Source organism: Streptomyces sp. NPDC001515, from assembly GCF_053597115.1.
This window is the reverse complement of record NZ_JBSFHN010000019.1, coordinates 1-115343: the sequence shown is the minus strand read 5'-3', so window position 1 is coordinate 115343 and position 115343 is coordinate 1. Positions and strand designations below refer to the sequence as shown.

The following is a 115343-nucleotide window of genomic DNA, read 5'->3' as shown; positions in this document are numbered from 1 at the left end:
GGACGGCCAGGGCCAGCAGGGCGTCGTACGGAGTCTTCCCGCCGTGCGTCGTCACATCGCCGAGCTTCTCCCCGGCGCGGGAGAGGGCGCCGATCACGATCGAGGTCGAGTTCGCGTCACTGGGACTGCCGGCCGTGTAGCCCCAGCCGCCGTCCTCGTTCTGCACCGACTTCAGCCAGGAGGCGCCGTGGTGCACCGCGTCCTCGTGCCCGCGCACCTCGTGCAGCGCCTGCACGGCGGCGGCCGTGGCGTTGGTGTCGATGGGCGTCTTGGCGTCGCAGGGCACGGAGGTGTCCGGCCGGTACGCCGGGAAGGCGCCGCTGTCGCACTGCTGGCCGAGCAGCCAGTCGACGGCCTTCTCGGCGGGCGTGACGCCCACGGCCCGCTGGGAGACGAAGGCCAGGGACTGCCGCCAGACGCCGTCGTACGTCGGGTCCTTGGTGCCGTAGAGACCCGAGGGCAGCGCGGCGGAGGGCGAGGGGGACGGCGCGGCGACGGCGGCCGGGGCCCCGGCCACGCAGAGCACGGCGGCGGTGGCGGCGAGCGCGGCCGCGCTGCGGCGAACGGTCATGGCGGGCGGGACCTCTCCTGGAGGAACCGGGCACGGGCGCACTCGGGCACCGGGCTCCGGCTCCGTATACCTCGACGGTGCCGGCCACCGGGGGTTCCCGACGGCACGAGCCGGTCACGACACGGACAGGGCATTCCGACTCCCGCCCCGGGGGGCGGTCACGGCTGCGGGTCAGCGCCGGATTCGCACCGGCTTCCCCCTGAACGGGCATGATGACGACCGGGCCACTCTACCGGGCGGGCGCCGGGGCCCCGGCGGGCGGAGGCGTGACGGTGGCCACGCGCGCGGGGCGCGTACGGGCCGGAGAGGGGCCGCCGGGCGCCCGCGCGCCAACGCCCCGTTCGGGGACGGACCGTCAGTCCGCCGCTACGCGCCGTGCGGTGGGTGCGGATTCCATGACCGTTCCGGAGAGTTTTTGCCGCTGGGGGTTTGAAGTCATCACAGGAAGGTCACTATGGTCAGGCTTCGAACCTTCGCACGATTGATCACCCACCCGGGGTGGCGCGAAGACCCGCCGAGTCCGTGGTGTGCACGGAGCCGGGGACACGTCCCCCTTCGAGCGTTCCCGGCAGGCGGCCGGAGGAAGAAGGAGCTCGCCTTCGTGGCGTCCCACCGTCGTCCCAAGCAGCCGAGCCGCGCTCGTGTGACCGTGCTCACCGCCACTGCCGCCGCCGCGGTGGCCCTGACCTCCCAGGCCGCCCACGCCGACCCCAAGCCCACCAAGGGCGAGGTCAAGGCGAAGGTCGACAAGCTGTACCACGAGGCCGAGGAGGCCACGGAGCAGTACAGCCTCGCCAAGGAGAAGCAGGACAAGCTCCAGAAGCAGATCGACGCCATCCAGGACAAGGTGGCGCGCGGGCAGCAGGAGCTGAACGGGATGCGCGCCGGGCTCGGCATGCTGGCCGCCGCGCAGTACCGCTCCGGCGGGCTCGACCCCTCCGTGCAGCTCTTCCTCTCCTCCGACCCGGACAGCTTCCTCGACCAGGCGTCCGCCCTGGACCGGCTGACGGCCAAGCAGGCCCAGTCGCTGACGGAGATCCAGGAGAAGCAGCGGGCCCTCGCGCAGGAGCGCAAGGAGGCCCAGGACAAGCTGAGCAACCTCGCCCAGGTCCGCAAGACCCTCGGCGAGAAGAAGAAGAAGCAGCAGAGCAAGCTCGCCGCCGCCCGCCAGCTGCTCAACACCCTCACCCAGGCCGAGCGCGACCAGTTGCGCGCGGACGACCAGCGCGCCAGCCGCGACGCCGGCGAGCGGGTCCAGCTGGGCAACGAGGCCCCCGCCTCCGGGCTCGGCGCCGCCGCCCTCCAGGCCGCCACGAGCCGGATCGGCATGCCGTACGCCCCCGGCCAGGCCGGCCCCGGCTCCTTCGACTGCTCGGGCCTGACCATGTGGGCCTACGCCCAGGCCGGTGCCAACATCACCCGCACCACGTACACCCAGATCAACCAGGGCACCCGGATCGGCCAGAGCCAGCTCAAGCCCGGCGACCTGGTCTTCTTCAACGGCAACTCGCACGTGGGCCTCTACGCGGGCAACGGCACCGTGCTCCACGCCCCGTACTCCGGCGCCTATGTGCGCTACGAGTCCATGAGCACCATCGGCAGCTTCTACGGCGCCGTGCGCATCTGAGCCGGACCGCGACGCGAACGGCCGTGGGCCCACCGGACCTCCCGGCGGGCCCACGGCCGTTCGCGCGCCGTCACACCGCCACGTACGCCACCGGCTCGCCGCCCGCCACCGCCTCCGCGCGCCCCAGCTTCACCAGCCGGCGCAGATGCGCCTCGGCCTCGGAGACCGCGATGTTCCGCGAGCCGTAGGGGATCTGCTCCCAGGGGCGGTTCCACTCCATGCGCTCGGCCAGCTGCCACGGGGTGAGCGGTTCGGCGAGCAGGGCGAGCAGCCCGGTCAGCCGCTCCTCGTGGTGGCCGAGCAGTTCGCGTACGCGTCCGGCCGCGTCCGTGAACGCGTACTGATGGGCCGGCAGCACCTCCGCCACCCCGAGCCGCCCGATCCGCTCCAGCGAGTCCAGGTAGTCGCCCAGCGGGTCCGTCTCCGTCGCGTCGTCCGGGTCCTCGTACAGGCCGACGTGCGGGCTGATCCCGGGCAGTAGATGGTCCCCGGAGAACAGCCGCCCCCGGCCCGGCAGTCCGGCCGGATGCTCCTCCTCCAGATGCAGGCAGACATGGCCCGGGGTGTGGCCGGGGGTCCAGACGGCGCGCAGGCTGCGGCCCGCCAGGTCGAGCAGTTCGCCCGGCACGATCTCCCGGTCCGGGACGGCGGCGGACAGCCCCGGCAGGGTGCGCATCCGGCCGCCCTGCTCGCGGGCCGCCAGCAGCGGGGCGACATGGTCCTCGGGGGCGCCCACGGCCGTGAGCTTCGCCGCGAGGTAGGCGAGCCAGGTGCCCGGTTCGGAGGCGCGGGTGCGGCGGACGATCGCGGTGTCCGCCGCGTGCATCGCGATCCAGGCGCCGGATGCCTCGCGGACCCGCCCGGACAGGCCGTGGTGGTCGGGGTGGTGGTGGGTGATGACCACCCCGTGGATGCCGGCGACGTCCGTGCCGAGCGAGGCGAGCCCCGCCGTGAGGGTGTCCCAGGCCGTCGGATCGTCCCAGCCGGTGTCGATCAGGACCGGGCCCCGGTCCGTGTCGAGGAGATGGACCAGGGTGTGCCCCAGTGGATTGTCCGGAATGGGGACCTTGATGCTGTGGACGCCGCCACCGTGGTTGATCACCTGCGTCATGACTCCCCATCTCGTCGAGGCCGCGGCGACGTGCGGAGTTCGGCCGCGGCGCACCGCGTCCACTGTAACGAGAACTTGTTTCAGTGGTAGCCCCGGTCGACCATTCGTTCCCGGGCCCGCCGTCACCGTCCGCCTTTCGCGGCCCGTTCTGCGGGTCCGGACGGGACTCGTCCCGCCCGTGGACTCCTGTAACTGGAACTGGTATCAGTTCTGACATGGAGTCAGATCAGGGGTGCGCGCCAGCAGGGCGCCCCAGGCCGCGGCGCGGGAGGCAGCAGCCATGAGCGAGCTTGTCGAACACGGAAAACTGTTCATCGGCGGGGAGTTCGTCGATCCGCTCGGACGGGACGTCATCGAGGTCGTCTCCCCGCACACCGAGCAGGTCATCGGCCGGGTGCCGCACGCCTCCGAGGGCGATGTGGACCGGGCCGTCGCCGCCGCCAGGCACTCCTTCGACCACGGCCCCTGGTCCCGGACGACGCTCGACGAGCGGATCGCCGTCGTGACCCGGATCAAGGACGCCTTCGCCGTGCGGTACGAGGAGATCGCCCGGGTCATCAGCTCGGAGAACGGCACCCCGTACACCTCCGGCGTCATGGTCCAGGCCCTGGCCGCCATGATGGTCTGGGACGCCGCCCTCACCGTCGCCCGCGCCTTCCCGTACGAGGAGCGCCGCGACGGGGCGCTCGGGCCGCTGCTGGTGCGCCGGGAGCCCGTCGGCGTGGTCGCGGCCGTCGTGCCCTGGAACGTGCCCCAGTTCACCGCCGCCGCCAAGCTCGCCCCCGCCCTGCTCGCCGGCTGCTCGGCGATCCTGAAGGTGTCGCCCGAATCGCCGCTCGACGCCTACATCCTGGCCGAGATCGCCGCCGGGGCCGGGCTGCCCGACGGGGTGCTGTCGATCCTGCCCGCCGACCGCGAGGTCAGCGAATACCTCGTCGCCCACCCCGGCGTCGACAAGGTCTCCTTCACCGGGTCCGTCGCCGCCGGCCGGCGCGTCATGGAGGTCGCCTCGCGCAACCTCACCCGCGTCACCCTGGAACTCGGCGGCAAGTCCGCCGCCGTGATCCTCCCCGACGCCGATCTGGACGCCGCCGTCGCCGGGATCGTGCCCTTCGCCTGGATGATCAACGGCCAGGCGTGCGTGGCCCAGACCCGCATCCTCGTCCCCCGCTCCCGCTACGAGGAGACCGCCGAGGCCTTCGCCGCGGCGGCCGGCGCGCTGAAGATCGGCGACCCGCTCGACCCCGCCACCGAACTCGGTCCGCTCGTCGCCCGCCGCCAGCAGCAGCGCTCCCTCGACTACATCCGGATCGGCCAGGAGGAGGGCGCCAAGATCCTCACCGGCGGCGGCCGCCCGGCCTCCCAGGAACGCGGCTGGTACGTCGAGCCGACGCTCTTCGGCGACGTCGACAACGCCATGCGCATCGCCCGCGAGGAGATCTTCGGCCCCGTCATCTGCCTGCTGCCGTACGGCGACGAGGACGACGCCGTGAGGATCGCCAACGACTCCGACTACGGGCTCAGCGGCAGCGTCTGGACCGCCGACACCGAGCACGGCATCGACATCGCCCGCCGGGTCAGGACGGGCACGTACAGCGTGAACACCTTCAGCCTCGACATGCTCGGCCCGTTCGGCGGCTACAAGAACTCCGGTCTGGGCCGGGAGTTCGGGCCCGAGGGATACGGGGAGTACTTCGAGCACAAGATGATCCATCTGCCCGCCGGCTACGGGAGCGCCTCCTGATGGGCGACCGCTGGAGCGTCGAGGTCGACCGGGGCGTCTGCATCGGCTCCGGCATGTGCGTCAACCACGCCCCGGACGGGTTCCGGCTGGACACCGCGCGCCAGTCGCACCCCGTCGACCCCGAGACCGACGCCAACGAAGGGGTGCTGGCCGCCGCCGAGGGCTGCCCGGTCGAGGCGATCACCCTCACCCTGGCCGAATCCGGCGAGGTGGTCTTCCCGCCCGAGGACTGACGGAGGGCGGCCGGGCCCGGTTCACCCGGCCCCGGCCGCCTCCGCCGCCCGCTGCTCCTCGACCGCCTCGGCCAGCGCCCGGACCAGCGGCGGCACCCGGTCCGTCCGCCAGACCAGGCCCCACCGGACGGGCGGGGCGTCGTGCAGCGACAGATAGACGATGCCGTCGAGGGGGTGGTAGCGCCGCCCCTCGTCCGGGACCGTGCACACCGCGTCGCCCGTCGCCACCAGCGCCAGCACCTCGTAGAACGTGGTCACCTCCGGGCCCCTGGGCACCGGGCGCCCGGACGGGGTGCGCTCGGGCAGCACGGCCGCCTCCCAGTACGCCGGAACGCCGGTGCCGACGCGCGGCACCGGGTACTCGGCCAGCACCTCCAGGCTCACCGACTCCCGCCCGGCCAGCGGATGGTGCGCGGCCACCATCAGCCGGAGCGGTTCCTCGCGCAGCAGCGCCCCGACCGTCAGATCCGGTTCGCGCACCGGGAGCCAGGTGGTGGCCACATCGACCTCGCCCGCCCGCAGGGCCGTGAACGGATCGCTGAAGAACACCTCGCGGAACCGGAGTTCGGCGGAGGGATACCGGGCGCGGAAACGGTTCAGCGCAGGCACCAGCTCATGCGTCTGCGCCCCCATCACCCCCAGTGTCAGCGTCCCCACCGACGCCCGGGCGAAGGCCGTCGCCTCCGTGACCGCGTCCTGGATCCCGTCGTACGCCGGACGCAGCCGCCGCTGGAGCAGCTCACCGACCGGGGTGAGCCGCACCTGCCGGCTGGTGCGCTCGAAGAGCCGGGCGCCGATGAGCCGCTCCTGCTTCTTGATCGCCTGGCTCACCCGGGCCGTGCTCACGTGCAGCCGCTCGGCACTGCGGCCGAAGTGCAGCTCCCGGGCTACCGTCAGGAAGATCTCGATGTCCCGGAGCTCCATCCGGCCCCGCCCCCGTCGTCCACCACCGTCTGGTCCGAGCGGATTCTAGGGGGTGCCCGGAACGTCCCGTCCCGACCGGTCACGGCCGGCCCCCGACAACAGGTGCAGCCGCAGCGCCAGCTGGAGCTCCAGCGCCCGGTCCGGCTCGTTCCAGTCGCGGCCCAGCAGCACCTGGATCCGGTCCAGCCGCTGGACCACCGTGTTCACGTGCACATGCAGTTCGTCCTTGGCCCGGATCAGGCTGCCCCCCGCGCCGAAGTACGCGCCCAGGGTCCGCACCAGATGCGTGCCGCGCTGCGCGTCGTACTCCAGCAGCGGACCCAGCGTCGCCGCCACGAAACCCGCCACGTCCTGCCCGTTGCCCAGCACGACCCCCAGGAAGCCCAGCTCCTCCACGCACGCGCCCTCGCCCGTACGCCCCAGCACCCGCATCGCCCGCAGACAGCGCGCCGCCTCCCCGTACGCCGCCGCCAGCTCCCGCACGCCGCGCGCCGGACCCGCCGCCGCCACGGTCACCGGGCCCTGCGCCAGCTGGCCGAGCTGCGCCGCCGCCGCGCGGGCCGCCGGGCCCGCGACCGCCGCCCCGCCCTCGATCAGCAGCACCACCGTCCCGGCGTGCTCGGCGCTCACCCCCCGGATGTCGGAGCCGAAGAGATAGCGCAACGCCGCCGGGGCCAGCCGCTCCCGCGCCCCGGCCTCCGCCACCAGCAGCAGATGCGGGCGGTCCAGATCGACGCCCAGGCGCCGGCCCCGCTCGGCCAGCCCCGCCGGATCGCGGTCCGGATCGGTGAGGAGGTCCGCGATCAGCTCGCCCCGTATCCGGTTCTCCGTCTCGGCCACCGTCCGCCGCAGCAGCAACAGCAGCCCCGTGACCACCGCCGAGCGTTCGAACAGCCGGCGGTCGGAGTCGTCCAGCCGCCGCCCCCGGTGCAGCACCAGGCCGGCCAGCAGCTCCTGCCCCGCCAGAACCGCGCAGACCACCCGTCCCTCGCGGTGCACGGCCCGCGCTCCGGTGCGCGACTCCTCGGCCGCCTCCGCCAGCCAGCCCGCGTCCATGCTGTCGGCCGCGAAGTCCGTCCCGTCCGGGCGCACCGCCGCCAGCGGCCGGCCCGCCGGATCGTGGATGGTCAGCGGGGAGTCCAGCAGCCCGGCGACGGCCGTCGCCACGTCCTTCACGTCCCGGCCGCGCAGCACCAGATCGGTCAGCCGGTCGTGCGACTCCTCGGCCCGCCGCATCGCCGCCGAATGCGCCCGCACCGAGGCGTTGGCCTCGGCCAGCTCCGCGTTGGCCTCCGCGAGACCGGCCAGCGCGGCCGTGGTGTCGGCCAGCGCGCGGGCCGTGTCGATGGCGATCGCGGCGTGCGCGGCCAGCGAGCACAGCAGCGCCACCTCGTCCGGGCCGAAGACCCGGGGCGCCCGGTCCGCCGCGAAGAGCACCCCGATCACCTTGCCGGCCCCGCCCCGGCTGGAGCCCAGCAGCAGCGGCACGCCCAGGATGGCGACCAGCCCCTCGTCCAGCACCCCGGCGTTGATGTTGCGGGTGTGGCGGAAGCGGTCGTCGGTGCGGTAGTCGGGGGTCGCGTACGGGCTCGCGGTCTGCGCCACCAGACCGCCGAGCCCCTCGCCCAGCTCCAGCCGCAGCCGCTGGAACAGCACCGAGACCGACCCGTCGGTCACCCGCATGTAGGTGTCCCCGGCCTCCTCGTCCGGGAGCGTGAGATACGCGGTGTCGGTGCCCAGCAGCATCCTGGCCCGCCGCACGATCGCCTTCAGCACGTCGTCCAGCTCCCGGGAGGCCGCCAGATCGCCCGCCGTCTCGAAGAGGGCGGTGAGCTGGAGCTCGCGGCGCCGGTGCTGGCGCAGCGCGCCCCGGATCCGCAGCGCCGTCGCCGTGGCCCGCTCCACCTCCGCCAGTTCACCGGCGGCCACCCCGTCCACGCGCGCCCGCGACACGACCGCCCCCAGCTCCTCGGCGGGGGCGTCGTCGGCCAGCAGGTCGAACAGGTGCCGCAGATGCGCGGCGGCGGAGGGGAGCGGTTCGGTCATGGTGTCCGGGGTCCTCGGGATGTCGTGCCGGTCAGTGGGCGGTCCAGCCGCCGTCCATCGAGAGGGAGGTGCCCGTGATGTGCCCGGTGCGCGGGCCGCACAGCCACAGGACGGCCTCGGCGACGTCCGCGGGCTCGATCAGCTTCTTCACCGCGCTGCGCTCCAGCATCACCCGCCCCACCACTTCCTCCTCGGAGATGCCGTGCGTCCGCGCCTGGTCGGCGATCTGGTCCTCGACCAGCGGGGTGCGGACATAGCCGGGGCAGACGCAGTTGCTCGTCACCCCGTGCTCCGCCGCCTCCAGCGCGACCACCTTGCTCAGCCCCTCCAACGCGTGCTTGGCCGTCACATAGGCCGATTTGTACGGGCTCGCGCGCAGCCCGTGCACCGACGAGATGTTGACCACGCGCCCCCAGCCGCGTTCGTACATGCCCGGCAGGGTCCGGCGCAAGATGCGGAACGGGGTCTCCACCATCACCCGCTGGATCAGCGCGAAGCGGTCCGGCGGGAAGGCGTGCACCGGGGCGACGTGCTGGAGCCCCGCGTTGTTGACCACCACGTCCGCGTCGGCGGGCAGCGTCTCGACCACGGAGGGGTCGGCCAGGTCCACCACCCAGGCGGTGCCCCCGATCTCCTCCGCCAGCCGCTCGGCGGCCCCGGCCGCCCGGTCCACCACGTGAACCCGGGCACCCGCCGCCGCCAGGGCCAGCGCGCAGGCCCGCCCGATCCCGCTCGCCGCCCCCGTCACCAGCGCGGTGCGCCCGTCGAGCAATCGGGCCGCGGGTGGGAGGGGAACGCCGTCCGGGGCGGGGGCGGCGGGGGCGTGACCGGGTCTGCGGGAAGTGTCCATGGCCGTCACCGTAGGTACGCGGCGGCCCCCGTCACACGGCGCCGGTGCACACACCCTCCCGGCCCGCCATGGTGCCGGCGTACATGGTGCGGCCGGACCGCGCGCCGCCCCGGCACCGCCCCCGCGCCGCGCAAGGGACCCGCCGCACACACCCGCCACCGCCCGGTGTCCGCCCGGCACATGGGCGCGGGAACGCCCCGCCCATAGGTTCCGGCAGCAGTCCGTTCTCTCCCCCCGCACGCACCGACCAGGGAGGCACTCGTGCGCCCACCGATCTTCGGACGTCTCGCCCGCCGCTTCGCGTCGGCGGCCGCCCTCGCCCTGCTCGCGGCGACGCTGAGCACCACGGCCGCCGCCCCGCCCGCCGCCGCTGCCGGCGGCCTCCAGCAGGTCACCGGCTTCGGCACCAACCCCGGCAACCTCCAGATGTACGCCTACACGCCCGCCGGCCTCCCCGCGAACGCGCCCCTCGTCGTCGCCCTGCACGGCTGCGCCCAGTCCGCCGACGCGTACTACAGCCACTCCGGCTGGCGCGAGCTGGCCGACGCCTGGGGCTTCGCCGTCGTCTTCCCGCAGACCACCTCCGCCAACAACGCGCTCTCCTGCTTCGGCTGGTTCGATCCGGCCGAGTCCACCCGGGGCCGGGGCGAGGCCGCGTCCGTCGTGCAGATGGTCGGCCACGCCGAGCAGACCTACGGCTCCGACGCCCGCCGGGTCTACGTCACCGGGCTCTCGGCCGGCGGCGGCATGGCCGCCGATCTGCTCGCCGCCTACCCGGACGTCTTCGCCGGCGGTTCCGTCGCCTCCGGACTGCCCGCCCAGTGCGCCACCAGCCAGGCCGCCGCGTCCGGCTGCCAGACGGGCCCGCAGAAGCTCAGCCCCGCACAGTGGGGCGACAAGGTCCGCGCGTCCTACCCCGGATACTCCGGCCCCTGGCCCCGCGTGGCCATCTGGCAGGGCACCTCGGACTACACGGTCTACCCGGCCAACGCCACGGCCCTGCGCGACCAGTGGACCGACGTCTGGGGCATCGGCCAGACGCCCTCGTCCACCGACACCCTGCCGGGCGGCACCACCCGCACCGAGTACGACGACGCCTCCGGCCGGCCGGCCGTGCAGCTGTACTCCGTCGCCGGCATGGGCCACGGACTGCCCGTCGACCCGGGCACCGGCGCCCAGCAGTGCGGCTCGACCGCCGCGTACTTCCTCGACACGATCTGCTCGTCGTACTACACGGGCGTCTTCTGGGGCCTGGACGGCGGTACCGGACCCGGGGACGGCGGCGGCGACCCGCTGCCGGCACCGGCCGCCCCGACCGTCACCGGCATCACCGAGACCACCGTGTCCCTGTCCTGGAACGCCGTCGCCGGCGCCGCCTCGTACGCCGTCTACCGCGACGGCGCGAAGGTCGCCTCGCCCACCGCCACCACGTACACGGACACCGGTCTCACCGCCGGCACCGCCTACCGCTACACCGTCGCCGCGCTCGACTCCGCCGGCGCGGCCGGGACCCGGTCGGCGCAGACCACCGCCACGACGACCGGCGGCGCCGCCCCCGCCACCTGCCACACCGCCACCAACTACGCGCACGTCGCCGCGGGCCGCGCCCGCACCAGCGGCGGCTATGTCTACGCCAACGGCTCCGGCCAGAACATGGGCCTGTACAACGTCTTCGTCACCCACACCCTCCGGGAGTCGCCCGCCGGGTACTTCGTGCTCGCGGACACCGGCTGCGCCGCCTGACGCGTACACGGGACCGGCCCGGCGGAACGATCGTCCGCCGGGCCGGTCCCGCGCTCCGCTCAGGCGCCCGCGTACGCCACCAGACGGTCCGCGATCTCCCGGGCGCCCCGCTCGCCCGTGAGGACCGTGTAGTGGTTGACGTCCGGGACCCCCACCGGCTCCACCCCGGTTCCCTCCAGACCGGCCGCGGCCAGCCGCTTCTCGTCGTACAACCCCTGCTCCTCGTCCATCAGCCCGCGCGCCGCCCACAGCAGCGTCGCCCCTGCGGGCAGCTTCCGGACCGCGGAGAGCACCTCCTCGTCGAAGAGGCCGACACCGTCGGCACGGATGGCCTCCAGCCGGCACGACGAGCGCAGCGCGGGCTCCGCACCGGTCAGATCGCGCTGGACATAGGCGTCCACCTCGTCCGACCAGGCGTCCGCGAACGCGGGATGCGCCTGCCAGAACGCCCGGTAGGCGCCCCGGTCCGGGAAGGTCATCGACAGCCGGTCCATGGCGGGGCCGATCACCGCCGTCAGCAGCTCGTCCGGGGCCAGATGCGTCGGCGCGGGGAACCCCACCCCGCCGTCGACCAGCAGCAGCGGGCCGAAGCGATCCGGATGGCGCACCGCCGCGAGCGCCGCCGTGAACGCCCCCATCGAGTGGCCCGCCAGCACCACCTTCCCGGAGCCCAGCGAGGCGGCCACGGCGGCGGCGTCGTCCGCGTGCGCGGCGATGCCGTACGGACCGGGCAGCCCGGCACTTTTCGCCCGGCCCCGCAGGTCCGGCGCGACCAGTGTGACCCGGCCGGCCAGCGCGCGGGCCACGGCGGCCCAGGAGAGGGCGTTGGCCGTGATGCCGTGCAGCGCCACCACCGACGGGGCGTCCGGGCGGTCGGCGGGCCACCGCAGCGCGGTCAGGGAGCCCCCGCGCACGGCGACTTCGGTCTCCTCGTACGGAATCACTGGTCTCCGGTCTCCTTCCGGTGCAGGGCGGCCCGCAGCCGGGACGGCAGCCGGGCCAGACCGCCGGGCAGCAGATGTACCACGGCCACGAACACGACGCCCAGCAGGAACAACGGCTGGGAGAGCGGCACCCGGAGCACCGCCGGCAGGTCCGCGACCGCGCCGGAACCGGCCAGATCACCGAGCCGGTGGTCCGCCCAGGTGTAGAGGATGCCGCCGACCATCGGCCCCCAGCGGGTCCCGGACCCGCCGAGGACCACCATCACCAGCAGCGAGAGCGTGAAGTCGGAGGTGGTCGTCTGCGGGGTCGAGCCGCCGGTCAGCAGCAGATGCACGAGGCCGCCGAGCGCGGCGAGCGCGCCCGCCAGGACGAAGGCCACGAGCTTGAAGCCGTACGGCCGCAGCCCCAGCACCTCCACCCGGCGCTCGTTCTCCTTGATGCCCTCCCAGACCCGGCCGGTGGGGGAGCGGACCGCCCAGTGCACGACGCCCAGGGTGAGGACGAGATAGGCGAGGGCGACCCAGTAGAGGTTCGCCGTGTGGTCGATGCCCACCAGCCAGGACGGCAGCAGATCGGCCGGGGCGGCCCGGCCCTCCTCGCCGCCGGTGACACCGCCGGGGTTGCGGGACACCAGGATCGAGCCCGCCTGGGCGAAGGCCAGCGTCACCATGGAGAAGCCGATCCCCGTGACGCGCAGGCTCACCGCGCCCAGCACCACCGCCAGCGCGGTCCCGAAGAGCAGACCGAGCACCGCGGCGAGCCCGAACGGCAGCCCGGCGTCCAGCAGGAACAGATTGGTGGCGTAGCTGCCCGCCGCGAAGTACAGGGCATGGCCGAACGAGAGCAGTCCGGTGCGCCCGAGCAGCAGGTCGTACCCGGTGGCCAGCGCCCCGAACAGCAGGCAGGTGGCCAGCAGTTGGAGGCTGCCCGCGCTGCCGAGCGGGCCGTCCAGCAGCCCCGGCACCGGCACGGCGCTGAACGGCGCGACGGCCAGCACCAGCAGGACGGCCGCCGGCCACCAGCGCAGCGCCCGGGGCGGGCCGGACGCCGGGACCGGGGCGGGCCCGGCGGCGGTGCGGTCGTGTGTCTCGGTGGCGGTGCTCACGCGAGCCTCCCCGTCAGTCCGCGCGGGCGGATCAGCAGCAGCGCGGCGAGCAGGACGACGACCGCCAGATCGCCGAGCCCCGCCGCGGTGTAGTAGTTGGCGAACTGCTGGACCAGGCCGATGACGACGGACGCCGCGGCGGCCCCGGTCACCGACCCCATGCCGCCGGTGACCACGACGACGAAGGCGAAGATCAGCAGCGAGGTGCCCTGCCGGGGATCGACCGAGCCGAAGTACAGCCCGCCGAGCGCCCCGCCGAGGGCCGCCGCGCATCCCCCGATCGCGAAGACCAGGGTGAAAGCCCGGCGTACGTCGATGCCGAGCGCGGTGACCATGGCCCGGTCCTCGACCCCGGCCCGGACGACCAGCCCGTGCCGGGTCCGGCCGAGGAAGAGCCGCAGCGCCACCAGGACCACCACGGCCGCCGCCACCAGCACCAGCCGGTTGACGGGCACCTGCGCGCCCAGCAGCCCGAAGGTGCCGGACAGCGCCTTGGGCCCGGGGAAGGTCCGGGCGTCCGACCCCCAGATGCCCGACAGCAGCGCGGGCACGGCGAGCCCCACCCCGACGGTGGCGAGCACCTGCTCGCGCGGCCGGGTGTAGAGCGGGCGGACCACGGCGAGTTCGAGCAGCACGGCGGCGGCGGTGCCCACCGCCGTGCCGAACAGCACCGCGAGCACGAAGCCGGCGCCGCCGGGGCCCGCGCCGGGCAGATTCCCGGAGGCGGCCCACCAGGTGCCGTACGCGCCGATGGAGAGCAGCGCCCCGTGCGCGAAGTTGAGGACGTCCATCAGGCCGAAGATCAGCGAGAGTCCGGACGCGATGAGGAAGTAGAGGGCTCCCAGACCGAGTCCGGTCATGGTGAGCAGGACGAGCGTGGACATCAGGAATCCGCCTCCGCGGTGGGTGTCAGCGGGCCGTGGCCCACGCCGAGCAGCCGGCGGGCCGCCTCCGCGTCGCCGAGCAGCTCGTCGGCCGGGCCCCGGTGGGCGGTCCGGCCGTCGGCCAGCACCACGCAGTGCCGGGCCAGCCGGCGGACCACGGCGAGGTTCTGCTCCACGAGCAGGACCGGCACCGCCTCGGCGGCCCGTTCCAGCACCTGGGCCACCTCGGTGACCACCTTCGGGGCGAGGCCCTTGGTGGGCTCGTCCGCGATGATCAGCCGGTTGGCGTTGAGCAGGGTCCGGCCGATGGCGACCATCTGCTGCTGGCCGCCCGACAGCGTGCCCGCCAACTGCCGCGCCCGTGCCTTGAGTTCCGGGAACAGCTCGTGGACCAGCGGATAGTCGGGCTCGCCCGCCCCGCGCCGTTCGGCCAGCCGCAGGTTCTCCGCCACGGTCAGCCCGGCGAAGATCCCCCGGTCCTCGGGGGCGTAGCCGATACCGCGCCGGACCAGGGCGTGCGTGGGCAGTCCCGCGGTCTCCTCGCCGTCGAACCGGACGCTGCCGGTGCGCGGGACGAGGCCGAGCACGCCCCGGACGGTGGTGGTCTTCCCGGCGCCGTTGCGGCCGAGCAGCGCGGTGACGCCGTGGGCGCGGACGCCCAGGTCGACGCCGTGCAGGATGTGCCGGCCGCCGATGAGGACCCGCAGGTCCCGTACGTCCAGCAGGGGGTGTTCCGTCACAGCCCCTCCCCGAGGTAGGCCCGCTGCACGGTCGCGTCGGCGGTGACGGCCTCCGGGGTGTCCAGGGCGAGCAGCCGGCCGTGGTGCATCACGGCGAGCCGGTCGGCGAGGCCGAGCAGGACGTCCATGTGGTGCTCGACCATCAGGACCGTGCGCCCCTCGTCCCGGTGCAGGGTGCGGATCAGTTCGGTGAGTGCGGGGACCTCCTCGGCGCTCACCCCGGCCATCGGCTCGTCGAGCAGCATCAGCCGGGGCTCGCCCACCAGCAGCACGGCCAGCTCCAGCTTCCGCTTCTCGCCGTGCGAGAGTTCGGCGGCGGTCGCGGCGGCCCGGTGGACCAGACCGGTGCGCTCCAGGACGCCCTCGACCTCGGCGGTGAAGCGATCGGCCCGCCGCCACAGGCGGTACGAGCCGCCCTTGGCGGCCTGCGCGGCCAGCCGGACGTGGTCGGCGACCGACATCGCGGGCCAGAGGCTGGAGGTCTGGAAGGTGCGCCCGAGGCCGCGGCGGGCGCGTTCGTGCGCGGGCCGGACCGTGAGGTCCGCGCCGTCCAGGGCGAGGGTCCCGGCGGTGGGCAGGGTGACCCCGCTGATCAGGTTGAACAGCGAGGTCTTGCCCGCCCCGTTGGGGCCGATGAAGGCGAGGAACTCGCCCTCGCGGACCTCGAAGGAGACGTCCTGGACGATGGTGGCGCCGCCGACGCTCCACCCGATTCCGTTCAGCCGGAGCACCGGGGCGGCGGCCCTCGCCGGACCGTCCCGGTGGTCCGGTGCGTGCAGTGCGGTCACCGGTCAGCCCGCCGAGGGCTTCACGGGCGGCGCGACGGCCTCCATCGGCTGGGTGCCGACCGGCTCCGGCTTGAGGGCGGCGCCCTCGCCGGTCAGCCGGGCCGTGAACATCGGCTGGAGGAGGGCGTGGTCCTCGGCCCGGACCTGGGTCTTCCCCTTGGCCCCGTCGAAGCTCCAGCCCTCCAGGGCCTTCACCATCGCGGCCGGGTCGGTGGCGCTGCCCTCGACGGCGCGCACGATCATCTGCGCGGCGGTGAAGCCGTCCGGGGTGAACAGGTCGGGTGTGCCGCCCGCCTTCGTCACCGCGTCGAGCATGGCCTTCTCCACCGGGTTGCCGCCGCCCGCGCCCGGGAAGTAGTGCGCCAGGAACGACACCTTGGAGCCCGCCGCCCCGAACACCGGGTAGGAGGCGGTGCCCGCGAGACCGGTGACGACCTTGCCGCCGCCGAGCACACCCTGCTGGTCCAGCGCGGTCCACAGCGCGGGCGCGGTGGAGCCGGCCCAGGCGACGAAGACGAGGTCGGGGCCGCCGGCCTTGACCTGGCGGGCGAACGGGGTGAGGTCCGTGGCGCTGGGCGGCGCGAGCACCGAGCCGACCTTCGCGCCCTTGGCGCCGAGCACCGCCTTGACGGCGGCCACGTTGGCCTGGCCGAAGGTGGAGTCCTGGGCGAGCACGGTGACCTTCTTGCCCTTCGCGTCGCCCAGCATCGTCCCGGCGGTCAGGATGTCCTGGTAGGACTGGCGGCCCGAGCGGAAGGTGTAGTCGTTGATGCCGGTCACCGCGTCGGTGGCCGCCGGGCCGCTGACGTAGAGGACCTTGTTCTGCGCGGCGAGCGGGGCCATCTGGAGGGCGACGCCGGAGTCGGTGGTGCCGGCCAGCACCTTGTAGCCCTTGCCGATCAGGTTCTTGGCGGCGGCGACGGCCTTGCCCGGGTCGCCCGCGTCGTCCTGCTCGGTGACCTCGATGCGGTGGCCGGCGACCTTGCCGGTGCCCTTGGTCGCGTAGTCCAGGCCCGCCATGAAGCCGTCGCGGTACTGCTTGCCGTAGTCCGCGAGCAGTCCGGTGCGGGAGTAGACCAGACCGACCTTGACGGAGGCGTCGTCGGCGGACTTCCCGGCGTCGGAGTCGCCCGCCTTGCCGGCGGCGGTGCAGCCGGTGAGCAGCAGTCCGGCTGCGGCCAGGACGGCGGCGGTACGGAGGTCCGTGCGGGGTCTGCGGGATCTGCTGGCTGTGCGGCGCATGATGACCGGCTCCTCGGCGTGTTCCTGTGATGTCGCCGAACCGTATGAACACCACGCCGCCGTCGATATGGTGCAGGGCACCCCACCTGGCCCCCGCCACGTGTGGGCGCCGCACATGGGCGGCGCCCGGGGATCAGCCGGCCGGCTCGGGCGCCGTCAGGTCGATCAGCCGGCAGACGGTCTCGATGTCGATCTTCACCTGGGCGATGGAGGCCCGGCCGGAGAGCCAGGTGATCAGTGCCGAGTGCCAGGTGTGCTCGATCACCCGGACGGCCGAGAGCTGCTCGGGCGTCGGACGGTCCAGTCCCATGGCGTCCAGGATGATCGCCGTGGTCAGCCGGGAGACGGTGTCCACCTCGGGGCTGACGCTGCGGTCCGCGAAGGTCAGCGCGCGCACCATGGCGTCCGCCAGATGCGGTTCGCGCTGCATCGCGCGGAAGGCCCGCATGAGGGTGTCGGCGACCCGGTCCGCCGCGTTGTCGCCGGTCGGGGGCCGTTTGCGCAGGGTGCCGTGCATGTGCTGGAGCTGGTCCTGCATGGTGGCGACCAGGAGGTGGACCTTGGAGGGGAAGTAGCGGTAGAGGGTGCCCAGCGCGACCCCGGCGGCCTCCGCGACCTCGCGCATCTGGACGGCCTCGAAGCCGCCCCGGCTGGCGAGCTGGGCGCTGGCGTGCAGGATGCGGCGGCGGCGGGCCTCCTGGCGTTCCGTCAGGGGCGGCGATGCCGGTCTGGCTTCCGCTGTCATGTGTTCCATCCCCGTGCTTCTCCCCGCGGCCGCGGGGCCCGGCGGCCGGTGCGGCGGCGCACAGCATGCCAGGGTGTGTGCCGTGGCGCGAATCACCTGATCCGGCCGTTGCACCGTTGCTACTTGCCGGTAGATTCGTAGCCCGTCGAACGAACCGCTCCGGTGCCGCCCTTCATTCGCCGTAGGACTGTAACTTGTTCTAGATTAGCGCGAGCGGTTACGCTCCGGCGAACACGCCAGCGAGAAGGGGGCCGAGTGTGACCGCAGAGGCCATAGAGTCGGGCCCCCGCGCGGGCGCCGCCACGCACGCCGCCGACGCCGGCGGTGACCGGCCCCTGCGCATCGCCCTCCTCACCTACAAGGGCAACCCCTTCTGCGGCGGCCAGGGCGTCTACGTCCGCCACCTCTCCCGCGAACTGGCCCGGCTCGGCCACAGCGTCGAGGTGATCGGCGCCCAGCCCTACCCCGTGCTCGACGAGGGCGTCCCGCTCACCGAACTGCCGAGCCTGGACCTCTACCGCCAGCCCGACCCCTTCCGCACCCCCAAGCGCGGGGAGTACCGGGACTGGATCGACGCCGCCGAGGTCGCCACCATGTGGACCGGCGGCTTCCCCGAGCCCCTCACCTTCTCGCTCCGCGCCCGCCGCCATCTCGCCGCCCGACGCGGCGAGTTCGACGTCGTCCACGACAACCAGACGCTGGGCTACGGGCTCCTCGCCGACCTCGGCGCCCCCCTCGTCACCACGATCCACCACCCCATCACCGTGGACCGCCGGCTCGACCTGGACGCCGCCCCGAACCGCCGCCGCCGCGCCTCCGTACGCCGCTGGTACGCCTTCACCCGCATGCAGAAGCGCGTCGCCCGCCGCCTGCCGTCCGTGCTCACGGTCTCCGGCTCCTCCAAGCAGGAGATCGTCGACCACCTCGGGGTCGACGCCCGCCGCATCCGGGTCGTCCACATCGGCGCCGACACCGACCTCTGGTCGCCCGACCCCGCCGTCCCCGAGGTCCCCGGCCGCATCGTCACCACCTCCAGCGCCGACGTCCCGCTCAAGGGCCTGGTCCACCTCGTCGACGCCCTCGCCAAACTGCGGACGAGCCACCCGGCCGCCCACCTCGTGGTCGTCGGCCGCCGCGCCGAGGACGGACCCGTCGCCCGCGCCATCGAACGCCACGGGCTCACCGACGCCGTCGAGTTCGTCAAGGGCATCAGCGACACCGAACTCGTCGACCTGGTCCGCGGCGCCCAGATCGCCTGCGTCCCCTCCCTGTACGAGGGCTTCTCGCTGCCCGCCGCCGAGGCCATGGCCACCGGCACCCCGCTCGTCGCCACCACGGGAGGCGCGATCCCCGAGGTCGCGGGGACCGACGGCGAGACCTGTCTGGCCGTGCCGCCCGCCGACCCCGGCGCCCTCGCCGACGCGCTCGGCCGACTCCTCGCCGACCCGGAGCTGCGCACCCGCCTCGGCGCGGCCGGACGCGACCGGGTCCTCGCCCGCTTCACCTGGAAGCAGGCCGCGATCGGCACCGCCGCGCTCTACCGCGAGGCGATCGCCGCCCGCGCCGCCACCGGCCCCGGCGGCCGGCGGTGACCCCGCCAGGGCCCGTCCGGGCCTCCTGACCCGTACCCCACCCCGACTCGAACCCCCTCGACCGCGAAAGCAGGCATTCGTGCTGACCGTGGACTTCACCCGCTTCCCGCTCGCCGCAGGCGACCGAGTGCTCGACCTGGGCTGCGGCGCCGGACGCCACGCCTTCGAGTGCTACCGGCGCGGCGCCCAGGTGGTGGCGCTCGACCGGAACGGCGAGGAGATCCGCGAGGTCGCGAAGTGGTTCGCCGCGATGAAGGAGGCCGGCGAGGCCCCCGAGGGCGCCACCGCCACCGCGATGGAGGGCGACGCGCTCAACCTGCCCTTCCCCGACGCCTCCTTCGACGTCGTGATCATCTCCGAGGTCATGGAGCACATCCCCGACGACAAGGGCGTCCTCGCCGAGATGGTCCGGGTGCTGCGGCCCGGCGGCCGGATCGCGGTCACCGTGCCGCGCTACGGCCCCGAGAAGGTCTGCTGGACGCTCTCCGACGCCTACCACGAGGTCGAGGGCGGCCACATCCGCATCTACAAGGCCGATGAACTGCTCGGCAAGATGCGCGGCGCCGGACTCAAGCCGTACGGCACCCACCACGCCCACGCCCTGCACGCCCCGTACTGGTGGCTGAAGTGCGCCTTCGGCGTCGACAACGACCGGGCGCTGCCGGTGAAGGCGTACCACAAGCTCCTGGTCTGGGACATCATGAAGAAGCCCGCCCTGACCCGGATCACCGAGCAACTGCTCAACCCGGTCGTCGGCAAGAGCTTCGTGGCGTACGCGACCAAGCCCCACCTGCCCGCGGCGGCCGTCGAGGCCGAGGCGTGAGTCTTCCCGAGCGGACCGAACACCTCGTCCTGCCCGGGGTCCTCACCGCCGCGCAGGCCGCCGAGACCGTCGCCGCCCTGCTGGCCGTGCAGCGCGAGGACGGCGCCCTGCCGTGGTTCCGGGGCCACCACCTCGACCCGTGGGACCACACCGAGGCCGCCATGGCCCTGGACGCGGCCGGTGAGCACGCCGCCGCCGAACGCGCCTACGCCTGGCTCGCCCGCCACCAGAACGAGGACGGCTCCTGGTACGCCGCCTACCACGACGGCGACCCCGGGCGCCCCACCGACCGGAGCAGGGAGACCAACTTCTGCGCCTACGTCGCCGTCGGCGTCTGGCACCACTACCTCGCCACCGGCGACGACGCCTTCGCCGACCGCATGTGGCCGACGGTCTACGCCGCCGTCGAGTTCGTCCTGCGGCTCCAGCAGCCCGGCGGCCAGATCGGCTGGAAGCGGGAGGACGACGGCACCCCGGTGACCGACGCCCTGCTCACCGGCTCCTCCTCGGTCTACCAGGCCCTGCGCTGCGCGCTCGCCCTCGCCGAACGCCGCGAGGAGCCGCAGCCCGACTGGGAGCTGGCCACCGGGCAGCTCGGCCACGCCATCCGCAGCCACCCCGAGCGCTTCCTCGACAAGAGCCAGTACTCGATGGACTGGTACTACCCGGTCCTCGGCGGCGCCGTCACCGGACCGCAGGCCGCCCGGCGCATCGAGGAGGGCTGGGACCGCTTCGTCGTCCCCGGCCTCGGGGTGCGCTGCGTGCTGCCCAACCCCTGGGTGACCGGCGGCGAGAGCTGCGAACTGGCCCTGGCCCTCTGGGTGACGGGCGAGTCCGACCGGGCCCTGGAGATCCTCCAGTCCATCCAGCACCTGCGCCACGAGGGCGGCCTCTACTGGACCGGGTACGTCTTCGAGGGCAACCGGGCCTTCTGGCCCGAGGAGCAGACCTCCTGGACGGCGGGCGCCCTGCTGCTGGCCGTGGCCGCGCTCGGCGGGGACGAGGCGACCACGGCGGTCTTCGGCGGCGAACGGCTGCCGAGGGGCCTGGAGGCCGACTGCTGCGGATGAGGTCCGCCGGCCGGCCTCCGCGCCCTCCGCGCCCTCAGCGCCGGATGCGGCCGGCCACCGCGTGACCGATGAACAGGTACACGACGGCGGCGAGGCCGTATCCGCAGACCACCCGGGCCCAGGCCGCGTCGAAGGTGAACAGGTCGTACGACCACCCGGCCAGCCACCGGGCGGTGTGCCGCACGAACTCGACCAGTTCGTTGCCCGGGTTGGCGTCGAGCAGGTACATCAGGATCCACACGCCGATGATGAACGCCATGACGTCGGCCACCGCGACGATGACACGTGCCGCGGTGCCGCTTCCGTTGCCTCGTCTGTAGGACATGTGTTCCGGGTTGCCCGATCCGCCGGGACGAAACCCGGGAGGAAATCCGGGAGGAGATCGGGGACGAAAGCCGAGGCGAACCCGGACGGCGCTCCCGGGTGGCGGTGGCGCCGCGCCGCGGCCAGCCTGACGGGGAGTGCCGCGAACGGCACCGGACGCCCCGGCCAGGGAGGCCAGCCGTGCCCCGTACCACGCCGTCCCGCCCCCTCGTGGCGCTGGCGCTGACCTCTTCGCTGGTGGCGGGCGCCGCCGCGTGCGGCGGCGACGACTACAGCGGCGGCAGCGCCAGCACCAGCGCGAGTGCCACGGTCTCGCCCTCCGGCACGTCCTCGGCCCAGGCGCAGAAGTTCGCCAAGACCCGGTTCGTCGCCAACGCGGGGCTCGCGGCCGGCGCCACGTACCAGTGGATCGTCAAGCCGTACCGCGCCGGCACGTTCAAGAAGGGCGCCGACGGGCGGACCTTCGCCCTGGTCAAGGCGGGCCTCGCGGGCGCCTTCGCCTACAACCGGCTCAAGGCCGCCTCCGGCAACGCCAAGGGCGACCCGCTCCTGTCGAAGGCCGTCGCCCCGCTGACCGCCTCCATCGAGTCGCTGAAGGGCCTGGGCACCAAGCTCCGCAAGGGCGAGGCGGGCGGGGACGAGGTCGGCCTGTTCGAGGGCGTCATCAACAGCGTCAAGGACGCCGGGAAGAGCGCGGGCGCCGAGGTGAAGGACAAGGTGCCGTCCACGGCGCAACTGGGCGGCGGATAGGTGGCCCGCCGGACGCGAGAGGGCGAGGGCAGGGCGGCCCGACGCGCTCAGATCCAGCCGCGCTCCCGTGCCCGGACACCCGCCTGGAACCGCGTGCCGGCGTCCAGGGTGTGCATCAGTGCCGCGACCCGCCGCGTCGCCGTGCGCACGCTGACCCCCAACTGCCGGGCTATGGCCTGGTCCTTGAAGCCGGCGTGCAGCAGGCGCACCAGCACCAGTTCCTCCTCGCTGGGCCCCTCCTCCACCGCGTCCACCTGAGGGGCGAGCAGGGGTTCGGCGCGTTCCCAGTAGGCCTCGAACAGCTCCATCAGCCCGTCCAGCAGACCCGACGGATGCACGAGCACGATGGATTCCTTGCTGCCGCCGGTCAGCGGCACCATCGCCACCCTGCGGTCCACGATCCGCGCCTTGAACGGGAGATGACGCAGGAGCCGTGACTTCTCGCCGAGCGCGGCGAGCCGCAGAACGGTCTCCATCCGGCCGGGCGGATCGATCGACTCCAGGCAGTACACGCCGCGGAGGTCCACGCCGCGCTCCACCCACTCGCGGGTGGTCGCCTCCTCCTCCTCGTGGAAGTGGGGCTGACCGACCGCCTCCAGGTACGGCGGTTTGTCCAGCGTCCACAGATGGGTGGTGACGGAGCGGTTCACCTCGTCGGTCCGCCGGGCGATCGCCTCCGGATCCGAGAGCACCTCCACCAGAGCGTCGGGGTCGGTGCTCAACTGACCGGCGTGGTGCAGGCGGTGGAGGCCCGACAGGTGGGCCTCCACCTCGCCGAACATCGTCTCGGCCTCGGCCCGTCGCCGGTTGAGCAGGGCCGAGAGCGCCGACCGGGGGCTCACCGCCTCCCAGTGGCCCCGCCCCACCCGCCGGACGAGGCCGAGAGCGGCCAGCCGCTTCAACGCCTGCCCCGTGCGCGCCACACCGGCACCGGCGCTCTCCGCGAGATCTCCCGCCGTGCACCGCTGTCCCGCCAACAACGCCCGGTACACGTCCTCGTCGAACGCGCTCACACCCACGGCTTCCAGCACAGCCGGCCCTTCTAGCCACACGAGAGGACGGCGCCGGAGGCCCGAGCCCCGGTGCGGGCCGACCGGTTTTCCCACGCGTGGCGCGTTTGGTCACCACGCCAAAGACGCCATCACATTATCTGGACAGCCGGTATTCGCGCAGCGTTCACTCGTCCCGGACCGCCCGTCAGCCACCCCTGGTGTCTGGCGGCCAGAGATTCCCGCCCCCAGCGCACGCCGCAGGCGAGCACCCACGCTCGTCTCCGCGGTGTGCGCGGAAATCCATGAGGAGAGTCCGTGCCACTCCCGCCGCGAAGAATGTCGCGCAGGCGGCGAGCCGCCCTCGCCGCCCTGCTCACCACGGCCCTTGCCTCGTTCGGCCTTCCGCTCGCCGCCGCCCCCGCCATCGCCGCCGCTCCGACCGCCGAATACGCCACCGGCACCTATCTGGTCACCCTCGCCGACGAGCCCCTGGTGGCCTACGACGGCGGGATCGGCGACCTCCCCGCCACGAAGCCCGCCCGGGGCGGCAAGCTCGATGTCGCATCGGCCGCCGCCAAGCGGTACCGCACCCACCTGACGGACCAGCAGTCCCGCGTCGCCAAGAAGGTCGGCGCCACCGTCCGCCAGCACTACGCGGTCACCACCAACACCTTCAGCGCCCGGCTCGACGCCCGCCAACTGGTGCGCCTCGCCCACACCAGCAGCGTCGTGCACATCGCCCCCGACCGCTTCCACCACGCCACCGACGACCGGAACTCCACCGACTTCCTCGGACTCTCCGGCCGCAAGGGGCTGTGGAAGGCCCTCGGCGGGACCGCCGAAGCCGGCAAGGGCATCGTCGTCGGCGACATCGACACGGGCATCTGGCCCGAGAACCCCTCCTTCGCCGCCCCGGCCCTGAGCTCCCGCGAGCCGGGAGGGAAGGACCGCCACCGCCCCTACCGCGTGGGCACCACCACCGTGATGCACAAGGCGGACGGCGGCACCTTCAAGGGCACCTGCCAGACCGGCGACAGCTTCACCGCGGCGGCCTGCAACGAGAAGGTCATCAGCGCCCGCTACTTCGGCGAGGGCTGGCTGGACGCCGTTCCGGAGTCCAACCGGGCCGGATACATCTCCCCGCGCGACAGCCAGGGCCACGGCACCCACACGGCGTCCACCGCGGCCGGCAACGCCGACGTCCGCGCCACGGTCGACGGCGAGGACCTCGGCACCGTCTCCGGCGTGGCCCCCGCAGCCGCCATCGCCGTCTACAAGGCCCTCTGGCAGAGCAAGGACGGCCAGGCGGACGGCGGTCTGACCAGCGATCTCGTCGCCGCCATCGACCAGGCCGTGGCCGACGGCGTGGACGTCATCAACTACTCGCTCGGCGGCACGTTCGAGAGCGCGTACGACGATCCGGCGCAGGTCGCGCTCCGCAACGCCGCCGCGGCCGGTGTCTTCGTCGCCACCGCCGCGGGCAACTCCGGCCCGGGAGCGTCCAGCCTGGACAACACCGCACCCTGGACCACCACGGTCGCCGCGGGCACCATCAAGTCGCACACCGGCACGGTCACCCTCGGCACCGGCGCCCGTTACACCGGCATCAGCACCACCGTGCACCGGCAGGTCGGCCCCGCCCCGCTCGTCCTTGGCTCGGCGGTCCGGGTCTCGGACACCGTGGACGTCTACGCGGACTACTGCATGCCGAACTCCCTCGACCCAGCCCGTACAGCCGGCAAGATCGTCGTCTGCGAACGGGGCGTCAACGGCCGCGCCGACAAGTCCGCCGAGGTCAAGCGGGCCGGCGGCATCGGCCTTGTCCTGGTGAACCCCGGCGCCGAGAGCACGGACGGCGACCTGCACAGCGTGCCGGCCGTCCACCTCGACAACGCGGACGCGGCCCCCGTGCGCACCTACGCCGCCACGAGCGGAGCCACCGCCACCCTCACCGGGGGAGGCGCTTCGGACGTCTACCCGCAGGTGACCGGCTTCTCCTCGCGCGGCCCCTCGCTCACCGGCAACGGCGACCTGCTCAAGCCCGACATCACCGCGCCCGGCGCCACGATCCTCGCGGCCGTGTCCCCCGACGGCAACCACGGCCACGACTTCGACTACTACTCCGGCACCTCCATGGCCACCCCGCACATCGCCGGCCTGGCGGCGCTCTACCTCACGGAGCACCCCACCTGGTCCCCGATGAGCATCAAGTCGGCCATGATGACCACCGCCACGCCGACGAGGACCGCGGACGGCGAGAACAGCGACGACGCCTTCGCCCAGGGCGCCGGCGAGGTGGACGCGCGGGCGATGCTGCGGCCCGGACTCGTCTACGACTCGGGTGAGCGGGACTGGCTCGCGTACCTGGAGGGCTCCGGCGTGGACACCGGAACCGGTGTCAAGGCCATCGACCCGAGCGACCTCAACTACCCGTCCATAGCCATCGGTGACCTGTTCGGCAAGCAGACCGTCACCCGCACCGTCACCGCGACCGAGGCCGGCACCTACCGCGCCCGGGTGGACATCCCCGGCATCAAGGCCACGGTGAGCCCGTCCGTCCTGCACTTCGACCACCCCGGCCAGAAGCGCACCTTCACCGTCACCCTGGACGTGACCACCGCGCCCGCGGGGCGCGTCGACACCGGGGCCCTCATCTGGACCTCCGGACGCACCACCGTCCGCAGCCCGATCGTCGTGACTCCGCAGGTCATTCGCGCCCCCGAGGTGATCAGGGGATCGGGCTCCAGCGGTTCGACCGGATTCTCGGTCACCCCGGCCACCGCCAGGCTGACGGCCGGCGTCTACGGGCCGGTCTCCTCGCCCGCCACCGAGGGCACGCTGACGTGGATGCAGGAGGTCTCCTACGAGGCCGAGATCCCGGCCGGCACCAGGGCGTCGCAGATCACGGTCCGCTTCGACGCGGCGGAGGACACGATCACGGGCCTCCTCTGGGGCAACAAGGTCGATGGGGCCCTCCAGGACGTCCACGTCGCCATCCCCGACAGTGACGGAGAGATCACCATCACCGTGCCGCACCCCTCGGCCGACGCCATCGTCGTGTCCCTGGTCGCCATGGGGTCCGACGACGAGACCGTCACCCCGTACACCTACCAGGCGAACCACATCGCCGCGGGCACCCCCGTCACCGGCAGGGCCACGGTCACGCCCGACCGGGCCCGCGTCACCCCCGGCGTGCCGACCGACCTGACCGCCGCCTGGTCCGGCGTCCCGGCGGACACCCGGTCCGGCGCCTGGATCGAGTACGGCAACGGGGCGGGAACCTTCCTGACCCTCAACTGAACCCAGGCACCCACCGGCGGGGACGGCACGTACACGTGCCGTCCCCGCACGCATGCTCCGCACCTGCCGCCCACTCGAACCGCGGGCTATCACCCGGGCCGTCGGGGCGGTGCCCGCAGTGGCCGGACTCGACGGCGAAGCCCGCCTCGTGACCCGGGCGCTCGTCCGCCGTCGCCGACTGGTCGAAGGAGATCACTTCTCATCGGCCGAGGAGTCCGCGAGTCCCGCATTAGGGTGCACGGATGGATGACCTTTCGCACGCGTACTACTGCGACACGATCGAGCGGCTGACGGACGAGCTGCGCCGGACGCTGAACGGCGCCGACCTCGACGCCCACGTGCCGTCCTGCCCCGACTGGACCCTGCGCGACCTCGCGGTCCACGTGGGCGGCGCCCACCGCTGGGCCGGCGAGATCGTCCGCACCCGGGCCACCGAGGAGGTCCCGGACGAGAAGGTCCCCGATTTCACGCCCGCGAGCGACGACCCCGCCGTGCTCGACGCCTGGCTCGCGGCCGGTGCGGCCGGCACCGCGACGGCCCTGCGCGAGGCCGGGCCCGGGACCGAGGTCTGGTCCTGGTCCTGGGACGCCAGCGCGGGCTTCTGGGCCCGCCGGATGGCGATCGAGACCGTCGTCCACCTCGCGGACGCGGCCCTCGCCGCGAACGTGCCGTACACCCTGGCCCCCGCGCTCGCCGCCGACACCATCGACGAATGGCTCCAGATCGTCTCCTTCGCCCAGGCCGAGGGCGACGAGGAGGCCGCCGAACTCCGCGGCGCCGGCCGTTCCCTCCATCTCCACGCCACCGACGTCCCCGGCGCGGAATGGCTCATCGAGTTCACCGACGACGGCTTCACCTGGCGCCGCGCCCACGCCAAGGCCACCGTCGCCCTGCGCGGCCCGCTCACCGATCTGATGCTGGTCTTCCAATGCCGCCTGGCCCCCGGCGGCGACCGCGTCGAGGTCCTGGGCGACGCGGAGCTGCTGGACTTCTGGCTGGACCGGGCCGCCTTCCGCTGACGGGCGCCGCCCGTGTGCGGCCCGCGCGGGGCTGGGTCAAGCTGGACGGGGAGACCGCTCCGTCCGCCCAGGAGGTGCCCGTGGACCCCGTCGAGGCGCTGGAGCGCGTTGCCTTCCTGATGGAGCGGGGGCGGGCGGATACGTACCGCGTCCAGGCGTTCCGGACGGCCGCCCGGACCGTTGCCGCGATGGAGGACGGGGAGGCGGTGCGGCGGGTCACGGACGGGTCGCTGCAGCGGGTGAAGGGGATCGGGCCGCGTACCGCGCAGGTGGTGCGGGAGGCGGTGGCGGGGGAGGTGCCCGGGTATCTGGCCGACCTGGAGGCGGATCCGGCGTACAGCGGGGCGCTCGCCGAGGGTGGGGAGGAGGTGTGCGCGGCGTTGCGCGGGGACTGCCATCTGCACTCCGACTGGTCGGACGGGGGCAGCACGATCGAGGAGATGGGGCGCACGGCCGCCGCGCTGGGCCACGACTGGGCGGTGCTCACCGACCACTCACCCCGGCTGAAGGTGGCACGCGGCCTGTCGCCCGAGCGGCTGCGGCGGCAGCTCGACGAGGTGGCCGAACTCAACGCCCGCTGGGCGCCGTTCCGGCTGCTCACCGGCATCGAGTGCGACATCAACCCGGACGGCAGCCTCGATCAGGAGGACGAGCTGCTGGACCGGCTCGACCTCGTGGTGGTGTCGGTCCACTCCAAGCTGCGCATGGACCCCGCCCCGATGACCCGTCGGCTCCTCGCCGCCGTACGCCACCCGAGGGCGCACGTCCTCGGCCACTGCACCGGACGTCTGGTCACCGGCCGGGGCCGCCCGGAATCCCGGTTCGACGCGGACGCGGTCTTCGCCGCCTGTGCGGAGTCCGGCACCGCCGTGGAGATCAACAGCCGGCCCGAACGGCTCGACCCGCCCCGGCGGTTGCTGCGCGAAGCGGTCGCCGCCGGATGCCTCTTCGCCATCGACACGGACGCCCACGCCCCCGGGCAGCTCGACTGGCAGGTCTACGGGTGCGCCCGCGCGGAGGAGTGCGGGGTTCCGGTGGGGGACGTCGTCACGACGTGGTCGGCGGACCGGCTGCTGGAGTGGACGCGGGGGGCCGGTTCTACGCGTTGAGCTCCGCCAGCACCCGCAGCGTGTGCGGGTCCGGGGCCGTCACCAGGAGGTCGGTGACCCGGCCGGAGCGCCAGGCGGTCAGTCGCTCCGCGATGCGCTCGCGCGGGCCGACGAGCGAGATCTCGTCGGCGAACGCGTCCGGGACGGCCAGGACCGCCTCCTGCTTGCGGCCCTCCAGGAAGAGCTTCTGGATGCGCCGGGCCTCGTCCTCGTAGCCCATGCGGGCCATCAGGTCGGCGTGGAAGTTGCGGGCGGCGGCCCCCATGCCGCCGATGTAGAAGCCGAGCATCGCCTTCACCGGCAGCAGGCCCTCCGCGACGTCGTCGCAGACGTGGGCCCGGACCATGGGGGCGATCATGAAGCCCTCGGGGAGCCCGGTCAGCGAGGCCGCGTAGACGTCGGTGCGGGTCGGAGACCAGTACAGCGGCAGCCAGCCGTCCGCGATGCGGGTGGTCTGGGCGATGTTCTTGGGGCCCTCGGCGCCGAGGAGCAGGGGGAGTCCGGTGCGCAGGGGATGGGTGATCGGCTTCAGGGGTTTGCCGAGACCGGTGGCGTCGGGGCCGGTGTACGGGTGGGTGTGGAAGCGGCCGTCCAGGGCCACCGGCCCCTCGCGGCGCAGGACTTGGCGGACCACGTCCACGTACTCGCGGGTCGCGGTGAGGGGGCTGCTCGGGAACGGCCGGCCGTACCAGCCCTCCACGACCTGCGGGCCGGAGAGCCCGAGACCGAGCATCATCCGGCCGCCGGAGAGATGGTCGAGGGTGAGCGCGTGCATCGCGGTGGCGGTCGGGGTGCGGGCCGCCATCTGCGCGATCGCGGTGCCCAGCCGGATCCGGGAGGTGTGGGCGGCGATCCAGGTCAGCGGGGTGAAGGCGTCCGACCCCCAGGCCTCGGCCGTCCATACGGAGGCGTAGCCCAGCTCCTCGGCCTCCCGGGCCAGGTCCAGATGGGCGGGGTTCGGGCCGCGGCCCCAGTATCCGAGAGCGAGTCCGAGCCGCATTCCGCCGCCTCCCAGTGCTTCTGACGGTACATCAGATAGGGGTTGTGTGCGGAGCGTACGACAGCGGCCCCCCGCCCGGAAGGGGCAGGGGGCCGCTGTCGGTGGGACGCGCGCCCGGCGTCAGCCGCGCTGGATGCCCGAGGTGTCCTGGAGCACACCCCGGCGGCCGTCCTGCGTCTGGGCGATCAGGTTCGGACCCTGCTGGTCGACCGCGAGATACCAGGTGCCCGGCGCCAGTTCGGCGATCGGGGACGGCGAACCGTCCTCGCCGAAGAGCGGACGGGCCACCGGCACCGCGAACCAGAACGGGGTGAAGTCCCCGGCGGGCGCGGCCTGCTGGGCCTGGGCGTGCTGCGGGTCGGGCTGGCCCGGCTGGGGCTGGCCGCCGTAGGACGGGGCCTGCGGCTGACCGCCGTAGGGCTGCTGCTGGGCGCCCGGGTAGCCGTACCCCTGGCCCGGCTGCGGCTGACCGCCGTACGGCGGCTGCACGGCCTGCGGCTTCGGGCCCGAGGACAGCGGCGCCTTCAGCGCGGGGACCAGCGGCGAGGCCACCGCGGCACCGGCCAGGACCAGCGCGGCGATCAGGCCGAGGATCAGGCCCGCTCCGGCGTCGATCTGACCGAGGTCGATGATCGTCCAGAACATGTTCCACGCGGTGAACACCGTCGCCGCGACACCGAACGCACCCAGGTCGAGACCGGCGACCTTGCGCTGCGGCTGCGAACGGGAGAGCACGATCAGCACCGCGCCGATCACACCCACCATGTAGACACCGATGCCGTTGCCCAGGGAGTCCCAGGAGTTGGGGCCGTCGATGTTGGAGTTTCCGTAGTCGAAGTAATCGAGGAACGAGGCGATGAACAGCACCACCGCTGCTCCGATCACTACGCCATCGCCTCGTGTGAGGGAGCGGATATTCACGTGTAGGTCCTTAGTCGGTCGTCTCGTCGGGGCGGTCGTCGCTGCCACCGGTACGGCGCACGGCGCGAAGCTCGGGAACGGCTCCCCATCGTACGGATGAATCTATCGTCTGCCCGGACGGGTTGGGTCCCTGTGCGGATCATCGACGGGGATCCCCCCGAATTCCTCGCGGAACCACCTCGCGGGTGAGGCCGTTCTACCCGTTCAGGTAGCTGCCGATGCCGTCCGCGATGCCCTGGGCCGCCTTCTGGCGCCACCCCGCGCTGGTGAGCAGGGCGGCGTCCTTCGGATCACGCATATTGCCGCATTCGATGAAGACTTTGGGGACGGTCGACAGATTCAGTCCGCCCAGATCCTCGCGGGTGTCGAGTCCGGTACCGCCGCCGATGTAATTGGAAGGGGAGCTTCCGGTAGCGCGTACGAAAAGTCCGGCCATACGGGTACCGAGATCACGCGAAGGGCCGGTGATCTTCGAGGTGTCCGCGCCGCCGCCGCGCACCGATGCGGGAAGAATCACATGGAAGCCGCGGTTCCCGGTGGCGGACCCGTCCGCGTGCACCGAGACCACCGCGTCGGCCTTCGCCCGGTTCCCGATCCGCGCCCGCTCGTCGACGCACGGCCCGTAGGGCCGGTCCCCGTCGTGCGTCAGAATCACCGTCGCGCCCTCGGCCCGCAGCAGCGTCCGCAGCCGGCGCGAGACGTCCAGGGTGAACGCGGCCTCCGCGTAACCGGAGTTGGTGGCGGTGCCGGTGGTGTCGCACTCCTTGTGCGCGGTGCCGATGTCCACCTGGCGGTTGATCTCCGCGGTGTGCAGCCGGTTGTTCGGGTTGTGCCCCGGGTCGATCACCACGGTCCGGCCGGACAGCGGGCCCTGGGGCGCCTTCGACGCGGGCGCCGCGGACTTCTCCGACGGCGACGGCGACGGTGACGCGCCGGTCCGCGACGGCGACGGGGAGGCCGGGGAGGCGGGCACGGACGGGACCGCCGAGGAGGGCCCCGCGTCACCGCCCTTGCCGGCCCCGGCCCCCACGAGCCCGCCCCCGTCGCCGCCGCACCCGGTCAGGGCCACCCCCAGCACCGCCACCGCCGCGACGGCGGTCAGCGACGGACGGCGGCGGGGCGTGGGGGGAACACTCTCGTCGTGGAACACCCGGCGATGCTATCCGGGAGCCCGCGCGCTGTCCGGGGGATCGGGGGGGACAGTCCCCGGGGGTCAGATGCCCGGACCGGTGCGCCGCAGCACCCGCAGCGAGTCCGTGACGGAGACCTCGGTGAACGCGCCGGACTCCAGGGCGCGCAGATAGATCCGGTACGGGGCCTGGCCGCCGTGCGCCGGATCGGGGAAGACGTCGTGGATCACCAGGAGCCCGCCCTCGGCGACGTGCGGGGCCCAGCCCTCGTAGTCGCCGTTCGCGTGCTCGTCGGTGTGGCCGCCGTCGATGAAGACCAGGCCGAGCCGGCCGCCCCAGACCGCCGCGACCTGCGGGGAACGGCCCACCAGCGCCACCACGTGCTCCTCCAGACCGGCCGCGTGCAGCGTGCGGCGGAAGGTCGGCAGGGTGTCCATCCGGCCCACCTCGGCGTCCACCACCGTCGGGTCGTGGTACTCCCAGCCCGGCTGCTGCTCCTCGCTGCCCCGGTGGTGGTCGACGGTGAGGGCCGTCACCCCGGCCGCCCGCGCGGCGTCGGCGAGCAGGATGGTGGAGCGTCCGCAGTAGGTGCCCACCTCCAGCAGCGGCAGTCCGAGCGCGGCGGCCTCGGCGGCGGCCGCGTACAGCGCCAGCCCCTCGCCCACCGGCATGAAGCCCTTGGCGGCCTGGAAGGCGGCGAGAATCTCCGGCTGGGGCTCGGCGGCCACGGGGTTCCTCCTGGTGGTGACGGGTGCGGCTGCGTATCCGCGCGACCGCCCCATGGTGCCGCACCCCGGGGCCGGGGGGACGCGCGGGGCGGTCAGGGCCGCCGCAGGCGCCGCAAGGCCGGTTCCCAGAGCGCGGGGACCGCGCCGTCGGCCGGCAGCGGCTCCGCCGGCTCCGGGGCGGGGGCCGAGACGTGAGAGCGGGTCAGCTCCCGGTAGGCCGTGTCCAGCTCGGGGGCGGGATCGGCCCGGGGATTTCGCCGCCGCGACCGCAGCGCCTCCTCCGCGACCCGGTCCCGCTCGGTCGCGGCGAGCGCCGCCAGCCAGTCCGGGCCGTGCAGCGCTGCCTCCAGGTCGTCCAGGGCCCGCAGGGGGTCCCGGACGTGGTCGGCGATCACCAGAGCGCGCACGAGCCGGAGCACCGCCCGGTCGCCGGGGCGCTCGACCCAGGTGCTCAGCGCCATGTCGCAGCAGTGCAGCGCGGTCCTCGGCCGGCCGTGCAGCAGGGCCGAGCAGACGTCCATCAGCCAGGCGTCCGGGGTGGACGCCCCGCCACCGCCGGTCCGCCACGCCATCGCCGTGCGGTACAGCCCGTGCCAGTCGCCCGCGTCCAGCAGGGCGAGGCACCGCTCGTGCCACTGGGCGGCGGACCGGGCGGCGGTCCGGCCGGGAGATGCGCTCATGGCGGGCACCCTATCGGGGGTGTCCGATGCGGGACCGGAGGACCCGGACGGGCGCTACGAGGGCGTCGGCGTGCCCTACGCCCCCGGCGGTTCTCCGGCGTGCCGTACGCCCCCGCCGGAGAACCGGCGGGGGCGTACGGAGGGGTGAGCCCGGGTCGGGGCGGGCCCCCGGCAGAGCCGAGACGGATGCCTCAGCAGCTCTGCCAGAGTCGGGTCATGACGCGGACGCCGAAGCGCAGTCCCTCCAGCGGGACGCGCTCGTCCACGCCGTGGAAGAGCCGGCCGTAGTCCAGGTCGTGCGGCAGCTTCAGGCCCTTGAAGCCGAAGCAGCGGATGCCGAGGTGGGTGAATGCCTTGGCGTCCGTGCCGCCGGGGTTGCAGTACGGCACCGGGTGGCCGTCCGGGTCCTCGGCGCGCACCGCCTCGCACATGGCGTCGACGAGCGGGCCGTCGAACGTGGTCTCCATCGCGATGTCGTGGTTGACCCACTCCCGGCTGACCGAAGGCAGCAGCAGCCGGTCGATGGTGTCGATCAGCTCCTGCTCGTGGCCGGGCAGGAAGCGGCCGTCGACGCGGGCGGTGGCCTTTCCGGGGATCACGTTGGTCTGGTAGCCGGCGCTGAACATGGTGGGGTTCGCGGAGTTGCGGAGCACCACCTGCATGAAGTCCGCGACCGGGCCGAGCTTGGCGAGGCTGCCCTCGATGTCGTCCTCGTCGAAGTCGACGCCGTAGAGCCGGGCGGCCTCTTCGAGCAGTGCGCGGACGGGCTCGATCAGCCGGATCGGGAAGGTCTCGCGGCCGATCCGGGTCAGCGACTCGGCGAGGTCGGTGACCGCGTTCTCGTCGTTGGGGGAGGAGCCGTGGCCGGCCCGGCCGGTGGCGGTCAGCTCCATCCAGGCCATGCCGCGCTGGGCGTTCTCGATCGGGTAGAGGCGCCGGGTGTCGTCCAGGGCGAAGGAGAACCCGCCGCCCTCGCCGATCGCCTCGGTGACCCCGGCGAACAGCTCCGGGCGGTGCTCGACCAGCCAGTGGGCGCCGAACTTCCCGCCCGCCTCCTCGTCCGCGAGGAAGGCGAGGACCAGGTCGCGCGAGGGCTTCGTACCGGTGCGGGCCAGGTGCCGCGCGGTGGCCAGCATCACGGCCACCGTGTCCTTCATGTCGATCGCGCCCCGGCCCCAGAGGTAGCCGTCGCGGATCTCGCCGGAGAACGGCGGGACCTGCCACTCGGAGGCGTCGGCGGGGACCACGTCCAGATGGCCGTGGACCAGCAGGGCGCCGCGCTCCGGGTCGCGGCCGGCGATCCGGGCGATGACGCTGGCCCTGCCGGGCGCCGACTCGATCAGCTCCGAGGCGATGCCCACCTCCGCGAGGCGGCCCACCACCCACTCGGCGCTCGCGCGCTCGTCGCTCGTCGGGTTGGAGGTGTCGAACCGGATCAGCTCGGCGCAGAGGTCGACGACCTCGGCTTGGGCCTCGTCGGAGGCCGGGACCAGGGCGGTGCCGGGTGCGGTGCTCATGCTGCTCCCACGGGGGTGGTGGTGCGGGCGGCCGGGGCCGGGTCGGCGCCGTCCCGCTCGTCGGCGAGGACGGAGGTGCCGTAGGGCTTGATCCAGCCCAGCAGGCCCAGGACGCTGTACAGGACGAAGGCGGTGGCCAGCGAGTTCAGGGCGGGGATGCCGCCGTCGTAGAACTTGCCGACGCAGAACGCGGCGATCCAGATGGCGATCGACATCGGGACCCAGGTCGGGGAGTGCGCCGGAAGGGTCTCGGCCTCCCGGGTCTCGTCCAGCGGCTTGCGCATCCGCTTCACGACCCAGTACTCCGCCACGATGATCCCGCCGATCGGCGGGATGGCCACGCCGAGGATGGTGAGGAACTCGGTGAAGTGGCCCATGATCCCGACGGCCGACAGCACGGTGCCCGCGATGCCGAGGACGACGGTGACCGCGCCGCGGTGGACGCGCTTGCCGAAGACGACCTGGAAGAAGTTGACGACGCCCAGCGAGGAGCCGTACAGGTTCCAGTCGTTGATCTTCGCGGTGGACATCAGGACGACGAGGACGCCGAAGGCGCCGGAGGTGGAGAGCACGATGTGCGAGACCTCGTTGCTCTTGACCAGATGGCCCAGGAGCACACCGGTCAGGCCGACGATGTACTCGGAGAGGATCATCGACGAGGCGCTCTGCAGGAAGACGTGCGAGCCCTTGCGGTTGTAGCGGGTCATCTCGGGGGAGACGATCGCGCCCGTCATGTAGCCGCCCGCGATGGCGGTGGCGGCGACGGCCAGCGGAATGGTGTCGCCCGGCGGCGGCGAGTGGACCAGGTCGCTGAAGGAGTGGTCGTTCAGCGTGCGGATCACGGAGAAGGCGACCATGGCGAAGAAGAGCGGGGTGACGATCTTCGCGAAGTTGGCCATGTAGCGGAAGCCGAAGATCACCAGGGCGGTGATGGCGATGCCCGCGAGCACGCACCACATCCAGGACGGCCCGCCGACCAGCGCCGAGACGCTGTCGCCGAAGATCTTGTTCTGGACTCCGAACCAGCCGACCAGGCTGACCGCGATGACGAAGCTCACCAGCGCCGAGCCGTTGCGGCCGAAGCCGACCCAGCGGGTCAGCATCGGGGTCGCCAGACCCTCGCGCATCCCGGCCAGGCCGATCGCGAAGATCACCACCTCCAGGATCACCGCGCCCAGCGTGAACGCCAGGAACGCGTCGCCGAAGGTCATGCCGACGCCGATGGTGGCGCCCAGGGTGAACTGCGAGATCGAGCCGGACTGGGCCAGCCACTGGAGCAGCATCGACCAGAAACCGAAGCGCTGGTCGCGCGGGACGCGCGAGAGCGCGTAGTCGTCGCTGCCGATGCTCTTGGTCGCGGGGACCGCGGCGTCGGCCTGCGGGGCGGCTGCCATCAGGACTCCTGGGGGGTACGGCCGAAGGTCTGCAGGTGAGCCAGCGACCCGTAGCGGTTGACGAGGTTGTCGAACTCCACCGCGTCGTGGAAGTCCAGGTGACCGCCGCCGTAGGCCTTGGCGACCTCGACGGCGTAGCGGGCGGCGGAGGCGATGTCGCCCTCGTGGCTCGCGCCGGTCCCGCAGCCCGGCACCGCGGCGGCCGAGGTGATGGCCAGACCGACGACCGGGGCGGCCGTCGCCGTGGCGGGCTGGAGGATCGAATTGATGTGGTGTGCCCCATTACCGTACGGGGTGATGTCCTGGGTGGTCACGGGGTACGTGACCAAGGGCTCGCCCGTCACCACGGCCAGCAGCTCACCGAGGGCCTCGGAGACGCGGAGCACCCAGCCCTCCTTGACGGTGGGGGACAGGGCGAGGCCCTTGTGGTTGATGATCCGGTTGCCCTTGGTGGTGTCGATGGAGAGCACCGCCTCCATCTCGCCGGTCACCTCGTGCCGGTTCATGGTCGCGATGTCCACCGGGGAGCCCATGAACGGCACCGGATCGTGCGGTTCGGTCGGGGCGTCCGGGCAGATGTGGGTGGCGACGATCACATCGCCGGGCAGCACGTCGCCCCGGCGGCGCATGTCGAGGAGCTTGGCCGCGGCGGCGAGCGCGGACGCGGCGCCGTCGGCGTCGGACACCATGCCGGTCACCTCGGGCCGGGCGCCGATGCCTCCCAGTCGCCCGACGATGCCCAGCGTCCGGGCGTCGCCGCCGGCGGTACGGCCCCGGGAGCCGGGGATCCGGACCATCACGAAGTCCGTCGAACCGCGCTCACCGGCGACCGTGGTGACCGTCGCCGACGAGCCCTCGGACCCCGCCGCCGCGTCGAGGTACTCGACGACCGTCTTGCCATTGACCTGGGGGTCGTCGAGGAGGTCGACGACGTCCAGCACGTACTTCAACATGGGGGGCCTTTCTCGCGCATCCGTCGCACCCGTCCGGCGCCCGGCAGGGAGAGGGGAGCCGGAACGGGGTGCTGAGAGCAGATTCGGGATCCGATAGCGTTGAACGCAACCGTTTCCCGTTATTTGCAATTCAGGTCTGAATGGTGAGATGACATGGCGGACTTTGATCTGGACCGGCGGACGCCCCCCGGCGCCCTCCAGACCGTCGACCGGGCGCTCCTCGTCCTGCTCGCGTTCGAGCGCTCCCGGCCCGACTGGGGCGTCACCGAGGTCGCCGAGGAGTTCGGCTGGGACACCTCGGTGGCCCAGCGGCTGCTCGCCACCCTCGCCGGACGGGGCTTCCTGGTCTCCGACCCGGTCACCCGCCGCTACCGCATCGGCCCCGCCGTGCTGCGCCTGGGCCGGCTCTGGGAGCGCTCCGGATCGCTGGAGCTGCTGGCCGGACCGGTCCTGGAGGAACTGCGCCGGGTGACCGGCGACACCGTGCTGTTCTGCCTCCCGGACAGCTTCCACATGCGGTGCGTCGCGGCGGAGGAGGGCGAGACCGGGCCGCTGCGCTACTACCCCCTGGTCGGTGAGCTCTACCCGGCGCACGCCGGGGCGACCAGCAAGTCGTTCTACGCCTATCTGCCCGACGAGCAGCGCCACCGGCTCTTCCGGGGCCGCCCGATGGCCCGCTTCACCGACCGGACCGTCACCGACCCGGACCTGCTGGAGCAGGAGTTCCTGAAGATCCGCGCCCAGGGGTACGCCTGGACCGTCGGCGAGTACGACACCGGTGTCGCGACCGTCGCCGTGCCGGTCTTCCTGGGCCGCGAGCCCTACGGAAGCCTCAGCCTCGGCGGCGACAGGGAACGGTTCCAGGGGGCGCCGGAGAACCGGCTGGACGCCCTGCGGCAGGCCGCCGAACTCCTGGAGCGGCGCCTGACCCACCCGCCGCAGCGCCCCAAGTCCCGCCCCCGCCGCCCCCGTACGGCGTGACCCCGCCCCGTACCGACCGTCCCGCCCGACCGACCGAACCGACGAGGACCCCGTGAATCTGCTGCTGCTCTCCAACTCCACCCAGTACGGCCGCGGTTACCTGGAACACGCCCTGGAGACCGTGACCGCCTTCCTGCCCTCCGGCGGCCGGCTCGCCTTCGTGCCGTACGCGCTCGCCGACCACGACCGCTACACCGCCCGCGTCCGCGCGGCCCTGGAACCGGCTGGGATCAGCGTGCGCGGCGTCCACGCGTCACCCGACCCGGTGGACGCACTCGCCGCCTGCGACGCCGTGTTCATCGGCGGCGGCAACTCCTTCCGGCTGCTGAGCGCGCTCTACCGCACCGGACTGCGCGAGGCCGTGGCCGACGCGGTGCGCGCCGGGCTGCCGTACATGGGCGCCAGCGCCGGGACGAACATGGCGGCGCCCACCCTGCGCACCACCAACGACATGCCGATCGTGTGCCCGCCGTCCTTCGAGACGCTCGGCCTCGTCCCGTTCCAGATCAACCCGCACTATCTGGACCCGGACCCGGCCAGCACCCACAAGGGCGAGACCCGCGAGGAGCGGCTGACCGAGTTCCTGGAGGAGAACGACGTGCCCGTGCTCGGGCTGCGCGAGGGCGGCTGGCTGCGCGTGGAGGGCGACCGGGCCCGGGTGCTGGGCGCCCGCCCCGCCCGGCTGTTCGCCCGCGGCGCCGAGCCGCGCGAACTGCCGTCCGGGACGGACGTCTCTCATCTGCTCACGACCGTGCCGCGGTTCGACGCTCCGGCGCGCTGAGCGTCAGCACCAGATCGGTCCCCTCCGGACCGCCGTCCGCCGGATATGCCGCGGGCCGGGCCCGGGGGGCGTAGCCGGCGGCCGAACCGGCCAGCACGAAGCTGCCGCTGCCCGGGGCGGCCAGCGTGAAACGGCCCTCGGCGTCCGTGGTGGTGAGCCCCGCCTGCCGGCCGTGCCGGTCGATCAGGGTCACGTTGGCCCCGGCGACCGGGGTGCCGTCCGCCTCCCGGACCCGGCCCCGGAAGGCGGGCCCGGTGAAGCCGGAGGGGTGCGGTACGGCGGGCAGCGGCTCGCCGGCCGCCCGGGCGGCGGCGTCGGCCGCGCTGCTCGCCAGCAGGACCGGCGCGGCGGCCGGACGCTGCGAGGGCAGGAACGAGGCCAGCACCAGTCCGACCACCACCGCACCCGTCGCGATCATGAACGAGGTCCGGAACCCCTCCATGCTGGGCACGGCCACCGGGCCCGTCCGCACCGAGGTGTGCGCGAGGACCATGCCGATCACGGCGCTGGAGACCGAGGTGCCGATCGACCTCATCAGCGTGTTCAGGCCGTTGGCCGCGCCGGTCTCCGAGGCGTCGACCGCCCCGATGATCAGGGCGGGCAGCGAGGAGTACGCGAGGCCGATTCCGGCGCCGAGCACGACCGCGATCACCACGGTCTGCCAGGCGGCGCTCATCAGGCCGAGCCCCGCCCCGTACCCGACGGCGATGACCAGCAGGCCGAGCATCAGCGAGACCTTGGGGCCGCGACGGGCCGAGATCCGGGCGTACAGCGGGGCGACGAACATCATCGTCAGGCCCAGCGGGGCCACGCAGAGCCCGGCGACGACCATCGACTGCCCGAGGCCGTAGCCGGTGGACGTGGGCAGTTGGAGCAGTTGCGGCAGCACGAGCGAGACGGCGTAGAAGGCGACGCCGACCATGATCGAGGCCAGGTTGGTGAGCAGCACCTCGCGCCGGGCGGTGGTCCGCAGGTCCACCAGGGGGGTGGCGCTGCGCAGTTCGAACACGCCCCAGAGCACCAGCACCGCGAGGGAGGCGGCGAGCAGTCCGAGCGTGGTGGCGGAGGTCCAGCCCCAGTCGCTCCCCTTGGTGACGGGCAGCAGCAGGAGGACCAGGCCGAGCGAGAGGCCGAGTGCGCCGACCAGGTCGAAGCGGCCGGGGGCGCGGAGCGAGGTCTCCGGCACGGCCGCCACGGTCAGGGCCATGGCCAGCACGCCGAGGCCGGCCGAGCCGAGGAACAGGGCGTGCCAGTCGGTGTGCTGGGCGACGAGCGCGGCGGCGGGCAGCGCGAGTCCGCCGCCCACCCCGATCGACGAACTCATCAGCGCCATCGCCGAACCGAGCTTCTCGCGGGGCAGTTCGTCGCGCATGATGCCGATGCCCAGCGGGATGGCGCCCATCGCGAAGCCCTGGAGCGCGCGGCCGACGATCATGATCACGAGATCGTCGGTGAACGCGCATATCAGCGAGCCGACCACCATCACGGCGAGACTGGCGAGCAGCATTCGGCGCTTGCCGTAGAGGTCCCCGAGCCGTCCCATGATCGGGGTGGCGACGGCCCCGGCCAGCAGGGTGGCCGTCATCACCCAGGTGGCGTCTGCCGGATCGGTGTGCAGAAGAGCGGGCAGATCCTTGATGACGGGGACGAGCAGGGTCTGCATCACCGCGACGGTGATGCCCGCGAAGGCGAGGACGGGGACGATCCCCCGGCCCGTCCCCGAGGGCCGCGGATCAGGAAGCTCCGCGGCGGGCTGATCGTGCGTCGTCTGTGGCATGCGTGCGGCCTCCCGGCGGCGTACGTAGGTGCGGTGGGGGAGGGCGCGACTGCCCGGTCACGGCGGCGGACCCCCCTCGGCCACCAAGTGCGTGCAGAGTGAAACCTTCCGTACGGCCCCGGTATTCCGGTGAACGGGACCGGAACTGGACACATCGCGGGACCGCCCTTCCGGTACGGACGTGATTGGGGTGCCATCTGACCTTCCGTCAGATTGGAACGTGTTCTACTCTTGCGCCGTTCCAGTGGCTGCGACCGGCGAGGATCCGCATGGGCATCGGAATCACCGAAGAACACCGGGCACTCGCACACTCCGTGCGGGGATGGCTGACACGCGCCGTCCCGCCCGCCGTGATCCGCGAACTCCTCGACGCGGACGCCCCTCCCGACCCCGGCGCACGCCCCGCCCACTGGGACGCGCTCGCCGGACAGGGCCTGCTCGGCATCCACCTCCCCGAGGACGCGGGAGGAGGCGGCGGCGACCTCCTCGATCTCGTCGTCGTCCTCGAAGAGGCCGGCCGCGCCGCCCTCCCCGGCCCCTTCCTGGCCCACACCCTCGCCTCCGCCGTCCTCCACGCCTGCGGGGCCGGGGAACCGGTCCGCGCACTGGCCTCCGGCACCCGCATCGGAGCCGTCGCCCTCGGACCCGGCACCCTCGAAGCCGTCGAGCAGCCGGACGGCTACCGCCTGGACGGCACCCCGCCCCCGGTCCTTTCCGGCACCGAGGCCGGCCTGCTGGTCCTTCCGGCCGCCACCGCCACCGGCATCCGCTGGTTCGCCGTCGACGCCGACAGCCCCGGCCTGCGGGTGCGCCCGCACCGGAGCGCCGACCCGACCCGGCCCACCGCCGAGATCCGCGCCGACGGCGTCACCGTCCCCGCGCACCGGCTCCTCGACGCCGACCCGGAGCTCGTCCGCGACCTCGCCGCCGTCCTGTTCGCCGCCGAGGCCTGCGGCACCGCCGCCCGCTGCCTGGACACGGCCACCGAACACGCCAAGGTCCGCGAACAGTTCGGCCGCCCCATCGGGCGGTTCCAGGCCGTCAAACATCTCTGCGCCGACATGCTCGTCCGCCTCGAACAGGCCCGCGCCCTCACTTGGGACGCCGCCCGCGCGGCCGTGGAGGACACCGTGGAGCGGCAGCCGCCGGTCGGGCGGGACCACGGCCCCCGGGGGCTCGGCGCCGCGCTCGCCGCCGCGACCGCCCTGGACGCCGCGTACGGCTGCGCCAAGGACACCATCCAGATCCTCGGCGGCATCGGCTTCACCTGGGAGCACGACGCCCATCTGTATCTGCGCCGCGCCCTGGTCGCCCGCCAACTGCTCGGCGCCGGGGACGCGCACCGGCAGCGGGCCGTCCGGCTGGCCGCCGACGGCGCCCGCCGCGAACTCGTCCTGGAACTGCCCGAGGAGGCCGACGCCCACCGCGCCGCCGCCCGCGAGGCCGTCGCCGCCGTCCGCGGCCTCGACCCGCGGGCCGCCCGCCGCGCCCTCGCCCCCACCGGCTACGCGGCCCCGCATCTGCCCGCCCCCTACGGACTGGACGCCGGCCCCGTCCACCAGCTCGTCGTCCAGCGGGAACTGCGCGACCAGGGCGTCCGGCTCAGCGACCTCTCCATCGCCACCTGGGTCGTGCCCTCCCTCATCGCCCACGGAACCGCCGCCCAGCAGGAGCGCTACCTCCTGCCCACCCTGCGCGGCGACCTCCAGTGGTGCCAGCTCTTCTCCGAACCCGGCGCGGGATCCGACCTCGCCTCGCTGCGCACCCGGGCCGAACGCACCCCCGAGGGCTGGCGGATCAACGGCCAGAAGGTGTGGACGAGCGCCGCCCGGAGCGCCGACCACGGCATCCTGCTGGCCAGGACCGACCCGGACGCCCCCAAGCACCAGGGGCTCGGCTACTTCGTCGTCGACATGAAGCACACCGAGGGCATCGACATCCGCCCCCTCAAGGAGATCACCGGCGACTCCCTCTTCAACGAGGTGTACTTCGACGACGTGCTGCTGCCCCCGGACGCCCTCGTCGGCGAGGCCGGCGGCGGCTGGAAGGTCGCCCGCCACACCCTGGGCAACGAACGCGTCCACATGGCCGACCAGATGGCCTTCGACACCGGCCTGGAGGCGCTGATCGCCCGCGCCGACGGCCTCGACGCCGCCTGCCGCACCCGGATCGGCGCCCTCGCCGCCGAGGCCCACGCCCTGGCCTGCATCACCCTGCGCACCACCCTCCAGCAGGTCTCCGGACTGGAACCGGGCGCGGGCGCCTCCGTACGCAAACTCGTCCAGACCGTCCACCAGCAGAAGGTCGCCGAACTCGCCCTCGAACTCCTCGGCCCGGACGGGGCGGTGCGCGAGGGGCCGGGGGAGCGGGCCCTGCACGGCTTCCTGATGTCCCGCTGCCTGACCATCGCGGGCGGCACCACGCAGGTCCAGCTCAACGTCGTCGCCGAACGCATCCTCGGACTGCCGAGGGACTGAGAGGACACATGATGAAGGTCTACATCGTCGGCGTCGGGATGACGAGGTTCGAGAAGCCCGAGACCCGCGACTGGCAGTACTGGGACATGGTCGAGGAGGCCGGCACGGCCGCGCTCACCGACGCCTCGCTCACCTACCGCGACATCGAACAGGCCGTGGTCGGCTACTGCTTCCAGCCCTCCACCGCCGGACAGCGCGCCGTCTACGCCCTCGGCCTCACCGGCATCCCCGTCTACAACGTCAACAACAACTGCGCCACCGGCTCCACCGCCCTGATGACGGCCCGCCAGTTCGTCCAGGGCGGAGCCGCCGACTGCGTCCTCGCGGCCGGCTTCGAGAAGATGGCGCGCGGCTCGCTCGGCGGCGGCGGGGCCGACGGCGGCGCCGCCGACTTCAAGACGTCACCGGTCGCCCGGCACTACGGGATCATGGCCGCCGCCCACGGCTTCGAGATGACCCCGCCCACCGCGCAGATCTTCGGCAACGCCGCCCGCGAGCACATGGCGCGATACGGCACCACCGAGGCGCAGCTCGCCGCCGTCGCCGCCAAGAACCACCGCCACTCCGCCGACAACCCGTACGCCCAGTTCCGCGACCCGTACACCGTCGAGGAGGTCCTCGCCGCCAAACCGGTCCACCACCCGCTCACCCGGCTCCAGTGCTCCCCGACCTCCGACGGGGCGGCGGCGGCCGTCGTCGTCTCCGAGCGCTTCGTCGAGGAGCACGGTCTCGGGGACCGGGCCGTGGAGATCGCCGCCCAGGCCATGACCACCGACACCGAGGACTCCTTCGCCTCCGGCACCTGCGTCGACGCGGTCGGACTCCCCATGTCGCGGGAGGCCGCCCGCCGGGTGTACGAGACCGCCGGGATCTCGGCCGACGACCTCGACGTCATCGAACTCCACGACTGCTTCTCCATCAACGAACTCCTCACCTACGAGGCGCTGGGCCTGTGCGGCGAGGGCGAGTCCGGGGCGCTCGTCGAGTCCGGGGCCACCACCCACGGCGGCCGCTGGGTCGTCAACCCCTCCGGCGGGCTGATCTCCAAGGGCCACCCGCTCGGCGCCACCGGCATCGCCCAGGCCGCCGAACTCACCTGGCAGCTCCGGGGCGAGGCGGGCCCCCGCCAGGTCCCGGGCGCCCGCACCGCCCTCGCCCACAACATCGGACTCGGCGGGGCCGCCGTGGTGACCCTGCTGCGCCGCTGACCCCCGCGTCCCCCACCGGGGCCCACGACCCGGGCCGGGACCCCGGTCGTAGGCCCCGGGAACGAGGACGCCACGGTCCGGAAACCGATGTACGGGGTAGGGGGCGGCTGCGAGGATGACGCCATGGTTGACGTCTCGACGCCCACACACCGCACCACCCGGACCCGCGCCCGCACCTGGGCGGTCGTCCTCGCCGCCTGCACCGGTCAGTTCCTCGTCGTCCTCGACGTGTCCGTCGTCAACGTCGCCCTGCCGTCCATGCGCACCGATCTGGGACTCAGCGCCGCGGGTCTGCAATGGGTGCTCAACGCCTACTCGATCGCCTTCGCCGGCTTCATGCTCCTGGGCGGACGCGCCGCCGATCTCTACGGCCGCAAACGGATGTTCCTCGTCGGACTCGGCCTGTTCACCGCCGCCTCGCTCGCCGGCGGACTCGCCCAGGAGGGCTGGCAGCTGCTGGCCGCCCGCGCCGGCCAGGGGCTCGGCGCCGCCGTCCTCGCCCCGGCCACCCTGACCCTGCTCACCGCCGCGGTCCCCGAGGGCCCCGCCCGCGCCCGCGCCATCGGCACCTGGATGGCCGTCGGCGCGGGCGGCGGCGCGGCCGGCGGACTCATCGGCGGGGTGCTCACCGACACCCTCTCCTGGCGGTGGGTGCTGCTCATCAACGTGCCCATCGGGGTCCTCGTGCTGATCGGCGCCGCGCTCGTCCTCGCCGAGGGCCGGGCCGGCGAGCGCAGCCGCGTCGACCTGCTGGGCGCGGTGCTCGTCACGGCGGGCCTGGCGCTGGTCGCCTACGGCATCGTCCAGACCGAGGAATCCGGCTGGACCGCGTCGGCCACCCTGCTGCCGCTGCTCGGCGGCGCCGCCCTGCTCGCCCTGTTCGTCCTCGTCGAGGCGCGCACCGCCCACCCGCTGATGCCCCTGCGGGTCCTGGGCGCCCGCGCCGTGGCCTCGGCGAACACCGCGATGCTCATCATCGGCTCCGCCACGTTCTCCATGTGGTACTTCATGACGGTGTACGCGCAGAACGTCCTCGGGTACTCCGCGCTCGGCGCCGGTCTCGCCCTGATGCCCACCTCGGTGGCCATCGTCGTCTTCTCCAAGATCGCCCCCCGGCTCATGGTGTTCACCGGCGCGAAGAACCTCACCCTGATCGGAACGGCCGTCGCCGCGGCGGGCTTCGGCTGGCAGTCCACGATGACCGCCGACGGCTCCTACCTCACCTCCATCTGCCTGCCCGGCATCCTCATGATGGCCGGTACGGGCCTGGCGGCCACCCCGCTCGCCTCCCTCGCCACCTCCGGCGCCGCCCCCGGCGAGGCCGGCCTGGTCTCCGGCCTCGTCAACACCTCCCGCACCATGGGCGGCGCCCTCGGCCTCGCCGTCCTCTCCACCGTCGCCGCCGCCCGCACGGCCGGCTCCGCCGACCCGGTGGACCTCACCGCCGGCTACGCGATCGCCTTCCGGACGGCCTGCTGCGTCCTGCTCGGCGGACTGCTGCTGATGGCCTTCTGGCTGCCGCGCAGGGCCACGGCACAGTCCTGACACCGGGCGGGCGCCGGAGACCGGCCCGGGGGCCGGCGAACTGCCGGAGACGTCTCCCGACGCATACGATGAGCGGGCCGACGCCGTCGGGGGTGAGCTACGGAGGGTGCACAGGTGCGACGTCCCGCGGTTCTCGTCGTGGGGGCCGGGCCGACCGGACTGGCCCTGGCGTGCGGCCTCGCCGCGGCGCGGTTGCCGGTCAGGGTCGTCGACAGACGCGCGGGACCGTCCGACGCCTCACGGGCACTGGGCCTGCAACCCGGAGGTGCCGAGGTCCTGGACCGGCTGGGCGCGCTCGAAGGGCTGCCGGAGCGGTCGGTCCACGCGTCGGAGTTCGTCACCTACGTGAACGGACGGCGACTGCTCCGCCTGGAAGTCGGCGCGCATGCCGCTCGGGTGAACCGCCCCGTGCTGATCAATTCGCAGGCCGAGGTGGAGGCGGGACTCCGCCGCCGGCTGCGTGCCCTCGGTGTCGAGGTGGAATGGGGCGCGGAGTACGTCGCCGCCCACCGGACCGCCGACGGTGTGACGGTTCGGCTCGGGGACGACGTGGTCCACCCGGCATGGCTGGTCGGCTGCGACGGGGCGCACAGCCGGGTACGGGAATCGGCCGGCATCGATTTCGCGGGGGCGTCCACGGCGGAGGCGTTCTATCTGTCGGACCTGCGCGCGGCGCTGCCCCTCCCCAGGGACGTGGTGTCCGCGTGGCTGCACAAGCGGGGAATGTTCGGTGTCTTCCCGCTGCCCGGAAACGATGTGTGGCGCCTCGTGGCCTCGGCCCCGCCGGACATCGGGGACCTCGACGCCGGTCAGGCGTCGGACGCGCTGAGGACGGCCTTGCGGGACCGGGCGGGCATCCGGCCGCCGGAGGACTGGGACGTTCTGTGGACGTCCGCGTTCCGTGTCCAGCGCCGTCTCGCCGCCCGGTACCGGTCCGGCCGGATTCTGCTGGCGGGAGACGCCGCCCACGTGCACAGCCCGTTCGGCGGGCAGGGAATGAACACCGGCCTCGGGGACGCGGAGAACCTGGCCTGGAAGCTCGCCCTGGTCGTCTCCGGACGCGCCGGGGAAGGCCTGCTCGATACGTACGAGGCCGAGCGCCGGCCGGTGGCACGCGAGGTGGTGGCGGCCACCAGTGGCCTTACCCGCCTGGCGGTCGGGGAGAACCCGCTGATCCGCGCCGTCCGCGACCGCGTGCTGGCCCCGGCCCTCGCTCTCCCCGCCGCTCAGCGGTTCCTGTGGGAGAAGTCCTCGCAGCTCAGAACCCACTACCGCGGCGGACCTCTCGCGATGCGGCGCCCGGGGCCGCGCATCGGAGCCGCCCCGCGCCCCGGTGATCGCGTACCGGACCTGCCGTGTCTGCGGGACGACGGCGTCCGCACCCGACTGCACCACGCGATCGCCCCCCGGTGGGCCCTCGTCTCCCCGGGCCGGGACATCACGGCGTTCGCGTCGACCGCGCGCCGGCGCCTGGGGGAGGACGTCACCGTGCTGGCCCTTGCCGAACCCGGGGACAGCCGGACGGTCATGCTGGTACGCCCCGACGGTCATCTGGGGTGGGCGGGGACCCGGCCCGGTTCCCTGCACGACTGGCTGTCCCGCGCCCTCGGCTGAACGGGTGTGGTCCTCCGCATCGTGCGAAGGACCACACCCGCCTTCGTCAGAGCCCGTCTTCTACGCCATGGCGAGCAGTGAGGCGAGGAAGAAGGACATCAGTCCGCCGAAGAACAACACGGCCGCGGCGCCGTCCGTGGCCCTGTCCAGCCCCCGGAGGTAGCCGGCGCCGTCGGAGGAGGTGGTGCCCAGGGTGCAGGAGGCCGCGCCCGCGGCCTGCGCCGTCCAGCTGTTCTCCTCGTACGAGTCGCAGACGACCGCCGGGGCGTCGGGCAGGGCGGTGTTCAGCCTGAACGTCGTGTAGCCGGACCACGGGCCGTAGTCGACACCGTCGTAGGCACGCACCCGATAGCGCAAAGTCTTGCCCGAGGGAAGCTTGTTCGTCGCCGGGACGGTGAGCTTGGTGAGGGAGGCGACGTAGCGCATCCCGCTGTACGCGTTGAGCTGCGAGGGGCGCGAGGGCGTCGTCCTGCCGCGCGTCGCCGAGGCGGGGCGGAGCGTTTGCCGCGAGGGGCCGGGAGCGTGGGCCCACGGGTGAGGCGGTTCCGCGCCCGGCTGCCGCCGCGCGCCATCCTGTGAGGCACTGACCTTGCGGAAGGATCACTTCCGAAGATCGCGTGACCCCCTGGTGGGATGGGGTCCCGGCAGGCGAGGATGGCCGCGCGGAGACAGCGAGGGGAGTGGCACGGCGGATGCGCGGCGAGCGGAACACGGCGGCACACCAGGTCGTTCACCCCACCCCGGGCCTTCCCCGCGGCATCCCGGACCCCCGCCCCGAGACCGTTCCCGATCACCGGCCCCGGCCCCGGGCCCCCCGCTTCATCGGGCGGGACGCCGAACTCCGTGACCTCCTCGACGCCCTGACGCCCGGTCGGCCCGCCGCCCTCGTCGTGGTCGAGGGGGAGGCCGGGATCGGGAAGAGCCGCCTGGTGCGGGAGGCGCTGCGGATGCGCCGCGAGCACCGGGACGCGCACGCGGCGGGCGCGAAGAGCGCGGCGGATACGGGGGACGCGGGGGGCGGGGCTGCCGACGGCACGCTGACCGCCGTCTGCCCGCCGTTCCGGGACGCGCTCACCTTCGGGCCGATCATCGACGCGGTGCGGGACGCCCGGCCCGAAGGCCCCGCCGGGCTCGGTCTCTCACCGCTGGCCGGGGTGCTGCGTCCGCTGCTTCCCGAGTGGGCCGACGACCTCCAGCCCGTTCCCGAACCCGTGCCGGACCCGGGCGCGGCCCGCCACCGGCTGCTGCGCGCGCTGGCCGAACTCCTCGACCGGCTGGCCGTACGGATCCTGGTCGTCGAGGACGTCCACTGGGCCGACGACGCGACGCTCGACTTCCTTCTCTTCCTCACCACCCGCCCCACCCGCACCGTCAGCCTGGTGCTCACCTACCGCCCCGAGGACCTGCCCCCCGGCTCCCTGCTGCCCCGGCTGACCTCCCGCCCGGCGGCGGGCGGTCGCCATGTCCGCCTCGCCCTGCGCCCGCTGGACGTCGCGGACACCGCCGGACTCGTCTCGTCGATGCTGGACGACGACCACGTCTCCGACGCCTTCTCCACCTTCCTGCACGCCCGCACCGACGGCATCCCGCTCGCCCTGGAGGAGTCCGTCCACCTGCTGCGCGACCGCGCGGACCTGGTGCGCCGGGAGGACGAGTGGGTACGCCACGCCCTCGCGGACATCGCCGTCCCGCCGACCATCCGCGACGCCGTCGCCGAACGCGTCGCCCGCCTGGACCCGGACGCCAGGGCCGTCCTGGAGGCCGCCGCCGTCCTCGGTGAACCCGCCGCCGAGGAGGTGCTGTTCGCGGTCGCCGGACTGCCCGCGGACCGGGCCCGGCCCGCCGCCGACGCCGCCGTCCGGGGCGGGCTGCTCGCCGAGGGCGCGTACGGACGCCTCGCCTTCCGGCACGCCCTGCCCGCCCAGGCCGTCCACGACGGACTCACCGCCCGCGACCGGGCCCGGCTGCACGCCCGTGCCGGCCGCGCCCTGGCGGAGGGCGCCCGCCCCTCACCGGCCCGCCTCGCCCACCACTTCCGGGGCGCCGGCGACCTCGCCCCCTGGCTCCGCCACGGCGAACGGGCCGCCGACCTGGCCCTCGCCGCGGGCGACCAGCGGACCGCCGTCGCCTTCGTCCACGATCTGCTGACCATCCCCGGCCTGCCCGCCCGCGACATCGTCCGGCTGGTCCGCAAGGTCCCGCTGCACACCTACGGCGGCTTCCGCAACCGGGACGAGATGCTGCGCACCCTGCGCGACTGCCTCACCGACGACGGCCTCTCCCCGAGAGAGCGCGCCGACGTCCATATGCAGCTCGGCCGGATCATCCACGCGGCCGGTGAACTGCGCCCCTCCCAGGATGAGTTCGAGCAGGCCATCCAGGGCCTGGCCGACGAACCCCTGGAGGCCGCGCGGGCCATGATCCTGCTCGGGGTGCCGACCGACTCCCCGCTGCCCGTCGCCGCCCATCTGCGCTGGCTCGACCGGGCGGCCGAGCTGATGGAGCGCGACGTCCCCGAGGAGCGGCGGCTGTTCTACCGGGTCAGCTGGTCCAACGCCCTGCTGCAACTCGGCGAGGAGGCCGGCTGGCAGCCCGTCGACGGCTTCCTCCGCGACGAGAGCGAGGTGGAGCCCGGCGATGTCCTCCACCTCAACCGGGGACTGCTCAACTCCGGTGCCCATGCCATGTACTGGGGCCGCCACGCCGAGGCCCGGCACCTCCTCGACCGCGCCCTCGACCAGGCCGACCGCCACGGCATCCCGGGCCAGCGCATGATGATCGCGGCCAACGCCGTCCACCTGGACTGGTTCTGCGGCCACTGGGAGAACTACCCCGAACGAGTCCGGGCCCTGGCGGAGTCCGAGGACGATCCGCGCTTCCTCGCGGAGAAGCGGCTCCTCCTCGGCCTGCACGACCTCGCGGCGGGCGATCGCCCGACCGCGGAGGAACGGCTCGCCGCCGCGCTCGACGAGGGCCTGCGCGGCGGGGACCTGCTCCTCCAGGCCGAACCCGCCGGGGCCCTCGGCCGCCTCCACCTCGCCGCCGGCGACCCGGGCCGGGCCCTGGCCGCCACCGAGCAGGTCACCGGCACCCTGACCGCCAAGGGACTGTGGGTGCTGGGCGCCGAACTCCTGCCCGCGCGCGTCGAGGCGCTCCTCGCGACCGGCCGGACCGAGGAGGCCGAACGGCTCACCGACGCGTTCGCCCGGGGCACCACCGGCCGCTCCATCCCCGCCGCTGCCGCCGCCGCGCTCGTCTGCCGGGCCCTCGTCACCGAGGCCCACGCGCCCGCGGACCGGGCCGCCGACGCCTGGGCGACCGCCGCCGCGGCCTGGCGCGCCCTGCCCCGCCCGTACGAGGCCCTGCTCGCCGCCGAGCGCGAGGCCGTCCACCGGATCGCGGCCGGTCCGCCCGAACCGGGCATCGCGCGCCTCCACGACGTGCGGCGGGAGCTGGACGCGCTCGGCGCGCGCGGTGACGCCGACCGGGTGGCGGCGGCCCTGCGCGAGCACGGCGAGGCCGCCCGCGTGGTCTGGCGCGGCGGCCGGCGCGGGTACGGCGACCGCCTCTCGCCCCGGGAGACCGAAGTCGTCCGGCTGCTTCTCGACGGGCTGACCAACCGGGAGATCGCCGCCGCGCTCTCCCGGTCGCCCAAGACCGTCGCCGCCCAGCTGAAATCGGCCATGCGCAAGCACGGCGTGACGACCCGCACCGCCCTCGCGGTGAGCGTGGCGAAGACCGGACTGACCCCGGCCGACTAGCGACGCGGCCGGACCTTCGACGGCGGAGGCGGGACGGCGAAGGCGGGGAGCGTGACGCGGTACGGGGCCCGGCCCCCGTACCGCGTACGCCTCCCGCGCCCCACCCCGCGGCCCCAACCCCCGGGCCGGGCCCGCACGCACGTCCCGAACCCTGGGCAGCGCCCTACCCGGTGGCCCCGAACCCCCGGCCGCGCCGCGCTCGTCCCGAATCCCGGGTCTCAATCCGGCGCCGCCCCCCGTTCTTTGAGGCATCCGCCCAATCGCAACCGGTCCCGTCCGCGCCCGAGACTGCGGGGGTCACCCGCCCGTTCCGCGACCGCGACCGTACGAGAGCACCCCTCTTCCATGAACAGCCAGGCTCCCGAGCCGACCCCCGAGCCCCCGGCCGACCCTCCGATCCCTCCGATCCCCCCGTCCGGCGAACCCTCCCCGGACGGGGCACCGCGTCCCGCCGCACCCCCGCGGCCGGACGCGGACGGCTACGAACCCCTCTGAAGACCGGCCCACCCGGCCCCTCCCCCGAAAGGCTCCCCGTGAGTCCGAGACCCGACCACCGCCCGCCCCGGAGACAGCGCATACGCGCCGTGTTCACCTACGCCGCCGTGGCGTGCTTCGCCCTCGGCCTGCTGTCGGCGTCACCCACGGCCCTCGCGGCGACGGACGCCCCCTCCACGGGCGCGACGGCCCCCGCCGACCCCACCGTCCAGCCGTACACCCCCACCGACTGCAACAGCCCGGCGCAGAAGACCGGGTACGCCCGCTGCCTCTCGCTGGTGAACACCCGCACGGACCAGAACATCCGGGCCCGGTCCGCCGCCTCCGGCCCGCCGGCCACCTCGCTCGGCCCGAAGGAGATCCAGGCCGCCTACAAGCTGCCCGACACCGGTGAGGGCCGGACCGTCGCCATCGTCGACGCGTTCGGCAACTCCCGTGCCGAGGAGGACCTCGCCGTCTTCCGCGCCCACCACGGCCTGCCCGCCTGCACCACGGCCAACGGCTGCTTCCGCAAGGTCGACCAGCGCGGCGGCACCGACTACCCGGCCGACGACGCGGGCTGGGCCACCGAGACCTCGCTCGACCTCGACGCCGTGTCGGCGGCCTGCCCCAGCTGCAAGATCCTGCTGGTCCAGGCCGACGACAACTCGCTCGACAACCTCGGCGCCGCCGTCGGCACGGCCGTCCGTCTCGGCGCCAAGTTCGTCTCGAACTCCTACGGCGTCGACGGCGAGGGAGCCGACCAGACGCTCTACGACCACTACTACGACCACCCCGGCGTCGTCATCACGGTCTCCTCGGGCGACACCGGCCATGTGCAGAGCTGGCCGTCCACCAACCCGAACGTCGTCTCCGTCGGCGGCACCCGGCTGACCGCCGCGCCCGGTACCGAGCGCGGCTGGACCGAGACCGCCTGGGCCAGCGCCGGCTCCGGCTGCTCGCGCTACGAGGCCACCCCCGCCTACCAGGAGGGCATCGAGACCGGCTGCGACACCCGGTCCACGTCCGACATCTCCGCCGACGCGGACCCGGCCTCCGGACTCGGCGTCTACGACACCGTCGGCAACGACGGCTGGCTCCAGGTCGGCGGCACCAGCCTCTCCGCCCCGCTCGTCGCGGCCATGTACGCGCTGGCCGGCGACCCCGCGCCGTCGACGTACCCGGTGACCTACCCGTACGCCTACACCGGCGACAGCGGCCTCAACGACGTCACCCAGGGCAGCAACGACGCCTGCGGCGACATCACCTGCACCGCCGGGCCGGGCTACGACGGCCCGACCGGACTCGGCACCCCCAACGGCGTGTCCGCCCTGACCTTCGGCGAGAGCGGCACCCTCACCGGCCGGATCACCGCCGGGGCCGACGGCGCCCCGCTGGCCGGAGCCGTGGTCCGCGCCGCCGACGAGGCGAGCGGACGCAGCTTCCGTACGACGACCGGCGCCGACGGCCGCTACACCCTGTCCGCCGCCACCGGCACCTACCGGATCACCGCCTCGCTGTTCGGTTACGCCGACGCCACCGGAGCGGCCACGAAGGTCGGCAAGGGCACCAGCACCACCGTCGACCTGAGCCTCGTCAAGACCGCCACCACCAAGATCAGCGGCACCGTCAAGGACGGCGCCGAGCAGGGCTGGCCGCTCGCGAGCCGGATCACCGTCGACGGCTACCCCGGCGGCGCGGTGTTCACCGACCCGGAGACCGGCGCCTACTCCGTCGACCTCCCGCGCGGGGCCACGTACCAACTGCACGCCACCCCGCTCAGCCCCGGCTACCACACCACCGATCTCACCGTCGAGGTCGGCGATGCCGACGTGACCCGGAACATCACCTCGGTGCCGGACCGGGCGGTGTGCCTCGCCCCCGGCTACGGCAACGCGGCCATGGCCGACTTCGACGGCTGGACCGGCCCCAAGAACGGCTGGACCGTCAGCGGTGCCGCCCCGGGCTGGCAGTTCGACGCCCCGCTCGGCATCGACAACATGACCGGCGGCAGCGGCAACTTCGCCACCGCCAACAGCCTCGCCCACGACTTCGCGGCCGAGGACACCTCTCTCGTCTCCCCGGTCGTCGACCTGCGCGGACACGAGGCACGGCTCGACTTCGACTCGATGTTCGGCGGCGCCGAGGGCGCCGCGTCGGGGACCGTCGACCTCTCCGTCGACGGCGGCACCACCTGGAACACCGTGTGGAAGGCCGTCAACGACCCGGTCGACCTGCACGCCGGCCACGAGACCGTGAAGCTTCCGCAGGCCGAGGGCAAGTCCCGGGTCCGCATCCGCTTCCACTTCACCAGCACCGCCGGCGAACTCGGCGTCTGGCAGACCGACAGCGTCCAGCTCGGCGGATGCCGCGCGCTCCCCGGCGCCCTGCTCACCGGCACCGTCACCGACGGCAACACCAAGAAGCCCGTCAACGGCGCCACGGTCACCGACCCGGCCGCCCCGTACACCGCCGGACACAGCGCGGCGACCGAAGGCAACCCCGCCGACAAGGGCGGCCGTTACTGGCTCTTCGCCCCCGGCGCCGGCACGCACGCCCTCACCGTCTCCGCCCCGCGCTACGCGACCGGCACCCACACGGTGAAGGTCACCCCGGGCCGGATCACCCGGTTCGACCTCCGTCTGGAGGCCGGGCACGTGGTCGCCACGCCCTCCGCCTCCTTCGACGCCGACCTCGGCCGGAAGCGGACGAAGACCGTCACCCTCACCAACACCGGCCGGGCGCCGGTGACGGTGGACCTCGGCGAGCAGACCACCACGGCGAAGCCCGCGAAGTCCGCCGACGGGGCCGCCTGGTCGAGCCTGCCGGACTATCCCGAGCCCATCGCGATGAACGCCGTCAGCACCTACGCCGGCAAGGTCTACTCCGTCGGCGGCTTCGACCGCGCCGTCGGCGCGACGCTGACGACGCACGGCTACGTGTACGAGCCGGCCGCTGGCGCCTGGCGGCGCATCGCCGACCTGCCGGAACCGCTCTCGGGGACCTCGTCCGCCTTCATCGACGGCACGCTCTACGTGGCCGGCGGCGAGGACGGCGACGCCGTGTCCCGCTCCACGGTGTACGCCTACCACCCCGCGACGGACACCTGGACCCGCACCGCCGCCCTTCCCCAGGCCGTCAAGTTCGCGGGCACGGCGGTCCTCGACGGGAAGCTGTACGTCGTCTCCGGGTGCGTGGACGACTGCACCAAGCCCACCAAGGCCGTCTACCGCTATACACCGTCGTCCGACCGCTGGACCAGGGTCGCCGACCACCCGACGGCGCTCACCAGCACGGTGTGCGCGGGCGTCGCCGGTGAGGTGATCTGCGCCGGCGGCCAGGACCGCGCCCGCGACCAGAGCCTGACCCCGGCGGCGTACGCCTACCGTCCGTCGACCGACTCCTGGCGGCGCATCGCCGACATGCCCGACGGCATGACGGGCGCCGCCGGGGCCGGGGCGAACGGCCGGATGCAGGTCGTCGGCGGTTACAGCGACGACACCCCGTTCGCCTCCGCCGCCGCCTACGAGTACGACCCGGTCACCGGTGCCTGGTCCGCACTGCCGGACTCTCCGTACCCCGTCTACCAGGGCGGTGTGGGCTGCGGGCTCTACGAGATCGGCGGCGGGCAGTCCGTCCGCTCGTACCTCGTCGGAGGCGTCCGCGCCTCCTACCTGCCGGGCTACGACCAGTGCGGCGACGACGACGTCTCCTGGCTCTCCGCGAAGCGCACGCACCTCACGCTGAAGCCCGGACAGTCGGCCACCGTGCCCGTCACCGCCGACGCCGGCGCGGTCCCCGCCGCCGGCACGTACACCGCCGACCTCACCCTCGGCACCGACTCGCCCTACACCGGGCAGGCCGTGGCGGTCACCCTGAACGCGGCCGAACGCCGCCACCACTGACCGCCCGCTCCGGGCGCCGCCGAGCGGGCGGGACGTTCGGAGCACGCTCCAGGGGCCCGCGCGGACGCGAACCGTCCGCGCGGGCCCCGCGCCGTTTCCCGCCCCCCGGCGTCCTCAGAGCCAGCCCTGCTGCCGGGCCGCCCGGACCGCCTCCATCCGGTTGCGGGTCCCCGTCTTCCCGATCGCCGACGACAGGTAGTTGCGGACCGTCGACTCCGACAGGCTCAGCTTCCGCGCGATGTCGGCGACCGTCGCCCCGTCCACCGAGGCGACCAGCGCGTCCCGCTCCCGGGCCGTCAGCGGACTCGGCCCCGCGCTCAGCGCGGCGGCGGCCAGCGCCGGATCGACCACCGTCTCCCCGGCCAGCACCGTGCGGATCGCCGCCGCCAGATCCTCCACCGGCCCGTCCTTCACCAGGAACCCGGCCGCCCCCGCCTCCATCGCCCGCCGCAGATACCCGGGCCGGCCGAACGTCGTGAGGATCAGCACCCGGCAGTCCGGCACCTCCTCCCGAAGGTCCGCCGCCGCGTCCAGACCGCTGCGCCCCGGCAGTTCGATGTCCAGCAGCGCCACATCGGGCCGGGACTCCAGCGCCGCCGGCACGATCGCGTCGCCGGTCCCCACCTGCGCCACCACCTCGATGTCCGGTTCGAGCCCGAGCAGCAGCGCGAGCGCCCCGCGCATCATTCCCTGGTCCTCGGCGAGGAGGACCCGTACGGACTTGGACGGCCGGTGGTCCTGCGGCATCTCGTTCACGGGAACAGCGTAGGGCCGCACGCCCGTTGGGAGCCGTCACGCACCTCCGCGCGGATATTCGACGCCGTTCGACGGAACCGATCCGCTGCGACAGAACCTGGACATTCACGCGATCATTCCAGGACGGGGCCGCCCCTACTGTCGTGGTGTCAGCGGGAGAACACACCGCACCCGACACACTCGCTGGAGACCACGATGCGCTCGCTCACCCCCGCCCGTTCCGCCCGGCTCGCCCTGACCGCCGCCGCGGTCGCCGCCCTCGCCCTGACCGCCACGGCCTGCGGGCCCGAGGACACCGCGGGCGCCGGGGGCACCACCACACCCCCCGCCGCGGCCACCGGGGGGAGCGGAAAGCCCTCCGGGGACGGTGCGGGCCAGGACACCTCGGGAGGCGCCTCGCCCACCGGCACCCCGGACGCGGGAACCGGCGGGGAACAGGGCACCTCCGGTTCCTCCGGCTCGGGCAGCGGCGACAAGAGCGGCTACGGCCAGTCCTGCGGCACCAACGACCTGGACCTCACCGTCACGTGGGAGGCCCGGCCGATCAGCCACTACATCGTCACGGCCAAGGCGAAGTCCGGGATCACCTGCTACCTCGACGTCAACACGCCCAGCGTCTCCTTCGGCTCCAAGGCCGAGGGCGTCGCCTCCCCGGTCGGCCAGGGCGGCGAGGACCCGATCAAGCTCGGCGGCTCCGCCGTCGCCTACGCGGGCATCTCCCCGAAGACCACCCCCGGCGACGCGGGCGTCCAGTTCGACCACGTCGTCATCGCCGTCCGCGAGGACGACCCGGACCCGGCCGACGTCGAACTCCCCGACACCGCCACCGTCGAGAAGCCGATCGTCACCAACTGGTCCACCCGGAAGGACGAGGTCGTCCCGCGCATCATCTGACCGCGTCCGCGTCCGCGTCCGCGTCCGCGTTCACGTCCCCGGGCGGCCCCGCGTGCGCCTCCGCCCCCGTGTCCGCCGGCAGCTCCGCCCTGACCGTGAAGCCGCCCGAGTGGGCGGGGCCGGCGGTGAGGGAGCCGCCGGCGGCGGCGAGGCGTTCGGTGAGGCCCTTGAGGCCGGTGCCGCCGATGCCGGGGGAGGGCGGGGCGGCGGGGGTGGTGCCGTCGTCGGTGACGGTGAGGTGGACGCGGTCGGCGGTGCCGTCGACGACGAAGGAGCAGGTCGTGGCCGAGGAGTGGCGGACGACGTTGGTGACGGCCTCGCGGACCACCCAGCCGAGCAGGGCCTCGGTCTGCGGGGCGAGCGGCGGGCCGGAGCGGCGGACCGACGGGGTGATGCCGGCGGCGGTCAACGCGGAGCGGGCGCGGTCCAGTTCGGTGGCGAGGCTGCCCTCGCGGTAGCCGGTGACGGCCTCCCGGATCTCGGTGAGCGCCTGCCGGCCCACGGACTCGATGTCGGCGACCTGGAGGAGGGCGGCGTCCATGTCGCGGGGGGCCAGCCGACGGGCCGCCTCGGACTTCACGACGATGACGGAGAGCGTGTGGCCCAGGAGGTCGTGGAGGTCCCGGGAGAAGCGCAGCCGCTCCTTCTCGACGGCGGTGCGGGCCAGCTCCTCACGGGTGGAGGCCAGCTCCCGCACGGTCTCCGACAGGGTGAGGATCGCCGCCGTCACCGCGCCCGAGATGAACGTGCCGTACGCCAGGGTCCAGGGGGTCGCCGCCCCGTCCTCGCGCCACACCGCGATCAGGCAGACCGACACGGCGAGGGCGAACAGCACGGCGGCGAGCCAGCGGCGGCGCAGGATCGTCCCGCAGGCCAGGGAGAGCAGAGGGAAGAAGAGCAGCCAGCTCCCGCCGTAGCCGATCGCCAGCCCGAAGGTGATCACGGCCATCGTTCCCAGCAGGACGTACGAGACGCGGCTCTCGCGCTTCTCCTTGGTGAACCCCCGGGCCACCAGGGAGATGTAGAGGCTGTTGAAGGCGAGCAGCCCCAGCCCGCCGATCCACGGGTTGGGGGTCTTGCCCTGGAAGAGGTTGGAGAAGGATCCCAGGCCCATCAGCAGCCAGGGGAGCAGGGCGTACGGCCCGGGGCCCGGCCCGCGCCGCTCCTTCCGCAGCCGGCGCCGTTCCCGGAACCCCTCCGTGCCGTACCCCAGCATGTCCACTCCCGTCACACGGTCCTCGCGGACCGACGGTACGAGATCACGGCGTACCCGCCGAACAGCGCCAGCCAGAAGAGGAGGACGCCGACGGTCGCGAGGCCGGGGGCGTGTCCGTCGGTGATCGCCCAGCCCAGGTCGGCGAAGCGGTTGGCCGGGGTGAGGGTCCCGAAGGAGCGGATCCAGCCGGGCATGACCTCCATCGGGAACCAGAGGCCGCCGATGATCGCGAAGCCCATCAGACAGGCGATGTTGACCACTCCGGTCCCCTGCGGGGTCAGCCGGTAGCCGTTGCCCAGGCCGAGCATGGTGAAGGGCAGCGCGCCGATCCAGAGCAGCAGGACCAGCGCGGCCCACTGCCAGGCCGCCATCCGTACGCCGTTGACCAGCCCGCCGGCCAGCAGCACGGTCAGGATCGTCGGCAGCACGGTCACCGAGCCGCTGATCGCCCGGCCCACCACCGCGTGCGTGGGGGCGAGCGGGGTGACCCTCAACTGCTGGAGCCAGCCGAGGGACTTGTCGGAGGCGACGCCCGTACCGATGGACATCGCGGAGCCCAGGGCGCCGTACGCGGCCATGCCGACCATCGAGGCGGTCTTCCAGCCGTCGACGTCGCCGCCCCCGCCGATGTTGGTGAAGATCAGGTACATCATCACGGGCATGCCCGTGCCGAAGATCAGGAACGAGGCGTCCCGGAGGGTGCGGCGGACCTCGAGCATCACGTACTGGTACATCAGACGGATTCCTTCGTGAGGCGGGAGGCGCCGGCGCCCGGCGCGGTGAGGGAGAGGAAGGCGGCCTCCAGCGAGGCCTGGGCGACCTGGAGGTTGCGGACGGCGTTCAGCCGGGCCAGTTCCATGACGGTGGCGTCGGAGTCCTCGGTGTGCAGGACGGCCCGGTCGCCGGTGATCTCGACCGTCACCACCCCGGGCAGCAGCTCCAGGCCCTCGGTGGGCCGGCCCGCCAGATCGAAGGAGACCCGGCTGTGGCCGGCCTCGGCCTTGATGGCCTCGCCGCTGCCGTCGGCCACGATCCGGCCCCGGTCGACGACGACGATCCGGTCGGCGTTCTCGTCGGCCTCCTCCAGGTAGTGGGTGGAGAAGATCACGGTGTTGCCGCGCCGGGCGTAGCCCCGCATCGACTCCCAGAAGGTGTGCCGGGCCTCCACGTCCAGGGCGGCGGTCGGCTCGTCCAGCACGATCAGCTCGGGGTTCCCCGCCAGCGCGACGGCGAACCGCACCCGCTGGAGCTGGCCGCCGGACAGCTTGTCGATCCGCCGGCCCGCGTACGGGGCGACCCCCGCCAGCTCCAGCGCCTCGGCGACCGGCATCGGCTGCGGATACGTGGAGGCGACGAACGTGACCAGCTCCTGGACGGTCACCCGGGGGATCGGCTGCCCCTCCTGGAGCATCGCGCCCACCAGACCGGCCCGCACCGCCTGTTCGGGGGTGCGGCCCAGCACCCGCACACTGCCGGAGTCCGGCTCGTTCAGCCCGAGCAGCAGACTGATCGCGGTGGACTTGCCGGCCCCGTTGCGGCCGAGCAGGGCGACGGTCTCGCCGCGCTCGACGGTGAGCCCGATCCCGTCCACGGCCCGCACGGTCCGCTCCGCCCGGCCGAAGGTCTTCACCGCCCCGGTGAACACCACCGCGGCTTCGTTCCCCGTTGTCTTCGTCATGGCTACGACGCTACGGAGTCCGCCGCGCCCGGGGCAGAGGCGCTTGTACGGACTCCGCGATGACAAATGTCACCGGTGAGCCGTGGACGTATCGCCCCCGGCCGTTGCCGACGGCCCGAATCCGGCACACATTGAAGCGATCTGACGACACGTCAGGAGTCTTCCCATGTGCTGGGGGCTGCGTTATACATAGGGCCAGCCGGATAGAACGCGTTCTAGAACAGGCGCGCCCCGGTCCCGTACGACCTCGGTGCGGCCGACGGTGCGGACGGCCGCGCCGGGGTCTTTCACCGTCGAGGAGCAGCTTCCCCATGCCCATTGATGCCGAGAAGGCTCTCGCCGCCGAACCCCGGACCAGCCGGATCGACTGGGACCACAAGGACGTCCAGCTCTACCACCTCGGGATCGGGGCGGGCGCCCGCCCCGACGTCGCCGCCCCCGCGACCGACCCCGGCGAACTGCGCTACACCCTGGAGTCCCGGCTCCAGGTGCTGCCCTCCTTCGCCACGGTCGCCGGCGCGGGGCTCGGCACCTCGGCGGGCCTCTCCTCGCCCGGGATCGACGTCGACCTCGCCGCCGTCCTGCACGGCGGCCAGAGCGTTCGGGTGCACCGGCCGATCCCGGTCAGCGGCTCCGCCGTCCAGACCTCGAAGGTCGCCGCCGTGTACGACAAGGTCAAGGCGGCCGTCCTGGTGCTGCGGACCGAGGCCGCCGACGAGGACGGACCGCTGTGGACCAGCGACGCCCAGATCTTCGTACGCGGGGAGGGAGGCTTCGGCGGGGAGCGCGGCCCCTCGGAGCGGACCGCGTACCCCGCCGTCGCCCCGAACCGGGTCGTCGAACGCCCCGTCCGCCCCGACCAGGCCCTGCTCTACCGCCTCTCCGGCGACTGGAACCCGCTCCATGCCGACCCCGAGTTCGCCGCGCTCGCCGGCTTCGACCGGCCGATCCTGCACGGCCTGTGCACCTACGGCATGACGCTCAAGGCCGTCACCGACACGGTCCTGGGCGGCGACGCCTCCCGCGTCCGCGCCTACCGCACCCGGTTCACCGGGGTCGTGTTCCCCGGCGAGACCCTGCGCATCGCGATGTGGACCTCCCGGAAGCAGGTACGCGTCGAGGTGAGCGCCGTGGAACGGGACGGCGCCCCGGTCCTCGGCGACACCTTCGTCGAACACGACTGACCGGGACGCCGGATCCCGCACCCCGGAGAGCGACCCGGACATCGGACCCGCACGCCGGACGCCGGATCCGGACCCCGCACCCCCGACCCGCACCGCAACGAGAACGAACCCATCACCGCACCACCGGCCCGTGAGGGGAGCCGCACCATGCGCGCAGCCGTACTGCACGAGATCGGCCAGGAGAAACTCGAAGTACTCGACGACGTCGAGGCGGTGGGCTTCGGCCCCGGCAAGGTGAAGCTCCGCATCCGGGCCACCGGCCTCTGCCACTCCGACGTCTCCGCGATGAGCGGCGTCCTGCCGCAGCCCGCCCCCTTCATCCCCGGCCACGAGGGCGCCGGCGAGGTCGTCGACGTCGGCGACGGGGTGACCGGACTGAGCGCCGGGGACCGGGTGCTGGTCTGCTGGCTGCCGGCCTGCGGCGCCTGCGCCTCCTGCAAGCGCGGCCAGACCCAGCTCTGCCTCGCCGGCTTCATGAACGCGGGCACCCCCAACTTCAAGCGCCCCGGCGGTGACGTCTTCGGCTTCGCCGGCACCGGCACCTTCACCGAGGAGGTCGTCGTGGGCGCCGGCTGCGCGGTGCCCATCCCCGACGACGTCCCGTTCGAGATCGCCGCCCTGATCGGCTGCGGGGTCACCACCGGCCTCGGCGCGGCCATCAACACCGCACGGGTGGAGGCCGGTTCCTCGGTCGCCGTGATCGGCTGCGGCGGCGTCGGCATCTCCACGATCCAGGGCGCCCGGGTCCAGGGCGCCGCCCAGATCGTCGCCGTCGACCCGGTGGCCTCCCGGCGCGAGGCGGCCCTGCGCTTCGGCGCCACCGAGGCCGTCTCGCCCGAGGAGTTCACCGACGCCAAGCAGCGGATCACCGCGGGCGAGGGCTTCGACTACGTCTTCGAGGTCGTCGGCAAGTCCGCCACCGCCCGCACCGCCTACGAGCACACCCGGCGCGGCGGCACCCTCTGCATCGTCGGCGCGGGCGCCATGGACGACCACTTCCAGGTCAACATGTTCGAGCTGTTCTTCGACGAGAAGCGCATCCTGCCCTCCATGTACGGCGGCGGGGACGTCCTGCGCTCCTACGAGCGGGCCATCGCCCTCTGGCGGGCCGGCCGCATCGACCTGGAGTCGATGATCACCCACCGGGTCCGGCTCGACGGCATCAACGACGCCCTCGACCAGATGCGGACCGGCGAGTCGCTGCGCACCTGCATCGAACTCTGACCCCCCGCCCCCACCCGAGAGGAACCCCGGATCCGATGTCACTTCCCCTGGACGGACTGTCCGCGATCGTCACCGGAGCCGGCCGCGGTCTCGGCCGGGCCGAGGCGCTGGAACTGGCCCGGCTCGGCGCGGCCGTCGTCGTCAACGACTACGGGCAGCCGGGCCGCGACGGCTCGGGCGAGGCGTCCGCCACCCCGGCGGAGGAGGTCGCCGAGGAGATCCGCGCGGCGGGCGGCCGTGCCGTCGCGCACCTCGGCGACGTCGCCGACCACGCCCAGGCCCGCGCCCTGGTCGACCTGGCCGTCACCACGTACGGCAAGCTCGACATCCTGGTCAACAACGCGGGCATCCTGCGCGACCGGATGATCTTCTCGATGACCGAGGACGAATGGGACTCGGTCGTACGGGTCCACCTCAAGGGCCACTTCAACACCACGCACTTCGCCGCCGCCCACTGGCGCACCCGCTCCAAGGAGGCCGGCGGGCCGGTCTACGGACGGATCGTCAACACCTCGTCCGAGGCGTTCCTGGCCGGTTCGGCGGGCCAGCCCAACTACGCGGCGGCCAAGGGCGGCATCGTCGGCCTGACCACCTCCACCGCACTGGCCCTGGCGAAGTACGGCGTCACCGCCAACGCGATCTGCCCGCGCGCCCGGACCCGGATGACGGAGGACGTCTTCGCGGGCTTCGAGGTGCCGCAGGACGGGCGGCTCGACGCGCTCGCCCCCGAACACGTCTCGCCGCTCGTCGGCTATCTGGCCTCACCGGCCGCCGCCCGGGTCAACGGGCAGCTGCTCGTGGTGCACGGCGGCATGGTCGCCGTCGTCGAACGGCCCAGGGTGGCCGCCAAGTTCGACGCCGCGAAGGAGACCTTCTCCTTCGAGGAACTGGACGAGCTGCTCTCCCCGTACTACGCGGAGCAGCCGCCGAACCGGACGTTCGCGGCGGCCGAGGTGCTGGGACTCAAACGGGGCTGACCCGGGACGGGGAGCACCCGCGACAGAGGAGGGCCCCCGCATCCGGTGCCGGATGCGGGGGCCCTCCGTCTCCCCTCGTCGCGTCTCGCGGGCGGTCAGGCCGCCCTGTCACCACCCTCGGAGGGGCGGCGGTGGCGTCCGAGCGGCTGCACAGCCGCGTCGTCCACGGCCACACCCCCTCGGTGCTTTCCGGAACCGCCGGCTCCGGCCCGCGGTGCGTCCGCCCCCGGCGGACGCGTCTGGGTCGTGTCGGTTCGCGCCTCAGACATGTGGGAAGTCACCCCGTTGTGGTTGCTTGCCTGCGTGTGTCACGGGGGCCGGCACGCCCCCGCGCACCCGGTCACCGTCGGCGACCGCGACGCGCGGTTGCGCAAGATCCCCGGCCTCACCTTAGACCGATTTCCTGGAGCGGCACTTCAGTGCGACCCATGCGTCCCACCAGGGGCGCCTGCCCCAGTGGCACGGGTCGGCACACCGTGAGACCCGTCCCGGCGGCGGAGGGTTGCGTACCGTTTCCGGCACCCCCGGCCGGGCCGCCCGGGGCCTCGTCGCAGGGGGCGTCGAGCAGCGCCACCGCGCAGTCCGTCTCCCCGTCCGCGTACGGCAGGGCGAGGACGCCGTCGGCCGACCAGACCCCGCTGCCGGCCAACCATCCGAAGGGTGCCGGGAGGTGGTGGAGGCGGCGGCCGGAGGGGCGCCAGACGCCCAGCCAGGTGCCCGCCGCCCCGTCGATCCGCAGGGCCACCGCGCAGCTCTCCGGCATCAGCGCCTGCCCCGGCTGCACGGCGAACGGCGTCACGGCGGCGTCCGGCAGCCGCAGGCACTCCGGGAAGCGCACGGGCAGGCAACTGCCCAGCACGCCCCAGCCGATCCGGTCGTGGCCCGGCGCGTCGGAGCGGATCAGCAGCAGCCCGCTGTCCGGATCGGCCAGCAGCAGCCGGTCGTTGCTCTCCGGAGCGATCTGGAGCAGCGGGGTCATCTCGGCACCCCGGTCCAGATCCACCGCGACCGCCTTGACCGGCCCGCCGCCGGCCGGCTCCCGGTCCAGGGCCAGCATCCGGCCCGCCCGGTCCAGCCAGACCCCGCCCGTGCAGCGCCCCGGCAGATCCGCCAGGTGCTCGGGGCCCCCGGCCCCGCCCGTGATCCGCCAGAGCGCCGTGGAGTACGGACCGGAGGCCAGGGCGTACGCGCCGACGCCGTCGGGCGAGGGCGGCAGCAGCGTCAGCTCCTCGCATTCCACGACGCCCAGCGGGAGTTCACCGGTGCCCGGCCCGGTCGGGTAGAGCAGCGAGAACGCCCGGTGGCCGGCGACCCGGCGGTGGATCAGCACCCGGCCGTCGGCGAGCGGCAGCACCTGCGAGTCCGGCTCCTCGGGCTGGTCCAGCGGCAGCGGCACCGCGTACGGCTCCGGGCCGTCGAGCGTCCACCGCTCGGCGAACCAGGCGGGCTCACCACCGGACTCCGGCCGCGCCGCCGTGAGCCGGGCGCCGTAGGCACCGCCGGCGGTGAGCACGAAGGCGGGGCGGACCGTTTCGGCGGGGACGGGTGGCGGGGGCGCGGGGAGCGTGGCGGCGTCCTGCGCTGCGCCCGGGACGGGGCCCGCCGCGTCCCCGGCGGGCTCCGCGGTCTCCCCGGCCGGTTCCGCGGTGTCCTCGGCCGTCCCGGGCGCACCGGGCTCCGGCCCGTCCGCGGTGGCCGTTCCGACCGCCTCGGCGACCTCGTCCTCGATGGCACAGGCAGTCATCGACTCATCACCTCCGGCAACCGAAGCTAGTTTTCGCACTTCCAGCCGAACAACACGAGCCACACCACTTCACACATAAGGGTGGCGATGCCCGGATTCGCCTGAAGAGGTGGGGGTGGTTGTGCTTGCCCCGGGGGGACCGCCTAAGGTTAGGCATTCCTAAGCATTGCCTGTGTGACCCTCGACTGGAGCAAGTGATGTCCCTTCGACGCCGCGGCACCGCCGCAGTCGGTCTGGCCGTAGCGGCCGCCCTGTCCCTCTCCGCCTGCGGGAGCGACGACGGCGGCTCCGACGGCTCGGCGAAGTCCGACGCCGACAAGAAGGCCTCGGTCGCCACCGGCGGCAAGGACTTCGGCGACGCGGCGGCGAAGACCGCGGCGTACGGCACGGACGCCCCGGCCGGCACGTTTCCGCGCACCATCACCCACGCGATGGGCAAGACCGAGCTGAAGGCCGCCCCCAAGCGCGTCGTCGTGCTGGACGTCGGCGAGTTCGACAACGTCGTCTCGCTGGGCGTGAAGCCGGTCGGCTACGCCCCCTCCGAGGGCGACGCGGCGATCCCGTCGTACCTGAAGAAGGACGCGGGCGACCCCAAGAACGTCGGCACCATCAACAACCTCAACCTCGAGGCCATCGCCGGGCTCAAGCCCGACCTGATCCTCGGCAGCCAGCTGCGCGCCGCGGACAAGTACGACGAGCTGTCCAAGATCGCGCCGACGGTGTTCTCCATCCGTCCGGGCTTCACCTGGAAGGAGAACTACCTCCTCAACGCCGCCGCGCTCGACAAGACCGCCAAGGCGAAGTCGCAGCTCGGCGCCTACGAGGCGAACGCCAAGAAGCTCGGCGAGGACATCGGCCCGAAGAAGCCGACCATCTCCATGGTCCGCTACCTGCCGGACAAGATCCGCCTCTACGCCAAGGCCTCCTTCATCGGCACCATCCTCGACGACGCCGGACTGCCGCGGCCCAAGAACCAGCAGATCAACGATCTGGCCGCGGAGATCAGCCCGGAGAGGATCGACGAGGCGGACGCCGACTGGATCTTCACCGGCGTCTACGGCCCCGTGAAGGCCACCAAGCGGGACACCACCCAGGCCAACCCGCTGTGGAAGAACCTCACCGCCGTCAAGGAGGGCCGCGCCAAGAACGTCTCCGACGAGACCTGGTACCTCGGCCTCGGCGTCACGGCCGCCAACCTGGTCCTCGACGACCTGCGCGCCGACCTGGTGAAGTGACGGCCGCACGCGGACGCCGACGTAACGATTCATGACCGGCCGCCGTCCCGCCCCCGCGGGTCCGGCGGCCCGGGACCGCGGGGCACGGAGGACAGGTAGCCTTTCCTCCGTGCCCCGTCTGTCTGAAGTCATCGCCGAGCTCGACGCCCTGTGGCCGCCCGAGCGGGCCGAAGGATGGGACGCGGTCGGCACGGTCTGCGGCGATCCGGACGCCGAGGTGCGCCGGGTGCTCTTCGCCGTCGACCCCGTGCGCGAGATCGCCGACGAGGCGGTGGAGCTCGGCGCGCAGCTGATCGTCACCCACCACCCGCTCTATCTGCGCGGCACGACGACGGTCGCGGCCGGCACCTTCAAGGGCCGGGTCGTGCACACCCTGATCAAGCACGACATCGCCCTGCACGTGGCGCACACCAACGCCGACACCGCGGACCCCGGCGTCTCCGACGCCCTGGCCGGCGCCCTCGACCTGCGCGTCGACCGCCCCCTCGTCCCGGACCCCACCGATCCGGCGGGCCGCCGCGGCCTCGGCCGGATCTGTGTGCTCGACCACCCCGAGACCCTGGCCGCCTTCGCCGCCCGCGCCGCCGCCCGGCTGCCCGCCACCGCCCAGGGCATCCGGCTGGCCGGCGACCCGGAGGCCGTGGTGCGCACGGTCGCGGTGAGCGGCGGCTCCGGGGACAGCCTCTTCGACGCGGTCCGGGCGGCGGGCGTGGACGCCTTCCTCACCGCGGACCTGCGACACCACCCGGCCTCCGAGGCCATCCAGCACTCGCCGCTCGGCCTCGTCGACGCCGCGCACTGGGCCACCGAATGGCCGTGGTGCGAGCAGGCCGCGGCGCAACTCGACGCGATCTCCGACCGCCACGGATGGGACCTGCGGGTCCATGTCTCGAAGCAGGTCACCGACCCCTGGACCACCCACCACTCTTCTGGAGCCCCCAACTGAACGCCGCGCCCGCCGACCAGATCCGACTCCTCGACGTCCAGGCCCTCGACCAGCGCCTCACCCAGCTCGCGCACCGCAGGTCCTCCCTGCCCGAGCACGCCGAGATCGACTCGCTGACCGCCGACCTCGCCCAGCTCCGCGATCTCCTGGTCGCCGCCACCACCGAGGAGAGCGACACCGCCCGCGAGCAGACCAAGGCGGAGCAGGACGTCGACCAGGTGCGCCAGCGCGCCGCCCGCGACCAGCAGCGGCTGGACTCCGGAGCGGTCACCTCGCCCAAGGACCTGGAGAGCCTCCAGCGCGAGATCGTCTCCCTCGCCAAGCGCCAGGGCGACCTGGAGGACGTCGTCCTCGAAGTCATGGAGCGCCGCGAGTCCGTTCAGGAGCGCGTCACCGAGCTGACCGACCGCGTCGCCGCCGTGCAGACCAAGGTCGACGACGCGACCGGGCGCCGGGACACCGCCACCCGCGAGCTGGACGAGGAGGCCGCCACGGTCGCCAAGGAGCGCGAGGTCGTCGCCGCCTCCGTCCCCGCCGACCTGCTCAAGCTGTACGACAAGCTCCGCGCCCAGCAGGGCGGGGTGGGCGCCGCCCGCCTCTACCAGCGCCGTTGCGAGGGCTGCCGGCTGGAGCTCAACATCACCGAGGTCAACGAGGTGAAGGCCGCCGCCCCCGACGCCGTGCTCCGCTGCGAGAACTGCCGCCGCATCCTGGTCCGCACCGCCGACTCGGGGCTGTAGTGGGCGGGCCGCGCCGGTTCGTCGTCGAGGCCGACGGCGGCTCCCGGGGCAACCCGGGCCCCGCCGGCTACGGCGCGGTCGTCATCGACGCGGAGACCGGGGAGACCCTGGCCGAGGCCGCCGAGTACATCGGCGTCGCGACGAACAACGTCGCCGAGTACAAGGGACTCATCGCCGGGCTCCGCGCCGCAGCGGCCCTGGTGCCCGAGGGCGACCCGGACGGCGGTCCGCGCGTCCGCGTGCGGATGGACTCCAAGCTCGTGGTCGAGCAGATGTCGGGCCGCTGGAAGATCAAGCACCCGGACATGAAGCCGCTGGCCGCCGAGGCGGCCCGGATCCTTCCGCCGTCCGCCGTCACCTACGAGTGGATCCCGCGCGAGAGGAACAAGCACGCGGACCGGCTCGCCAACGAGGCCATGGACGCGGGCCGCCGGGGCGAGCAGTGGGAGCCGTCCGCCTCGACCGCCGCCCTCGACACCCGGAGGGACTCGGTGGCCGCCGCCCTGCCACCGGTCTCGGGCCCGCCCGGCGACGCGGCGGCCGGCGCGGCCCGCGCCAGGGCGGCGCTGAACCGCCCGGGGACGGGGACGCCGGCGGCACCCTCGGCCTCCTCTGCCTCTTCGGCCTCCACGGCCCCCTCCGCCACGGCCACCCCGCAGGTCGGCTGGGGATCGGCCCCCGACCTCGGCGCGCCCGCCACCTTCGTGCTGCTGCGCCACGGTGAGACGGCGCTGACGCCGCAGAAGCGGTTCTCCGGCAGCGGCGGCACGGACCCGGAGCTGTCGGCGGCGGGCCGCGAGCAGGCCCGGCGGGCCGCCGAGGCGTTCGCCGCGCGCGGCACGGTGCAGGAGATCGTCTGCTCCCCGCTGCGGCGCTGCCGGGAGACGGCGGGCGCGGTCGCGGCCCGGCTGGGGCTGGAGGTCCGGATCGAGGACGGGCTGCGCGAGACGGACTTCGGGGCCTGGGAGGGCCTGACGTTCGCCGAGGTCAGGGAGCGGTACGGGGAGGACCTGGACGCCTGGCTCGGCTCGGCGAAGGCCGCCCCGACCGGGGGAGGCGAGAGCTTCGCGGAGGTCGCCCGCCGCGTCGCCGCCACCCGCGACCGCCTGGTGACCCGGTACGCGGGCCGCACGGTCCTGCTGGTCACCCATGTCACGCCGATCAAGACCCTGGTCCGGCTGGCCTTGGGCGCGCCCCCGGAGTCGCTGTTCCGCATGGAGCTCTCGGCGGCCTCGGTGTCGGCCGTGGCGTACTACGCGGACGGCAACGCCTCCGTACGGCTGCTGAACGACACCTCGCACCTGCGGTAGCGGCACGGGCCCGGTCCGGTGGACGGGGCCGGGACGGCATCCGGCCCCATCGGCGGGGGGAAGGCCGATGGGGCCGGGGCGGTTCCGCCGGGCCGGGGGATTGTCCGGCGGAACCCGGGTGTCCCGGGAGTCCGGGTCACGTCCTCGAAAGGTCTCGTGCCCCCGGTTGCCGGGAAGCATGCCTGCGAGGTTCGCGGAAGGGCTCGCGCCCGTCGCTTTTCGGCCGCCCGTCGCGGGCGCCGGTTTTCGGCCGCGCGGGGGCGCCGACCGGGGCGCGCGAGCGAACCCGCGCCCGCTCCGGCGCCGCCGAGAAGCGGCTCCGGAGCCCGGCGCTCCGAAGCCCGGAGCACGCCCCGCTCAGCCGCGCAGCGCCGCCGCCTCGGCGGCCAGCTTCTCCACGCGGGACCAGTCCCGGGCCGCCACGGCGTCGCCGGGCACCATCCAGCTGCCGCCCACGCAGCCGACGTTCGGCAGGGCCAGATAGCGCGGGGCGGAGGCGAGGGAGATCCCGCCGGTCGGGCAGAACCGGGCCTGGGGGAGCGGTGCCGACAGGGCCTTCAGATAGGCGGTGCCGCCCGCCGCCTCGGCCGGGAAGAACTTCATCTCGGTGACCCCGCGCTCCAGCAGCGCGACCACCTCGGACGTCGTGGAGACGCCCGGCAGGAACGGCAGCCCCGATGCCTTCATCGCGTCCAGCAGGGTGTCCGTCCACCCCGGGCTCACCAGGAAGCGGGCGCCCGCGGCAGCGGTGTCGGCGACCTGGCGCGGCGCGATCACCGTGCCCGCGCCGACCACCGCGTCCGGGACGCCCTCGGAGATCGCCCGGATCGCGTCCAGGGCGGCGGGGGTGCGCAGCGTCACCTCGATCGCCGGGAGGCCGCCCGCCACCAGGGCGCGGGCGAGCGGCACCGCGTCGGCGGCGTCCTCCAGGACGACCACGGGTACGACGGGGGCGAGGTCCAGCACGGAGGAGGTCATGCCGCCATCCTGCCCGTGGGCGACATGATGCGCAACGAGCGTTGCGCATGCTGCAATAGGGCGGGGCTGGTTCTTCCCGGGCCGACTCCTGGGGCCGCTTCCGATCTCAGGTTCCGCCCGGCCGCCGGTTCGGTCTCCGCTTCCGACCGCCGGATCCGGTCAGTGGATCTCGGTCACCACGACATCGAGCTCCCAGGGCCGCCCGGACCGCGCGGGAGCCTCCGCTTCCACCGCGTAGCCGAGGTCCCGCAGGGCCTCCACCAGTTCCGCCGGGTCCTTCGGACGGGCCCCGGCCACCAGCAGATCCCGGACGATCCGGCCCTTGGTCGCCTTGTTGAAATGGCTGACCACCGACCGTTTCTCGACCCCGTCGACGATCTGGGAGTGGAGGACCCGCACGCTCGCCGTGCGCTCGGCCACCGCACCCTTCGGCTTCCACGCCGCCGTGTACGCGGACGAGCGCAGATCCAGCACCAGTCCGTCCCCGGCGGCCTCCGGCATCACCTCGGCCATCGGCGCCCGCCAGAACGCCCCCAGGGCACCGGTCCCCGGCAGCTTCACCCCCATCGAGCAGCGGTACGAGGGAATCCGGTCGCCCACCCGCACCGCGCCCCACAGCCCGGAGAACACCAGCAGCGACGCCCGCGCCCGGCGCCGGGCCGCCGCGTCCAGGGAGGCCAGGTCCAGCGCGTCGTACAGCACACCGGTGTAGATCTCCCCGGCCGGACGCGTCCCCGCCGTCCGCAGCTCCACGTTCTTCGCGATCTCGCCGCGCAGCCCTTCGCTGAGCCCCAGCACCGCGCGCGCCTTCTCCTCGTCCGCCGCGCACAGCTCCACCAACGCGTCCAGCACGGCGGTGCGCGCCCCGGTCAGACCGGGCAGCGACAGCGACTCGATCTTCAGCGGTGCCCCGCGCCCCGAGGCGGCCTTTCCTTCGGAGGGCGGCAACAGCACGAGCACGGTGGTTCTCCTTCGTACGCACGGAACGGGGCGCGAAACCCCTCGCGCCAGCGTACGGGGACGGGCCCCCGGCCCCCGAACCCGTCGCGCCGGCGTACGGGGCCCCGGTGGAGGTCCCACCCGGGATGCCGCCCGTCCGGCCCGGTCATACGCTCGGTCCATGCCCCGCCGCCATCTACACATGACCGGCGCAGCCGACACCCCGCTGGGCACGGCCCTGCGCGCGCTGCGGACCGAACTCGCGCTCCCCGAGGGCTTTCCCGCCGAGGTGCTCGCGGAGGCGGAGGAGGCGGCGCGGGCCCCGGTGGTCTCCGGGCACGCGGACGCCACGGACCTGCCGTTCCTCACCATCGATCCGCCCGGCTCGCGCGATCTCGACCAGGCGATGCATCTGGCCCGCAGGGCGCACGGCTACCGCGTGCACTACGCCATCGCGGACGTCGCCGCCTTCGTCCGTCCCGGCGGCGCGCTCGACGCCGAGGCCCACCGCCGGGTGAACACCCTCTACTTCCCCGACGGCAGGGTGCCGCTCCACCCCGAGCGGCTCTCCGAGGGCGCGGCGAGCCTGCTGCCCGGCGGGACGCGCCCCGCCGTGCTCTGGGAGATCGACCTCGACGCCGAGGGCGCCGCCGTCGCCACCCGGGTGCGCCGGGCGCTCGTCCGCAGCCGCGCCAGGCTGGACTACGCCGGAGTGCAGCGGATGATCGACAGCGGGGCCGCCGAGGAGCCGCTGGCACTGCTGCGGGACATCGGCACCCTGCGCGAGGAACAGGAGATCGCCCGGGGCGGCATCTCGCTCGACGTGCCCGAGCAGGAGATCGTCGCGCGCGACGGAGGGTACGGACTGGAGTACCGCGCCCCGCTCCCCGCCGATGCCTGGAACGCCCAGATCTCCCTGCTCACCGGCATGGCGGCGGCCCGGCTGATGAGGGACTCGGGCACGGGCATCCTGCGCACCCTGCCCGTCGCCCCGGACGGGGCGGTCGCCCGGCTGCGCCGCTCGGCCGAGGCCCTGCACGTGGACTGGCCGCACCACATGCCGTACGCGGAGGTCGTCCGCTCCCTCGACCCCGAGCGGACCAGCGACGCGGCGTTCCTCCAGGAGTGCACCACCCTGCTGCGCGGCGCCGGATACACGGTCTTCGACCACGGCGAACTGCCGGACCCCGCCGTGCACGCCGCCGTCGCCGACCTGTACACCCACTGCACGGCCCCGCTGCGCCGGCTCGTGGACCGGTACGCGGCCGAACTCTGCCTCGCCACGGCCGCCGGGAGCGATCCGCCGGAGTGGGTCCTGTCCGCGCTGCCCCGACTGCCCAAGGAGATGGCTGAGGGGACCGGCCGCGCCAACACGGTGGAACGCGCGTGCGTGGACCTCGTCGAGGCGGCCCTGCTCAAGGACCGGGTCGGCACGGTCTTCGACGCGTACGTGGTCGACGTCAAGGAGAACGACCCGTCCGTGGGGACCGTCCACATCGACGAACCGGCCGTCGTCGCCCGGATCGAGGGCGGCTCCGCCCCGCTGCCGCTCGGCCGCCGGCTGCGGGTCCGACTCACGCAGGCGGACCCCGGCGCGTCGAAGGTGCTCTTCGCCCCCGCGTGAACGCGGGCCGACGTCCGGTCAGTCGTGGCCGAAGGGCCGCTGCCGCGTTCGCTCTGGCGTGAGCGCGGGCCACGACGGCGGGACAGCCGTGACGGAAGCGCCGCTGCCGCGTTGGCCCCCGCGTGAGCGCGGCCCCGACGTCGGGTCAGTCGTGGCCGATGGACTACGCCCGCGTACGCCCTCGCGTGAGCGCGGCCACGACCGCGCGCGGATCGTCCGCGTGGAAGCGGACCGCGCCCGCCGTCCCCCGCCCGCCGAGGGGGCGCACGAACCCGAGCGGTCCGGTCAGTTCGACCGTCACCGTCGTCTGCCCGCCGACCGCGACGTCCAGCGCCCCGTCCGCCCCCAGGGCCACCGACCGGCCCCCGGGAAAGCGCCGGTCGACCCGCGCGGCGGCGACCGAGGCGGCCGGGACGCGCAGATCGAACAGCGCCCCGTACCGCAGACGGAGCCCGCCGTCCGCCTCCACCACATGCGGCCGGGTCACACAGGCGGCGTGCAGCGCGAGCACCAGCACCACCCCGTAGACGTCCACGACCAGCAGGATCCGGTGGACCACCGGCCACGGGACCAGCAGCGCCAGCATCACGGTCTCCACCACGGAGACGAAGAGGAAGCCGTACATCATCGCGGTCTGCGGCCCGGTGTACGGGACGGCGAGGGCCGTCCCCGGTACGGCGTGGCGGCGGCGCAGCACCCACAGCCCGAGGCTGTGCAGCGCCCGCAGCTCGTGCACGACCAGCCGGCGCACCACCACCGGTACGACGCTCCGCACCGCCCCGGCCACCGCCTCCCGCCACCCCGCTCCCGCCCGGCGCCCTGCCCGCACCAGCCGCGCCAGGACCACCGCCTCCAGCACGAGGACGGCGAGCAGCAGCCCCTCCACCCCCGCCACCACGGCCACCGGAACCCGTACCCCGGCCACCAGGCAGACCACGACCGCCAGTTCGGCGGGCAGCAGCGCCCCCGCCGCGATCCGTGCTCCCCGTACCCAGGTCATCGCCGGTCCCCCTTTCCCGCCCGTCTCCGCGCCTCCACCCGCGCCACCAGCGCCGCCATGACCCGGCGCACCACCTCGGCCTGCGCCGGCGGATAGTCCGCCAACAGGGCCTCCCCGACGCCGGTCGGCTCCGGTCCGCCCTCCGGGAGGGTGGCCAGCAGTTCCTCCGGCACGAGCGCGGTGATCCGCGCGGCCAGGGGCCCGATCCGGGGATCGTCCACAGGCGCCGATTCGAGCGCGTCCAGCTCCCCGTACAGCGCGAGCACGGCCGGATCGTCGGCCAGGGCACGCAGCGCGGAGAACACCCCGCTGTCCGCTGTGGCCGTGTCCAGCAGCTCCAGATGCTCACGGTCCCGGGCGGCGGCGGGGGACCCGGTGACGGGCCCGGCGGCGAGCAGCCCGGCGAGCGCGGGGGAGACGGGCCCCGCCCCGGCGGCGACCCCCGCCCGCAGCTCCGCCAGCCGCGCCCGGCGCTCGCCGATCTCCCGTTGCTGCCGCGCGAGATCGTCGTCCAGCTCCGCCAGCACCTCCCCGAGCGGCCGCCCGGCGTCCCCGGCCAGGGCCTCCCGCACCTCGTCGAGGCGGAGCCCCAGCTCGCTGAGCCGGCGGACGCGGGCCAGGGCCACGGCGTCGCGGACGGTGTAGGAGCGGTAGCCGTTGGCCCGGCGGGCCGGCTCCGCCAGCAGCCCGATGCGGTGGTAGTGGCGTACGGCCCGGGGGGTGAGCCCGACGAGTGCGGCGATCTCTCCGATGCGCATGGGACCAGTAAAAACCTTGACGCCGCGACAAGGTCAAGCGCCCGAGCCGCCCCCCGCTCCCAGGGACGCGGCCCCGCGTCTCGTACGATCGCGCCTTCGGCCGCCCCGGCCCGCACCCCGTACCCGAGACCCGGAGGAGGCCGCCGTGCCCGACCACGACGAGGCGTCCGCCGCACCGGCCGGCGACCGCCGCCACCGGATCCTGGCCGCCGCGCGCGAACTCCTGGAACGGGAGGGGCCAGCCGCGCTCACGATGCGCCGTGTCGCCGGGACCATGGGCGTCACCGCGCCCTCCCTCTACAAGTACTTCCCGGACAAGTCGGCCGTGGTGGACGCCCTGGCCGACGCGATGCTCCGGGAGATCGCGGACGTCCTGGAAGGGGCCGAGCAGGCGTCCCCCGGCTCGTTCCCCGCCCTGGCCACCGCGTACCGCACCCACGCCCTGGTCCACCCCCACCTCTACCGCCTCATCACCGCCCGCCCCCTCCCGCGCGACCTGGAAGCACGCGCCGCCGCCCCGCTCCTGCGCGCCCTCTCCGGCGACGAGGCCCGCGCCCGGGCGGCCTGGGCCTTCGCCCACGGCATGGTCACCATGGAACTCAACGGCCGCTTCCCCACGGACGCCACCGTCACCGCGGCCTGGCACGCGGGCATCGACGCCTTCGCCCGGACGGGTCCGGTCGGCCTCTGACGGGTCCCGGTCCCACCCCCCCCGATCGAGGGAACGCCTCCTCTACCCACGGGCGGCGGACCCGCCCGTGCCCCATCCTGGCGAACGACCGGGACCGAGGAAGGGGCACGACATGCCTGCCATGCCGCACGAGCCGCTCCCGCAGGCGGATGTCCTGCTCGAGGGCTTCCTGGCGCTGGACCCACCCGAAGGCTTCCGTGCCGAGCTGATCGAGGGGGACATCGTGCTGACGCCGCCGCCGGACGGGGACCATGAGGACTACATCGGCCTGATTCTGGAGCAGGTGATCACCCGGTCCCGCACCAAGATGCAGTTCTCCGGAAACAAGGGCCTGAAGCTCCGCAGTGGTGGAGGCTGCCCCAAGAACCACGCCATCCCCGACGGCACCTTCGCCCCCTCCGCACTGCGCCTCTACCGGGGCGCCGACCCGTGGATGCCCTGCGAGGGCGTCGCGCTGGTGGTCGAGGTCACGTCCTCGAAGCCGGAGCCCGACCGCACCGCGAAACGGCACTGCTACGCCCGGGGCCCCATCCCCCTCTACCTGCTGGTCGACCGGGAGCAGTCCTCGGTCACCCTGTTCAGCGACCCGGGCGACGACGACTACCGCCAGCACTGCACGATCCCCTTCGGCAAGGAGATCCACCTCCCGGCCCCCTTCGCGCTCGACCTGCGGACCGACGCCTTCATCTGACCGGTACGATGGGCCCACGGCAGACGAGCCGGGCGGACGGCCGCGTGAGGATCTTCGGACCCTCCCGAGGAACGTCCGGGCTCCACAGGGCAGGGTGATGGCTAACGGCCACCCGGGGTGACCCGCGGGACAGTGCCACAGAGAACAGACCGCCCGGGATTCCGATCCCGGGTAAGGGTGAAACGGTGGTGTAAGAGACCACCAGCGCCTGAGGTGACTCAGGCGGCTAGGTAAACCCCACCCGGAGCAAGGTCAAGAGGGGCCGTCGCACGACGGCCCTGCGCGAACGTTCGAGGGCGGCCCGCCCGAGTTCGCGGGTAGACCGCACGAGGCCGGCAGCAATGCCGGTCCTAGATGGATGGCCGTCTCCCCGGCCGCCGCGAGGCGCCCGGGTGACAGAACCCGGCGTACAGCCCGACTCGTCTGCCCCCTATCCGCGGCTTCACCTGTGGCTTTACCTGCCGATGGGCCCCTTACTCACGTCTTCGGTCCGCACGTTCTTGATCTTGATCCAGTCGGGGGACCGGGCGCCGGGTCGGTAGCGTGAGTCGAGGCGTTTGGCGATGATCCCCTCCAGTCCTGCCTCGCGGGTTGCGTCCAGTGCGCTCCGGGCGTGATCGACGACGGCTGCGGGCACCGACCAGGCCGGGCCGTCCAGACCGAGTCCGGTCAGGGCCTGGCGTCGCCGGGTCCTCGGCAGGCCGGTGAGGTCCCGGCCGTCGAGAAGCAGCACGTCGAAGAGGACCAGATGGACGGGGACGCGCAGCGCGGCCGTGCCGGGGGCGCCCGCCACGCCCATGCGGGCCTGCAGACGCCCGAAGTCGAGGCGGCCGTCGGCGTCGGGGGCGACGATCTCCCCGTCCAGCACCGCCGGCCTCGCGCCCACCGCGTCAGACAGCCCGTGCTTCCTGCGGGGCTGGTCGCATGGGCTGGCGTTTTGTGCCGCTGAACGTGGCCGATTACTCCCGTCGGGAGGTATCCGTGGTGGCGTCGCTGCACTGGCTGGAGTCATGTTGCTGTCATGCGGCAGGTGCTTGGCGTGGCCCGTCGTCCCTGCCACATGACAGCTATGGGTTAGTGGAGGGCTGGGATGGTGTTCCAGCCAGCGGCGCCGACGAGGCGGGGTTGGCTGTGGGTGGTCTTGCCGCCTGGGTAGAACAGCAGGCATCCGGACGGGCAGGTTGTGGTGCCCGGGGTGCCGTCATCCTTGTCATACTTGATTATTTTGTCCGCGTCTGCAGCGGTGGTCGCCCAGATGTCCCCATACTCCTGGTTTGCCTTGGGCTGGAACTCGCGGTAGGGGATTATTTCGCCGTCGTCGAAGGTCTTTGAGGTTACTGTGCCTTCCGCGTTGCCATGGGCGGCCAGGGCGGGCCGGCTGGTCTGGCTCCAGCCGCCGGTGCCGTAGGTAGTTGGGTTGCCCAGGTCGTAGCCGTGGCTGGTGAGTTGCCCGGGGTAGAGGATGAGCTCGTAGCTGTCGGAGTTACGGGCGATGATGTCCTGGATGCCGTCGTCGTTCTGGTCGCCGACAGCGAGGATGTCCATGTTCTGCCACCGGGTAAGGTTGCCAATCCTTCGTGGACCGTTGAGCGGCGTGGTGGGGTCGGAGTCCTCGTCGATGAAGTCGAAAGGTCTCGTTTGGTCGGCCGTTCCGTCGACGGTGGTGATGCCGCTGTAGAGCCACAGGGAGGCAAAAACGCAGGAGCCATTCTTATCGAGGTCGGTGATGCACTCGACAGTGATCAGGTCGCCGCCGCCGGCATGCCTCGTTCCGTCGGCGTCGACAGCTATGTTCTGGTCGATGTCGCCGTTGGTGACGATCTGCAGTGTGCGGGTCCAGTCGGTGCCGCTGTCGACGTTGGGGTGTGTGAGCTCGTTCCGGTACCGATACAGGGGGCTGCCCATGCCGTCACCGCTGTAGAGGTAGAGCTTGCCGTCGCTGAGCCGGGCGATGGTGTCCTCGTAGCCGTCAGGTGAGGCGGTCTTACTGTTGGAGCCCCGGTAGTCGCCGCCGTGTGCGACCAGCGAGTCCCGCCAGCCGCCGGTTCCGGCGTTCTTGGCAGAGGCGACCTTGCCGCTGCCGTCGCCGGCGTAGAAGAGGAGCTTGGCGTCGGTGTCTGTGGCGAGAAGGTCGGCGTAGCCGTCTCCGTTCAGGTCGCCTTCGAGGTCGTGCTTGTGGTAGTGGGGAGTTCCAGGGTTCGTGCCAGGGGCGTAGACGAAGTCGGAGGGACCGGTTCCCAGCGTGGTGACCGAGGTGTCGTCCAGGGGGGAGTGGTTGCCGGCCTTGTCGTACGCCACCACGGTGATGATGCTTTCGGGGTATCCGGTTGGAGTGATGGTGGTGGTGGCGGTGTGTTCGTCACTGCCGACCGGGACCCATTGGTTGCCGTTGCAGCGGGTGCTGGAGACGGAGAGTACCTTCTCGACTGCAACGCAGAAGCCTGCCAGGTCTGTTGCGTCGTGGTGGAGCTTGAGCTGTGCCGTGGTGCGTGCCTGGACCTTGAGAGTCGGATCGGGCATGGGCTTGTTGTTGATGGCGAGGTCTACTGCGCCGGCCGGGCCGGTGGAGTCAACGGTGAACGCGCACTCGGCGGTGGTAGGGCTGTTGGTGCCCTCGTCGTCCGTTGCGTAGACCTTCCACTTGTAGCTTCCGCTGGTCAGGGGGTTGGCTGTGTGAGCGTCGGCGGATTGCCCGCTGCTCACCTTGGTGTCCTGCTTGACGGGGATGGATGTGCCGGTGCTGGTGGTGACGGAGAAGTGCGGAGTGAGTGTCCCGCCGTCCTTGTCGAACAGCTTGGCAGTCATGGCTAGTTGGCTGCTGCCTATGAGGCCGCCGCAGGGCACGGCCTTGTTGCCGTCTCCGCCCTCCACGTACTCGCCTTCGTAGGCGGCATGCGTCTTGACTTCGGGCTTGTAGTTGTACTTGACCTCGAGTACGGGGTCGTTCTCGAAGCGCTTGTAGCTGTCGTTGCTGCCTTCGTAGGAGGCGTCTGCTTTGAGGCCCAGGGTGACGTTGGTCCAGCCCTTGGTGGCGGCTTCCTGGATCTTGGCGGTCAGTGCGGCGCTCTTGTAGTCCTCGCCCTTCACTCCGGGACAGTAGGTGGCGTTACCGTGGGCGAAGGACTTCTCGGCGAGGTAGTCGACCCACCAGCCGCTGCTGTTGGTCCAGGACGGCGCGTTGTCAAGGGAGTTGGTGGCCCACAGTTCGGTGGGTCCGGCTGCTGAGGCGTCGCAGCCCCAGGAGTGGGTCTCGCGCACGGCGAAGGTGACGTCCTGGATGTCGGATCCTTCCAGTCCGTGGGTGTTCATCTGGAAGAACGAGCGGGTTTTGCCGGTGCCGTTGTAGCCCACGCGTGGCTCGTCAGCCGGGTTGCTTGAGTTCCAGCCGGCCCCGTTGACGAAGGTGCCGCCGGGTTCAGCCGAATACACCACCGCCCACTTGGTGCGGTTCCCGTCGCCGAAGTTGGGGTCGATGATCAGGGGGAACTGATCTGCGGCAGCGAGCAGTGCAGGGTCGGGGTTCAGGGTCAGGGTGGAGCCGGAAAGGTCGACCGCGACCGGTGCCGTGCTGGGAGAAGGAGTCTCCTCCTCGACAGTCGCTCTTCTCGCGGCAGGGGCGTGGCCGTCGAGGGCAGTGGTGGGCTGTTCCCACATCTTTGGCTTCGGTGCGCTGAAGAGGACGCTGCCGGTGGCGTCCTTGGCGAGCAGGTTGCCGTCGGCGTCGCTTTCGAGGGTTACACCCTGTGAGCTGATGCCCAGGTCGATGGAGGCCAGTGCAGGGTTGGACGCTGCCGCGGCGGTTTTGACGATGAGGTGTTCGGAGAACCCGTCGACCTCGGCAGTGATCTTGAGATCAACATCCGGAAGCACCGACTCGTACAGAGCGCTGTCGCCGTCGAGTACCGGCTCGGGCAGTGCGGTGGGCCAACTCAGGCCAAGCGAAGCGTTGTTCTTGGTCATGGTGGCCAACGGGCCGTTGCCGCCGCCCGAGAACGCCATGGCGAAGACGGGTGCGGCCGGCCCGACCGTTCCGTCGTCATGGCGCACCATGGTCGCGTCGGCCTTCTGCCAGACCCGGTCGTACCGCGTCCACACCGGAGTGCTGTAGATGCGCCGCGTGGTGGTGCCGTCCGGGTTGGCGTAGACCTCCACTGCCTCCTCGCGCTGGTCCAGGATCTCCACCCGCTCGCCTGATGATGCTGCGAGGGCGAACGCCCTGGACTCCGCGGCGGCCACGTGCTGGTCCGAACTGTCTTGAGTTTCCTTGGCACTTGACCGGTCCGGTGCCGCGAGAGTTATGGCGGTTGCCAAGGGCAGGGAAAGGGAAAGGAGGATGGCGAAATTCCGTCTTTGCAAACCGAACCGCGGTCTTCTGGGTTGTCTCATGCGGTGCTTCCTGTCTGGACCGAGCGCCGGTTATCCGGCGCTGCGGATCCGAAGAATAGGCGACGCGAACGCCTCGGCCAGTCCCGCATATGAATAGTGGGAGGTAGTCCGACAAGAAGCGGGTGATTGCCCGAGTCTGCCCATGTTCAAACCATGATCACCCGCAAAATCACGGGTCAACGCCACATGTGACTAAGGCGGTTGCTTTGGGAGGGTCTCAATGCTTGTCGTTGCGTGTAGAGGGAAACTCTTTACCCGACGGGGGTTGTGTGCCGATCCTGTGATGCAGTTGTATTCGCCTGCCGATCATGTGTGATTTCTAGGGGTGGGGATCTCTTATGCAGCAGCGCGGCCTGCGTTCTTTGCTGGCCTCCAGACGCTTCCGTCGATCCGGATCTAGCCGGGCGAGGGTTGCGATCGTGGGGAGTACGAGCGCCGCTCTGCTGCTATCTCTCCTGTCGATACCAGCCGTTGCGGCAGAAGGCACCTTCGAGCAGAGGCCTGTGCCGAAGACCGCGTCGGTGGATGGCAGCGACTTCAAGACGGGTGCCACTGCGTCCCGGCCCGCCCCGGCGAAGGCGTGGAAGCCAGCCTCCGTCGCGTGGCCGGAGCCCGGCCACGCGGCCGTGGACTTGACCGCGGCCGGGAAGACCGCCGGCGGCAAGCGGCGTGCTGGGAACCTGCCGGTGGCGGTGAGTCCCGTGGCCGCAAGCAAGACCCTGACCGGTGCCGCCCCCGGCAAGCTCGACGTGACGCTTCTGGACCGTGCCGCGGCCCGGCGCGCCGGCGTCGAGGGGCTTTTGCTGAAGGTGCAGCGCCTGGACGGTGAGCGCACGTCAGGCGGGGTGCGGGTCGAGGTCGACTATGCCGGCATTCGCGACGCCTATGGCGCGGGCTGGTCCTCCCGGCTGCGCCTGGTCCAGCTGCCCGCCTGCGCAGTGACCACCCCGGCCAAGCCGGCCTGCCGCACCGCCAAACCGCTGGCTACCGACAACGACGCCACCGCCAGCACCCTGAGCGCGCGGGTTACTCTCTCGGCTGCCCCTGCCGCATCGGCGTCCGGTGAGGGCGCGATGACGGTGCTGGCGGCGACCTCCGAGGCGACAGGCAGCGAGGGCTCGTTCAAGGCCACCTCGCTGTCCCCGTCCGGGTCGTGGTCTGCGGGCGGGAACTCCGGCGGGTTCGCCTGGAACGTGCCGCTGGACGCACCGGCGGTACCCGGCGGCCTCGCCCCGAAGGTGGCGCTGTCGTACAACTCCTCGTCCGTGGACGGCCGCACGGCCTCGACGAACAACCAGAGCTCGTGGATCGGTGAGGGCTGGGAGTACTCGCCCGGATTCATCGAGCGCTCGTACGCCTCCTGCGAGAACGACAAGGAGGGCGGCAACAACACCAGCAAGGTCGGTGATCTGTGCTGGAAGTCGGAGAATGCCACGCTCTCCCTGAACGGCTCGTCCAACCAGCTCGTCTACGCAGGTAGCAACACGTGGAAGCTGAAGGGCGACGACGGTTCCCGCGTGGAGCGGGTCTACGACAGCTCCGACAACAACTCCGGCGATGACGACTTCGAGTACTGGAAGGTCACCACGCAGGACGGCACCCAGTACTGGTTCGGAAAGAACCACCTGCCCGGCTGGGAAACCGGCAAGGCGGAGACGAACTCCGTGTTCACCGTCCCGGTCTACGGCAACCACACGGGCGAACCCGGCCACGACGCGGACTTCGCCTCCTCGGCCGAGACGCAGGGCTGGCGCTGGAACCTCGACTACGTCGTGGACCCGCACGGCAATGCGATGGCCATGTATTACACGAAGGAAACCGGCTACTACGCGCAGAACGCCAAGGCCGACACCCCCAAGCCGTACATCCGCGGCGGATACCTCACCAAGATCGACTACGGGCTGAGGGACGGCGCCGTCTACAGCACGGCCAACCCGGGCGCGCGGATCACCTTCACGTCGAAGGACCGCTGCCTGACCGACTGCACATTTGACGCGGACCACGCCACCAACTGGCCGGACACCCCCGTCGACCTGGACTGCGCGTCCACCGGCACCTGCGTGCAGTTCGGCCCCTCGTTCTGGACCAAGAAGCGCCTGACCGCGATTAATACCTACGCGCTGTCCGGCACCACCATGACTCCGGTGGACACATGGTCCCTGGCCCAGTCGTTCCCCAACACGGGTGACACCTCCTCGCCCGCACTCTGGCTGGACTCCATCCAGCGCACCGCTCAGGCCGGCGCCCTCGCCGATGTACTCCTGCCGAAGACAACCTTCACCGGTGAAACGCGTGCCAACCGGGTGGACGCCGCCGAGGGCCGTCCACCGCTGTTCAAGCGCCGTCTGACGAAGATCACCAACGAGACCGGCGGCCAGACCCTGGTCACCTACAGCCCCGCCGAATGCACGACGGCCACCCTGCCCAGCGCCGACACCAACACCAAGCGCTGCTACCCCTCATGGTGGACACCCGAGGGCGCGATAGACCCGGTCAAGGACTGGTGGCACAAGTACGTGGTCACTCAGGTGGTGGAGGACGACACCACCTTCGGAACCGGATCCGGCTCCAAGGTCACCACCTACGAGTACGCGGACGGCCCTAACTGGCGCCGCGACACCGGCGAGTTCACGCTCGACAAGCAGCGCACATGGTCCGACTTCCGCGGCTACGGCACCGTGCGCACCTACGTGGGCGGCAGCAACCGCACCAAGAGCGAGAACACCTACTTCCTCGGCATGGCCGGCGACACCCTCGCCAACGGCACCGCCCGCACCGTCGCGAAGATCAACGGCATCACCGACAGGGACGACTTCGCAGGCCGGATCGCCCAGTCACGCACCTACGACAAGGACGGCACCGGCGGCAAGATCGTCGCCAAAACCACCTACACCCCCTGGGAATCCGCAGCCACCGCGACCCAGACAGTCACCGGCATCACCGACCCGGACAAGCCCGGCGTCGCAGGACCCAGCCTCCCCGCAAAAACCGCCCGCTTCTCCGGCACCGTCACCGAGGCAGCGGCAACACTCCTGGACGACGGCACCAGCTGGCGGACCCTGACCACGACCCGCACCTACGACACCACCTACGGACTGCTGCTCACCGAAGGTGACGACGGCGCCGGCCAGACCGAAACGAAGTGCACCCGCACCTCCTACGTCACTCCGGACACCACCAACTGGCTGATCAACTACCCGCAGACCGTCACCACGACAAGCCACAGCCCGTGCGCCACGGGGTATCTCAACGCAGCCGTCCTCTCCTCGGCCCGCACCTACTACGACAGCCAGGCCCTCGGCGTCGCACCGAAGCCGGGCCAGGACAACATCACCAAGACCGAGCAGGCCGCCAAGCGTGATGCCAGCGACAACCTGGTGTGGGAAACCACACTTCAGGCAGCCACGTTCGACACCTACGGCCGCCCGCTGACGGCCAAGGGCCAAGACGGGCAGACCACCACCACCGCCTACAGCCCCACCACCGGCGCACAGCCCACCAAGATCACCGTCACCGACGCCAAGGGATACGCCACCAGCACCGACCTCGACGGACTGCGCGGCCTCACGCTGAAGACGACCGACGCCAACGGACGCACAGCCACCAGCCAGTACGACGCTGTCGGCCGCCTCGTCAAGGGCTGGCGCGCCGGGCGGGACACCACAACCACACCGAACGCCGCCTTCACCTACACCCTCTCCTCAACGGCCCCCTCCACCGTCACCAGCAAGACCCTGTACGAAGACGGCACCCTCGGCACCAGCATCACCCTGGTCGACTCCCTGCTGCGCCCGCGGCAGACCCAGGCCGACGCCATCGGCGTCACCGGCCGGGTGATCACCGACACCTTCTACGACGACCACGGCCGCGCGTACCGCTCCAACGCCAGCTACTACAACAGCCAGCCTGCCGTCACCACGCCGTTCGTCGTGACGGACAACCAGGTCCCGGCCGCCACCCTCCTCCAGTACGACACCCGCGGCCGGACCACGGCATCGATCCAGCTCGCGCTCAACGTGGAGAAGTGGCGCACCACCACCAGCTACGGCGCCTTCTGGGCCTCCGTTGTGCCGCCTGCGGGGGACACTGCCACCCTGGACATCACCGATGTCCGCGGCCGGCTGACCGAGCACCGCGAGTACAAGGACCGCACCCCCGTCATCGGGGCCGCAGCCACCCAGTACGAGAAGACCACGCGTAGCTACGACACGGCCGGACAACTGGCCAAGGTGATCGAACCGTCAGGCCGCAGCACCTGGACCTACGCCTACGACTTGCGCGGTCGCCAGACCACGACCACTGATCCCGACAAGGGCACCACCACCCTCACCTACGGCACCGACGGACGCCTCCAGACATCCACCGATGCCCGCGGTACCACTCTGGCCACCACGTATGACGTCCTGGGCCGTAAGACCAGCCTGCGCAAGGATTCCGTCACCGGCACCAAGCTGGCCGAGTGGACCTATGACACCGCCCCGGCAGGCAAGGGCCTGCTGGCCAGCTCGACCCGGTTCGACTCGACTATCACCGCAGGGGCTGCCTACACCACCGCGGTCACCGGCTACGACACCGCCGGGCAGCCCACCGGCACCAAGGTCACCATTCCGTCGGTGACCGGCGAGGAGAAGCTCGCCGGCACCTACACCATCGCCACCACCGCCACGCCGGCCAACGGCCTCCCGGCCTCCGCCGCTTACAGCACCGGCAACACCAACGCGACGACCGCGCTGCCCGCGGAGACCGTCACCAGCCATTACGGCGCACAGGACCAGCTCGCCATCGTCGACGGCACCCTGTCCCAGGTCTACCTCCGCGGCGCCTCCTACACACCCTTCGGTGAACTCGCCCAGGCCGAACTCGGCAACAGCGGCAGCCGGGTATTCCAGACGAACACCTACGACTCGGTCACCCACCAACTCGCCAAGTCCATCGTCGACCGGGAAGCCAACGCGCCGACCACCCTGTCCAGCACCAATTACACCTACGACCCGGCCGGAAACGTCACCCGCATCCGCGACGACCAGAACGACGGCACCATCGCCGACGACCAGTGCTTCGCCTACGACTGGGCCCGCCGGATGACCGAGGCCTGGACCACCGCAGACGGCTGCGTGAGCAAGCCGGTCAACGCAACCGGCACGCCCGCACTGGGCACGGTCGACCCGTACTGGACCAGCTGGACCTTCACCGACACCGGACAGCGCGCCAAGGAAACCCAGCACAAGGCCGGCCCCATCACCGCGGACACCACCCGCACCTACACCTACCCCACCACCACCGGCGCCGCCCAGGCCCACGGCCTGCGCTCGGTGACCGCCACCGGCGGCACCACCGGCACCGACACCTACACCTACGACGCCACCGGCAACCTCAAAACCAAAACCCCCGCCGGCGGCGCCACCCAGACCCTCGCCTGGAACGACGAAGGCAAACTCGCCACCTCCACCATCTCCAGCGCCACCACCAGCTTCCTCTACGACACCGAGGGCACCCGACTCCTGCGCCGCGACCCCACCGCGACCACCCTCTACCTGCCCGGCGGCCAAGAACTCGTCCTGACCAAAGCCGCAGGCACACTGGCCGGCACCCGCTACTACACCGTCCCCGGCGGCTCCGCAGTACGCACCAGCAGCGACGACAAGGTCCGCATCCTCGTCGCCGACCACCACGGAACCAACCAACTCTCCATCAGCGCCACCACCCTTACCACCAACCGCCGCAAGAGCCTCCCCTACGGCAGCCCCCGCGGCACCGCACCAGCCTTCTGGCCAGGCCAGAAAGGCTTCGTCGGCGGCGACATCGACCCCACCACCAACCTCACCCACATCGGCGCCCGCGAATACGACCCGACCATCGGCCAGTTCATCAGCGTCGACCCGGTCATGACCCTCGATCAAACCCAGTCACTCAACGGCTATAGCTACGCCAACCAGCACCCCGCCACCAGCAGCGACCCCACCGGCATGTGCGACGACCCCACCGGTAACGGGCACTGCGTCCCGGGTAAGTTCGGAAAGGATGCCGAGGACAAGGCATTCAAGCCCAACGGTGAGCTCGCCGACGACGGCGGCACCACGGGCGGTGGAGGCGGTGGAGGTGGGTTTGCTGGCGCCACGGGGTCCACGACCGCAAGTACCGAGGACAACTGCAGCTTCTGGTCAAAGTGCGGGCTGCAGCGGACCTGGGACACCTACAAAGCCCCCGTGATCTCCATGGCCACGGAAATTGGCGTCGGTGCTCTGTGCTACGGCACGACCATCAGCTCCGCCCCCCTCACAGGAGGCGCGAGTCTCGCGGGAACTGCAGGATGTGGCGCCATCGCGGGCGCTGCGGGCGCACTCACCTACAACTGGATGAGCGACGACGCCGACCACAGCGCCAGCGGCCAATTCGGCGACATGGCAAACGGAGCCATCTGGGGAGCAGCCAGCACCGTAGTAACGACCGCTTTCGCAGCCAAGATTCTGGGCGCCTGCCACAGCTTCCTTCCTGGCACCGGAGTACTCCTGGCCGACGGCACACGCCGAGCCATCGAAGACATCAAGGCCGGCGACACAGTAACAACCACCGACACAGCCAACGGAAAAACCGTCAAAAAGAAGGTCGTAGACACTATAACGACCGAAGACGACAAAGCCTTCACAGACGTCACCATCGCTGCCGACGATGGACCGTCCAGCATCATCGCTACGGACACGCATCCCTTCTGGGTCCCCGAGCTCAAGAAATGGATCCAAGCCGGCGATCTCCAGGTAGGTCAATGGCTCAGAACAAGCGCCGGGACCCACGTTCAGATCACTGCGGTCACCCACTACACCAAGCGACAGCGCACTCACGACCTCACCATCCAGGGCATCCACGCGTACTATGTACTCGCAGGTGCCACGCCAGTCCTGGTTCACAACTGCGGCGGGCGAACCAATTACATGAAAGCGGACGACCCGTTCGCTATCTCTCATGCGAATACGAAGCCGCTTGAAGGTTTTCATGATGTTGTCATACATGGAACGCCGAACTCGGTGACTCCCACGATTTCAGGATCTCCACATTACGACCATCGATGGCTTGCGAACAGGCTGTCACGTGATCCTTCCTATCCGGGTGGCGATATTCGCCTGTGCTCGTGTTCCACCGGTTCATCCGACGGATCATTTGCTCAGAACCTGGCAAACAAAATGGGGGTTAACGTCCTAGCCCCCCAGCATACGCTTTGGGTTTTCCCCTCGGGTGGTTTGTGGGTTGGTCCTTCGCGATTCCAAATAAGCCGGTCCGCAGATATGTGGACACTCTTCAGTCCGGGTGGTGGAAGATAGTCCGGGTGTGCAAGGTTCGGAGTGGGGTGGTCGCGACAACAGGTTCTGTGCACCCCCATCCCGGAGTGAAGAATTCATATCGAATCGAAAGTTGATTAAGTGGCCGTCAAGAACCTGGGATTCTTTAAGGAACTCCCTCATGGTGATGCTCGGGGTCCTTCCTTGTTGGAGTGTGCGGCGAAAGGAGATCTGCGAATCCAAGGCGCAATTGCTGAATATTTGGAGGGAGGTTCAACGCTAGCGGCAACTGCGCAGAGGGTGTTCGATGTGCTGAGTGAGACGAAGCGGGATGCGGGCCCGCTTGCCATTATGACGGATGGTGTATGGATGTGGCCGGCTGATCTTGCGTACTATGTGCGTGAATATAATATCTCACTTCCGGAGGGCTTTATTGCCCATGCTCGCTCTCTGGGTTGGGTGGCTCCTAGTCTGACTTCGGCAGATCTCCTCTTGATTGAGGCGGAGATGCTTCCCGGGTGACGTCGACTTCTTCCTATTGCAGGTAGCGAGAGGTCTCTCGGAAGTCCCTCGGGCAGCGCTGAAATTCGGTGAAGAGTCCCTGAGATGGTTGTGATGAGGTCGGTAGCCACATCTTTCGTACCCCTGCCAACTTGTGTCTGAAACCGTCCTGGTCCCGGGGCGACACCGAGCGGACGGTCGGGCTCACGAGAGGCTGTCGGGGGCGAGGTCCGGGCGGAGGCGGTGCCAGGAGGGGTGGCGCAGGTGTCCGGCGCGGGTGCGGGTGCTGTAGGTGATTTCGGCGACGAGGCGGGGCAGGACCCAGCGGGCTCCGGGGACCGCGGGGTCGTGGTCGAAGGGGCAGTCGGGCCAGGCCGCGGCGGTCAGCAGGGCGGCGAGCTGCCCGCGTTCGCGGTCGCTCCAGCCGGTGCCCACGGACCCGATGTAGCGCAGCCCGCCCTTGTGGCGCTCCCCGAGCAGGACGGCCCCCGGGAGTCCTTCCAGCCGGCCGCGACCCGGAACCCAGCCGCCGATGACGGCGTCTTCGGTCCGCACGTTCTTGATCTTGATCCAGTCGGGGGACCGGGCGCCGGGTCGGTAGCGTGAGTCGAGGCGTTTGGCGACGATCCCCTCCAGTCCTGCCTCGCGGGTGGCGTCCAACGCGCTCCGGGCGTGATCGACGACGGCTGCGGGCACCGACCAGGCCGGGCCGTCCAGACCGAGTCCGGTCAGGGCCTGGCGTCGCCGGGTCCACGGCAGGCCGGTGAGGTCCCGGCCGTCGAGAAGCAGCACGTCGAAGAGGACCAGATGGACGGGGACGCGCAGCGCGGTCGCGCCGGGGGCGCCCGCCACGCCCATGCGGGACTGCAGACGCCCGAAGTCGGGGCGGCCGTCGGCGTCGGGGGCGACGATCTCCCCGTCCAGCACCGCCGGCCTCGCGCCCACCGCGTCCGGCAGGCCGTGCAACTCCGGATAGGCGGCGGTGATCGTGTGCCCGGCCCGCGAGCGGATGGTCACCGTCCCGTCGCCGGGGAGGTAGACGAGCACTCGCTGGCCGTCCTGCTTCGTCTCTACGGCCCACCGCGCGTCACCCCCGGGCAGCGGCAGGCTTCCTGGGGTGGCCAGCATGGGCTCGAAGACGGGCAGCGAGGGCAGCGAAGGCAGCGACATGCGCCAGATGTGGCCGCAACGCACCCTCGCTACACCCCGGCCGGACCCTTTCGCCCGAACTGCCCAAAGCTGCCCGAATCCCCTTGAGCGCGTATACGCCCACCATCCCCGCGGCCCGGGTGGCGGGTGTCAGCCCGCGATCAGGATCCCGCCCACCGCGGCCGCCGCCACCCCCACGAGGAGGGCCACGACGGCGAACGCGATCTCGCCGGCGCGGGAGCGGTGTTCGGCGGCGAGGTCCGTGGTGAAGACGCTCGGGTCGTCGGGGCGGTAGTGGATCGTGAGGTCCCGGCCGCGTGAGCCGACGGGATCGCGCAGCCCTGTGGTGCGGTAGGCGGTGACGGCGGTGCCGTCGTGCGTGGTGAAGGCGACGACCGGGGTGTGGCTGGTGAGGGTGCCGCTGTCCTCGTCGACGGTGACGTCCTTCAGTACGGCGATGACGCGCCCCGGGACCGGGCCGCCGGAGGCGAGGGCCTCGACGCGCCGGCGCGTGTCGCGGACGGCCCCGGGCAGGTAGGTCGCGCCCAGCAGCGTCCAGGGCACGCCGAAGCCGACGAGGGCCCACGGCCAGCCCCGGTCGATCGAGGCGACGACGACCAGCCCGACGTAGATGAGGAAGACCGCGAAGGTGGGCCAGCCGAGCCCACTCCGTCCGGCGTCCGGGTCCGTGGTGAAGCGGAAGGCGTGCGGGCGGCCGGGAGGGTAGCGGATGCCGATCTCCCGGCCCGTCCAGGCCGTGCTGATGCGGTCGCCGCACTCGCCGTCGTTGGTGACCGTGAACTCCTGCCCCGTGGCGGGGTCGCGGAAGGTGACGACGACGGCGATCCCCTCGTGTGCCGAGCTCCCGTGCCGGGGCTCCTCGACCCGTTCGATCCGGCCCATGACGCGGACCGCCCGCTGGCCGCGCGTCACCCCCGCCAGCGCCCGTCCGTATCCGACGAGCGCGACGACGCCGAGAACGGCGCACCACACCGCCAGATATCCGTGCCAACCCATCGTGCGCTCCTCCTGGTCCCCACCGGCCTGCCCCGCCCGGCCCACCCGCTCCGTCCGGCCCACCCGTTCCGCCCCGCGTGCTGCTAGCCCGTCCCACCCGTTCCGTCCCACCTGTCCCGCGGCCTCGTCCGGGCGTCCGTCCCACCTGTCCTGCCGGCCCCGTCCGTACGTCCACCCGGTCCGTCCCGTCAGCGCGCCGGGGCGCGCCGCACGATCTCGCCCCGGCCGTTCGCCTCCAACGAGGCGGCGCCGTCGGCGCCGGTCACCCCGACCCTGAGGGTGAGAGTGCCGGACAGGCTCTCGGCGGTGAGCTGCCAGGTCTTCGGGGAGCGGACACCGAGAGTGGTCCTGGCCTCCCGGACGAGAGCCGGGATGCGCGCGTAGGGCAGGTCGTCCAGGTCGAAGCCGGGTGCCCGCGAGCCCGTGGGGGTGAAGACGACTGTGAGGAGGCGGTCCTGCACCACGACGGTGAGGGCCTGGCGCTTCGTGCTGTCGGCCTTGGTGAGCGAGTCGACCGCCGGACGCAGCCGGCCCTCGTCGAACAGGGACTGTCCGGGGCCGAGGGCGACGGTGCCGGACGCGGCCGAGACGATCGTGGTGGACGAGGTGCCGGGGTCGACGGACCTGGCGGCCGAGGGGGGCCGCTCGGTGGGCTCGTCCGGGCCGAAGAGTTCGCCCCGGAAGGCGAAGACCACGCCGGCCGCGCCGAGCAGCAGGGCGAGGAGCGTGAGGTAGCCGCCGACCGTGCTGCCCGGGGGCTGCTCGTCGGTCAGGGCCGGGCCGGGCGCCGAATCGATGCGGGCCCCGGCCGCGCGGTCCTCCCATTCCGGTGTCGGGCGCTTCACCAGCTTCACCGCCCACGGCTGGTGCGGTGGGTACCGGACGACGACGATGCCGCCCGGCTTGTAGTCGGGCAGGTCGACGAGATTGACGAACTGGGTGGACTCGACGCGGTACGCCGGTCCGCCGTCCGGGGCGACGGTGAGGTCGAAGCGGACGGGCACGTCGCTGGTCTCCCCGCCGGTGGCGCGCAGGCTCTCGATCATGGCGAGCGCGGTACGGGGGACGACGGCCGCCTCGCGTGCGCGCGCGGGCGCCCCGGCGGCGAGGACCAGCAGTCCGTAGGCGATGGGGACGGCCAGGCCGCCGACCAGCAGGGGAACACGTTCGAGGACAGTGCCCACGGCGAGTGCGGCGAGCGAGCTCCCGATCACCGCGCCCGTGAGGACCGCGAGGGCGAGCGCGAGCGGGGCGCGGCGCGTCGGCGGGGCGCTCGGCGGGGCCGGCGTGATCGTCATACCGAGATTGTGGCGGCCCGGACCGCGCTCCGGTAGGCGTCCGGACGCCCTTCTCTCCCCCCAACGGCGTGTCGCGGGACGGATGTTGTCACTTGCCGGGCCACCCGGGCGGCCGGCCGATACGCCGACCGCTCCGGACGCCGGGACACCGCGACCGCTCGGCCACGCCGTGCGCGCCTCCCCGAGGCGCGACCTCGGTGCGCTCGCGGCTGGGCCGGTGCCCGTATCCTGTCGATCGTGCGGGTATGGGAGACGGCGTGATCGACGGTCTTGAGCGGGCCGTGCGGATTCTGGACCTCTTCTCCTCCGACGCCCCCGAGCGGACGGTCAGCGAGGTGTGCCGGGCGCTCGACCTCCCCAAGACGACGACCTGGGACCACATGCAGTCCATGGTCGCGCTCGGTCTGCTGCGCCGCACGGGACGGGGCCGCTACCGCCTGGGGTGGCGGGCCTTTCAGCTGGGGCTGCGCGCGCGGATGACCTCGGAGATCTCCGAGCCGGCGTGGGTGGAGATGCGGGCGCTGGTCGCCGCACATCAGCAGACGGTCCAGCTGTCGTCACGCCACTACGGCGAGGTCGTCTACCTGGAGAAGCTGGCCCCGCACGACGGGGTGCGGCTCAACGCGACCCGGGTCGGCGAACGCCTCCCGGCGCACTGCACGGCGCCCGGCAAGATGCTGCTGGCCTATCTCTCCCCCCGGGAACTGCGCGACGTCTACGGTCACGACGCGCTGCCCCCGCTCACGGACCGCTCGCTCACCACGCTCCCGGCGCTGGAGGCGGAGCTGTCCACGGTGCGTGAGCAGGGGTACGCACGGGACGTCGAGGAAGCGGTCGAGGGCGTGTGCTGTGTCGCGGCGCCGGTCAGCAACCGGCACGGTGACGTCACCTGGGCGCTCAGCATGAGTTTCGCCGAGCACCGGCTGGCCGCGCACGGGGACGCGTACGCCCGTGCCGTGGTGGAGGCGGCCCGGCGGCTCTCCGAGCGCGCGCCGTGACCCGGCCGCCCCTGTTCGGCTGAGCCGAACAGTTCGTTGTCGGCCCCTGTACGAGGGGCTACGGTCCTGGAAACACCGCGCCTTCCGGTAGGTCTCGAATTCGGTTCGCACTGCCGCGCATGCACGCAATTCCTTGTTGCGTCACTGTGCCGCACCCCCCCCCGCGTGCCCATTCGGTTCTCAGTAATGGAGTTTCCTCGATGACGAACACAAGCAGCAGTGCGAGTCGGCGGATCGGAATTGACATCGGCGGCACATTCACCGACCTCTTCGTGGTCGAGGGGAATGGCGAGTCCCGTATCTACAAGTCTCCGACCACGCCGCACGACCCGTCCGTCGGTCTGCTGAACGGCCTGACCAAGGCGGCCGACAGCTTCGGGGAGTCGCTCGGGGACTTCCTCGGCGCGGTGTCCACGATCGTGCACGGCACGACGATCGCCACCAACGCGGTGCTGACGCACCAGGGAGCGAAGACCGGCTTCGTCACGACGCACGGCTTCCGTGACCTGCTGAACATGCGCCGAGGCATCCGCGAACGGCAGAACGACTCGAAGTACGCGCCGCCGCCCCCGCTGGTCCCCCGGGAACTGATCGCCACCGTCCGCGAACGCGTCGACGTGTCCGGCAACGAGGTCGAGGCGCTCAACGAGGAGGACGTGCGCGCGGCGGCGCGGTACTTCCGCGAGCAGGGCGTCGAGGCCGTCGCCGTCTCGTACCTCTGGTCCTTCGTGGACCCCTCCCACGAACAGCGCACCGCGGACATCCTGCGCGAGGAACTCCCCGGCGTATTCATCACGATATCCAGCGACGTGGTGCCCCAGATCCGCGCCTACGAGCGCCACAGCACCACGGTGCTGAACGCTTTCGTCGGACCGAAACTGCAGAATTACCTGGCGAACATCGAACGCCAGCTGGCGGACCGGGGATTTTCCGGAACCCTGCTCATCGTGCAGTCCAACGGCGGCGTGATGTCGCCCGAGATCGCGAGCAATTCGGCGGTCAACGCGCTCATGTCGGGACCGGCGGCGGCGCCCGGGGCGGCTCTCCAGTACGCCCGCCGGCACGGCGCCGAGGACGTGATCGCCGTCGACATGGGAGGCACCAGCTTCGATGTCGCCCTGGTGCGCGACGGGGAGTCGCTGCTCACCGGGGACAGCGAGATCGCCGGATACCGGGTCGCCCTGCCGATGCTGGACATCCACACGGTGGGCGCGGGCGGCGGTTCGCTGGTGTGGGTGGACTCCGGCGGCATCCTCCGGGTGGGCCCGCAGAGCGCCACCGCCAACCCGGGCCCCGCCTGCTACGGGCGGGGCGGCGAGAACCCCACCACCACGGACGCCGACCTCCTCATGGGCTACCTGAACCCGGACATGTTCGGTGACGGGGCCTTCACCCTGGACGTCGAGGCGTCGCGCAGGGCCGTCGAGGAGAAGGTCGCCGCACCGCTCGGACTCACCGTCACCGAAGCGGTCGAGGGCATCTACCGCGTGGTCAACGCGACCATGGCCGAGGCCGTCAGCGCGGTGTCGGTCAAGCGCGGTGTCGACCCCCGGGAGTTCACCCTGGTGGTCGCGGGCGGCGCGGGACCGATCCACGCGGTGCCGATCGCCCAGGAACTCGGCATCACCCGCATCATCGTGCCGCGCGAGTCGTCGGTGTTCTGCGCCGTCGGCACCCTCCTGACCGACCTCAAGCACCTGTACGCACGCACCTTCGTCTCGGACATGGACGCCCTGGACCTGGACCGGGTCGGCGAGCTGTACCGCGAGATGCGCGACGAGGCCGTCGAGACCCTCCGCTCGGAGAACGTCGCGGACGAGGCGATCGACCTGGTCTTCAGCGCGGACGTGCGCTACATCGGCCAGTTCACCGAGATCGAGGTGCCCCTGGCCTTCGACGGCGAGCTGACCCCGCAGTCGGTCAAGCAGCTCGTCAGCGACTTCGAGGCCAGGCACGAGGCGCTCAACGGATACACCATGCCCGGCGAGCCCACCGAACTCATCAACGTCCGCCTCACCTCGCTCGGCCGCACGGCCAAGCCCGCCCTCGCCGACGAACCCTCCGCCGGCGCCGACCCGAGCGCCGCCCGCAAGGGCGCCCGCGAGGCGGTCTTCTCCGGCCGCACCGTCCGCACCGACGTCTACGACGGCCTCGCCCTGCGCCGCGACAACCGCGTCGTCGGCCCCGCGATCATCGAGCAGCCCACCACCACCGTCGTCCTCGTCGAGGGCTACGCCATGACGGTGGACGCGCAGGGCAACTACGTCATCGAACCGGCGAACCAGCCGGCCTGAAGGGAATCGAGCAGATGACACAGCAGACGACCCGGCCGACGCCCCCGACGCAGGCCACGTCCAACCCCATCCTCGTGGCCGTGATCGGCAGCGCCCTGGACGGCATCACCAGCGAGATGGGCCAGACGATGCTGCGCACCTCGCGGTCGCCCATCTTCGTCGAGGCCCGCGACTTCGCCACCTCCCTCTTCAGCGCGGACTGCCGGCTCCTCGCCCAGACCCACTACATCCCGGTCATCGGCGGGGCGACGCCGTTCGCCCTGCGCGCCATCGCGGAGGCGTTCGGCGACGACGTGCACGACGGCGACATCTTCATCCACAACGACCCGTTCAACGGCGGCTCGCACCTGCCCGACATCACCATCGCCCGGCCGGTCTTCTGGGACGGCGCACTCGTCTTCTGGGCCACGACCAAGGGGCACAACGCCGACGTCGGCGGTGGCGGCGTCGTCGGGTTCAACCCCGGGGCGCGGGACGTCCAGGAGGAGGGCATCGTCATCCCGCCCACCCGCGTCGTCGCGCGCGGCGAACTGCGGCGCGACGCCTGGGAGCTGATCCTCTCCAACGTACGGATGCGCGCCCTGGTGGAGAGCGTGCTGAACTGCCAGATCGGTGCCACCGCCATCGGTGAACGCCGACTCAAGGGCCTCCTGGAGAAGTACGGGCCGCAGACGATCGCCGCCGCCACCGACGAGCTGCTGCGGGCCAGCGCCCGCCAGGTCCGCGCCGAGATCGCCCAGATCCCCGACGGCGAGTACCGCGCCGACGCGCTGCTCGACAACGACGGCATCGACCGCGACCGCTCCTACCGGGTCGCCCTGACCGTCAGGGTCGAGGGCGAGCACCTCACCTTCGACTTCACCGAGAGCGACGAGCAGGCCAAGGGCTTCATCAACAGCACGATCGCCAACACGGTCGCCTCGGCCCATCTGGCCCTCTTCGGCTGCATCGACCCCGACATCCGCTACAACGACGGCGCGATCGAACCGATCGACGTGATCGCCCCGGCGGGCTCCCTCACCAACCCCGAGGCCCCGGCACCCGTCGCCGCGTGCACCGTCCCGACCTGCGAGGCCATCGCCTCGGCGGTCTGGGTGGCGCTCTCCCAGGCCGTCCCCGACCGCGCGCACGCCGGCTGGGCCCGCTGGTGCACGCCCGCCACCATGGGCATGAACCCGCGCACCGGACGCCACTTCGGCGACCTCCACTTCCTGGGCAAGGGCGGCAGCGGCGCCACCGAGGGCTTCGACGGCTGGGACCACCTCTCTCCGTCGAACACCCTGGGCGGACTGCGCGCCCCGGACCCCGAACTGCACGAGCTGGACACCCCGTATCTGCTGGAGGAGCTGGAATACCTTCCGGACAGCGCGGGCGGCGGCCAGTGGCGCGGAGGGCTCGGCGTGCGCTACCGGTGGCGGGTCCTGGCCGACGACATCGCCTGCGCCACGTACGGCAGCGGCTTCATGCCGCGTACCGCCCCGGTGGGACTGCTCGGCGGACGGCCCGGCATCGTCAACCGCCTCACCCTGACCCGGGCCGGCGCCGAACCCGTCGCGATGGAATCGAACTCCTTCTACACCCTCCACACGGGCGACGTCGTCGAGGTGATCGCGAGCGGCGGCGGCGGGTTCGGGGACCCGCGACTGCGCCCCGCCGCACTGGTCCTGCGCGACGTGCGCGAAGGCGTCGTCTCCCTCGACGCGGCGCGCACCGTCTACGGCGTCGCCATCGACGCGGACACCCTCGAAGTCCGCGAGGACGAGACCCGGAACCTGCGCGCCGCGGTCTGACCGCCGCCCGCCCCCCCCGCACGCACCGAAGGAACACGCACCATGGCCCACATCGGCCTCGCCGTGGCGGCGAGCCACGCCCCCGGCCTGATCGGCATGCTCGATCAGGCGCCCGAAGCATCGCAGCGGATGGTCGCGTCCGCGTACGGGTCGCTGACCCGGCAGATCCGCGACGCCGAACTCGACGTCATCCTCATGGTGGCCAACGACCACATGGCCAACAACCGCATCCGCGCCTACCCGGACTTCGTCATCGGCATGGCGCCCGAGCACCGCGGCCCGGCCGAGTTCTTCAAGGACTGGCTGGGGTGCGGGGAGTACCGGATACCCGGGCGCCCGGACATCGCGGAGAAGGTCCTCAACGGCCTGAACCGGCGCGGCGTCCCGGTCTCCGCGACCCGCGACAACCTCAACTTCGACGACAACATCTCGGTGCCCGTGGTCAGGACCGGGATCGAGGCGAGCGGCGTCCCGATCGTGCCCGTCCTCCAGAACGTCACGGTCCCGCCCTTCCCCGACCAGCACCGCTGCTACGAGATCGGCCGGCAGCTCGCCGACCTCATCGAGAACGACCTGCCGTCCGATCTGCGCGTCGGCCTCTTCGCCACCGGCGGGATGAGCCACGAGCCCGGCGGCGTGCGGGACTTCTGGATCGACGAGGACTTCGACCGCTGGTTCCTCGGCCTGCTCGCCGAGGGCGACCACGAGAAGGTCCTGGCCGAGGTCACCTTGGAGCGGCTCGACCGGGCCGGCATCGGCGGCACCGGCGAACTGCTGAGCTGGATCCTGGTCATGGGTGCGATCGGCGAGCGGCCCTGCGACGTCCTCGGCTACACCGCCTGGGACCAGTGGCGCTGCGGCATCGGTGCCGTGAGCTGGGACATGACCTCGGCGCCGGCCGGACGCTGAGAAGGAGACCGCCATGAGTCTGGAACACATCAACCGCGCCCTGGTCTCGCACGATCTCGTGCAGGACCTGAAGTGGAACGCCGGACTTCGCGAGGAGTTCGTCAAGGACGAGGCGGCCGTGCTCGACCGCTACGAACTGACCGGGGCCGAGCGCACCGCCATCGAGGAGCGGGACTTCCGCACCCTGTACGACCTCGGGTTCCACCCCTATCTGGGGGCCCAGTTCGCCCGGATCCTGTTCGCCAGCAACACGAACGGCGCCACCAGCGCCGTGCAGCACCTGCTGGCCTCGATCCGCCGCGAACCCGCCCGGGGCCACGCCGAAGCGGGTGGCGCGTGACGCGGGTCCCCGCCCCGTCCGCCGAGCGGGGAGGCCGTGTCCACGACCTCCCCGCCGGGCCGGACACCGTCCGCGTCGGGGTCATCGACCCCGACGCGCCGCCGGTGCTCACGATCGACTCCGGCGACGAGGTCACGCTGTCGACCTGGGGGCACTGGGGCAACCGCGTCACCCCGGACACGGTGATGGAGGACTTCCCGGCGCTCCGGGCGGCCTTCCCCGACGCGCTCGGGCCGCACTCCCTCACCGGCCCGATCCGGGTGCGGGGCGCCCGTCCCGGCGACGCCCTGGTGGTGGACGTGCGGGCGCTGACGCCCGCGGCTCACGGGTTCAACCTGGTCGTGGCCGAGCCGAGGGGCCGGGGCGTCCTGCGGGACCGGTTCCCCCGGGGAACGATCCGCCACTTCGCGCTGGACCGCACCACCATGACCACCATGCTCGGCGGCAGGGTGCGCGTCCCCCTCAGGCCCTTCCTGGGCATCATGGGAGTCGCCCCGGCCGGGGCCGGCCCGCGCAGCACGGTGGAACCGGGCCCCTTCGGCGGCAACATGGACCTGTCCGCACTCGTGGTGGGCGCTCGCCTCATGCTGCCCGTCTTCCGGGACGGCGCCGGCTTCTACTGCGGTGACGGCCACGCCGCCCAGGGCGACGGCGAGGTGAACCAGACCGCGATCGAGACCGGGATGGACCATGTCCGGTTGCGGTTCACGGTGGAGCCGGGGGCGGGGCTGCGCACCCCCCGGGTGGAGACGGAGGACCACTTCGTCTCCACGGGTTTCGGGCAGAGCCTGGAGGCCGCCGCCCACGACGCGGTGGACGACCTCGTGAACTGGCTGACCGAGGAAGGTCTCGATCCGGACGAGGCGTACAGCCTCTGCTCCATCGCCGCGGACGTCCGCGTGACCCAGATGGTGAACAACGTCGTGGGCGTGCACGCCGTCATCGAGAAGCTCACCCGCCGTTCGTGACCGGCGGCCCGCCGGCGCAGGACGACCGGGGGAGAGGACCAGGGAAAGGAATGCCGATGACCACTGTCGAGATCCCGGAGTACAGGACCGACGCCTTCTTCGGCCTGGAGGACCGGTGGCTGCCCACCGCCGAGGGCGAGCTGACCCACTACCACGAGGTCGGTGAGGGGACCCCGATCCTCTTCCTGCACGGCTCGGGGACGGGGGTCACCGCCGCCGCGAACTGGTGGCTCAACCTGCCCCACCTCGCACGCCACGGCCGCTGCGTCGCCATCGACTCCGTGGGTTACGGCCAGAGCGTCGTGGCACCGGGCACCGAGTACGGCATCCGGGAGTGGGGCCGCCACGCGCTGCGCGTCCTCGACGCGCTCGGCATCGAGAAGACCTGGATCGTCGGCAACTCGATCGGCGGCTGGGTCGCCCTGCAACTGGCCCTCGACGCCCCGGAGCGGATCCTGGGCATCGTCTCGATGGGCACCGGGGGCGCGAAGAGGACCGCGGCGCTGGCGGGCCACGCCACGCCCGAACTCTCGCCGGCGGGCATCCGCCGTACGCTCGAACAGTTCGTGGTGGACAAGGAATTGATCACCGACGAACTGGTGGACCTGCGCTACCGGGCGGCCCTGAACGACAGCGCGTCCAGCCGCCTCAAGGAGGTCGTGGCGGCCCGCGACCGCGACCGGGACGCGCTGCCGCTCGACCTCGGCGCGCTCGCGGAGGTGGACATCCCGGTGCTGCTGATCCACGGCACGCGGGACGTGGTCATCCCGGTCTCCCGGACGTGGGACCTCCTGCACGCCCTCCCGCGTGCCGACGCCCACCTCTTCGGCCGGTGCGGGCACTGGTCCCAGGTGGAACGCGCCGAGGAGTTCAACGAGATCGTGGGCCGGTATCTGCGCCGGCACGGGGCCGGCCCGGTCTGAGGCGGCCGGCTCCGGACAGCCGGGCACCGGCGGGCCCCCGTCCAGGGAATCCGCCGGTGCCCGGCCTCACCGGTCGGCGATCAGCGGCAGATGATCAGGCCGCGCAGGCGCCCAGGTCCTCCCAGGCGCCCCAGTCGCCCGTGGTGCCGGGCTTGTCGCCCTTCACCCACCACTTGGCGCGCCAGGTGTGGCCCCCGGAGGTGACGGTGTCGCCCCCGGTGTAGGTGGCCTCCGTGCTCCAGAGGGGCGCGGCGCAGTCGCCGCTTCCGCCGCCGGTTCCGCCGTCGCCGCCTCCGGTGCCGCCGTCACCGCCGCCCGTACCGCCGTCACCGCCGCCCGTACCGCCGTCCGTGCCGCCGATGTTGACGTCCACGCAGGAGTAGAAGGCGTTGACGGTGTCGGCGACGTTCCAGACGGCGAGGACCTTCTGCTTGCCGGTGAAGCTGCCGAAGTCGACCTCGTGGCTGACGTCGGCGGGGGGCTGGGCCCCGTTGCCCTGGTACTCGGCGATCTTCTGGTCACCGATGAAGTACTGCCAGTTCGCCGTGGCGTGACGGGCCGTGTGGTGCCAGGTGAAGGTGAACTTCTTGCCGACGGGGGTGACCTGCCAGCCCTTGTTGTCGTCGTCCAGCTCCGCGAACGCCGCGTTGCCCCCGCTACAGCTCTTGAGGCCCTTGACGCCCTCGACGCTCTGCGGTTCGTACGTGATCTGGCCGCAGTCGACGACGCCGGTCGCGCACTGGGCCTGCCGGCTGGCCGGGGCGGTGACCCAGCCGTGGGCGTTCGCGGTGCCTGCCTGGACGCCGAGGGCGAGTACCGGCGCGACCAGGGCGCCGATCGAAACGGCCAGTCGCCTCTTTGTGTTCATGCCACATCACTTCCTTCGCTCGTGCGGCCGCCCGGGGCCCGCCGCGGCGTGTGCGCGGCGGTGGTTCCAGGGGGTCGGGCGGACTCGTCGGTGGTACGGGGGGTACGGGCCGTCCGGTCGGCGCGGGGCCGGGACGGTACGGGTCGCGGCATCCGGGCAGGCGTGGCAGCGGCCGAAACGGGGCCGCGACCTGGGCCGGGCCCGGGGCGATGCAGGTCTAGACCTTAATGCCGAACCGGGCCCAGTCAAGGAGTGCGAACGGGTAGGTCCAGGCATCCACTTTTTAAGATCGAGTGGTTCGTTTTCGAATCACCGGCGGGGTCACTTTTAAGTGATCCTTAAGCCCCTGGTCAACGATGCCGCGCTCCGCCGAGCCCCGTCCCGGCCTGGCTCCGAGGAGTCTACGGAGCGTCAAATTGGTCTAGTCCTAATCTTCTTGGGAGCGTTGACGCGCAGGTCACGGGCCGGTTATCACTGCTCCAGCTCATTCGCAGCGCAACCCCACCCCCCGCTGGAGGCTGTACGTGCACCCCCGTAAGACATTGATCGCCGCGCTTCTCGGTACGGCCCTCGCCTCCGGCGCGCTCGCCGCGACCGTCGGCATCGGCTCGGCCCAGGCGGCCGGTGCGGAGGCCGCTCCCGCCGCGGGCAAGGTGCGCATCGCGTACTACGACCAGTGGAGCGTCTACGGCAACGCCTTCTACCCGAAGCACCTCGACACCCGGGGCATCGCCGGCCAGCTGGACATCATCAACTACTCGTTCGGCAACATCCACCCCACCGACCTCACCTGCTTCGAGGCGAACAAGGCCGCGGGGGACGACAACAACCCCAACGCCGGTGACGGCGCGGGCGATTCGTACGCCGACTACCAGAAGTCCTTCAGCGCCGCCGACAGCGTGGACGGCGTGGGCGACACGTGGAACCAGCCGATCGTCGGTGTCTTCAACCAGTTCAAGGAACTGAAGGCGAAGTACCCGCACCTGAAGATCAACATCTCGCTGGGCGGCTGGACCTACTCCAAGTACTTCAGCGACGCCGCCAAGACCGACGCGAGCCGCAAGAAGCTCGTCTCCTCCTGCATCGACCAGTACATCAAGGGCAACCTGCCGGTCGAGGGCGGCTTCGGCGGGCCGGGCACGGCGGCCGGCATCTTCGACGGCATCGACCTGGACTGGGAGTACCCCGGCTCCGACGGCGGCCACCTGGGCAACCACTACGCCCCCGAGGACAAGCAGAACTTCACCCTGCTCCTCGCCGAGTTCCGCAAGCAGCTCGACGCCTACGGCGCGGCCAACGGCGGCAAGAAGTACCTGCTGACCGCCGCGTTCGGGGCCGGTCAGGACAAGATCAAGAACATCGAGACCGACAAGATCGGTCAGTACCTCGACTACGCCAACCTGATGACGTACGACATGCACGGCGCCTGGGACGGCGACGGGCCCACGTACCACCAGTCCCCGCTCTACTCCGGCGGCAACGACCCCTCCGACCCGGTCGCGCCCGGCACCGAGAAGTACTCGGTCGACAACGCGGTCGACGCCTGGATCGACGGCAAGCCGGCCTACGGCATCGCGGGCGGCTTCCCCGCCGCCAAGCTGAACCTGGGCTACGAGTTCTACTACCGCGGCTGGAAGGGCGTCCCGGCCGGGACCACCCACGGCCTCGCCCAGACCGCCACCGGCGGCTCGGCCGCCCGTCCGCTCAGCCAGCAGGCCGGCATCGCCAACTACAAGGAGCTCGGCGGCATCGTCGACAACCCGGCGACGACCTACTGGGACGACGAGGCGAAGGCCTCGTACTTCTACAAGGACGGCGAGTTCTTCACCGGCCTGGACCAGAAGTCCATCCAGGCCCGTGTGGACTACGCCAAGCAGCGGGGCCTCGCCGGGGCGATGATGTACTCGCTCATCGGCCTGGACGACAACGCCACCCTGCTGAAGCAGATCAACACCGCGCTCGGCGGCACCACCACCGGTCCGACGACGCCCCCGACCACCGGACCCACCACGCCTCCCACCACCGGGCCGACCGACCCGCCCGCCACCGGCTGCGGCTCGGTCCCGGCGTACACGGCCGGATCGGTGTACAACGCGGGCAGCGAGGTCTCCTACGGCGGCCACCGCTACAAGGCCCAGTGGTGGACGCAGAACGAGACGCCGGGCAGCACCGGCGAGTGGGGCGTCTGGAAGGACCTGGGAGCCTGCTGACCCGTGGGGCCCGTCCGGCGGAATGGCCGGACAGGCCCTGCGACCCGTTGAACCGCCCCGTCGCGGCGTGCCCCACCACGCCGCCCCGGCCCCCGCCCGGTGGATCCCCATGCCACCGGGCGGGGGCCCGTGGCGTGCGGGGGCGGGCCGGGGCCCCCGGAGGATCAGCCCGAGGCCGGGGCCTGGCTCGGCACGGTCTGCCGGCCGAGGACCAGCCGCTCGCCGCGGTCCTCCGCCATGTCCAGCGTGGCCAGGACGGCCGGGGTCGAGATGCTGGGCAGGATGTAGTGCAGCAGGACCGAGATGCGCCGGCCCAGGTCCTCGCGGTTGGTCAGCACCTGGGACATCACCTGGATGCCCGAGAAGGAACCCGCCAGCATCTCCGCGGCCTCACCCGGATTGACGTGCGGCAGCAGCTCGCCCTGGGCCTTGGCGGCCGTCAGCAGCTGCTCGATCCGGTCTATCCAGCCACGGAACGGGGTGCCCCTGACCAGCCCCTCCACGGCCTGGTCCATGGCCAGGCCGACGCTCGCCCGGACCAGCGGCTCGTGGCGCAGCCGGTAGGCCAGGAGCATGCCCTGGTCCACCAGCTCCTGGAGCTTGGTGAGCTGCGGGGGCAGCGGATCGCTGTCCAGCTGGATGTCCATCACCCCGAGCGCGAGCTCCTCCTTCGAGGCGAAGTGGAAGTACATCGCGCCCTTGGTCACCCCGGCCCGAGCCAGGATCTCGCTGATCGTGGCGCTGCTGTAGCCCCGCTCGTCGAACACGTCTGCCGCCGCCACCAGGATCGAGTGGCGGGTCTGGATCGCGCGCGCCTGCTGTGCCATCAGCTTCTCTCTAATAGTGGCGTGGTGGGGGCCACAGGGGGTTGGCTGGAGGGGAATACCGGGCTGTCAGTATCTTACTCGGGGCGGCTCGGCCCGTCGGCGCGGATCCTCCTGGGGGAACTTCATGGTTCGGCTCACCTCACGCAGCGCTTCGACCGCGGTGGACGACACCCGGTCCGCCGAGCGCGCCACCGGTACCGGCCGCCCGTCCGGACCACCCGCCGAAGGCGCGGAAGCGGAAGCCGTCGCCGGGATCGAGGACCCCGGCCGCAGAGGCTGGGCGCCCGAGCGGCTGGGTGAGCTCGTTCACCGCGCCGACCTGCGGGACGCCTTCCCCACCGGACTGACCCCCCTCACCGAGACCCAGTTCTCCGTCTCCGCGCGCTGGCCCCGCGCCCACCGCTTCTTCGCCCCGGTCGGCCGCCACCAGGACCCGCTCCTGATAGCGGAGACCATGCGGCAGACGACGATGCTGATCGCCCACGCCCAGTTCGGCGTGCCGGTGGGCGACGCCTTCGTGATGTGGGAGCTGCGCTACACCTCCGCGTCCGAACGCCTGGAACGCAACGACGAACCGTGGGACATCACGGTCGACGTCTCCTGCTCCCGGATCCGCCGGCGCGGCCGGAGCCTCGGCTCCATGCACCTCGAACTGCTGCTGCACCGGCGCGGCACCGTGCTCGCCACCGGCGGCGGCCGGATCAGCTGCTCCTCGGCGCGGGCGTACCAGAAGATGCGCGGACACCGCGGCGCCGTCCTCGGCACCCCGATACCCCTCCTGCCCGCCGTCGCGCCGCGCACGGTCGGCAGGACCCGCGAACAGGACGTCGTCCTCTCGCCCGACGCGGCCCCGGGGGCCTGGCAGCTGCGGCTGGACACCCGCCACCCGACCCTCTTCGGGCGCCCCAACGACCACGTACCGGGCATCCTGCTCCTGGAAGCGGCCCGGCAGGCCGCGCACGCCGCGGGCGGCGCCCCCTTCCTGCCGACGACGATGCAGGCCGACTTCCACCAGTACGTGGAGCTGGACCGCCCCTGCCGGATCGAGGCCACCGAGCTCCCGGCGGAGGGGAGCCTGCCCGCCGGGGTGCGGGTGCGGGCCGTTCAGGACGGCGCCCCGGCCTTCACCTGCGATCTGTTCTCGGCCGACCTTCCGGCCCTCCCTCACGACGTCCGGAGCGACCGCGCATGAGCCCCCTCCTTCTCATCACCGGAGCGACCGGATTCATCGGCGGCCGGGTGGCCGCCGCCGCCCGCGCCACGCCCGGCGTCCGCCTCCGCCTGATGACCCACCGCACCGCGCTCGACCCCTCCCTCACCGGGCCCGGCGTGGAGACGGTGCGCGGCGACCTCGCCGACCCCGCGTCGCTGCGCGGCAGCTGCGACGGGGTGGACGCGGTCATCCACTGCGCCTCCCGGATCGACGCCGACGAGACCACCCTCCGCGCCGTCAACGACCACGGCACCCGGGCGCTCGTCGACGAGGCGGTCCGGGCCGGGGCCGGCCGGATCGTCCAGCTCTCCACCGCCTCCGTCTACGGCCGGGGCCCCTTCACCGGACTGCTGCCCGAGACGGCCCCGCTCGCCCCGGTCTCCGCGGCCAGCCGGACCCGGGCCGCCGCCGAGCGCCACGTCCTGGAAGCGCAGGGAGCGGTGCTGCGCCCGCACCTGGTGTACGGGACGGGGGACCGCTGGGTCGTTCCGGGGCTGGTGGCGCTGCTGCGCTTCCTGGCCGCCGCGCCCGCCGGCTGCCCGGCCCGCCACTCGATGATCGAGGTGGAGAGCCTGGGCCGGGCCCTGCTCGGGGCCGCCCTCGCCCCGGCGGCGCCGTCCGGCGTCTTCCACGTCAACCATCCCGAACCGGTCGGCTGCTCGGAGCTGCTGTCCACCGTGCTCGGCGCCCTTCGCCCGCCCGGGGTCACCGGGGAGATCGGCACGGACGAGGTGTGGGCCCGGCTGGAGGCGGCCCCGAGGGCCCGGCACCACTTCGAGATGCTGGCCGTGGACCACTGGTTCGACGACGACCGCGCCGAGAAGGAACTCGACTGGACCCCCGGCCCCGCCTTCGCGGAGTCCTTCGCCGCGCACGCCTCCTGGTACCGCGAGTTCCTCGCCCGCTGACCCCCGGCCCGGCCCCTCAGCCCCGTCCCACGTACGGCATCGCCGTCGCCATCACCGTGGCGAACTGCATGTTCGCCTCCAGGGGCAGCTCCGCCATGTGGACCACGGTCCGGGCCACGTCCGCCGCCGCCATGACCGGCTCCACGGCCGTCTCGCCGTTGGCCTGGAGGGTGCCGGCGCGCATGCGCGCGGTCATGTCGGTGGCGGCGTTGCCGATGTCGATCTGGCCGCAGGCGATGCGGTAGGGACGCCCGTCCAGGGACAGCGATTTGGTCAGGCCGGTGATCGCGTGCTTGGTCGCGGTGTACGCCACGGAGTGCGGGCGGGGGGTGTGGGCGGAGATCGACCCGTTGTTGATGATCCGGCCACCCTGCGGGTCCTGCGCGCGCATCAGCCGGTAGGCGCCCTGGGCGCAGAGGAACGCCCCGGTCAGATTGGTGTCGACGACCGTGCGCCAGTCCTCGTACGCCAGGTCCTCCACCGGTACGCCGGCGGGCCCGAAGGTCCCCGCGTTGTTGAAGAGCAGACCGAGCGTGCCGAAGGTCTCCCGTACGGCGGAGAACAGGGCGTCCACGTCGTCCGGGCGGGAGACGTCCGCCGGGACGGTGATCAGCCGGGCGTCCGGGGCGGCGAGCGCGGCGGTCTCGGCGAGCGGGCCCGGACGGCGGCCGGTGAGCGCCACCGACCAGCCCGCCCCGCTCAGGGCCAGCGCCACCGCGCGGCCGATCCCGGAGCCGGCGCCGGTGACCACGGCGGTCCGCGTGGTGCGGTGCGACAGACTGTTGCTCATGGGGCGGCAGCGTACGCCCGCCGCCCGCCGGACGGGCCAAAAGGGGTGCGGGGGCGGGGGGTTCGACCCCCGGGGGTGATTTTCCGGCCCCGACCGGCGATTCCCCGGAGTGACGCACCCCTCGGTGATGATCATGGTTTCGGCCGCTTATGCGGTGTTTGCCCTGGGGGATCCATTCCTGCCGCACTCCTCACCGCGCCGACGCCCGCGCGTCGCGAGCGCGACAGCCGCGCGATGCGCCGGACCGGTGGACTTCCCCCACACCACCAGTCAGGGGAGGGACAGATGACGGACTCATCGCACCAGCAGGCGCTGCGCGACGCCGCCCGGCACACCGACCGGCGACGCTTCCTCACGGTCACCGGAGCCGCCGCCGCACTCGCCTTCTCGGTCGGCCTGCCGGCCGCCGGGACGGCGAGCGCCGCCGAACTCGACGGCCGGAGGATCACCGAGAACCCCTTCACGCTGGGCGTCGCCTCCGGCGACCCGCTGCACGACTCCGTCCTGCTCTGGACCCGGCTCGCCCCCCGCCCCTTCGAACCGGACAGCGGACTGCCCGCCGCCCGGGTCGAGGTCCGCTGGGAACTCGCCCGCGACGAACGCTTCCAGCGCATCGTCCGGCGCGGCACCGCCCTCGCCCACCCGGAGTTCCACCACAGCGTGCACGTCGAGGTGAAGGGCCTCGCCCCGGACCGGGTGCTCTACTACCGCTTCCGCACCGGGCAGTGGACCAGCCCCGTCGGCCGCACCCGCACCGCCCCCGCCCCGGGCGCCCGCACCGGCGAACTGCGGCTGGCCGCCGTCTCCTGCCAGGCGTACCACGACGGCTACTTCACCGCGTACAAGCACCTCGCGAACGAGGACGTCGACGTCGTCTTCCACCTCGGCGACTACCTCTACGAGTACGCGGTCAACGCCACCGGCGGCGCCCGCAACTACACCGACCGCACCCTGCCCGCGCTCTTCAACCGGGAGACGACCACGCTGGAGGACTACCGGCTGCGGTACGCCCTCTACAAGTCCGACCCCGATCTGCGCGCCGCGCACGCCGCGCACCCCTTCGTCGTCACCTGGGACGACCACGAGACCGAGAACAACTACGCCGGCGAGACGCCCGAGAACAGCGTCCCGCCGGAGGAGTTCCTGATCCGCCGGGCCGCCGCCTACCGCGCGTACTGGGAGAACCAGCCGCTGCGCGCCCCGCAGCTGCCGCAGGGCCCGGACATGCGGCTCTACCGGCGGCTCCAGTTCGGCCGGCTCGCCCAGTTCGACATCCTCGACACCCGCCAGTACCGCAGCGACCAGGCGTACGGCGACGGCTGGCAGACCCCCGGCCCCGAGTCCGAGGACCCCTCGCGCACCCTCACCGGCGCCGCCCAGGAACGCTGGCTCATCGACGGCTGGCGCCAGTCGCACGCCGTGTGGAACGTCGTCCCGCAGCAGGTCACCTTCGCGCAGCGGCGCGACGTGCCCACCGACGCGTACAAGCTCTCCATGGACTCCTGGGACGGCTACCCCGCCTCCCGCGACCGCGTCCTGCGGGGCGCCGAGTCCGCCGGGGTGGACAACCTGATGGTCCTCACCGGTGATGTGCACGTCGGATACGCCTTCGACCTGAAGGCCGACTTCGACGACCCCGCCTCCCGCACGGTCGGCACGGAGATCGTCGCCACCTCGATCACCAGCGGCAAGAACGGCTCCGAGAAGCCCGCGAACTGGACCAACCTCACGACCGCCAACCCGCACATGAAGTACTACAACGGCCGCCGGGGCTACGCCCTGGTCACCCTGCGGGAGCGGCTGGCCCGCGCCGACTACCGCACGGTCTCCGCCGTCACCACCCCGGGCGCCCCCGTCACGACGGCCGCCTCGTTCGTCACGGAGGCCGGGCACCAGGGCCTCACCCCCGCCTGACCCGGCTCCCCGCGGGCCCTTCGCACGCACCCCGTGCGAAGGGCCCGCGGCCTCAGGCCGCGCCGTCCACCGGGTAGCGGACGCCGATGCGCTCACGCACCGCGTCGAGCGTCCGCATCACCGCGAGCGAACCCTCCAGCGGCACCAGCGGGGACTCCTTCTCGCCCGCCGCCACCGCCCGCATCACCTCGGCCGCCTCGAACTGCATCCCGGTCAGCCCCTGCGGTCCGGGCCCCGACACGATCTCCTCCGGCTCGTGACCGGCCCGGTGCAGCACGAAGCGGCCCGGGTGGAAGAAGTTCTCGGGGACGTCGATCCGCCCGGCCGTGCCGATCACGGTCGCCGCCGTCGGATGGTGGCCCACGATCGAGCAGGACAGCAGCGCCTGCGCGCCCGAGTCCCAGCCCAGCAGCATCCCGGTGTTCAGGTCCACGCCCTCCGGCGACAGCAGCGCGTCCGCCCGCACCCGGTCCGGCTCGCCGAGCAGCAACTGCGCGAACGCCACCGGATAGACCCCCAGGTCCAGCAGGGCGCCGCCGCCCAGGGCCGGGTCGCGCAGCCGGTGCCCGGGGTCCAGCTCCGCCGCGAAGCCGAAGTCGGCCTGGACGGTCCGGATCTCACCGATCGCCCCGTCGCGGACCAGCTCCGTCATCCGCCGGATCACCGGGTTGCAGTACGTCCACATGGCCTCCATCAGGAACAGACCGCGCTCCCGGGCCAGGTCCACCAGCTCCCGCGCCTCGCGCTCGTTCAGGGTGAACGCCTTCTCGCACAGCACGTGCTTGCCGGCCTTCAGCGCCAGCCCGGCCGCCGCCCGGTGCGCGGAGTGCGGCGTGGCCACGTACACCACGTCCACGTCCGCGTCGGCCACCAGCTCCGCCCAGCTCCCGTACGCCCTCGGTATCCCGAACCGCTCGGCGAACGCCTTCGCCGAGGCGTCCGAACGGGAGGCCACGGCGACCACCTCCGCTCCGGGCATCGCCAGCAGGTCCGCGGTGAAGGTCGCCGCGATCCCGCCCGTCGCCAGCACGCCCCAACGGACTGTCCTGCTCATGCACGCTCTCCCAAGGGTGTCGACCATTCCCGCTGAGCTGAGAGCATAGAGGGCGAATTCAACGACTATGGAGATGAGAATGCCGGACAGCGGCGTCAGCCGGGCCCAGCGAATACCCACCACCGAATCCGGGGCCGCGACGGAGCTGCCTCCCACCGCCACGGCGGCCCGCCGGGCCGGCCTCCTCGTCACCCTGGTCCTCGGCGGACTCACCGCGCTTCCGCCGCTCTCCATGGACATGTACCTCCCGGCGCTGCCCGCCGTCACCGACGCGCTGCACGCCCCGGCCGCCACCGTCCAGCTCACCCTCACCGCCTGCCTCACCGGCATGGCGCTCGGCCAGCTCGTCGTCGGCCCGATGAGCGACCGGTGGGGCCGCCGCCGCCCGCTGCTGCTCGGGATGGTCGTCTACGTCCTGGCCACCGCGATCTGCGTCTTCGCCCCCACCGCCGAACTGCTCATCGGCTTCCGGCTGATCCAGGGGCTCGCGGGCGCCGCCGGCATCGTCATCGCCCGCGCCGTGGTGCGCGATCTGTACGACGGCGACGAGATGGCCCGGTTCTTCTCCACCCTGATGCTGATCTCCGGCGTCGCCCCGGTCGTCGCCCCCGTGATCGGCGGCCAGGTCCTGCGGTTCACCGACTGGCGCGGCATCTTCGCCGTCCTCACCGTGGTCGGGCTGCTGCTCACCCTGGTCGTCCACAAGTGGCTGCACGAGACCCTGCCGCCCGCCGAGCGCCACACCGGAGGCGTCGGGGACGCGCTGCGCACCATGCGCGGACTCCTCGGCGACCGGGTCTTCAGCGGCTACATGATCGCGGGCAGCCTCGCCTTCGCCGCCCTGTTCTCGTACGTGAGCGCCTCGCCGTTCGTCGTCCAGGAGATCTACGGGGCCTCGCCGCAGACCTTCAGCCTGCTGTTCGGCGTCAACTCCGTCGGGCTGATCGCCGTGGGCCAGTTCAACGGCAAGGTCCTCGTCGGCCGGGTCAGCCTCGACAAGGCCCTCGGCTTCGGCCTGGCCGTGATCGTGCTGGCCGCGACCGCCCTGCTGCTGATGACCTCCGGGGTCTTCGGCGACGTCGGGCTGGTGCCGGTGGCGGCGGGGCTCTTCGTGCTGATGTCGGCGATGGGGCTCGCGATGCCCAACACCAACGCCCAGGCGCTGATGCGCACCAAGCACGCCGCCGGGTCCGCCTCCGCGCTGCTGGGCACCTCCTCGTTCCTGATCGGCGCCGTCGCCTCCCCGCTCGTCGGCGTCGCGGGCGAGGACACCGCCGTGCCGATGGCCGTGGTGCAGCTGGTCTGCGCGCTGGCGGCGATGGCCTGCTTCCTCGGCATGTGCCGCCCCTGGCAGCGGGTGGCCCCGCGCCCCTGACGCCGTACGCGAAGAAGCCCGGCCGGACGGCACCGATGCCGTCCGGCCGGGCTTCCGCCGTACCGGGGTCAGTCCTCGCGCGGGTAGCCGATCAGGTGCTGGCGGTCCTTGTCGTCGGTCCAGCGGAACAGCCCGGTGCCCTCCGCGCCCTCCGCGCCCGGTACCCGCACGTTCGGCGACAGCAGGTCCGTCGTGCCCGAGGAGATGTCGGCCTCCACCGGGAAGCCGCCCCCGGCCAGCACGTCCGAGGCGTTGCGCACGTTGGTGGCCCCGTAGGCCGTGCCGCCGTCGGTCACGGACGCCAGCACCAGGGTCCTGGAGCCCTCCGTGTCCTCGAAGCAGTAGCCCTTGCCGGCCTCCATGTCGAAGGCCAGGTTCCCCGCCACCAGATAACCGCCCGAGGAGGAGACGACCGCCTGCGGGAACTGCCCCGGGGCGATCGCCGGCTTGTGGCACTGCACCGACACCAGCGCCTTGCCGGTCTCCAGGTCGTGCACCGTCCACAGCTCGTGCGTCGCCGCGTTCTTCGCGCCCTTGGCCAGCTGCCACCGGGCCAGGATCAGACCGGGCGCCACGGACGTCGGGACGCCGCTCTGCCGGTCGGTGCCCTTGGGCGCCACGTCCCGGCTGAACCAGCCGCCCTGCACCCAGAACTCCCGCGCCCCGCTGACCAGCAGCCCCTTCGACGTGACGCCGCGCACCTCGGTGAGCTGCCGGCAGGCCGCGCACCCCTTCGGATACTTCAGCGCCTTGGCGGGCACCCGGGTGATCCGGCCCGTTCCCGGGTCCACCACCACGTTCGTCGTGCCGCCGTCGCCGATCAGGATGCCGGGGCCGGTCACCGACACCGCGGGCTGCGTGCTCCACGGCACCTCGACGCGCTCCCGGCTGCCGTCCTCCACCCGGTACACGTCCAGCGAGACGATCCGGTCGGCGGGCGCCGGTGCGTCCTCTCCGACCTTCCCGTACGACCAGGTCACGAAGTACTCCTGGTCGTCGGCGGTGACGGTGAGCAGCTTCGGGAAGTGCGCCGCGGCCGGGGGCCGCCACCGCTCGCCGCTCCAGCCGGCCCTGCCGGTCTCCGAATCGATGGTCCGCAGCTGGTACTCGCCCTCGGCGGTCCGCACCAGATAGGCCAGCCGCCCCGTCGTACGCGACAGCGCGTAGTCCGGGGAGGTGCCGACCAGCTCCCAGCCCCGCTGCGTGGTGTACGCCGACGGGACGGTCAGCTGGGTGGCCGGGGCGGCGCTCCGCTTCACCGGCTTCTTCGGCTCGGCGTCGTCCTTCTTCTCGGCGCCCCCGCCCCCGCAGGTGGCGAGCAGAAGCACCAGGACCAGCACCAGCACGCCACCGAGCAGGGCCATGCGCACGACCCGCTGCCTCGTGGTCTGCATGCCGACCGGAGCCAGTCGCCCGATCCTCAGCCTCATGGTCCCCCCGAAGAGCAATACCGACCTCGCGGCGGTCAGCGTAGCAACTGGTCGGTACGGATCAGCAGTTCGGTTCCGTCCCCGTTCCGTCCCGGTTCCGCACCGGAACCGGCCCCGGTCCGGACCTTCGCCGGGGCCGCCTACAATTCCTCGGTGAACGCCACCCTCCCCACCGCCGACGATCTGCGCGCCGCCCTCGCGGCTCTGCTGGACGGCCTGCCGCCCCGAAGGGCCGCCCAGGCCGTCGACCGGCTGATCGCCCACTACCGGGGGACCGTTCCCACCGACACCCCGGTCCTGCGCGACCGCTCCGACGTCGCTGCCTACGCCGCGTACCGGATGCCCGCCACCTTCGAGGCCGTACGGTCCGCGCTGGACGCCCTGCGCGCCGCCGCGCCGGACTGGGCCCCGGCCACCCACACCGATGTCGGCGGCGGCACCGGAGCGGCGACGTGGGCGGTCGCCGGGGCCTGGGAGGGAACCCGCAGCACCGTCCTGGACTGGGCGGAGCCCGCCCTCGCGCTCGGCCGTGAGCTGGCCGCCGCCTCCGGCGCCCCGGCCCTGCGCGAGGCCCGGTGGGAGCGCGCCCGGATCGGCACCGACCTCGACCTCGGCGCCGCCGACCTGGTGACCGTCTCCTACGTGCTCAACGAGCTGACGCCCGAGGCACGCACCGCCCTCGTCGACGACGTGGCCCGTGCGGCCGGGGCCGTCGTGGTCGTCGAACCCGGCACCCCCGACGGCTACGCCCGCGTCATCGAGGCCCGCGACCGGCTGGTCGCCGCCGGCCTCACCGTCGCCGCGCCCTGCCCGCACAGCGGCGCCTGCCCCATCGAGCCGGGCACCGACTGGTGCCACTTCTCCGCCCGGGTCAGCCGCTCCTCGCTGCACCGCCGGATCAAGGGCGGCTCACTGCCGTACGAGGACGAGAAGTTCGCCTACGTGGCCGCCACCCGCTTCCCCGTGGCGCCGGCGGCGGCCCGGGTCACCCGCCGCCCGCAGATCCGCAAGGGCCAGGTGCTGCTGGAACTGTGCACCCGCGAGGAGGGGCTGCGCCGGGAGACGGTCACCAAGCGGCACGGCGAGCTGTACCGCGCCGCCCGGGACGCCGCGTGGGGCGACGCCTGGCCGCCCCCGGCCGGCCCGGATCAGGGGCCCGAGGGCCCCTGATCCGAACGACGGGCCCTACAGCAGGCCCGGACCGCGCAGCTCCTGCGTACAGCACTTCACGCTGCCGCCGCCCTTGAGCAGCTCGCCCAGATCCATCGGCACCGGCGTGAAACCGCGCTCCCGCAACGGGTCGAGCAGCCCCGTCGCGGCCTGCGGCAGCAGGACGTGGAGCCCGTCGCTCACCGCGTTCAGCCCGAAGGCGGCCGCGTCCTCGGCGGTGGCGAGCAGCGCGTCCGGGAAGAGCCGGGCCAGCACGGACCGGCTGCCCGGCGAGAACGCGTCCGGGTAGTACATGATCTCGTCCCGCGCGTCGTCCAGCACGCACAGCGCCGTATCGAGGTGGTAGTAGCGCGGATCGACCAGATCCAGGCCGATCACCGGCCGTCCGAAGAACTCCTGCGCCTCGTCGTGCGCCAGCGGACTCGACCGGAAGCCGCGCCCCGCCAGGACGTACGAGGAGGTCACCGCGAAATCGCCCTCGCCCTCATTGACGTGTTCCGGCTCATGGATCTCGGTGAAACCGTGCTCCCTGAACCAGTCGCGGTGGGCGGCGGCCTCGGGGAACCGCTCCTGGTAGGCGAAGCGCGCCCCCAGCACCCGGCCGTCGATCACGGTCGCCCCGTTGGCCGCGAAGACCATGTCGGGCAGGTCCGGGCGGGGTGTGAGCAGTTCCACGGTGTGGCCGAGCGCACGGTAGCGGTCGCGCAGGTCCTCCCACTGGGTCCGGGCCAGCGGCAGGTCCACGGGTTTGCTGGGGTCCATCCACGGATTGATGGAATACGTCACCCGGAAGTGCGCCGGGGCGCACATCAGATAGCGGCGGGGTCGGGCTGAACGAGGCAACGGGGCCTCCTCACGGATCGTCGCGCGGCAATGGTGGCCGCTGCGGCCGGTGCGTCGCACGGGTGTGTGCGTGAGCCCATGGTGCGCCCGTTCCGGGGCCCCGCACAGTGAACCGATCGGGTGGTCCGTCCCGGAACATTCCATGACAAACATGAGGCCAACGGTCACGGCGGGACAGGAGACGGCGTACCCCGCTTCGGAACTCTGGCCACCCGGGGCGCAGGATGGTGGGACCATGGGCAGGGGCAACGTAGAGGTAAGGGGATAGATGGGCGCCGATTTCAGTCGCGGTCGCGGCTCGGAGAGCAGGTTTTCCCAGTGGCTGCGCCGACGGCCCAAACCTCCTGCGGGCGATGTCGACGGCACCGCGCGGATCGCACTGCTCCTGGCCGTCGCCGAGGCCGGGATGCCGATCGCGCCCGCCGCCCATCCGGTCGGCTACCGATGTTCGTGCGAACGGATCGGCTGTCCGACCCCCGCCCGGCACCCCGTCTCCTTCGCCTGGCAGACCCAGTCCACCACCGACCGGGCCCAGATCGAGCGCTGGGCCCGCAACCAGCCGCAGGCCAACTTCATCACCGCGACCGGCATGGTCCACGACGTCCTGGACGTCCCGCTGGACGCCGGGGCCCAGGCCCTGGAGAACCTGCTGGCCGCCGGCATCGAGGTCGGCCCGGTGGCCCGCTCCGGCGACGACCGGATGCTCTTCTTCACCGCGACGCGCGGCACACCCGAGGACGAGGACGAGTGGTGGCCGTGCGAGCTGGACTGCCACCCCGAGACGATGGACGAGCACCCCGGTCTGCGCTGGCACTGCCGGGGCAGCTACGTGCTCCTGCCGCCCGCCACGCTCCCCGGTGAGCTGGACGTCCAGTGGCTGCGCGGCCCCGAGCACCCGCTGCCGGACCCGCTGACGCTGCTGGAGACCCTGACGGAGGCGTGCGCCCGCTTCGTGGGCTCCGCCGAACAGAGCGACGTCGACCACGAATCGGTCGCCTGGCCGCTGAGCCGTTAGCGACGCGATCCTCACACGCCGCAGGGCCTGTCCGGTGCTTCCGGACAGGCCCTGTCGCCGTGCGGGGGAAGGCTAACTTGATCTTTAACCTGTGCGGCGAGGTCGTGGGGTCGTCGGCTTCTTGTTCCGGGACGTGGCGGTGTCGGTTTTGCGGGCTGTGTGGACGTCGTG

The 115343-nt window shown here is 72.6% G+C and carries 89 protein-coding genes, 1 other RNA gene and 1 riboswitch (1 of these 91 running past the window's edge); of the genes, 46 read left to right on the top strand and 44 right to left on the bottom strand.

Features of this window, described 5'->3' with window-relative positions:
* On the bottom strand, nt 1-571 hold the 5' end (the start) of the coding sequence (locus ACWCXC_RS21175) for a prenyltransferase/squalene oxidase repeat-containing protein (RefSeq protein WP_450685265.1). The gene continues 686 nt to the left of window position 1, outside the view; only the first 571 of its 1257 coding nucleotides appear in the window; the start codon lies at nt 569-571; its stop codon lies off the left edge, out of view.
* Between the two features lie 128 nt (nt 572-699).
* A riboswitch (cobalamin riboswitch) is annotated at nt 700-793 on the bottom strand.
* A gap of 379 nt (nt 794-1172) precedes the next feature.
* On the opposite strand from ACWCXC_RS21175, the gene ACWCXC_RS21170 reads away from it, so the two are divergent.
* Nucleotides 1173-2198, top strand: coding sequence for an NlpC/P60 family protein (locus tag ACWCXC_RS21170; protein ID WP_450685266.1), 1026 nt, complete (start codon nt 1173-1175; stop codon nt 2196-2198).
* A gap of 70 nt (nt 2199-2268) precedes the next feature.
* On the opposite strand, the gene ACWCXC_RS21165 is transcribed toward ACWCXC_RS21170, so the two are convergent.
* Nucleotides 2269-3309, bottom strand: coding sequence for an MBL fold metallo-hydrolase (locus tag ACWCXC_RS21165; protein ID WP_450890195.1), 1041 nt, complete (start codon nt 3307-3309; stop codon nt 2269-2271).
* A gap of 280 nt (nt 3310-3589) precedes the next feature.
* On the opposite strand from ACWCXC_RS21165, the gene ACWCXC_RS21160 reads away from it, so the two are divergent.
* Together ACWCXC_RS21160 and ACWCXC_RS21155 are read left to right on the top strand one after the other, a co-directional pair.
* Entirely contained in the window at nt 3590-5053 is a 1464-nt protein-coding gene (locus tag ACWCXC_RS21160) for an aldehyde dehydrogenase (protein ID WP_450685268.1), read from the top strand.
* Nucleotides 5053-5286 carry a ferredoxin gene (locus ACWCXC_RS21155; protein ID WP_450685269.1) on the top strand — a complete coding sequence of 78 codons (234 nt, stop codon included), beginning with the start codon at nt 5053-5055 and terminating at the stop codon, nt 5284-5286. Before ACWCXC_RS21160 ends, ACWCXC_RS21155 begins: the two co-directional genes overlap by 1 nt.
* Before the next feature lie 21 nt (nt 5287-5307).
* Here the strand turns inward: ACWCXC_RS21155 and ACWCXC_RS21150 are convergent, their stop codons facing one another.
* Genes ACWCXC_RS21150 through ACWCXC_RS21140 form a run of 3 tightly spaced genes read right to left on the bottom strand, consistent with a single transcriptional unit; the run spans nt 5308 to nt 9106 of the window.
* Entirely contained in the window at nt 5308-6210 is a 903-nt protein-coding gene (locus tag ACWCXC_RS21150; protein WP_450685270.1) for a LysR family transcriptional regulator, read from the bottom strand.
* A 45-nt stretch (nt 6211-6255) separates the two neighbouring features.
* Nucleotides 6256-8256, bottom strand: coding sequence for a helix-turn-helix domain-containing protein (locus tag ACWCXC_RS21145; RefSeq protein ID WP_450890194.1), 2001 nt, complete (start codon nt 8254-8256; stop codon nt 6256-6258).
* A 31-nt stretch (nt 8257-8287) separates the two neighbouring features.
* Nucleotides 8288-9106, bottom strand: coding sequence for a 3-hydroxybutyrate dehydrogenase (locus ACWCXC_RS21140; protein ID WP_450890193.1), 819 nt, complete (start codon nt 9104-9106; stop codon nt 8288-8290).
* Between the two features lie 261 nt (nt 9107-9367).
* Between ACWCXC_RS21140 and ACWCXC_RS21135 the strand changes: the two genes are divergently transcribed.
* Entirely contained in the window at nt 9368-10849 is a 1482-nt protein-coding gene (locus ACWCXC_RS21135; protein WP_450890192.1) for an extracellular catalytic domain type 1 short-chain-length polyhydroxyalkanoate depolymerase, read from the top strand.
* A gap of 59 nt (nt 10850-10908) precedes the next feature.
* On the opposite strand, the gene ACWCXC_RS21130 is transcribed toward ACWCXC_RS21135, so the two are convergent.
* The 7 genes from ACWCXC_RS21130 to ACWCXC_RS21100 form a co-directional block, all read right to left on the bottom strand.
* Nucleotides 10909-11793: an alpha/beta fold hydrolase gene (locus tag ACWCXC_RS21130; protein ID WP_450685274.1), complete on the bottom strand. Its 885-nt coding sequence runs from the start codon at nt 11791-11793 to the stop codon at nt 10909-10911.
* The gene (locus ACWCXC_RS21125; protein WP_450685275.1) at nt 11790-12899 is read right to left on the bottom strand and encodes a branched-chain amino acid ABC transporter permease; all 1110 of its coding nucleotides are present in this window, start codon (nt 12897-12899) and stop codon (nt 11790-11792) included. Before ACWCXC_RS21125 ends, ACWCXC_RS21130 begins: the two co-directional genes overlap by 4 nt.
* Nucleotides 12896-13783, bottom strand: coding sequence for a branched-chain amino acid ABC transporter permease (locus ACWCXC_RS21120; RefSeq protein WP_450685276.1), 888 nt, complete (start codon nt 13781-13783; stop codon nt 12896-12898). Before ACWCXC_RS21120 ends, ACWCXC_RS21125 begins: the two co-directional genes overlap by 4 nt.
* Nucleotides 13783-14523, bottom strand: coding sequence for an ABC transporter ATP-binding protein (locus tag ACWCXC_RS21115; protein WP_450890191.1), 741 nt, complete (start codon nt 14521-14523; stop codon nt 13783-13785). The genes ACWCXC_RS21120 and ACWCXC_RS21115 overlap by 1 nt, the downstream gene beginning before the upstream one ends.
* The gene (locus tag ACWCXC_RS21110) at nt 14520-15302 is read right to left on the bottom strand and encodes an ABC transporter ATP-binding protein (protein WP_450890221.1); all 783 of its coding nucleotides are present in this window, start codon (nt 15300-15302) and stop codon (nt 14520-14522) included. Before ACWCXC_RS21110 ends, ACWCXC_RS21115 begins: the two co-directional genes overlap by 4 nt.
* 12 nt (nt 15303-15314) lie before the next feature.
* Nucleotides 15315-16553: a substrate-binding domain-containing protein gene (locus ACWCXC_RS21105; protein WP_450890190.1), complete on the bottom strand. Its 1239-nt coding sequence runs from the start codon at nt 16551-16553 to the stop codon at nt 15315-15317.
* A gap of 133 nt (nt 16554-16686) precedes the next feature.
* Nucleotides 16687-17298, bottom strand: coding sequence for a TetR family transcriptional regulator (locus ACWCXC_RS21100; RefSeq protein ID WP_450685287.1), 612 nt, complete (start codon nt 17296-17298; stop codon nt 16687-16689).
* 257 nt (nt 17299-17555) lie between these two features.
* On the opposite strand from ACWCXC_RS21100, the gene ACWCXC_RS21095 reads away from it, so the two are divergent.
* From ACWCXC_RS21095 to ACWCXC_RS21085, 3 genes are all read left to right on the top strand, one after another.
* Nucleotides 17556-18890 (top strand): glycosyltransferase family 4 protein, encoded by a 1335-nt coding sequence (locus ACWCXC_RS21095; protein WP_450890189.1) that lies wholly within the window; start codon nt 17556-17558, stop codon nt 18888-18890.
* Nucleotides 18891-18969: 79 nt separating this feature from the next.
* Nucleotides 18970-19713 (top strand): class I SAM-dependent methyltransferase, encoded by a 744-nt coding sequence (locus tag ACWCXC_RS21090; protein ID WP_450685280.1) that lies wholly within the window; start codon nt 18970-18972, stop codon nt 19711-19713.
* On the top strand, nt 19710-20783 hold the full coding sequence (locus ACWCXC_RS21085) for a prenyltransferase/squalene oxidase repeat-containing protein (protein WP_450685281.1): 1074 nt from the start codon (nt 19710-19712) through the stop codon (nt 20781-20783). Before ACWCXC_RS21090 ends, ACWCXC_RS21085 begins: the two co-directional genes overlap by 4 nt.
* Nucleotides 20784-20817: 34 nt before the next feature.
* On the opposite strand, the gene ACWCXC_RS21080 is transcribed toward ACWCXC_RS21085, so the two are convergent.
* Nucleotides 20818-21108, bottom strand: coding sequence for a hypothetical protein (locus ACWCXC_RS21080; protein WP_450685282.1), 291 nt, complete (start codon nt 21106-21108; stop codon nt 20818-20820).
* 179 nt (nt 21109-21287) lie between these two features.
* On the opposite strand from ACWCXC_RS21080, the gene ACWCXC_RS21075 reads away from it, so the two are divergent.
* Nucleotides 21288-21857 (top strand): hypothetical protein, encoded by a 570-nt coding sequence (locus ACWCXC_RS21075; protein ID WP_450890188.1) that lies wholly within the window; start codon nt 21288-21290, stop codon nt 21855-21857.
* 47 nt (nt 21858-21904) lie between these two features.
* Here ACWCXC_RS21075 and ACWCXC_RS21070 read toward each other — a convergent pair whose 3' ends face one another.
* Complete coding sequence (locus tag ACWCXC_RS21070) at nt 21905-22870, bottom strand: helix-turn-helix domain-containing protein (protein WP_450685284.1); 966 nt, start codon at nt 22868-22870, stop codon at nt 21905-21907.
* 294 nt (nt 22871-23164) lie between these two features.
* Between ACWCXC_RS21070 and ACWCXC_RS21065 the strand changes: the two genes are divergently transcribed.
* The 3 genes from ACWCXC_RS21065 (at nt 23165) to ACWCXC_RS21055 (ending at nt 28277) form a co-directional block, all read left to right on the top strand.
* A complete protein-coding gene (locus ACWCXC_RS21065) occupies nt 23165-26149 on the top strand; it encodes a S8 family serine peptidase (protein WP_450890187.1) in 2985 nt (994 codons plus the stop codon).
* A gap of 242 nt (nt 26150-26391) precedes the next feature.
* Complete coding sequence (locus ACWCXC_RS21060; RefSeq protein WP_450890186.1) at nt 26392-27168, top strand: maleylpyruvate isomerase family mycothiol-dependent enzyme; 777 nt, start codon at nt 26392-26394, stop codon at nt 27166-27168.
* An 80-nt stretch (nt 27169-27248) separates the two neighbouring features.
* Nucleotides 27249-28277: a PHP domain-containing protein gene (locus ACWCXC_RS21055; RefSeq protein ID WP_450685796.1), complete on the top strand. Its 1029-nt coding sequence runs from the start codon at nt 27249-27251 to the stop codon at nt 28275-28277.
* Here the strand turns inward: ACWCXC_RS21055 and ACWCXC_RS21050 are convergent.
* From ACWCXC_RS21050 to ACWCXC_RS21015, 8 genes are all read right to left on the bottom strand, one after another.
* Nucleotides 28267-29277: an LLM class F420-dependent oxidoreductase gene (locus tag ACWCXC_RS21050; protein WP_450685797.1), complete on the bottom strand. Its 1011-nt coding sequence runs from the start codon at nt 29275-29277 to the stop codon at nt 28267-28269. The two genes, ACWCXC_RS21055 and ACWCXC_RS21050, sit on opposite strands and share 11 nt — an antisense overlap.
* Before the next feature lie 120 nt (nt 29278-29397).
* Nucleotides 29398-30198 (bottom strand): DUF5336 domain-containing protein, encoded by an 801-nt coding sequence (locus tag ACWCXC_RS21045; protein WP_450685798.1) that lies wholly within the window; start codon nt 30196-30198, stop codon nt 29398-29400.
* A 196-nt stretch (nt 30199-30394) separates the two neighbouring features.
* Nucleotides 30395-31348 carry an N-acetylmuramoyl-L-alanine amidase gene (locus ACWCXC_RS21040; RefSeq protein WP_450890185.1) on the bottom strand — a complete coding sequence of 318 codons (954 nt, stop codon included), beginning with the start codon at nt 31346-31348 and terminating at the stop codon, nt 30395-30397.
* Nucleotides 31349-31411: 63 nt separating this feature from the next.
* Nucleotides 31412-32056, bottom strand: a complete 645-nt coding sequence (locus ACWCXC_RS21035) for a class I SAM-dependent methyltransferase (RefSeq protein WP_450890184.1) — start codon at nt 32054-32056, stop codon at nt 31412-31414.
* A 92-nt stretch (nt 32057-32148) separates the two neighbouring features.
* Complete coding sequence (locus ACWCXC_RS21030) at nt 32149-32736, bottom strand: hypothetical protein (protein WP_450890183.1); 588 nt, start codon at nt 32734-32736, stop codon at nt 32149-32151.
* 191 nt (nt 32737-32927) lie between these two features.
* Nucleotides 32928-34253: a M20/M25/M40 family metallo-hydrolase gene (locus ACWCXC_RS21025; protein WP_450890182.1), complete on the bottom strand. Its 1326-nt coding sequence runs from the start codon at nt 34251-34253 to the stop codon at nt 32928-32930.
* Nucleotides 34250-35647, bottom strand: coding sequence for a cytosine permease (locus ACWCXC_RS21020; protein WP_450685478.1), 1398 nt, complete (start codon nt 35645-35647; stop codon nt 34250-34252). Before ACWCXC_RS21020 ends, ACWCXC_RS21025 begins: the two co-directional genes overlap by 4 nt.
* Nucleotides 35647-36600: a DUF1177 domain-containing protein gene (locus tag ACWCXC_RS21015; RefSeq protein ID WP_450890181.1), complete on the bottom strand. Its 954-nt coding sequence runs from the start codon at nt 36598-36600 to the stop codon at nt 35647-35649. The genes ACWCXC_RS21020 and ACWCXC_RS21015 overlap by 1 nt, the downstream gene beginning before the upstream one ends.
* Before the next feature lie 153 nt (nt 36601-36753).
* On the opposite strand from ACWCXC_RS21015, the gene ACWCXC_RS21010 reads away from it, so the two are divergent.
* On the top strand, nt 36754-37581 hold the full coding sequence (locus tag ACWCXC_RS21010; protein WP_450685480.1) for an IclR family transcriptional regulator: 828 nt from the start codon (nt 36754-36756) through the stop codon (nt 37579-37581).
* Between the two features lie 52 nt (nt 37582-37633).
* Entirely contained in the window at nt 37634-38362 is a 729-nt protein-coding gene (pepE, locus tag ACWCXC_RS21005; RefSeq protein WP_450685481.1) for a dipeptidase PepE, read from the top strand.
* Here the strand turns inward: pepE and ACWCXC_RS21000 are convergent.
* Nucleotides 38325-40139 (bottom strand): MFS transporter, encoded by a 1815-nt coding sequence (locus ACWCXC_RS21000; RefSeq protein ID WP_450890180.1) that lies wholly within the window; start codon nt 40137-40139, stop codon nt 38325-38327. The genes pepE and ACWCXC_RS21000 overlap by 38 nt on opposite strands.
* 269 nt (nt 40140-40408) lie before the next feature.
* Here ACWCXC_RS21000 and ACWCXC_RS20995 point away from each other — a divergent pair, with 269 nt between their 5' ends.
* The 4 genes from ACWCXC_RS20995 (at nt 40409) to ACWCXC_RS20980 (ending at nt 46983) form a co-directional block, all read left to right on the top strand.
* Entirely contained in the window at nt 40409-42616 is a 2208-nt protein-coding gene (locus ACWCXC_RS20995) for an acyl-CoA dehydrogenase (protein ID WP_450890179.1), read from the top strand.
* Between the two features lie 11 nt (nt 42617-42627).
* Nucleotides 42628-43824: a lipid-transfer protein gene (locus ACWCXC_RS20990; RefSeq protein ID WP_450685489.1), complete on the top strand. Its 1197-nt coding sequence runs from the start codon at nt 42628-42630 to the stop codon at nt 43822-43824.
* 123 nt (nt 43825-43947) lie between these two features.
* Nucleotides 43948-45369, top strand: a complete 1422-nt coding sequence (locus tag ACWCXC_RS20985; RefSeq protein WP_450685484.1) for an MFS transporter — start codon at nt 43948-43950, stop codon at nt 45367-45369.
* Nucleotides 45370-45483: 114 nt separating this feature from the next.
* A complete protein-coding gene (locus ACWCXC_RS20980; protein ID WP_450890178.1) occupies nt 45484-46983 on the top strand; it encodes an FAD-dependent monooxygenase in 1500 nt (499 codons plus the stop codon).
* A 60-nt stretch (nt 46984-47043) separates the two neighbouring features.
* Here the strand turns inward: ACWCXC_RS20980 and ACWCXC_RS20975 are convergent, their stop codons facing one another.
* Nucleotides 47044-47409 carry a hypothetical protein gene (locus ACWCXC_RS20975; RefSeq protein ID WP_450890177.1) on the bottom strand — a complete coding sequence of 122 codons (366 nt, stop codon included), beginning with the start codon at nt 47407-47409 and terminating at the stop codon, nt 47044-47046.
* Nucleotides 47410-47675: 266 nt separating this feature from the next.
* Between ACWCXC_RS20975 and ACWCXC_RS20970 the strand changes: the two genes are divergently transcribed.
* Together ACWCXC_RS20970 and ACWCXC_RS20965 are read left to right on the top strand one after the other, a co-directional pair.
* Nucleotides 47676-50744: an ATP-binding protein gene (locus tag ACWCXC_RS20970; RefSeq protein WP_450890176.1), complete on the top strand. Its 3069-nt coding sequence runs from the start codon at nt 47676-47678 to the stop codon at nt 50742-50744.
* Between the two features lie 584 nt (nt 50745-51328).
* The gene (locus ACWCXC_RS20965) at nt 51329-55123 is read left to right on the top strand and encodes a carboxypeptidase regulatory-like domain-containing protein (RefSeq protein ID WP_450890175.1); all 3795 of its coding nucleotides are present in this window, start codon (nt 51329-51331) and stop codon (nt 55121-55123) included.
* 114 nt (nt 55124-55237) lie between these two features.
* On the opposite strand, the gene ACWCXC_RS20960 is transcribed toward ACWCXC_RS20965, so the two are convergent.
* Entirely contained in the window at nt 55238-55870 is a 633-nt protein-coding gene (locus ACWCXC_RS20960) for a response regulator (RefSeq protein ID WP_450685527.1), read from the bottom strand.
* Between the two features lie 204 nt (nt 55871-56074).
* On the opposite strand from ACWCXC_RS20960, the gene ACWCXC_RS20955 reads away from it, so the two are divergent.
* Nucleotides 56075-56773 carry a hypothetical protein gene (locus ACWCXC_RS20955; protein WP_450685513.1) on the top strand — a complete coding sequence of 233 codons (699 nt, stop codon included), beginning with the start codon at nt 56075-56077 and terminating at the stop codon, nt 56771-56773.
* On the opposite strand, the gene ACWCXC_RS20950 is transcribed toward ACWCXC_RS20955, so the two are convergent.
* The 3 genes from ACWCXC_RS20950 to ACWCXC_RS20940 are packed head-to-tail and all read right to left on the bottom strand — an operon-like array spanning nt 56766 to nt 59667.
* Nucleotides 56766-57989 carry a sensor histidine kinase gene (locus ACWCXC_RS20950; protein ID WP_450890220.1) on the bottom strand — a complete coding sequence of 408 codons (1224 nt, stop codon included), beginning with the start codon at nt 57987-57989 and terminating at the stop codon, nt 56766-56768. The genes ACWCXC_RS20955 and ACWCXC_RS20950 overlap by 8 nt on opposite strands.
* Before the next feature lie 11 nt (nt 57990-58000).
* Entirely contained in the window at nt 58001-58723 is a 723-nt protein-coding gene (locus tag ACWCXC_RS20945) for an ABC transporter permease (protein ID WP_383632596.1), read from the bottom strand.
* Nucleotides 58723-59667, bottom strand: a complete 945-nt coding sequence (locus tag ACWCXC_RS20940) for an ABC transporter ATP-binding protein (protein WP_450890174.1) — start codon at nt 59665-59667, stop codon at nt 58723-58725. Before ACWCXC_RS20940 ends, ACWCXC_RS20945 begins: the two co-directional genes overlap by 1 nt.
* 311 nt (nt 59668-59978) lie before the next feature.
* Between ACWCXC_RS20940 and ACWCXC_RS20935 the strand changes: the two genes are divergently transcribed.
* The 3 genes from ACWCXC_RS20935 (at nt 59979) to ACWCXC_RS20925 (ending at nt 63052) form a co-directional block, all read left to right on the top strand.
* A complete protein-coding gene (locus ACWCXC_RS20935; protein WP_450685515.1) occupies nt 59979-60851 on the top strand; it encodes a MaoC/PaaZ C-terminal domain-containing protein in 873 nt (290 codons plus the stop codon).
* Between the two features lie 147 nt (nt 60852-60998).
* Nucleotides 60999-62075: a Zn-dependent alcohol dehydrogenase gene (locus tag ACWCXC_RS20930; RefSeq protein ID WP_450685516.1), complete on the top strand. Its 1077-nt coding sequence runs from the start codon at nt 60999-61001 to the stop codon at nt 62073-62075.
* 35 nt (nt 62076-62110) lie between these two features.
* Entirely contained in the window at nt 62111-63052 is a 942-nt protein-coding gene (locus tag ACWCXC_RS20925) for a 3-oxoacyl-ACP reductase (protein ID WP_450685517.1), read from the top strand.
* A 385-nt stretch (nt 63053-63437) separates the two neighbouring features.
* On the opposite strand, the gene ACWCXC_RS20920 is transcribed toward ACWCXC_RS20925, so the two are convergent.
* The gene (locus ACWCXC_RS20920; RefSeq protein WP_450890173.1) at nt 63438-64796 is read right to left on the bottom strand and encodes a hypothetical protein; all 1359 of its coding nucleotides are present in this window, start codon (nt 64794-64796) and stop codon (nt 63438-63440) included.
* A 197-nt stretch (nt 64797-64993) separates the two neighbouring features.
* Here ACWCXC_RS20920 and ACWCXC_RS20915 point away from each other — a divergent pair, with 197 nt between their 5' ends.
* The 4 genes from ACWCXC_RS20915 (at nt 64994) to ACWCXC_RS20900 (ending at nt 69027) form a co-directional block, all read left to right on the top strand.
* Nucleotides 64994-66031 (top strand): ABC transporter substrate-binding protein, encoded by a 1038-nt coding sequence (locus ACWCXC_RS20915; protein ID WP_450685519.1) that lies wholly within the window; start codon nt 64994-64996, stop codon nt 66029-66031.
* Nucleotides 66032-66140: 109 nt separating this feature from the next.
* Nucleotides 66141-66977, top strand: a complete 837-nt coding sequence (locus tag ACWCXC_RS20910; RefSeq protein ID WP_450890172.1) for a Nif3-like dinuclear metal center hexameric protein — start codon at nt 66141-66143, stop codon at nt 66975-66977.
* On the top strand, nt 66974-67717 hold the full coding sequence (locus ACWCXC_RS20905; RefSeq protein ID WP_450890219.1) for a zinc ribbon domain-containing protein: 744 nt from the start codon (nt 66974-66976) through the stop codon (nt 67715-67717). The genes ACWCXC_RS20910 and ACWCXC_RS20905 overlap by 4 nt, the downstream gene beginning before the upstream one ends.
* Nucleotides 67717-69027 (top strand): bifunctional RNase H/acid phosphatase, encoded by a 1311-nt coding sequence (locus ACWCXC_RS20900; RefSeq protein WP_450890171.1) that lies wholly within the window; start codon nt 67717-67719, stop codon nt 69025-69027. The genes ACWCXC_RS20905 and ACWCXC_RS20900 overlap by 1 nt, the downstream gene beginning before the upstream one ends.
* A gap of 357 nt (nt 69028-69384) precedes the next feature.
* Here ACWCXC_RS20900 and eda read toward each other — a convergent pair whose 3' ends face one another.
* Nucleotides 69385-70005 (bottom strand): bifunctional 4-hydroxy-2-oxoglutarate aldolase/2-dehydro-3-deoxy-phosphogluconate aldolase, encoded by a 621-nt coding sequence (gene eda / locus ACWCXC_RS20895; RefSeq protein WP_450890170.1) that lies wholly within the window; start codon nt 70003-70005, stop codon nt 69385-69387.
* A gap of 159 nt (nt 70006-70164) precedes the next feature.
* A complete protein-coding gene (yaaA, locus tag ACWCXC_RS20890) occupies nt 70165-70965 on the bottom strand; it encodes a peroxide stress protein YaaA (protein WP_450890169.1) in 801 nt (266 codons plus the stop codon).
* A gap of 181 nt (nt 70966-71146) precedes the next feature.
* Here yaaA and ACWCXC_RS20885 point away from each other — a divergent pair, with 181 nt between their 5' ends.
* Nucleotides 71147-72568, top strand: a complete 1422-nt coding sequence (locus tag ACWCXC_RS20885) for an RNB domain-containing ribonuclease (protein ID WP_450890168.1) — start codon at nt 71147-71149, stop codon at nt 72566-72568.
* A gap of 163 nt (nt 72569-72731) precedes the next feature.
* On the opposite strand, the gene ACWCXC_RS20880 is transcribed toward ACWCXC_RS20885, so the two are convergent.
* Both ACWCXC_RS20880 and ACWCXC_RS20875 read right to left on the bottom strand, forming a co-directional pair.
* A complete protein-coding gene (locus ACWCXC_RS20880) occupies nt 72732-73568 on the bottom strand; it encodes a hypothetical protein (protein ID WP_450890167.1) in 837 nt (278 codons plus the stop codon).
* A complete protein-coding gene (locus ACWCXC_RS20875; RefSeq protein ID WP_450890166.1) occupies nt 73565-74326 on the bottom strand; it encodes a MerR family transcriptional regulator in 762 nt (253 codons plus the stop codon). Before ACWCXC_RS20875 ends, ACWCXC_RS20880 begins: the two co-directional genes overlap by 4 nt.
* 145 nt (nt 74327-74471) lie before the next feature.
* Between ACWCXC_RS20875 and ACWCXC_RS20870 the strand changes: the two genes are divergently transcribed.
* From ACWCXC_RS20870 to rnpB, 3 genes are all read left to right on the top strand, one after another.
* The gene (locus ACWCXC_RS20870) at nt 74472-75017 is read left to right on the top strand and encodes a TetR/AcrR family transcriptional regulator (RefSeq protein WP_450890165.1); all 546 of its coding nucleotides are present in this window, start codon (nt 74472-74474) and stop codon (nt 75015-75017) included.
* 121 nt (nt 75018-75138) lie between these two features.
* Nucleotides 75139-75708: a Uma2 family endonuclease gene (locus tag ACWCXC_RS20865; RefSeq protein ID WP_450890218.1), complete on the top strand. Its 570-nt coding sequence runs from the start codon at nt 75139-75141 to the stop codon at nt 75706-75708.
* Between the two features lie 24 nt (nt 75709-75732).
* Nucleotides 75733-76134, top strand: an RNA gene (gene rnpB / locus ACWCXC_RS20860) — RNase P RNA component class A.
* Between the two features lie 28 nt (nt 76135-76162).
* On the opposite strand, the gene ACWCXC_RS20855 is transcribed toward rnpB, so the two are convergent.
* Both ACWCXC_RS20855 and ACWCXC_RS20850 read right to left on the bottom strand, forming a co-directional pair.
* Nucleotides 76163-76594 carry an ATP-dependent DNA ligase gene (locus tag ACWCXC_RS20855; protein WP_450890164.1) on the bottom strand — a complete coding sequence of 144 codons (432 nt, stop codon included), beginning with the start codon at nt 76592-76594 and terminating at the stop codon, nt 76163-76165.
* Nucleotides 76595-76782: 188 nt separating this feature from the next.
* Nucleotides 76783-79944 carry an FG-GAP repeat domain-containing protein gene (locus tag ACWCXC_RS20850; protein WP_450890163.1) on the bottom strand — a complete coding sequence of 1054 codons (3162 nt, stop codon included), beginning with the start codon at nt 79942-79944 and terminating at the stop codon, nt 76783-76785.
* Between the two features lie 653 nt (nt 79945-80597).
* On the opposite strand from ACWCXC_RS20850, the gene ACWCXC_RS20845 reads away from it, so the two are divergent.
* Entirely contained in the window at nt 80598-87410 is a 6813-nt protein-coding gene (locus tag ACWCXC_RS20845) for a polymorphic toxin-type HINT domain-containing protein (RefSeq protein WP_450890162.1), read from the top strand.
* A gap of 663 nt (nt 87411-88073) precedes the next feature.
* On the opposite strand, the gene ligD is transcribed toward ACWCXC_RS20845, so the two are convergent.
* The 3 genes from ligD to ACWCXC_RS20830 all read right to left on the bottom strand — a co-directional run bounded on the left by ligD (nt 88074) and on the right by ACWCXC_RS20830 (nt 91333).
* Nucleotides 88074-89039 (bottom strand): non-homologous end-joining DNA ligase, encoded by a 966-nt coding sequence (gene ligD, locus ACWCXC_RS20840; protein WP_450890161.1) that lies wholly within the window; start codon nt 89037-89039, stop codon nt 88074-88076.
* A 129-nt stretch (nt 89040-89168) separates the two neighbouring features.
* Entirely contained in the window at nt 89169-90035 is an 867-nt protein-coding gene (locus ACWCXC_RS20835) for a DUF3592 domain-containing protein (protein WP_450890160.1), read from the bottom strand.
* Between the two features lie 188 nt (nt 90036-90223).
* Entirely contained in the window at nt 90224-91333 is a 1110-nt protein-coding gene (locus ACWCXC_RS20830; RefSeq protein WP_450890159.1) for a hypothetical protein, read from the bottom strand.
* A 245-nt stretch (nt 91334-91578) separates the two neighbouring features.
* Between ACWCXC_RS20830 and ACWCXC_RS20825 the strand changes: the two genes are divergently transcribed.
* The 7 genes from ACWCXC_RS20825 to ACWCXC_RS20795 all read left to right on the top strand — a co-directional run bounded on the left by ACWCXC_RS20825 (nt 91579) and on the right by ACWCXC_RS20795 (nt 99555).
* Nucleotides 91579-92331, top strand: coding sequence for an IclR family transcriptional regulator (locus tag ACWCXC_RS20825; RefSeq protein WP_450685310.1), 753 nt, complete (start codon nt 91579-91581; stop codon nt 92329-92331).
* 200 nt (nt 92332-92531) lie between these two features.
* Nucleotides 92532-94625, top strand: coding sequence for a hydantoinase/oxoprolinase family protein (locus tag ACWCXC_RS20820; protein ID WP_450685311.1), 2094 nt, complete (start codon nt 92532-92534; stop codon nt 94623-94625).
* Nucleotides 94626-94639: 14 nt separating this feature from the next.
* Complete coding sequence (locus ACWCXC_RS20815) at nt 94640-96415, top strand: hydantoinase B/oxoprolinase family protein (RefSeq protein ID WP_450685312.1); 1776 nt, start codon at nt 94640-94642, stop codon at nt 96413-96415.
* A 42-nt stretch (nt 96416-96457) separates the two neighbouring features.
* Complete coding sequence (locus tag ACWCXC_RS20810; protein ID WP_450685313.1) at nt 96458-97324, top strand: DODA-type extradiol aromatic ring-opening family dioxygenase; 867 nt, start codon at nt 96458-96460, stop codon at nt 97322-97324.
* A 13-nt stretch (nt 97325-97337) separates the two neighbouring features.
* Nucleotides 97338-97664 (top strand): extradiol ring-cleavage dioxygenase, encoded by a 327-nt coding sequence (locus tag ACWCXC_RS20805; protein ID WP_450685314.1) that lies wholly within the window; start codon nt 97338-97340, stop codon nt 97662-97664.
* Entirely contained in the window at nt 97661-98632 is a 972-nt protein-coding gene (locus ACWCXC_RS20800) for an acetamidase/formamidase family protein (protein ID WP_450890158.1), read from the top strand. The genes ACWCXC_RS20805 and ACWCXC_RS20800 overlap by 4 nt, the downstream gene beginning before the upstream one ends.
* 56 nt (nt 98633-98688) lie before the next feature.
* Entirely contained in the window at nt 98689-99555 is an 867-nt protein-coding gene (locus tag ACWCXC_RS20795; RefSeq protein WP_450685316.1) for an alpha/beta fold hydrolase, read from the top strand.
* A gap of 94 nt (nt 99556-99649) precedes the next feature.
* Here the strand turns inward: ACWCXC_RS20795 and ACWCXC_RS20790 are convergent, their stop codons facing one another.
* Nucleotides 99650-100423, bottom strand: coding sequence for a lytic polysaccharide monooxygenase (locus ACWCXC_RS20790; RefSeq protein WP_450685317.1), 774 nt, complete (start codon nt 100421-100423; stop codon nt 99650-99652).
* Nucleotides 100424-100947: 524 nt separating this feature from the next.
* On the opposite strand from ACWCXC_RS20790, the gene ACWCXC_RS20785 reads away from it, so the two are divergent.
* On the top strand, nt 100948-102633 hold the full coding sequence (locus ACWCXC_RS20785; protein ID WP_450685318.1) for a glycosyl hydrolase family 18 protein: 1686 nt from the start codon (nt 100948-100950) through the stop codon (nt 102631-102633).
* Between the two features lie 164 nt (nt 102634-102797).
* Here the strand turns inward: ACWCXC_RS20785 and ACWCXC_RS20780 are convergent, their stop codons facing one another.
* Nucleotides 102798-103460: a ScbR family autoregulator-binding transcription factor gene (locus tag ACWCXC_RS20780; protein WP_450685319.1), complete on the bottom strand. Its 663-nt coding sequence runs from the start codon at nt 103458-103460 to the stop codon at nt 102798-102800.
* Nucleotides 103461-103584: 124 nt separating this feature from the next.
* On the opposite strand from ACWCXC_RS20780, the gene ACWCXC_RS20775 reads away from it, so the two are divergent.
* Nucleotides 103585-104652: a ScbA/BarX family gamma-butyrolactone biosynthesis protein gene (locus tag ACWCXC_RS20775; protein ID WP_450685320.1), complete on the top strand. Its 1068-nt coding sequence runs from the start codon at nt 103585-103587 to the stop codon at nt 104650-104652.
* Complete coding sequence (locus ACWCXC_RS20770) at nt 104649-105581, top strand: NAD-dependent epimerase/dehydratase family protein (RefSeq protein ID WP_450685321.1); 933 nt, start codon at nt 104649-104651, stop codon at nt 105579-105581. Before ACWCXC_RS20775 ends, ACWCXC_RS20770 begins: the two co-directional genes overlap by 4 nt.
* Before the next feature lie 16 nt (nt 105582-105597).
* On the opposite strand, the gene ACWCXC_RS20765 is transcribed toward ACWCXC_RS20770, so the two are convergent.
* Nucleotides 105598-106371 carry an SDR family oxidoreductase gene (locus tag ACWCXC_RS20765; protein ID WP_450890157.1) on the bottom strand — a complete coding sequence of 258 codons (774 nt, stop codon included), beginning with the start codon at nt 106369-106371 and terminating at the stop codon, nt 105598-105600.
* Between the two features lie 285 nt (nt 106372-106656).
* Here ACWCXC_RS20765 and ACWCXC_RS20760 point away from each other — a divergent pair, with 285 nt between their 5' ends.
* Nucleotides 106657-108285 carry an alkaline phosphatase D family protein gene (locus tag ACWCXC_RS20760; protein WP_450890156.1) on the top strand — a complete coding sequence of 543 codons (1629 nt, stop codon included), beginning with the start codon at nt 106657-106659 and terminating at the stop codon, nt 108283-108285.
* 52 nt (nt 108286-108337) lie between these two features.
* Here ACWCXC_RS20760 and ACWCXC_RS20755 read toward each other — a convergent pair whose 3' ends face one another.
* Nucleotides 108338-109339 carry a Gfo/Idh/MocA family protein gene (locus tag ACWCXC_RS20755; RefSeq protein ID WP_450890155.1) on the bottom strand — a complete coding sequence of 334 codons (1002 nt, stop codon included), beginning with the start codon at nt 109337-109339 and terminating at the stop codon, nt 108338-108340.
* A 79-nt stretch (nt 109340-109418) separates the two neighbouring features.
* Between ACWCXC_RS20755 and ACWCXC_RS20750 the strand changes: the two genes are divergently transcribed.
* A complete protein-coding gene (locus ACWCXC_RS20750; protein WP_450890154.1) occupies nt 109419-110714 on the top strand; it encodes a multidrug effflux MFS transporter in 1296 nt (431 codons plus the stop codon).
* Nucleotides 110715-110782: 68 nt separating this feature from the next.
* Here ACWCXC_RS20750 and ACWCXC_RS20745 read toward each other — a convergent pair whose 3' ends face one another.
* On the bottom strand, nt 110783-112108 hold the full coding sequence (locus ACWCXC_RS20745) for a hypothetical protein (protein WP_450685326.1): 1326 nt from the start codon (nt 112106-112108) through the stop codon (nt 110783-110785).
* 189 nt (nt 112109-112297) lie between these two features.
* Between ACWCXC_RS20745 and ACWCXC_RS20740 the strand changes: the two genes are divergently transcribed.
* Nucleotides 112298-113314, top strand: a complete 1017-nt coding sequence (locus ACWCXC_RS20740; protein WP_450685327.1) for a small ribosomal subunit Rsm22 family protein — start codon at nt 112298-112300, stop codon at nt 113312-113314.
* Between the two features lie 15 nt (nt 113315-113329).
* Here ACWCXC_RS20740 and ddaH read toward each other — a convergent pair whose 3' ends face one another.
* Nucleotides 113330-114157, bottom strand: a complete 828-nt coding sequence (gene ddaH, locus ACWCXC_RS20735) for a dimethylargininase (protein ID WP_450685328.1) — start codon at nt 114155-114157, stop codon at nt 113330-113332.
* Nucleotides 114158-114425: 268 nt separating this feature from the next.
* Between ddaH and ACWCXC_RS20730 the strand changes: the two genes are divergently transcribed.
* Nucleotides 114426-115172, top strand: a complete 747-nt coding sequence (locus ACWCXC_RS20730) for a bifunctional DNA primase/polymerase (RefSeq protein WP_450685329.1) — start codon at nt 114426-114428, stop codon at nt 115170-115172.
* Nucleotides 115173-115343: the final 171 nt, after the last annotated feature.

Coding starts and splice junctions, on each gene's coding strand:
- ACWCXC_RS21165 (WP_450890195.1), bottom strand. CDS start 3,309: ATGACGCAGGTGATCAACCACGGTGGCGGCGTCCACAGCATCAAGGTC.
- ACWCXC_RS20810 (WP_450685313.1), top strand. CDS start 96,458: ATGGCCCACATCGGCCTCGCCGTGGCGGCGAGCCACGCCCCCGGCCTG.
- ACWCXC_RS20730 (WP_450685329.1), top strand. CDS start 114,426: ATGGGCGCCGATTTCAGTCGCGGTCGCGGCTCGGAGAGCAGGTTTTCC.
- ACWCXC_RS20820 (WP_450685311.1), top strand. CDS start 92,532: ATGACGAACACAAGCAGCAGTGCGAGTCGGCGGATCGGAATTGACATC.
- ACWCXC_RS20760 (WP_450890156.1), top strand. CDS start 106,657: ATGACGGACTCATCGCACCAGCAGGCGCTGCGCGACGCCGCCCGGCAC.
- ACWCXC_RS21025 (WP_450890182.1), bottom strand. CDS start 34,253: ATGAGCACCGCACCCGGCACCGCCCTGGTCCCGGCCTCCGACGAGGCC.
- ACWCXC_RS20915 (WP_450685519.1), top strand. CDS start 64,994: ATGTCCCTTCGACGCCGCGGCACCGCCGCAGTCGGTCTGGCCGTAGCG.
- ACWCXC_RS20865 (WP_450890218.1), top strand. CDS start 75,139: ATGCCGCACGAGCCGCTCCCGCAGGCGGATGTCCTGCTCGAGGGCTTC.
- ACWCXC_RS20995 (WP_450890179.1), top strand. CDS start 40,409: ATGGGCATCGGAATCACCGAAGAACACCGGGCACTCGCACACTCCGTG.
- ACWCXC_RS20920 (WP_450890173.1), bottom strand. CDS start 64,796: ATGACTGCCTGTGCCATCGAGGACGAGGTCGCCGAGGCGGTCGGAACG.
- ACWCXC_RS20930 (WP_450685516.1), top strand. CDS start 60,999: ATGCGCGCAGCCGTACTGCACGAGATCGGCCAGGAGAAACTCGAAGTA.
- ACWCXC_RS21020 (WP_450685478.1), bottom strand. CDS start 35,647: ATGGCAGCCGCCCCGCAGGCCGACGCCGCGGTCCCCGCGACCAAGAGC.
- ACWCXC_RS20835 (WP_450890160.1), bottom strand. CDS start 90,035: ATGGGTTGGCACGGATATCTGGCGGTGTGGTGCGCCGTTCTCGGCGTC.
- ACWCXC_RS20940 (WP_450890174.1), bottom strand. CDS start 59,667: ATGACGAAGACAACGGGGAACGAAGCCGCGGTGGTGTTCACCGGGGCG.
- ACWCXC_RS21030 (WP_450890183.1), bottom strand. CDS start 32,736: ATGAGCGCATCTCCCGGCCGGACCGCCGCCCGGTCCGCCGCCCAGTGG.
- ACWCXC_RS21155 (WP_450685269.1), top strand. CDS start 5,053: ATGGGCGACCGCTGGAGCGTCGAGGTCGACCGGGGCGTCTGCATCGGC.
- ACWCXC_RS21160 (WP_450685268.1), top strand. CDS start 3,590: ATGAGCGAGCTTGTCGAACACGGAAAACTGTTCATCGGCGGGGAGTTC.
- ACWCXC_RS20790 (WP_450685317.1), bottom strand. CDS start 100,423: ATGAACACAAAGAGGCGACTGGCCGTTTCGATCGGCGCCCTGGTCGCG.
- ACWCXC_RS20875 (WP_450890166.1), bottom strand. CDS start 74,326: ATGCGCATCGGAGAGATCGCCGCACTCGTCGGGCTCACCCCCCGGGCC.
- ACWCXC_RS20805 (WP_450685314.1), top strand. CDS start 97,338: ATGAGTCTGGAACACATCAACCGCGCCCTGGTCTCGCACGATCTCGTG.
- ACWCXC_RS21120 (WP_450685276.1), bottom strand. CDS start 13,783: ATGTCCACGCTCGTCCTGCTCACCATGACCGGACTCGGTCTGGGAGCC.
- ACWCXC_RS20765 (WP_450890157.1), bottom strand. CDS start 106,371: ATGAGCAACAGTCTGTCGCACCGCACCACGCGGACCGCCGTGGTCACC.
- ACWCXC_RS20745 (WP_450685326.1), bottom strand. CDS start 112,108: ATGCAGACCACGAGGCAGCGGGTCGTGCGCATGGCCCTGCTCGGTGGC.
- ACWCXC_RS21015 (WP_450890181.1), bottom strand. CDS start 36,600: ATGTTGAAGTACGTGCTGGACGTCGTCGACCTCCTCGACGACCCCCAG.
- ACWCXC_RS20990 (WP_450685489.1), top strand. CDS start 42,628: ATGAAGGTCTACATCGTCGGCGTCGGGATGACGAGGTTCGAGAAGCCC.
- ACWCXC_RS21105 (WP_450890190.1), bottom strand. CDS start 16,553: ATGCGCCGCACAGCCAGCAGATCCCGCAGACCCCGCACGGACCTCCGT.
- ACWCXC_RS20970 (WP_450890176.1), top strand. CDS start 47,676: ATGCGCGGCGAGCGGAACACGGCGGCACACCAGGTCGTTCACCCCACC.
- ACWCXC_RS20955 (WP_450685513.1), top strand. CDS start 56,075: ATGCGCTCGCTCACCCCCGCCCGTTCCGCCCGGCTCGCCCTGACCGCC.
- ACWCXC_RS21080 (WP_450685282.1), bottom strand. CDS start 21,108: ATGTCCTACAGACGAGGCAACGGAAGCGGCACCGCGGCACGTGTCATC.
- ACWCXC_RS21100 (WP_450685287.1), bottom strand. CDS start 17,298: ATGACAGCGGAAGCCAGACCGGCATCGCCGCCCCTGACGGAACGCCAG.
- ACWCXC_RS20950 (WP_450890220.1), bottom strand. CDS start 57,989: ATGCTGGGGTACGGCACGGAGGGGTTCCGGGAACGGCGCCGGCTGCGG.
- ACWCXC_RS20960 (WP_450685527.1), bottom strand. CDS start 55,870: ATGCCGCAGGACCACCGGCCGTCCAAGTCCGTACGGGTCCTCCTCGCC.
- eda (WP_450890170.1), bottom strand. CDS start 70,005: ATGACCTCCTCCGTGCTGGACCTCGCCCCCGTCGTACCCGTGGTCGTC.
- ACWCXC_RS20780 (WP_450685319.1), bottom strand. CDS start 103,460: ATGGCACAGCAGGCGCGCGCGATCCAGACCCGCCACTCGATCCTGGTG.
- ACWCXC_RS20775 (WP_450685320.1), top strand. CDS start 103,585: ATGGTTCGGCTCACCTCACGCAGCGCTTCGACCGCGGTGGACGACACC.
- ACWCXC_RS21140 (WP_450890193.1), bottom strand. CDS start 9,106: ATGGACACTTCCCGCAGACCCGGTCACGCCCCCGCCGCCCCCGCCCCG.
- ACWCXC_RS20795 (WP_450685316.1), top strand. CDS start 98,689: ATGACCACTGTCGAGATCCCGGAGTACAGGACCGACGCCTTCTTCGGC.
- ACWCXC_RS20885 (WP_450890168.1), top strand. CDS start 71,147: ATGACCGGCGCAGCCGACACCCCGCTGGGCACGGCCCTGCGCGCGCTG.
- ACWCXC_RS20935 (WP_450685515.1), top strand. CDS start 59,979: ATGCCCATTGATGCCGAGAAGGCTCTCGCCGCCGAACCCCGGACCAGC.
- ACWCXC_RS21000 (WP_450890180.1), bottom strand. CDS start 40,139: ATGCCACAGACGACGCACGATCAGCCCGCCGCGGAGCTTCCTGATCCG.
- ACWCXC_RS20750 (WP_450890154.1), top strand. CDS start 109,419: ATGCCGGACAGCGGCGTCAGCCGGGCCCAGCGAATACCCACCACCGAA.
- ACWCXC_RS20815 (WP_450685312.1), top strand. CDS start 94,640: ATGACACAGCAGACGACCCGGCCGACGCCCCCGACGCAGGCCACGTCC.
- ACWCXC_RS20880 (WP_450890167.1), bottom strand. CDS start 73,568: ATGACCTGGGTACGGGGAGCACGGATCGCGGCGGGGGCGCTGCTGCCC.
- ligD (WP_450890161.1), bottom strand. CDS start 89,039: ATGTCGCTGCCTTCGCTGCCCTCGCTGCCCGTCTTCGAGCCCATGCTG.
- ACWCXC_RS20830 (WP_450890159.1), bottom strand. CDS start 91,333: ATGACGATCACGCCGGCCCCGCCGAGCGCCCCGCCGACGCGCCGCGCC.
- ACWCXC_RS21050 (WP_450685797.1), bottom strand. CDS start 29,277: ATGCGGCTCGGACTCGCTCTCGGATACTGGGGCCGCGGCCCGAACCCC.
- ACWCXC_RS20770 (WP_450685321.1), top strand. CDS start 104,649: ATGAGCCCCCTCCTTCTCATCACCGGAGCGACCGGATTCATCGGCGGC.
- ACWCXC_RS20925 (WP_450685517.1), top strand. CDS start 62,111: ATGTCACTTCCCCTGGACGGACTGTCCGCGATCGTCACCGGAGCCGGC.
- ACWCXC_RS20945 (WP_383632596.1), bottom strand. CDS start 58,723: ATGTACCAGTACGTGATGCTCGAGGTCCGCCGCACCCTCCGGGACGCC.
- ACWCXC_RS21150 (WP_450685270.1), bottom strand. CDS start 6,210: ATGGAGCTCCGGGACATCGAGATCTTCCTGACGGTAGCCCGGGAGCTG.
- ACWCXC_RS20755 (WP_450890155.1), bottom strand. CDS start 109,339: ATGAGCAGGACAGTCCGTTGGGGCGTGCTGGCGACGGGCGGGATCGCG.
- ACWCXC_RS20975 (WP_450890177.1), bottom strand. CDS start 47,409: ATGCGCTACGTCGCCTCCCTCACCAAGCTCACCGTCCCGGCGACGAAC.
- ACWCXC_RS20985 (WP_450685484.1), top strand. CDS start 43,948: ATGGTTGACGTCTCGACGCCCACACACCGCACCACCCGGACCCGCGCC.
- ACWCXC_RS21060 (WP_450890186.1), top strand. CDS start 26,392: ATGGATGACCTTTCGCACGCGTACTACTGCGACACGATCGAGCGGCTG.
- ACWCXC_RS20825 (WP_450685310.1), top strand. CDS start 91,579: ATGGGAGACGGCGTGATCGACGGTCTTGAGCGGGCCGTGCGGATTCTG.
- ACWCXC_RS21145 (WP_450890194.1), bottom strand. CDS start 8,256: ATGACCGAACCGCTCCCCTCCGCCGCCGCGCATCTGCGGCACCTGTTC.
- ACWCXC_RS21010 (WP_450685480.1), top strand. CDS start 36,754: ATGGCGGACTTTGATCTGGACCGGCGGACGCCCCCCGGCGCCCTCCAG.